The 114,782-nt window shown below is 55.7% G+C and carries 110 protein-coding genes, 3 tRNA genes, 1 other RNA gene and 2 pseudogenes (2 of these 116 cut by a window edge); 52 read left to right on the top strand and 64 right to left on the bottom strand.

Annotated elements, in window-relative coordinates; translation table 11 throughout:
* The 3 genes in view from ACJAXR_RS02670 to ACJAXR_RS02680 are tightly spaced (at most 51 nt apart) and all read left to right on the top strand, a layout consistent with a single transcriptional unit that may run on beyond the window.
* A protein-coding gene (locus ACJAXR_RS02670; protein WP_415056694.1) for a TatD family hydrolase crosses the window boundary here: on the top strand, positions 1-723 show its 3' portion. The gene continues 72 nt to the left of window position 1, outside the view; only the last 723 of its 795 coding nucleotides appear in the window; its start codon lies off the left edge, out of view; the stop codon is at positions 721-723.
* 51 nt (positions 724-774) lie between these two features.
* Positions 775-1,242, top strand: a complete 468-nt coding sequence (locus ACJAXR_RS02675; RefSeq protein WP_415056695.1) for a multidrug transporter — start codon at positions 775-777, stop codon at positions 1,240-1,242.
* A 20-nt stretch (positions 1,243-1,262) separates the two neighbouring features.
* Positions 1,263-2,087: an SDR family oxidoreductase gene (locus ACJAXR_RS02680; RefSeq protein ID WP_415056696.1), complete on the top strand. Its 825-nt coding sequence runs from the start codon at positions 1,263-1,265 to the stop codon at positions 2,085-2,087.
* A gap of 15 nt (positions 2,088-2,102) precedes the next feature.
* Here ACJAXR_RS02680 and ACJAXR_RS02685 read toward each other — a convergent pair whose 3' ends face one another.
* The 3 genes from ACJAXR_RS02685 to ACJAXR_RS02695 form a co-directional block, all read right to left on the bottom strand.
* On the bottom strand, positions 2,103-3,125 hold the full coding sequence (locus ACJAXR_RS02685) for a Leu/Phe/Val dehydrogenase (RefSeq protein ID WP_415056697.1): 1,023 nt from the start codon (positions 3,123-3,125) through the stop codon (positions 2,103-2,105).
* Positions 3,126-3,226: 101 nt separating this feature from the next.
* Positions 3,227-3,781: a response regulator transcription factor gene (locus ACJAXR_RS02690; protein ID WP_415056698.1), complete on the bottom strand. Its 555-nt coding sequence runs from the start codon at positions 3,779-3,781 to the stop codon at positions 3,227-3,229.
* The gene (locus ACJAXR_RS02695; protein ID WP_415056699.1) at positions 3,774-5,066 is read right to left on the bottom strand and encodes an ATP-binding protein; all 1,293 of its coding nucleotides are present in this window, start codon (positions 5,064-5,066) and stop codon (positions 3,774-3,776) included. The genes ACJAXR_RS02690 and ACJAXR_RS02695 overlap by 8 nt, the downstream gene beginning before the upstream one ends.
* A gap of 177 nt (positions 5,067-5,243) precedes the next feature.
* Between ACJAXR_RS02695 and ACJAXR_RS02700 the strand changes: the two genes are divergently transcribed.
* A complete protein-coding gene (locus ACJAXR_RS02700; protein WP_415056700.1) occupies positions 5,244-5,948 on the top strand; it encodes an SIMPL domain-containing protein in 705 nt (234 codons plus the stop codon).
* Positions 5,949-5,964: 16 nt separating this feature from the next.
* Here ACJAXR_RS02700 and ACJAXR_RS02705 read toward each other — a convergent pair whose 3' ends face one another.
* Positions 5,965-6,180, bottom strand: a complete 216-nt coding sequence (locus ACJAXR_RS02705) for a hypothetical protein (RefSeq protein WP_415056701.1) — start codon at positions 6,178-6,180, stop codon at positions 5,965-5,967.
* Positions 6,181-6,243: 63 nt separating this feature from the next.
* A complete protein-coding gene (locus ACJAXR_RS02710) occupies positions 6,244-6,930 on the bottom strand; it encodes an energy-coupling factor ABC transporter permease (RefSeq protein ID WP_415056702.1) in 687 nt (228 codons plus the stop codon).
* Positions 6,931-7,160: 230 nt separating this feature from the next.
* Here ACJAXR_RS02710 and ACJAXR_RS02715 point away from each other — a divergent pair, with 230 nt between their 5' ends.
* Both ACJAXR_RS02715 and ACJAXR_RS02720 read left to right on the top strand, forming a co-directional pair.
* Positions 7,161-7,337: a DUF3094 family protein gene (locus tag ACJAXR_RS02715; protein WP_415056703.1), complete on the top strand. Its 177-nt coding sequence runs from the start codon at positions 7,161-7,163 to the stop codon at positions 7,335-7,337.
* Positions 7,338-7,393: 56 nt separating this feature from the next.
* A complete protein-coding gene (locus ACJAXR_RS02720; RefSeq protein ID WP_415056704.1) occupies positions 7,394-8,716 on the top strand; it encodes an NAD(P)/FAD-dependent oxidoreductase in 1,323 nt (440 codons plus the stop codon).
* A 152-nt stretch (positions 8,717-8,868) separates the two neighbouring features.
* Here ACJAXR_RS02720 and ACJAXR_RS02725 read toward each other — a convergent pair.
* From ACJAXR_RS02725 to ACJAXR_RS02750, 6 genes are all read right to left on the bottom strand, one after another.
* Positions 8,869-8,944, bottom strand: a tRNA-Lys gene (locus ACJAXR_RS02725).
* A gap of 42 nt (positions 8,945-8,986) precedes the next feature.
* A tRNA-Pro gene (locus ACJAXR_RS02730) sits at positions 8,987-9,063 on the bottom strand.
* 13 nt (positions 9,064-9,076) lie between these two features.
* Positions 9,077-9,152 (bottom strand) — tRNA-Asn (locus tag ACJAXR_RS02735).
* Positions 9,153-9,438: 286 nt separating this feature from the next.
* Complete coding sequence (locus ACJAXR_RS02740; protein ID WP_415056705.1) at positions 9,439-10,983, bottom strand: phosphoenolpyruvate carboxykinase; 1,545 nt, start codon at positions 10,981-10,983, stop codon at positions 9,439-9,441.
* A 198-nt stretch (positions 10,984-11,181) separates the two neighbouring features.
* Positions 11,182-12,063 carry an Hsp33 family molecular chaperone HslO gene (gene hslO, locus ACJAXR_RS02745; RefSeq protein WP_415056706.1) on the bottom strand — a complete coding sequence of 294 codons (882 nt, stop codon included), beginning with the start codon at positions 12,061-12,063 and terminating at the stop codon, positions 11,182-11,184.
* Positions 12,064-12,096: 33 nt separating this feature from the next.
* Positions 12,097-12,504, bottom strand: coding sequence for an RNA-binding S4 domain-containing protein (locus tag ACJAXR_RS02750; protein WP_415056707.1), 408 nt, complete (start codon positions 12,502-12,504; stop codon positions 12,097-12,099).
* Between the two features lie 96 nt (positions 12,505-12,600).
* Between ACJAXR_RS02750 and ACJAXR_RS02755 the strand changes: the two genes are divergently transcribed.
* Both ACJAXR_RS02755 and rimK read left to right on the top strand, forming a co-directional pair.
* The gene (locus tag ACJAXR_RS02755) at positions 12,601-13,071 is read left to right on the top strand and encodes an ATP-dependent zinc protease (protein ID WP_415056708.1); all 471 of its coding nucleotides are present in this window, start codon (positions 12,601-12,603) and stop codon (positions 13,069-13,071) included.
* A 10-nt stretch (positions 13,072-13,081) separates the two neighbouring features.
* Positions 13,082-13,987: a 30S ribosomal protein S6--L-glutamate ligase gene (gene rimK, locus ACJAXR_RS02760; RefSeq protein ID WP_415056709.1), complete on the top strand. Its 906-nt coding sequence runs from the start codon at positions 13,082-13,084 to the stop codon at positions 13,985-13,987.
* A gap of 6 nt (positions 13,988-13,993) precedes the next feature.
* Here rimK and yrfG read toward each other — a convergent pair whose 3' ends face one another.
* Entirely contained in the window at positions 13,994-14,656 is a 663-nt protein-coding gene (yrfG, locus tag ACJAXR_RS02765; RefSeq protein WP_415056710.1) for a GMP/IMP nucleotidase, read from the bottom strand.
* Between the two features lie 70 nt (positions 14,657-14,726).
* Between yrfG and nudE the strand changes: the two genes are divergently transcribed.
* The 3 genes from nudE (at position 14,727) to msrA (ending at position 16,865) form a co-directional block, all read left to right on the top strand.
* Positions 14,727-15,305 carry an ADP compounds hydrolase NudE gene (gene nudE / locus ACJAXR_RS02770; RefSeq protein ID WP_415056711.1) on the top strand — a complete coding sequence of 193 codons (579 nt, stop codon included), beginning with the start codon at positions 14,727-14,729 and terminating at the stop codon, positions 15,303-15,305.
* On the top strand, positions 15,305-16,114 hold the full coding sequence (cysQ, locus tag ACJAXR_RS02775) for a 3'(2'),5'-bisphosphate nucleotidase CysQ (protein WP_415056967.1): 810 nt from the start codon (positions 15,305-15,307) through the stop codon (positions 16,112-16,114). The genes nudE and cysQ overlap by 1 nt, the downstream gene beginning before the upstream one ends.
* 103 nt (positions 16,115-16,217) lie before the next feature.
* Positions 16,218-16,865, top strand: a complete 648-nt coding sequence (msrA, locus tag ACJAXR_RS02780) for a peptide-methionine (S)-S-oxide reductase MsrA (protein ID WP_415056712.1) — start codon at positions 16,218-16,220, stop codon at positions 16,863-16,865.
* Here the strand turns inward: msrA and ACJAXR_RS02785 are convergent, their stop codons facing one another.
* A complete protein-coding gene (locus ACJAXR_RS02785; protein ID WP_415056713.1) occupies positions 16,866-18,347 on the bottom strand; it encodes an HDOD domain-containing protein in 1,482 nt (493 codons plus the stop codon).
* Between the two features lie 151 nt (positions 18,348-18,498).
* Here ACJAXR_RS02785 and ACJAXR_RS02790 point away from each other — a divergent pair, with 151 nt between their 5' ends.
* A complete protein-coding gene (locus ACJAXR_RS02790) occupies positions 18,499-19,356 on the top strand; it encodes a DMT family transporter (RefSeq protein ID WP_415056968.1) in 858 nt (285 codons plus the stop codon).
* Positions 19,357-19,359: 3 nt separating this feature from the next.
* Here ACJAXR_RS02790 and ACJAXR_RS02795 read toward each other — a convergent pair whose 3' ends face one another.
* From ACJAXR_RS02795 to ACJAXR_RS02825, 7 genes are all read right to left on the bottom strand, one after another.
* Positions 19,360-20,550 (bottom strand): AI-2E family transporter, encoded by a 1,191-nt coding sequence (locus ACJAXR_RS02795; protein WP_415056714.1) that lies wholly within the window; start codon positions 20,548-20,550, stop codon positions 19,360-19,362.
* Positions 20,547-20,843, bottom strand: coding sequence for a hypothetical protein (locus ACJAXR_RS02800; RefSeq protein ID WP_415056715.1), 297 nt, complete (start codon positions 20,841-20,843; stop codon positions 20,547-20,549). Before ACJAXR_RS02800 ends, ACJAXR_RS02795 begins: the two co-directional genes overlap by 4 nt.
* Positions 20,821-21,264 (bottom strand): hypothetical protein, encoded by a 444-nt coding sequence (locus ACJAXR_RS02805; RefSeq protein WP_415056716.1) that lies wholly within the window; start codon positions 21,262-21,264, stop codon positions 20,821-20,823. Before ACJAXR_RS02805 ends, ACJAXR_RS02800 begins: the two co-directional genes overlap by 23 nt.
* The gene (locus ACJAXR_RS02810; RefSeq protein ID WP_415056717.1) at positions 21,261-21,572 is read right to left on the bottom strand and encodes a hypothetical protein; all 312 of its coding nucleotides are present in this window, start codon (positions 21,570-21,572) and stop codon (positions 21,261-21,263) included. The genes ACJAXR_RS02805 and ACJAXR_RS02810 overlap by 4 nt, the downstream gene beginning before the upstream one ends.
* 204 nt (positions 21,573-21,776) lie before the next feature.
* Positions 21,777-22,619 carry a 23S rRNA (adenine(2030)-N(6))-methyltransferase RlmJ gene (locus ACJAXR_RS02815; RefSeq protein WP_415056718.1) on the bottom strand — a complete coding sequence of 281 codons (843 nt, stop codon included), beginning with the start codon at positions 22,617-22,619 and terminating at the stop codon, positions 21,777-21,779.
* Between the two features lie 66 nt (positions 22,620-22,685).
* Complete coding sequence (locus ACJAXR_RS02820) at positions 22,686-24,476, bottom strand: GspE/PulE family protein (protein WP_415056969.1); 1,791 nt, start codon at positions 24,474-24,476, stop codon at positions 22,686-22,688.
* 41 nt (positions 24,477-24,517) lie between these two features.
* Positions 24,518-25,933 (bottom strand): inorganic triphosphatase, encoded by a 1,416-nt coding sequence (locus ACJAXR_RS02825; protein WP_415056719.1) that lies wholly within the window; start codon positions 25,931-25,933, stop codon positions 24,518-24,520.
* 230 nt (positions 25,934-26,163) lie between these two features.
* On the opposite strand from ACJAXR_RS02825, the gene ACJAXR_RS02830 reads away from it, so the two are divergent.
* The 3 genes from ACJAXR_RS02830 (at position 26,164) to argE (ending at position 29,361) form a co-directional block, all read left to right on the top strand.
* Positions 26,164-26,841 (top strand): TIGR00153 family protein, encoded by a 678-nt coding sequence (locus ACJAXR_RS02830; protein ID WP_415056720.1) that lies wholly within the window; start codon positions 26,164-26,166, stop codon positions 26,839-26,841.
* Between the two features lie 49 nt (positions 26,842-26,890).
* A complete protein-coding gene (locus ACJAXR_RS02835; RefSeq protein ID WP_415056721.1) occupies positions 26,891-28,150 on the top strand; it encodes an inorganic phosphate transporter in 1,260 nt (419 codons plus the stop codon).
* 62 nt (positions 28,151-28,212) lie between these two features.
* Positions 28,213-29,361 carry an acetylornithine deacetylase gene (gene argE / locus ACJAXR_RS02840; RefSeq protein WP_415056722.1) on the top strand — a complete coding sequence of 383 codons (1,149 nt, stop codon included), beginning with the start codon at positions 28,213-28,215 and terminating at the stop codon, positions 29,359-29,361.
* 12 nt (positions 29,362-29,373) lie between these two features.
* Here argE and amn read toward each other — a convergent pair whose 3' ends face one another.
* On the bottom strand, positions 29,374-30,843 hold the full coding sequence (gene amn / locus ACJAXR_RS02845; protein ID WP_415056723.1) for an AMP nucleosidase: 1,470 nt from the start codon (positions 30,841-30,843) through the stop codon (positions 29,374-29,376).
* Positions 30,844-30,990: 147 nt separating this feature from the next.
* Here amn and argA point away from each other — a divergent pair, with 147 nt between their 5' ends.
* The 3 genes and pseudogenes from argA (at position 30,991) to ACJAXR_RS02860 (ending at position 35,768) form a co-directional block, all read left to right on the top strand.
* Positions 30,991-32,286: an amino-acid N-acetyltransferase gene (gene argA, locus ACJAXR_RS02850; RefSeq protein ID WP_415056724.1), complete on the top strand. Its 1,296-nt coding sequence runs from the start codon at positions 30,991-30,993 to the stop codon at positions 32,284-32,286.
* Positions 32,287-32,380: 94 nt separating this feature from the next.
* Positions 32,381-33,830, top strand: a pseudogene (locus ACJAXR_RS02855) (dihydroxy-acid dehydratase); the annotation flags it as partial.
* A gap of 261 nt (positions 33,831-34,091) precedes the next feature.
* A complete protein-coding gene (locus tag ACJAXR_RS02860; protein ID WP_415056725.1) occupies positions 34,092-35,768 on the top strand; it encodes a putative bifunctional diguanylate cyclase/phosphodiesterase in 1,677 nt (558 codons plus the stop codon).
* Here the strand turns inward: ACJAXR_RS02860 and ACJAXR_RS02865 are convergent.
* From ACJAXR_RS02865 to ACJAXR_RS02880, 4 genes are read right to left on the bottom strand one after another with little or no spacing between them, the layout of a single operon-like run.
* On the bottom strand, positions 35,741-36,265 hold the full coding sequence (locus tag ACJAXR_RS02865; RefSeq protein ID WP_415056726.1) for a dihydrofolate reductase: 525 nt from the start codon (positions 36,263-36,265) through the stop codon (positions 35,741-35,743). The two genes, ACJAXR_RS02860 and ACJAXR_RS02865, sit on opposite strands and share 28 nt — an antisense overlap.
* Positions 36,262-37,056 (bottom strand): thymidylate synthase, encoded by a 795-nt coding sequence (locus ACJAXR_RS02870; protein WP_415056727.1) that lies wholly within the window; start codon positions 37,054-37,056, stop codon positions 36,262-36,264. The genes ACJAXR_RS02865 and ACJAXR_RS02870 overlap by 4 nt, the downstream gene beginning before the upstream one ends.
* Complete coding sequence (gene lgt, locus ACJAXR_RS02875; RefSeq protein ID WP_415056728.1) at positions 37,040-37,846, bottom strand: prolipoprotein diacylglyceryl transferase; 807 nt, start codon at positions 37,844-37,846, stop codon at positions 37,040-37,042. Before lgt ends, ACJAXR_RS02870 begins: the two co-directional genes overlap by 17 nt.
* 9 nt (positions 37,847-37,855) lie before the next feature.
* Entirely contained in the window at positions 37,856-38,638 is a 783-nt protein-coding gene (locus ACJAXR_RS02880) for a sulfite exporter TauE/SafE family protein (protein WP_415056729.1), read from the bottom strand.
* A 236-nt stretch (positions 38,639-38,874) separates the two neighbouring features.
* Between ACJAXR_RS02880 and ACJAXR_RS02885 the strand changes: the two genes are divergently transcribed.
* Positions 38,875-39,624, top strand: a complete 750-nt coding sequence (locus tag ACJAXR_RS02885) for an NRDE family protein (protein ID WP_415056730.1) — start codon at positions 38,875-38,877, stop codon at positions 39,622-39,624.
* On the opposite strand, the gene ptsP is transcribed toward ACJAXR_RS02885, so the two are convergent.
* Positions 39,621-41,888, bottom strand: a complete 2,268-nt coding sequence (gene ptsP, locus ACJAXR_RS02890) for a phosphoenolpyruvate--protein phosphotransferase (RefSeq protein WP_415056970.1) — start codon at positions 41,886-41,888, stop codon at positions 39,621-39,623. The genes ACJAXR_RS02885 and ptsP overlap by 4 nt on opposite strands.
* Positions 41,889-41,890: 2 nt before the next feature.
* Positions 41,891-42,379, bottom strand: a complete 489-nt coding sequence (locus ACJAXR_RS02895) for an RNA pyrophosphohydrolase (RefSeq protein ID WP_415056731.1) — start codon at positions 42,377-42,379, stop codon at positions 41,891-41,893.
* 156 nt (positions 42,380-42,535) lie between these two features.
* On the opposite strand from ACJAXR_RS02895, the gene ACJAXR_RS02900 reads away from it, so the two are divergent.
* Positions 42,536-43,192, top strand: a complete 657-nt coding sequence (locus ACJAXR_RS02900) for an HAD family hydrolase (RefSeq protein ID WP_415056732.1) — start codon at positions 42,536-42,538, stop codon at positions 43,190-43,192.
* A gap of 215 nt (positions 43,193-43,407) precedes the next feature.
* Here the strand turns inward: ACJAXR_RS02900 and ACJAXR_RS02905 are convergent, their stop codons facing one another.
* The gene (locus ACJAXR_RS02905) at positions 43,408-44,601 is read right to left on the bottom strand and encodes a class I SAM-dependent rRNA methyltransferase (protein WP_415056733.1); all 1,194 of its coding nucleotides are present in this window, start codon (positions 44,599-44,601) and stop codon (positions 43,408-43,410) included.
* A gap of 117 nt (positions 44,602-44,718) precedes the next feature.
* On the opposite strand from ACJAXR_RS02905, the gene ACJAXR_RS02910 reads away from it, so the two are divergent.
* Positions 44,719-45,600 carry an HDOD domain-containing protein gene (locus tag ACJAXR_RS02910; protein WP_415056734.1) on the top strand — a complete coding sequence of 294 codons (882 nt, stop codon included), beginning with the start codon at positions 44,719-44,721 and terminating at the stop codon, positions 45,598-45,600.
* A gap of 35 nt (positions 45,601-45,635) precedes the next feature.
* Positions 45,636-46,151: a glycine cleavage system protein R gene (locus tag ACJAXR_RS02915; RefSeq protein WP_415056735.1), complete on the top strand. Its 516-nt coding sequence runs from the start codon at positions 45,636-45,638 to the stop codon at positions 46,149-46,151.
* A gap of 53 nt (positions 46,152-46,204) precedes the next feature.
* On the opposite strand, the gene ACJAXR_RS02920 is transcribed toward ACJAXR_RS02915, so the two are convergent.
* The 12 genes from ACJAXR_RS02920 to ACJAXR_RS02975 all read right to left on the bottom strand — a co-directional run bounded on the left by ACJAXR_RS02920 (position 46,205) and on the right by ACJAXR_RS02975 (position 61,165).
* On the bottom strand, positions 46,205-47,062 hold the full coding sequence (locus tag ACJAXR_RS02920) for an SDR family NAD(P)-dependent oxidoreductase (protein ID WP_415056736.1): 858 nt from the start codon (positions 47,060-47,062) through the stop codon (positions 46,205-46,207).
* A gap of 207 nt (positions 47,063-47,269) precedes the next feature.
* The gene (locus ACJAXR_RS02925; RefSeq protein ID WP_415056737.1) at positions 47,270-47,446 is read right to left on the bottom strand and encodes a hypothetical protein; all 177 of its coding nucleotides are present in this window, start codon (positions 47,444-47,446) and stop codon (positions 47,270-47,272) included.
* Between the two features lie 107 nt (positions 47,447-47,553).
* The gene (gene mgtE, locus ACJAXR_RS02930) at positions 47,554-49,179 is read right to left on the bottom strand and encodes a magnesium transporter (RefSeq protein WP_415056738.1); all 1,626 of its coding nucleotides are present in this window, start codon (positions 49,177-49,179) and stop codon (positions 47,554-47,556) included.
* Between the two features lie 82 nt (positions 49,180-49,261).
* Positions 49,262-52,147 carry an aminomethyl-transferring glycine dehydrogenase gene (gene gcvP / locus ACJAXR_RS02935; RefSeq protein WP_415056739.1) on the bottom strand — a complete coding sequence of 962 codons (2,886 nt, stop codon included), beginning with the start codon at positions 52,145-52,147 and terminating at the stop codon, positions 49,262-49,264.
* A gap of 170 nt (positions 52,148-52,317) precedes the next feature.
* Positions 52,318-52,698, bottom strand: coding sequence for a glycine cleavage system protein GcvH (gene gcvH, locus ACJAXR_RS02940; RefSeq protein ID WP_415056740.1), 381 nt, complete (start codon positions 52,696-52,698; stop codon positions 52,318-52,320).
* Positions 52,699-52,726: 28 nt separating this feature from the next.
* Positions 52,727-53,812, bottom strand: coding sequence for a glycine cleavage system aminomethyltransferase GcvT (gene gcvT, locus ACJAXR_RS02945; protein WP_415056741.1), 1,086 nt, complete (start codon positions 53,810-53,812; stop codon positions 52,727-52,729).
* A 120-nt stretch (positions 53,813-53,932) separates the two neighbouring features.
* Entirely contained in the window at positions 53,933-55,534 is a 1,602-nt protein-coding gene (locus tag ACJAXR_RS02950) for an ABC transporter permease (RefSeq protein WP_415056971.1), read from the bottom strand.
* A 151-nt stretch (positions 55,535-55,685) separates the two neighbouring features.
* Positions 55,686-56,687, bottom strand: a complete 1,002-nt coding sequence (locus ACJAXR_RS02955; protein ID WP_415056742.1) for an extracellular solute-binding protein — start codon at positions 56,685-56,687, stop codon at positions 55,686-55,688.
* A 71-nt stretch (positions 56,688-56,758) separates the two neighbouring features.
* Entirely contained in the window at positions 56,759-58,012 is a 1,254-nt protein-coding gene (locus ACJAXR_RS02960) for an FAD-dependent monooxygenase (RefSeq protein WP_415056743.1), read from the bottom strand.
* A gap of 33 nt (positions 58,013-58,045) precedes the next feature.
* Positions 58,046-59,239: a 2-octaprenyl-6-methoxyphenyl hydroxylase gene (gene ubiH, locus ACJAXR_RS02965; protein ID WP_415056744.1), complete on the bottom strand. Its 1,194-nt coding sequence runs from the start codon at positions 59,237-59,239 to the stop codon at positions 58,046-58,048.
* Positions 59,236-60,576, bottom strand: coding sequence for a Xaa-Pro aminopeptidase (gene pepP / locus ACJAXR_RS02970; protein ID WP_415056745.1), 1,341 nt, complete (start codon positions 60,574-60,576; stop codon positions 59,236-59,238). The genes ubiH and pepP overlap by 4 nt, the downstream gene beginning before the upstream one ends.
* 16 nt (positions 60,577-60,592) lie before the next feature.
* Positions 60,593-61,165: a UPF0149 family protein gene (locus ACJAXR_RS02975; RefSeq protein WP_415056746.1), complete on the bottom strand. Its 573-nt coding sequence runs from the start codon at positions 61,163-61,165 to the stop codon at positions 60,593-60,595.
* A 216-nt stretch (positions 61,166-61,381) separates the two neighbouring features.
* Here ACJAXR_RS02975 and ACJAXR_RS02980 point away from each other — a divergent pair, with 216 nt between their 5' ends.
* From ACJAXR_RS02980 to ACJAXR_RS03005, 6 genes and pseudogenes are all read left to right on the top strand, one after another.
* Positions 61,382-61,591, top strand: a complete 210-nt coding sequence (locus ACJAXR_RS02980; RefSeq protein WP_415056972.1) for a TIGR02449 family protein — start codon at positions 61,382-61,384, stop codon at positions 61,589-61,591.
* Positions 61,588-61,890, top strand: coding sequence for a cell division protein ZapA (locus ACJAXR_RS02985; RefSeq protein ID WP_415056747.1), 303 nt, complete (start codon positions 61,588-61,590; stop codon positions 61,888-61,890). The genes ACJAXR_RS02980 and ACJAXR_RS02985 overlap by 4 nt, the downstream gene beginning before the upstream one ends.
* 40 nt (positions 61,891-61,930) lie before the next feature.
* Positions 61,931-62,110: non-coding RNA, 6S RNA (gene ssrS / locus ACJAXR_RS02990), on the top strand.
* Between the two features lie 3 nt (positions 62,111-62,113).
* Positions 62,114-62,716, top strand: coding sequence for a 5-formyltetrahydrofolate cyclo-ligase (locus ACJAXR_RS02995; protein ID WP_415056748.1), 603 nt, complete (start codon positions 62,114-62,116; stop codon positions 62,714-62,716).
* A 520-nt stretch (positions 62,717-63,236) separates the two neighbouring features.
* Positions 63,237-63,551, top strand: coding sequence for a hypothetical protein (locus ACJAXR_RS03000; RefSeq protein ID WP_415056749.1), 315 nt, complete (start codon positions 63,237-63,239; stop codon positions 63,549-63,551).
* Between the two features lie 51 nt (positions 63,552-63,602).
* Positions 63,603-64,112, top strand: a pseudogene (locus ACJAXR_RS03005) (GGDEF domain-containing protein).
* Here the strand turns inward: ACJAXR_RS03005 and ilvA are convergent.
* A complete protein-coding gene (gene ilvA, locus ACJAXR_RS03010; RefSeq protein WP_415056750.1) occupies positions 64,058-65,572 on the bottom strand; it encodes a threonine ammonia-lyase, biosynthetic in 1,515 nt (504 codons plus the stop codon). The pseudogene ACJAXR_RS03005 and the gene ilvA sit on opposite strands and share 55 nt — an antisense overlap.
* A 125-nt stretch (positions 65,573-65,697) precedes the next feature.
* On the opposite strand from ilvA, the gene rpiA reads away from it, so the two are divergent.
* Complete coding sequence (gene rpiA, locus ACJAXR_RS03015) at positions 65,698-66,369, top strand: ribose-5-phosphate isomerase RpiA (RefSeq protein ID WP_415056751.1); 672 nt, start codon at positions 65,698-65,700, stop codon at positions 66,367-66,369.
* Here rpiA and ACJAXR_RS03020 read toward each other — a convergent pair whose 3' ends face one another.
* The 3 genes from ACJAXR_RS03020 to ACJAXR_RS03030 all read right to left on the bottom strand — a co-directional run bounded on the left by ACJAXR_RS03020 (position 66,370) and on the right by ACJAXR_RS03030 (position 69,452).
* A complete protein-coding gene (locus ACJAXR_RS03020; RefSeq protein WP_415056752.1) occupies positions 66,370-67,266 on the bottom strand; it encodes an SdiA-regulated domain-containing protein in 897 nt (298 codons plus the stop codon).
* A gap of 93 nt (positions 67,267-67,359) precedes the next feature.
* The gene (locus tag ACJAXR_RS03025) at positions 67,360-68,028 is read right to left on the bottom strand and encodes a fumarylacetoacetate hydrolase family protein (protein WP_415056753.1); all 669 of its coding nucleotides are present in this window, start codon (positions 68,026-68,028) and stop codon (positions 67,360-67,362) included.
* A 32-nt stretch (positions 68,029-68,060) separates the two neighbouring features.
* Positions 68,061-69,452: an FAD-binding oxidoreductase gene (locus ACJAXR_RS03030; RefSeq protein WP_415056973.1), complete on the bottom strand. Its 1,392-nt coding sequence runs from the start codon at positions 69,450-69,452 to the stop codon at positions 68,061-68,063.
* Between the two features lie 177 nt (positions 69,453-69,629).
* On the opposite strand from ACJAXR_RS03030, the gene serA reads away from it, so the two are divergent.
* Positions 69,630-70,859, top strand: coding sequence for a phosphoglycerate dehydrogenase (serA, locus tag ACJAXR_RS03035; protein ID WP_415056754.1), 1,230 nt, complete (start codon positions 69,630-69,632; stop codon positions 70,857-70,859).
* A 23-nt stretch (positions 70,860-70,882) separates the two neighbouring features.
* Here serA and ACJAXR_RS03040 read toward each other — a convergent pair whose 3' ends face one another.
* Entirely contained in the window at positions 70,883-71,518 is a 636-nt protein-coding gene (locus tag ACJAXR_RS03040) for a 2OG-Fe(II) oxygenase (protein WP_415056974.1), read from the bottom strand.
* A gap of 170 nt (positions 71,519-71,688) precedes the next feature.
* On the opposite strand from ACJAXR_RS03040, the gene ACJAXR_RS03045 reads away from it, so the two are divergent.
* On the top strand, positions 71,689-72,444 hold the full coding sequence (locus ACJAXR_RS03045) for a DUF2059 domain-containing protein (protein WP_415056755.1): 756 nt from the start codon (positions 71,689-71,691) through the stop codon (positions 72,442-72,444).
* A 14-nt stretch (positions 72,445-72,458) separates the two neighbouring features.
* Here ACJAXR_RS03045 and ACJAXR_RS03050 read toward each other — a convergent pair whose 3' ends face one another.
* A complete protein-coding gene (locus ACJAXR_RS03050; RefSeq protein WP_415056756.1) occupies positions 72,459-73,391 on the bottom strand; it encodes an alpha/beta hydrolase in 933 nt (310 codons plus the stop codon).
* Between the two features lie 196 nt (positions 73,392-73,587).
* On the opposite strand from ACJAXR_RS03050, the gene ACJAXR_RS03055 reads away from it, so the two are divergent.
* On the top strand, positions 73,588-75,765 hold the full coding sequence (locus ACJAXR_RS03055) for a malate synthase G (protein WP_415056757.1): 2,178 nt from the start codon (positions 73,588-73,590) through the stop codon (positions 75,763-75,765).
* A gap of 61 nt (positions 75,766-75,826) precedes the next feature.
* Here the strand turns inward: ACJAXR_RS03055 and ACJAXR_RS03060 are convergent, their stop codons facing one another.
* A complete protein-coding gene (locus ACJAXR_RS03060) occupies positions 75,827-76,000 on the bottom strand; it encodes a YqaE/Pmp3 family membrane protein (protein WP_415056758.1) in 174 nt (57 codons plus the stop codon).
* Between the two features lie 156 nt (positions 76,001-76,156).
* Between ACJAXR_RS03060 and chrA the strand changes: the two genes are divergently transcribed.
* On the top strand, positions 76,157-77,458 hold the full coding sequence (gene chrA / locus ACJAXR_RS03065) for a chromate efflux transporter (RefSeq protein WP_415056759.1): 1,302 nt from the start codon (positions 76,157-76,159) through the stop codon (positions 77,456-77,458).
* A gap of 41 nt (positions 77,459-77,499) precedes the next feature.
* On the opposite strand, the gene ACJAXR_RS03070 is transcribed toward chrA, so the two are convergent.
* Positions 77,500-78,951, bottom strand: coding sequence for an aldehyde dehydrogenase family protein (locus ACJAXR_RS03070; RefSeq protein ID WP_415056760.1), 1,452 nt, complete (start codon positions 78,949-78,951; stop codon positions 77,500-77,502).
* A 195-nt stretch (positions 78,952-79,146) separates the two neighbouring features.
* On the opposite strand from ACJAXR_RS03070, the gene ACJAXR_RS03075 reads away from it, so the two are divergent.
* A complete protein-coding gene (locus ACJAXR_RS03075) occupies positions 79,147-80,559 on the top strand; it encodes a mechanosensitive ion channel family protein (protein WP_415056761.1) in 1,413 nt (470 codons plus the stop codon).
* Positions 80,560-80,599: 40 nt separating this feature from the next.
* Here ACJAXR_RS03075 and ACJAXR_RS03080 read toward each other — a convergent pair whose 3' ends face one another.
* Complete coding sequence (locus ACJAXR_RS03080) at positions 80,600-81,766, bottom strand: serine hydrolase domain-containing protein (RefSeq protein ID WP_415056762.1); 1,167 nt, start codon at positions 81,764-81,766, stop codon at positions 80,600-80,602.
* Positions 81,767-81,978: 212 nt separating this feature from the next.
* Between ACJAXR_RS03080 and ACJAXR_RS03085 the strand changes: the two genes are divergently transcribed.
* Positions 81,979-83,838, top strand: a complete 1,860-nt coding sequence (locus tag ACJAXR_RS03085) for a cation:proton antiporter (RefSeq protein WP_415056763.1) — start codon at positions 81,979-81,981, stop codon at positions 83,836-83,838.
* Positions 83,839-83,918: 80 nt separating this feature from the next.
* Here ACJAXR_RS03085 and ACJAXR_RS03090 read toward each other — a convergent pair whose 3' ends face one another.
* Complete coding sequence (locus ACJAXR_RS03090; protein ID WP_415056764.1) at positions 83,919-84,068, bottom strand: DUF3096 domain-containing protein; 150 nt, start codon at positions 84,066-84,068, stop codon at positions 83,919-83,921.
* Positions 84,069-84,346: 278 nt separating this feature from the next.
* Here ACJAXR_RS03090 and ACJAXR_RS03095 point away from each other — a divergent pair, with 278 nt between their 5' ends.
* From ACJAXR_RS03095 to ACJAXR_RS03130, 8 genes are all read left to right on the top strand, one after another.
* On the top strand, positions 84,347-84,754 hold the full coding sequence (locus ACJAXR_RS03095) for a hypothetical protein (RefSeq protein WP_415056765.1): 408 nt from the start codon (positions 84,347-84,349) through the stop codon (positions 84,752-84,754).
* Between the two features lie 127 nt (positions 84,755-84,881).
* Complete coding sequence (locus ACJAXR_RS03100; RefSeq protein WP_415056766.1) at positions 84,882-85,658, top strand: TSUP family transporter; 777 nt, start codon at positions 84,882-84,884, stop codon at positions 85,656-85,658.
* Positions 85,659-85,804: 146 nt separating this feature from the next.
* Positions 85,805-86,071, top strand: coding sequence for a DksA/TraR family C4-type zinc finger protein (locus ACJAXR_RS03105; RefSeq protein WP_415056767.1), 267 nt, complete (start codon positions 85,805-85,807; stop codon positions 86,069-86,071).
* Positions 86,072-86,149: 78 nt separating this feature from the next.
* Entirely contained in the window at positions 86,150-86,911 is a 762-nt protein-coding gene (locus tag ACJAXR_RS03110; protein ID WP_415056768.1) for a diacylglycerol/lipid kinase family protein, read from the top strand.
* Complete coding sequence (locus ACJAXR_RS03115) at positions 86,887-87,138, top strand: hypothetical protein (RefSeq protein ID WP_415056769.1); 252 nt, start codon at positions 86,887-86,889, stop codon at positions 87,136-87,138. Before ACJAXR_RS03110 ends, ACJAXR_RS03115 begins: the two co-directional genes overlap by 25 nt.
* On the top strand, positions 87,135-87,974 hold the full coding sequence (locus tag ACJAXR_RS03120) for a metallophosphoesterase family protein (RefSeq protein ID WP_415056770.1): 840 nt from the start codon (positions 87,135-87,137) through the stop codon (positions 87,972-87,974). The genes ACJAXR_RS03115 and ACJAXR_RS03120 overlap by 4 nt, the downstream gene beginning before the upstream one ends.
* Positions 87,971-88,210: a DUF1289 domain-containing protein gene (locus ACJAXR_RS03125; RefSeq protein WP_415056771.1), complete on the top strand. Its 240-nt coding sequence runs from the start codon at positions 87,971-87,973 to the stop codon at positions 88,208-88,210. Before ACJAXR_RS03120 ends, ACJAXR_RS03125 begins: the two co-directional genes overlap by 4 nt.
* A gap of 114 nt (positions 88,211-88,324) precedes the next feature.
* Entirely contained in the window at positions 88,325-89,722 is a 1,398-nt protein-coding gene (locus tag ACJAXR_RS03130) for a diguanylate cyclase domain-containing protein (RefSeq protein WP_415056975.1), read from the top strand.
* Between the two features lie 17 nt (positions 89,723-89,739).
* On the opposite strand, the gene ACJAXR_RS03135 is transcribed toward ACJAXR_RS03130, so the two are convergent.
* Together ACJAXR_RS03135 and ACJAXR_RS03140 are read right to left on the bottom strand one after the other, a co-directional pair.
* Complete coding sequence (locus tag ACJAXR_RS03135; RefSeq protein WP_415056772.1) at positions 89,740-89,970, bottom strand: VF530 family DNA-binding protein; 231 nt, start codon at positions 89,968-89,970, stop codon at positions 89,740-89,742.
* Entirely contained in the window at positions 89,963-90,223 is a 261-nt protein-coding gene (locus ACJAXR_RS03140) for an RNA recognition motif domain-containing protein (RefSeq protein ID WP_415056773.1), read from the bottom strand. Before ACJAXR_RS03140 ends, ACJAXR_RS03135 begins: the two co-directional genes overlap by 8 nt.
* 117 nt (positions 90,224-90,340) lie before the next feature.
* Between ACJAXR_RS03140 and ACJAXR_RS03145 the strand changes: the two genes are divergently transcribed.
* Positions 90,341-90,868, top strand: coding sequence for an RNA methyltransferase (locus tag ACJAXR_RS03145; RefSeq protein ID WP_415056774.1), 528 nt, complete (start codon positions 90,341-90,343; stop codon positions 90,866-90,868).
* A 75-nt stretch (positions 90,869-90,943) separates the two neighbouring features.
* A complete protein-coding gene (locus ACJAXR_RS03150) occupies positions 90,944-92,152 on the top strand; it encodes an NAD(P)/FAD-dependent oxidoreductase (RefSeq protein ID WP_415056976.1) in 1,209 nt (402 codons plus the stop codon).
* On the opposite strand, the gene lnt is transcribed toward ACJAXR_RS03150, so the two are convergent.
* From lnt to ACJAXR_RS03165, 3 genes are all read right to left on the bottom strand, one after another.
* Positions 92,149-93,780, bottom strand: a complete 1,632-nt coding sequence (lnt, locus tag ACJAXR_RS03155; protein WP_415056775.1) for an apolipoprotein N-acyltransferase — start codon at positions 93,778-93,780, stop codon at positions 92,149-92,151. The genes ACJAXR_RS03150 and lnt overlap by 4 nt on opposite strands.
* Positions 93,781-94,027: 247 nt before the next feature.
* A complete protein-coding gene (gene ald / locus ACJAXR_RS03160; protein ID WP_415056776.1) occupies positions 94,028-95,149 on the bottom strand; it encodes an alanine dehydrogenase in 1,122 nt (373 codons plus the stop codon).
* Between the two features lie 110 nt (positions 95,150-95,259).
* Positions 95,260-96,318, bottom strand: a complete 1,059-nt coding sequence (locus tag ACJAXR_RS03165) for a GGDEF domain-containing protein (protein WP_415056777.1) — start codon at positions 96,316-96,318, stop codon at positions 95,260-95,262.
* A 208-nt stretch (positions 96,319-96,526) separates the two neighbouring features.
* Between ACJAXR_RS03165 and ACJAXR_RS03170 the strand changes: the two genes are divergently transcribed.
* The 4 genes from ACJAXR_RS03170 to ACJAXR_RS03185 all read left to right on the top strand — a co-directional run bounded on the left by ACJAXR_RS03170 (position 96,527) and on the right by ACJAXR_RS03185 (position 102,304).
* Entirely contained in the window at positions 96,527-97,531 is a 1,005-nt protein-coding gene (locus ACJAXR_RS03170; RefSeq protein WP_415056778.1) for a response regulator, read from the top strand.
* A 21-nt stretch (positions 97,532-97,552) separates the two neighbouring features.
* On the top strand, positions 97,553-98,512 hold the full coding sequence (locus tag ACJAXR_RS03175) for a diguanylate cyclase (RefSeq protein WP_415056779.1): 960 nt from the start codon (positions 97,553-97,555) through the stop codon (positions 98,510-98,512).
* A 451-nt stretch (positions 98,513-98,963) separates the two neighbouring features.
* Positions 98,964-100,343, top strand: coding sequence for an ATP-dependent RNA helicase DbpA (gene dbpA / locus ACJAXR_RS03180; protein WP_415056780.1), 1,380 nt, complete (start codon positions 98,964-98,966; stop codon positions 100,341-100,343).
* 41 nt (positions 100,344-100,384) lie between these two features.
* Positions 100,385-102,304, top strand: a complete 1,920-nt coding sequence (locus tag ACJAXR_RS03185; RefSeq protein WP_415056781.1) for an SLC13 family permease — start codon at positions 100,385-100,387, stop codon at positions 102,302-102,304.
* Between the two features lie 8 nt (positions 102,305-102,312).
* Here the strand turns inward: ACJAXR_RS03185 and ACJAXR_RS03190 are convergent, their stop codons facing one another.
* The gene (locus ACJAXR_RS03190; protein WP_415056782.1) at positions 102,313-102,477 is read right to left on the bottom strand and encodes a rubredoxin; all 165 of its coding nucleotides are present in this window, start codon (positions 102,475-102,477) and stop codon (positions 102,313-102,315) included.
* Entirely contained in the window at positions 102,474-103,682 is a 1,209-nt protein-coding gene (locus ACJAXR_RS03195; RefSeq protein ID WP_415056783.1) for an alkane 1-monooxygenase, read from the bottom strand. Before ACJAXR_RS03195 ends, ACJAXR_RS03190 begins: the two co-directional genes overlap by 4 nt.
* Positions 103,683-103,819: 137 nt before the next feature.
* On the opposite strand from ACJAXR_RS03195, the gene ACJAXR_RS03200 reads away from it, so the two are divergent.
* The 3 genes from ACJAXR_RS03200 to ACJAXR_RS03210 all read left to right on the top strand — a co-directional run bounded on the left by ACJAXR_RS03200 (position 103,820) and on the right by ACJAXR_RS03210 (position 108,730).
* Complete coding sequence (locus ACJAXR_RS03200) at positions 103,820-104,887, top strand: AraC family transcriptional regulator ligand-binding domain-containing protein (RefSeq protein ID WP_415056784.1); 1,068 nt, start codon at positions 103,820-103,822, stop codon at positions 104,885-104,887.
* A 199-nt stretch (positions 104,888-105,086) separates the two neighbouring features.
* Positions 105,087-106,880, top strand: a complete 1,794-nt coding sequence (locus ACJAXR_RS03205; RefSeq protein ID WP_415056785.1) for a 7TM diverse intracellular signaling domain-containing protein — start codon at positions 105,087-105,089, stop codon at positions 106,878-106,880.
* Positions 106,877-108,730: a diguanylate cyclase domain-containing protein gene (locus ACJAXR_RS03210; protein ID WP_415056786.1), complete on the top strand. Its 1,854-nt coding sequence runs from the start codon at positions 106,877-106,879 to the stop codon at positions 108,728-108,730. The genes ACJAXR_RS03205 and ACJAXR_RS03210 overlap by 4 nt, the downstream gene beginning before the upstream one ends.
* A gap of 30 nt (positions 108,731-108,760) precedes the next feature.
* Here ACJAXR_RS03210 and ACJAXR_RS03215 read toward each other — a convergent pair whose 3' ends face one another.
* From ACJAXR_RS03215 to tkt, 7 genes are all read right to left on the bottom strand, one after another.
* Positions 108,761-109,864 carry a PQQ-dependent sugar dehydrogenase gene (locus ACJAXR_RS03215; RefSeq protein ID WP_415056787.1) on the bottom strand — a complete coding sequence of 368 codons (1,104 nt, stop codon included), beginning with the start codon at positions 109,862-109,864 and terminating at the stop codon, positions 108,761-108,763.
* A 24-nt stretch (positions 109,865-109,888) separates the two neighbouring features.
* A complete protein-coding gene (locus ACJAXR_RS03220; RefSeq protein WP_415056788.1) occupies positions 109,889-110,359 on the bottom strand; it encodes a hypothetical protein in 471 nt (156 codons plus the stop codon).
* A gap of 63 nt (positions 110,360-110,422) precedes the next feature.
* Entirely contained in the window at positions 110,423-110,698 is a 276-nt protein-coding gene (locus tag ACJAXR_RS03225; RefSeq protein WP_415056789.1) for a hypothetical protein, read from the bottom strand.
* Positions 110,699-110,735: 37 nt separating this feature from the next.
* Entirely contained in the window at positions 110,736-111,800 is a 1,065-nt protein-coding gene (gene fba, locus ACJAXR_RS03230; protein ID WP_415056790.1) for a class II fructose-bisphosphate aldolase, read from the bottom strand.
* A 116-nt stretch (positions 111,801-111,916) separates the two neighbouring features.
* The gene (locus tag ACJAXR_RS03235; protein ID WP_415056791.1) at positions 111,917-113,092 is read right to left on the bottom strand and encodes a phosphoglycerate kinase; all 1,176 of its coding nucleotides are present in this window, start codon (positions 113,090-113,092) and stop codon (positions 111,917-111,919) included.
* Between the two features lie 67 nt (positions 113,093-113,159).
* Positions 113,160-114,188 carry an erythrose-4-phosphate dehydrogenase gene (epd, locus tag ACJAXR_RS03240; protein WP_415056792.1) on the bottom strand — a complete coding sequence of 343 codons (1,029 nt, stop codon included), beginning with the start codon at positions 114,186-114,188 and terminating at the stop codon, positions 113,160-113,162.
* Positions 114,188-114,782, bottom strand: partial view of a transketolase gene (gene tkt, locus ACJAXR_RS03245; RefSeq protein ID WP_415056793.1) — the 3' end only. It continues 1,403 nt past the right edge of the window; only the last 595 of its 1,998 coding nucleotides appear in the window; the start codon falls outside the window, past its right edge; its stop codon occupies positions 114,188-114,190. The genes epd and tkt overlap by 1 nt, the downstream gene beginning before the upstream one ends.

Below are 114,782 nucleotides of genomic sequence, written 5' to 3' on the forward strand. Positions count from 1 at the left end.
GAATCCCGGCGTCTGGGCGTAGGCCCTATTGTGATATTGGGCGTGCATCAGGCCAACTGGCAACGTGTCTGGGAGCTGGCGGAGCAGGATCCTGGCCTGTATGCGGCATTCGGCTTGCACCCGGTATATCTCGATCACCATCAGGACACCCATCTGACAGAACTACGTGAGATGTTCTCCCGCCTGGCTGCTCACCCAAAATGCTGCGCAGTGGGCGAGATAGGCCTTGATTACTTTGTCCCAGGTCTCGATCGCGAACGCCAGAAACATCTGCTCGAGGCACAACTGAAGCTGGCAGCCGATTTTGATTTACCGGCTTTGCTGCATGTGCGCCGCGCCCACGCGCCAACCATCGCCTTGCTCAAAACGGTGCAGCTCAAGCGTGCCGGCATCGTGCACGCCTTTTCGGGCAGTCTTGAGGAAGCACTCGAATATATCCGGCTCGGATTCAAGCTCGGACTGGGTGGCGCCGGAACCTGGCCCCAGGCGCGCCGCATGCACCGGGTGATCGCCCAATTGCCGCTCGATAGCCTGGTACTGGAAACCGACTCCCCCGATATGGCTCCCTCATTCAACCCCTATCAGCGTAATACGCCAGCCAATCTGCCACGTATTTGTAACACTCTTGCAGCATTACGCGGCGAGTCACCCGATATCCTGGCCAGAGCATGCCTACATAACAGCTGTGAATTATTTGGCTGGGATCCTGCTGCGGTGTGTTGAGCCAGCAGGTCTGGTAAAGTCTTGGTTTAACTCTGCACGAAGGAGACATCCATGCCCCTGGGCATCGTTCTGTTGCTCGTCTGGCTTTTCCTGCTGTTGCGTTACCCCCGGGTCATGCTGCCAACAAGCGGCGTGCTGGTCGGTCTCGCCCTGTTGCTCGCTGCGTTTGTTGGAATCCGCCAGTGGCAGAACAATCAGCATCTCGAGGAGCTGCATGTCACTATTATGTACCAGCCCGAGAGCTGCGAGTTCGGCAAGCCCCTGAGCGTAACAATCGACAATCGCAGTGAACTCAGCGCCAGCAATATACAATGGCAGGTACATGCCAGCCAGCCTGGACAACAACGAAATCTGCTCGACACTACCGTCGCTGGTGACGTGTACGGCGCCAGCGAAATCCTGGCTCCGGGTGCTAGCTGGCAGCACTGTTTTGCCGTGGTGCCTCTGCGCACTGGCTACCGGGCATCCGATATGCAATATCGTGCAACGGATCTGGATGCCCGCTTCACGTCTAACTGATAACAATAAAGGCTTATAACATGAATCAACCCGTTGCATTAATTACCGGCTGTTCCAGCGGCATAGGCCAGGCGTTGGCCAATATCTGTCTCGATGAAGGCTATCAAGTCTGGGCAACCGCCCGCGACCCACAGAGTCTCGAAGCTCTAGTGACGCGAGGCGCGATCGCAGTCAAGCTGGACGTCAACGATGCACCTCAGGTACAGGCTTGTGCAGAACGCCTTCGCGCGGAGACCGGGCGTCTGGACTTGCTGGTAAACAATGCCGGATACGGCGCGATGGGCCCTATTTTGGACGCCGACCGTGCGACGCTGCTTAGGCAGTTCGACACCAACGTATTCGCCCCGGTAGACATGGTGCGGTCCGTGTGCGACCTGTTGCGCGACAGTAAAGGATTGATCGTCAACATTGGCAGCGTGTCGGGGGTTACCACTACACCCTTCTCGGGAGTGTATTGTGCGTCCAAGGCGGCACTGCATGCTCTGTCAGACGCGATGCGTTTGGAGCTGGCCCCGTTCGGGATCAATGTGCTTACCGTTATGCCGGGCGCCATTGCGTCTGATTTCGGCAATAATGCCAGCGCAGCCATCACCATTGCCGAGAACTCCTGGTTCAAGCCATGGGAAAAGGCGGTGCAGGCAAGAGCCAAAGCGTCACAAAAGGCGACTTCGACCTCTGCCGGAGACTTTTCCAAGGAACTTATGGGCTATATCAAGAATCCGCTGCGACCCGAAGTCGCTCTTATAGGCACGAGCAGTCGCAGTATGGTGCGCATGAAGCGCTGGTTGCCCGCTTCAATCCTTGACGCTCAACTACGCAAACGGTTTGGGCTGAACAAGCGCTGAAACCGCTGCCCAGTGTCAGCCACCATAGAGAATCGTTTCTGCCTGATGGTCAGCTACATACGACGGCGAACGCCCTTCCTTGAGACTCTGGGAAAATATTTCGTCGAGGCGGGTACCAATCCCGCGGACCCGCACCGCGATGTCTCCAGACGCCACTCCTTGGTGGGTAAGCGATACATGCAGCAGACCGCCAGCATTGATCACATAGTCCGGCGCGTAAAGGATACCGCGTGCATCCAGCAGATCGGCAGCGTCCTGGTTGCTCAGCTGGTTGTTGGCTGCGCCGGCCACCGCAGCGCAGCGCAGCTGCGCAATGCTCGCTGGTGCCAACACACCGCCCAAGCCACAGGGCGAGAAAATATCGCAAGGCGTTTCAAATACCGCATCGGTTGCGACTGCTTGCGCACCCAGGTCATCCACTGCGAGACGAACCTTGCCTGCATCAAGATCGGCCACTAACAATTCGGCACCTTCGGCCACCAGCATTTCCGCCAGTGCATAGCCTACATTCCCCAAGCCCTGGAGCATGATACGTATCCCGCTCAAGCCTTCCTGTCCAAGTTTGACCCGCACTGCAGATTTGATTCCCATCAAAACGCCAAGGGCTGTATGCGGTGAAGGATCACCGGCTTGACTGGTGCTGGTAACGTGACCGGTTTGCTGGGCAATACAATCCATATCCTCACTGCTGGTGCCACTGTCCATTGCGGTGATATACCCACCGCGCAAGGACTCAATGCAGCGGCCAAAGGCTTCGAAAAGTGCAGATCGATCCAGGACATGGGGCGGGCGAATGATCACTGCCTTGCCACCACCCTGATCCAGCCCTGCCAGCGCAGCCTTGTAACTCATACCCCGAGCCAGACGCATGGCATCAGCGCAGGCGACATCTGTGCTGGTGTAGGGCATGTAGCGACAGCCTCCCAGCGCCGGGCCGAGCCGGGTATTGTGAATGGCTATAATCGCTTCGAGCCCGGTCGCTTCATCACTGAACAGATGAAGGGCCTGCATCTTGTCGGACCGCATTGCTGCAAACATGGGTTTCGCCTGTTGTCGGTAAGCCTGCTAACCACCCTATACGCTAACAGCCAAAATCCCAATCCCGAACTGCGCAGTGTCTTTAAATCCTTGCACAGCCATCAGCGGCGCACAGGGCGCTTTTGCAACTTACGTTGCAATGTCCGGCGATGCATCCCCAATGCTCTGGCGGTGGCAGAAATATTACCCTCATGTTCAGCGAGGATGCGCTGGATGTGCTCCCACTGTAGACGATCTACGGACATCGGATGTTCTGCCATCAGAGAGTCCGGATCCGCCTGCTCGGACAGCAAAGCAGTGAGCACATCGTCGGCGTCCGCGGGCTTACATAAGTAGTTGCACGCTCCGCGTTTGATAGCCTCTACAGCAGTTGTAATGCTGGAGTAGCCAGTGAGTATGACTACCCGTAACTCAGGATAAAGCTCGAGCAGGCGCGGCAGCAGCACCAGACCCGAATCGCCTTCCATCTTCAGGTCCAATACTGCAAAATCGGGCTGTTCCTGCCGGGCTAGCTGCATCGCTTCGGTGGCATCACCTGCGGTATTGACCCGCAGTCCTCGGCGCGTCAATGCCCGCGCCAGGACCCGAGTGAAAGTAGGATCGTCATCCACCAGAAGCAATAGGGGCTGCTCTTCATTTTCCAGCTCATCAGTCATTATCTTTCTCCCATACAATCGGCAACAGTACCTCGGCCAGCGTGCCACCCGCGTCCTGATTGAACAGCTTGACGCTACCACCAAGCCGCTCGACCGCGGCGTGACTCAAGAACAGGCCGAGACCAAATCCCTTTTTACCTTTGGTGGTAACGAATGCAGTGCCAATCTGCTCAGCGATATGCAGGGGCACCCCTAAACCATGATCACGAATCATCAGACGCATGCGTTTCTGGTCCCACTCCAGAGCGATGGTAATGTTATCAGGGCAGGCGTCGACCGCATTGTTAAGCAAATTGAGTATGGCCTGCCCAAGAGCCAGACTGGCCTTGATCTGAGGTACTTCGCCCGCAGGCAGATCAAGAAGCTGCCAGGAGGCTTCGGGACGCATCAATTGCCAACGAGCAAGAATTGCCTTAATCCACAGGTCTACTTGTTCAGCCCGGCCAGGTTGGCTAGGCATTTGCTCCGCTCTGCGCACCATTTGTTGCAAGCTCTCCTTGCACAGACTCACCTGCTCCTGAAGCACGGCAAGATCCTCCTGCAATTGTGGCTCGGTGTAATCGCTGCGCAGATCCTTGAGCAGCACGCTCATGGTCGATAGTGGCGTGGATAACTCATGCGCCGCACCGGCGGCTACGCTGGCAATACCCAATAACTGGGCATCGCGGATACCCTCTTCGCGTTTTTCCGCCAACCGCTCGGCGTGCTGACGTAGGGCCGCCGCCATCCGAACCACAAACAGCGTTATCAAACCGGCGCTCATCGCCAGGTTCAACCACATCCCGATCATATACAGGTTGATAACACCACGACCGATGGTGAACTCGAATGCCTGCAGGGGCTCATACCAGAGCAAAAGAAGACTGTAGGCACCCACGGCCAAGGCGGCCAGCCAGGCCGTATAGGACCAGGGCAATGTCGCTGCGGCAATCGTCAGCGGAACCAAATAATAAGACACGAAAGGATTGGTCGGACCGCCCGAAAAATACAGCAGAATACTATGCACCAGGACATCAAAAGCGAGCTGCAACCCGTATTCCACATCCGTCACTGGCCATCGCCGGGATAAACGCAACAGCGTCAGGATACTAACCAATGCAGAGATGCTCAAGGTCACCAGCAGAGCGGTCCATGGCAGCGGAAACCAACCACTCACGTAGGCACCCATGACCGAGATACTTTGCGCCAGCAGCACAAGCAAGCGGATCAGAATAAGTCGCCAGAGATTCTGGCGAGTCGGCGATAGCGCCAATGTATTGAAGTTCAGGACGGATCGTCGGACCAAAATATGAAGCCTCGGAATATAGGTCGTGCGTCAGAATTTCAACGGCTACGGTTAAGCAGTACAGAGTCGCACAAAACCACTCAGTCGTGCAGTAACCGGGCTTGAGCAGATGTAACAGCGACGGAAGGGATAACTGGCTACACTACTATTTCACATTGTATCGATAGGAACGACGACATGCGCCACTTGCCTTTTTCTATTCTGCTTCTCGGAGCTGCATTAGGATTGAGTACCACACAGACGCTCGCCTCCGAGCAGCAATATAATCAGGTATCGCTGCGCGCTGAAGTTCAGCAGGCTGTCAGCCATGACACGCTGACCGTACGCATGTTTGCTCAGGAGCAAAGCAAGAGCGCCGGAGAGCTTGCACAACGCATAACCCAGCGCCTGAACAACAGCCTGGAAACTGCCCGTCAAGTCGAAGGCGTTAATGTATCGAGTGGCAATCGCAGTAGCGAACCTGTGTATGACGACAAGCGTAAGAAAATTATCGGCTGGCGTGAGCGCGGGGAGATTGTGCTGGAAAGTACCGATTTTGCGGCCCTGTCAACGCTCACTGGCGATCTGATGGATAATCTCAGTCTGGCCGATATGCAATTCAGCCTCTCGCCGACGGCACGCAATGCGACCGAGAATGAGCTGATGCGCGAAGCGATAGAGGCCTTTCGTACCCGCGCGGACATTGCCGCAAAAAGCCTCGGCGGGACCGGTTACCGTATCGTAAATCTGAGCCTGGACAGCCAGTTCATGCAGCCTATGGCTTATCAGGGAGCCAAGCTGGCCAGAATGGCAGACAGCGAGTCTGCCGCGCCGTCGGTCGAAGGCGGCCAAGCGGATGTCAAACTCAATGCCAATGGCACCATTGAAGTGACCATGCCCTGAAAAGCCTAGTACGGTCTCACGGCCGCATGAAAGCGTAATCGATGTCCTCGTCGAGATTATCGGCGAGGAAATTCAGCTCATGGGCAATATCGACTAGCGATCGTTCGCGTCGATAAACATTCAGCACCTCAGCCATAAGCGCCCTGGCCATCTCCTGTTCGCCGTACCCGGCTTGTTGTCCCTGATCGATACCTTCCTGCACGATTTTCTTGGCCAACGTGTACACAGACATTTTCTGATCCCCGGTTAAAAATTCAATTTGAACATGACTGAGTGACCGACGTATTGATCTGGCTCAGGATCGGCCGTCTTTATCAAACGGCTCCTGCAAGTAACGATCCGTATCAAATGTGTCGAGCCAGTCGGGGCAAAAAACCACTAGCGCACTGATTGCAGTACCGTTGATAAAGGCTTCGGGGAAGGCCACCAGAAGAAGATAACCAAACGTGTCCGTCATGCTGGCCGACATCGCAAGCTGTCCAGACCATGCAAGCAAACCCATCCCTCCCAGCACGGTCGCCACCACCGCCATAGCCGCTGCAAAAAAACCGCTGATAAAGATGTACGTAAATAGGTTACGTGGCTTCATCCTTTCCAGACTACGGCTGATCACAAGCGTAACAAGTACGGGTATAAGAACCCGTAAAATCCCGTTGACGCCGAACGCTTCCGCGTCATCCAGGCCCAGCAGCACCAGAGCAAGCTGGGCCAGACTGCCTGCCACAATAGCGAGCGGCCAATTTAGAAGTAAGGTGACAGCGGTCAGGCCGAGGAAATGCAGGGTAATGCCGTTATCGAAGTCCCGGCGCACCAGCCAGAGCACGAAAAGCACAAAGATGCTGCCATAAAAAAGATGCTGTCGACGATCATCAGCCAACAACTCAATCCAGGACACGCGTGCCAGCGACCACAGCGCTGCTACGCTAAACAGTACTGCGCCGAGCACCAACTGCAACGGGGTCAACAGACTGGCTGCAAGCATAGATACACCTCGTTAATGAACACGCTGAGCATAGCACCGGCACACGTCATTCTCATTGCTAACGCGGGCGCGCTAACACGCTGAAATACTCGCCCGTCGGTGGATACACATCCACGCCTCATGGTCGAAATGAGTCTGGTGCAATATCCGGCTCGGGGGTCTAGAATAGTATTCAACCAGGTCAAGCCATCACCGCAGCCCAGCGCTGCCTCCATGCCAAAGGTACCCGCATGTCCAGCCGCCTCTACCCCGAAGACCAGAAACGCGTTGACGCGTATCTCAATCAACCGGAAAACCGGGTAGAACGCAAACCTTTCAATGTCTGGCTACTGCTCGGAGTCATTCTCGGATCTGTCATCTGCATGGGTCTGCTCGCGCGTATGCTCGCCTCACTGGTATTGGTATAACCTGCACGGCCTAAGCTTGACCGACCCGGAACAATTCTTTCAGTCGAGTCTTCATCATGTCGTATGTAGCATCACCAGAGTCTTTACCTCGCATCCTGATCGTGGGCGGCGGCGCAGGAGGGCTTGAGCTTGCCACCCACCTTGGGCGCAGCCTGGGCAAACGCAAGAAAGCACGCATCACCCTGATAGATACCAACATGACGCATATCTGGAAGCCCCTGCTACACGAGGTCGCGGCTGGATCGTTGAACTCCAGCGGCGACGAGCTTAATTATGTGGTGCAGGCAAAATGGAACTACTTCCATTTTCAGTTGGGTGCCATGCATGGCATCGATCGCGAGCGTCAGATTATCCAACTAAGCGCGATCCAGGACGACAGTGGCGATGAGTTGATCCCGCCGCGCGAGATCGCCTACGACTATCTGGTGATGGCAGTAGGCAGCAATACCAATGACTTTAATACTAGCGGCGCGGCGGAGCACTGTCTGTTTCTTGATACCCGAGAGCAGGCAGAACGCTTCCATCGTTTGCTGCTTAACCAATACATGAAAGCGCAGGCCAGCAGCGAGGGGCAGATCAGCGAGAAGATCAATGTGGCCATCATTGGCGCCGGCGCAACAGGGGTCGAACTGGCCGCTGAACTGCACCACGCTGCGTTACTTCTTCAGGCTTACGGCCTGGACCGGATTCGTCCTGAAGATCTGCATATCAATCTGGTCGAAGCCAGCGCACGGGTTCTCCCCGCGTTACCTGAGCGTATCAGCAAGCCGGTTACCGACACACTACAAAGCCTCGGCGTGCATTTGCACACCGGCTCACCGGTCAAGGCGGTCACAGCAGAGGGTCTCATGCTCGCAAACGGCAAGCACATCTCCGCATCACTGAAAGTGTGGGCAGCAGGCATACGCGCACCGGCTTTTCTCGGCACCCTTGGACTGGAAACAAATAGGATCAATCAGCTTGCGGTATACACCACACTACAAACCACCCTGGACTCGCGGGTATTTGCATTTGGTGATTGCGCTGCGTGCCCATCCGGTGAAGACGGACAATTTGTCCCACCGCGTGCTCAGGCTGCGCACCAGCAGGCCACGCTGCTAGCCAAGAATCTTAAACGCGTAATCGAAGGCAAGCCGCTGCAGGAATACGTCTATCGAGATTACGGGTCACTTATCTCTCTCTCAAGCTTCAGTGCCGTAGGCAATTTGATGGGCAACCTGACCGGCAGTGTCATGCTCGAAGGGAAGCTAGCACGACTTTTCTACGCCTCGCTATATCGGATGCATCAGATGGCGTTGTACGGAATACCCCGAACACTGTTGCTGATGCTCAGTGACCGGATCGGAAGCAGCACTGCCCCCAGACTCAAGCTGCATTAACAACTCCCACCCAAAGCCGGTAGCGGATGTAAGCGCAACCACCAGCGCTTACATCCGCGCTACAGAAATAACAGACAAAGGAATAAGCACCGCTGCGTTGCGGGCCGAAGTCCGGGCGGTGGTATAAATTTAGTGGGATGTCAGCAGTTGAGTGGTGGGTCGTGTAGGATTCGAACCTACGACCAATTGGTTAAAAGCCAACTGCTCTACCAGCTGAGCTAACGACCCCATGCTCAAAGGACATGTCGAACGACACATCCATAAAAAAAGTGGTCGGGGTAGAGGGATTCGAACTCTCGACATCCTGCTCCCAAAGCAGGCGCGCTACCAGGCTGCGCTATACCCCGATCCGATTTTAGATGGCTCCGCGACCAGGACTCGAACCTGGGACCCAATGATTAACAGTCATTTGCTCTACCAACTGAGCTATCGCGGAATTACCTAAAACATCTCAGCAGCGGCGGTAACTGTCGTTACATATCCCCTGCCAAGGCGCGCCATTTTACCGGGCGCAGTCAGACTGTCAACCCCAAAAATGCGGTCGCAGACACTATCTTGCCAAATAAGCTGTCGAAAACCGCACCCAACCCCCGAGTACCGGCACAAAGGCGTAGTGCAAGACCTGAAGATGGTACATAAGACTGCCTGAGCGTGCCTTGAGGCCATAAAAAAGCCCGCCAATGGCGGGCTTTGCTTTACGCTGCTTTGTGGCGCTAAAGTGCTTAGAGCTGCGGTCCTGCCTGAACGATTTCGGGAGTCACGTCAAACTTCTTGAAGTTGTCGACAAATAACTCGGCCAACGCCTGAGCCGCAGCGTCGTACTCGGCCGGATCGGTCCAAGTATTACGTGGATTCAGCAGACCTGTGTCGACACCCGGTACCAAGGTCGGGACATCCAAATTGATCACTGGCAAATGCTCAGTCTCGGTACCAATCAGAGCACCGGACTGGACTGCAGCAATAATCGCGCGAGTAGTCGGAATACTGAAACGCTTGCCGGTGCCGTAGCTACCCCCGGTCCAGCCAGTATTGACCAGGTATACCTTGCTGCCAAACGCATTGATGCGTTTGATCAGGAGTTCGGCATACTCACCTGCCGGCCGCGGAAAGAAAGGCGCACCGAAGCAGGTAGAAAAGGTCGACTTGATGCCGTCCCCGGAACCCATCTCGGTCGATCCAACCAGAGCCGTATAACCGGAGAGGAAGTGGTAGGCCGCCTGCTCGTTATTGAGAATCGAAACCGGGGGCAATACGCCTGTCAGATCACAGGTCAGAAAAATAATCGCATTTGGCTCGCCGGCGCGATTAGCCACTACGCGCTTCTCGACGTGCTCGAGCGGGTAGGCGACGCGGGTATTCTGCGTCAGGCTGACATTGGCATAATCGGCGATACGCGATTGCGGATCGATCACCACGTTCTCGATGATTGAGCCGAACTTGATAGCCTTCCAGATAACCGGCTCATTCTTTTCCGACAGATCAATGCATTTTGCGTAGCAACCGCCTTCGATATTGAACACGCTACCGGTGGCCCAGCCGTGCTCATCATCACCAATCAGATTGCGCGCCGGATCAGCTGAAAGGGTCGTCTTGCCCGTGCCGGACAGACCAAAAAACAGCGTTGTATCGCCCTCGTCACCGACGTTGGCGGCACAGTGCATCGGCAGAACATCCTTTGCCGGAAGCAGGAAATTCTGAACCGAAAACATCGCTTTCTTCATCTCGCCCGCATACTGCATGCCGGCCAGCAACACTTTGCGCTCAGCGAAGTTAATAATCACGCAGCCATCACTGTTGGTGCCATCGCGCTCAGGCTCGCAAACAAAGTGAGGTGCGTTGATGACGTGCCAACGATCCTTGGCAGCAGGATTGAATGCTTCCGGATTGATGAACAGTGTGCGACCAAAGTGGTTGTGCCAAGCTGTTTCAGTAGCCATCACAACAGGCAGATAATGAGCCGGATCGGCCCCGACGTGCACATGGGATACAAAGCTGGTGCGCTCAGCCAGATAACGTGCCACGCGCTTCCACAAAGCATCGAATTTGTCGGCTGAAAACGGCCGATTAATTGGGCCCCAGGCGATCGAATCACGCGTTGACGGCTCCTCGACAATGAACCTGTCCATCGGCGAACGACCAGTACGCTCACCCGTCTTAACCACAAGCGCGCCGTTGTCTGCCAACTGACCTTCGCTGCGCTGAATAGCCAGCTCTACGAGATGTGGAATACTCAGGTCGGTATAAACCGTATGGATACTGTGCGTCATCAAACATCATCCTCGTTCGGCGTAGGCCGAAATCTCCATAAGACCGACAAATCAGTCTTAACTATATATGTACGCCAGGTCAGCGCGCAGGCGCTTTATTATGCCAAAAAAAAAGCATGTGCGCTAAACCTGATCACCACAACTTATGCATCACAGCGATAGCTATTCACTATCCGCATAAAACAACCCTCCGCAAGCTCAATGCAGCCGCTTGGCGTGATCCTGGGCGATGCGAAACAGGTCTTCAAGGCGCACTCGATCAAACAAATAACGCGTATTGCAAAACTGGCAGTCTATTTCAATCTCGCCATTTTGCTCAGACAGCAGGGCCAATGCATCATCATGCCCCAGACTGATCAATGCATTGCCGGATCGTTCCGCTGAGCAGCTGCATTCAAAGCGTGCTGCGCGAGGATCGAACAGGCGTACATCCTCCTCATGGAACAACCGATGCAAGACTGTCTGATTATCCAGCGAGAGCAACTCTTCAGCACTAAGCGTATCGGCCAGTATATTTAGATGCTCCCAAGTCGCCGCACGCTGCTCAGAGTCGCGCTGACGATCCGCCGGCAACGCCTGCAGCAAAAGCCCGCGGGCGGTGCGACCATCTGCCTGAAGACGGAACCGGGTCGGTAACTGCTCTGAGTTTTGAAAATACCCATTAAGACTTTCCGCCAGGGTGCTGCCATCCAACGCGACGATCCCCTGATACCGCTGTCCCTCCTCGGGATCGACTGTGATAGCGAGAATCCCATCCGGCATCAGGTCAGCAAGACTGTTGCCGGCAATAGCTTCACTGTAACGGGCAATACCACGGACCGCCTGGTCGCTGGCACACTCGACCATCAGCGTAGAAATCGGACCGGATGAACTCGCCTGCAGGATCAGCAAACCATCGAACTTAATAGTAGTGGACAGTAGCACCGCAGCGGCGAGCATCTCGCCAAGCAGCTCGCGAACAGGCTCAGGATAATCATGCTTGGCCAGGACTTCGCGGTAACTGGTATCGAGCGCGACCAACTCACCGCGCACATCAACATTTTCAAAAAGAAAACGCTGGCTAGTATCTTGAAATGCCATAATCAACCTCCGACAAAAAGCGATTATACGCCCTCAAACCTCATCCGGTGAATTCCGTGCATTGCGGAACCGATGAATCTGTCGACGCTGCTTCTTGGTCGGGCGATGCTCGCTGATCAACAAGCCGGCACCCATAGCTTTGCGTTTGGCAGCGGCTTCTTCGCGCAGACGAATGCTGTCTGCTGTCTCCGCGTAAAGCAATTGCGCTTCGACGGCGCTCCGCCGCTGGCCGCTCAACACCTGTAAAACAACGCTACGCTGTTCAAAGCCCTGACGAATCTGCAGCTCATCGCCCACTTTCGGTTCTTTGCTGGCCTTACAACGATCCCCACGGCATTGCACCTTGCCGCCCTCAATCGCCGCCTTGGCCAGCCCTCTGGTCTTGAAAAATCGTGCAGCCCAGAGCCATTTATCCAACCGCACCTTGCTATCATCGCCCATAGCGTCTGTACTCCTGTTTCGAGCCGAGTGTATCAGGCTTGTCGTCGCCCATGACTTGCCCCATGATGCGCGCACCCTGCACCAGGAGCCGTCAGCGTGAAAACATTTGACCACCTTAACGTCATCGGATTGCGCGAGTGGATTGGCCTGCCCGAGCTGGGCATCGACCAGATCATGGCGAAAATCGATACTGGGGCAAAGACCTCGGCGCTGCACGCCAGCGATATCGAGACGTTTGAACGTCACGGCGAAACCTGGGTACGTTTCAACGCGCATGTAGGTAGCCAGAAAAAGCAACGCACCCATCGCTGCGAAGCGGTTCTAGTGGAATACAAAAGCATTCGCAGCTCCAACGGCCATATGCAGGAACGCCATGTCATCCGCACGCCGCTGGTACTAGGCGATCGTTGCTGGTCAGTCTTTTTTACCCTGACGTGTCGTAAGGCTATGCGCTACCGGGTGCTGATGGGCTGCACTGCGATGCTGCAGGGCGAGCTGGTAATTGATCCCGGCCGCCGTTTTGTACAAGAAAAACCCTTAACCTCTTTGTTCGCCGTCGAATCCTGAAGGAACCACCATGAAGATTGCGGTATTGTCGCGCAACGCCAACCTCTACTCCACCCGGCGCCTGGTCGAAGCGGCTCGCGAGCGCGGCCATGAGGTGCGTGTCATCGACACCTTGCGTGCCTACATGAACATCGCCAGTCACAAACCAGCCATCCATTACAAAGGCGAGGTACTGGAAGGATTCGACGCCATCATTCCGCGCATTGGCGCATCGGTAACATTCTATGGCGCGGCAGTTTTACGCCAGTTCGAAATGATGGGTGTGTTCCCGCTCAATGAATCCGTCGCCATCACACGCTCGCGCGATAAGCTACGCTCCTTGCAACTGCTTGCGCGCAAAGGGGTTGGCCTGCCGGTCACCGGCTTTGCCCATTCCCCCGACGACATCCCGGATCTGATCAGCATGGTCGGCGGCGCTCCGCTAGTGATCAAGCTGCTGGAGGGCACTCAGGGCATCGGCGTTGTCATGTGTGAAACTTCACAGGCAGCAGAGTCAGTACTCGAAGCGTTCATGGGACTGAAAGCCAACATCATGGTGCAGGAATATATCAAGGAAGCCGGCGGCGCTGATATCCGCTGTCTGGTAGTCGGCGACAAGGTGATCGCAGCGATGAAGCGTCAGGCCAAACCGGGCGAATTTCGCTCCAACCTGCACCGTGGTGGCAGTGCCAGTCTGATCAAGATCACCCCCGAAGAACGGATGACTGCAGTACGCGCAGCCAAGGTGATGGGTCTTAATGTGGCGGGCGTCGATATTCTGCGCTCAAATCATGGGCCTGTAGTGATGGAGGTCAACTCATCCCCCGGCCTGGAAGGTATCGAGTCGACCACCGGACGCAATATCGCTGGCTTGATCATCGAATACATCGAAAAGAACGCCAAGCCTAATCAGACCCGAACCAAGGGCAAGGGCTAACCTGCCTCATCGCTCGCAGGCTGCCGCCAACGCGCGGTAGTCTTCTACAGCGTCAAACTCCTCTGTGTCACGCTGGGCCCCACGACTATCGGGCTGGCGTACCGCAAGCAAATGCTCAATACCATAATCCCGGGCAGCGCGCAGGATGCCGAGACTGTCATCGATAAACAGAGTTCGCTGCGGATCAAAGGGCACTTCGCGCTGAAGTGCATCCCAAAATGCGCGGGCCTCCTTGGGAAAACCAAAATCGTGAGAGCTGATCAGCCTTTGAAAATAGGTGCGCAGCTCTATACGCTCGAGTTTGAGCGACAATGAATCGCGATGGGCGTTGGTGATCAAAATAACATCTCGCCCACTGTCCTGGAGGGCGCGCAGAAAGACATCAGCGTCAGGTCTCAGGCTGATCAGATGCGCGACTTCCCGCTTGAGCTCGACAATCGGCATATCCAGCTCGCGGGTCCAGAAATCCAGACAGTACCAGTCCAGCTGTCCCTGCTTTGCTTTCATCAAGGGATAGATTTCATTCTTCGCCCAGGCTAAGGACTGTCCATGATGATCGGCATAACGCCGGGGCAGATATTCCACCCAGAAGTGATTATCAAAATGCAGGTCCAGTAGCGTGCCATCCATATCCAGCAGCACGGTATCGATGTCATTCCAGTTGATCATGGGCGGTTGGGCTTTAGCGACGTGTGCCGCTATGATACCCAAGCAACCCGCTGTTAACCACGGAGCCAACATGCCAAACAAGCCCGAAACCCTCGAGGCACGCATTGTCGCCAAAAGCCGACTATTTACTGTCGAGCAGGTGCAACTGCGCTTTAGCAACGGCGTCGAGCGCACCTACGAACGCCTGGTCAACCGCAGCCAGGGCTACGGCGCGGTCATGGTCGTGGCCATGCAGGACGCGCGCCGGGTGCTGTTGATCGAAGAATACTGCGGCGGCATGGATAATTACCAAATGTCTGTCCCCAAGGGACTAGTAGAGCCCGGCGAGGATGTACTCGATGCGGCCAATCGCGAGCTGATGGAAGAAGCAGGCTTTGGTGCCCGGCGTCTGGAATACATGACCCACTTATCACTGTCGCCCAATTACATGAGCCAGCAGATCGCCGTGGTTCTGGCCCGCGATCTGTATGAAAAACGTCTACCCGGCGATGAGCCAGAGCCCATGCGCGTGGAAACTGTGGACCTGTACGAGCTAAGCGAGCTCGCTGCGAGGGATGATTTTACCGAAGGCCGCGCGCTGGCTGCCTTGTATCTGGTCCGCGATGTACTCGAGCAACGCGGAGAACTGCACCGAGAGCTAAATAAATGATGCTGCCAATCGATACCGAGGCACTTTTGGCATTAACCATACGCGCAGGTGCATTAACGCTCAAATGGTGGCGTCAGGCGCCAGAAGTGATCGCCAAGGCCGACGCTTCGCCCGTCACTGCTGCGGATCTGGCAGCCCACCACATGATTCTGGCTGGACTTAACGAGCTGACTCCGGATATCCCGGTACTATCCGAAGAAGATGCTGAGATACCCCTGGCTAACAGACAAGGCTGGCAGCGGTTCTGGCTGGTCGATCCGCTGGACGGCACCAAGGAGTTCATCGATGGCACTGAGGAGTTCACTGTCAACATTGCCTTGATCGAGCAGGGCCAGGTCAGTTTCGGCGTGGTTGCAGTGCCAGCTCGCGATGCCATCTATTGGGGCGGCCAGACGCTCGGAGCTTGGCGCCGAATAGGCAATGGCCAGGCCAGTCCCATACGGTGCCGCAAGGCCGCTGAGCGCCTGACTGTCGTTGCCAGCCGCAGACATACAAGCCCGGAACAGGAAGCCTTGCTCAGCCGATTGAAGTCCGTGCAAGACATCGAACTGGTCAATATTGGCAGCTCCCTCAAGTTCTGCCTGCTAGCCGAAGGTAATGCCGACCTCTACCCTCGCTTCGCACCCACCAGCCAGTGGGATACTGCGGCGGCTCAGGCCATTTTAGAGGGTGCAGGCGGCCAAGTGCTGGGGCTAACGGGAGAGCGATTCAACTATCCACAGCGCGAAAGCTGGTTGAATCCCCACTTCGTTGCGGCAGGTCAATTATCACCAGAACTGCTGGCTGCCCTCCAACTGGGCGGGCAGTAAAGACACATACCGCAACGATACGGCCGCTGGACAGTCAGGTGCTTCGCGGAGCACCATAGGATTAGTTTTTCACTCAGTTAGCCAACCCCGTCTGGAGGCACTCATGTTTTCCCGCCGCATACCCGAAGATAAAATGCACCTGCCTACCGCCGAGCAAGCTTTACCCGGACGGACCCAGCCGATGGCGACAACTCAGACCCACACTGTGCTTGGTACGTCGCTGCATTCACCTTTCCCGGCGGGTATGCAACAGGGTATTTTCGGCATGGGCTGCTTTTGGGGCGTAGAACGCCTGTTCTGGAAGATACCGGGCGTTCATACCACAGCAGTGGGTTATTGCGGGGGTCTAACGCCCAATCCATCCTACGAGGAAGTGTGTTCGGGCATGACCGGACACAATGAAGTAGTGCTAGTGGTATTCGATCCCAATGAAGTAAGTTTTGAAGAGCTGCTGAAAACTTTTTGGGAGAATCACGACCCAAGCCAGGGCATGCGACAGGGCAACGATATAGGTACTCAGTACCGTTCCGGTATCTACGTTTCCAGCCCAGCGCATCAGGCTGCAGCGGAAGTTAGCAAAGCCACCTACTCTGACTTGCTGATGCAAGCGGGCAAGCAACCGGTCACCACTGAAATACGCACAGCGCCAACGTTCTATTACGCCGAGCCCTATCATCAGCAATATCTGCACAAGAATCCAGGCGGGTACTGCAATCTCGCGGGGACCGGAGTCTGCCTACCAGGGTATTGATCAACCGCGCCGACTGAGCGCTTGCAGACACTGCCCTGTGAGTTCAGTGAGGCGCTTGAAAGCAGCAAACTGCGTATTGGTCAGTGTTCGCCCAGAAAGGCGCATGTCGCCGTAAAGCACCCCTATGCGTTTAGTGCCTGCCATGACCGGCGCAATGAAAAACGGCCCAGCCCCAAGCCAGCTTTCCATATCGGCAGTCACCAGATCCTGCAACCCACTGCTACTGGCAGTTCCCATCCATAGCACCTCATTGTTCTGCAATGCATAGCTGAAAATATGCTGAGCGTCGGTCGCACAGGGCAAATTGAACTCCTGAGTCCAGCTCTGGGTACCCTTGCCGGCAACCCGACGCGCGCGAAAACAGGTCTGATTGTCTGCCAGCACGGCAAGCATGACGCGCTCCAGCCCCGCACCCAAATGTAACCCATTAATGACGCCGGTTAGTGTGTTATCAATATTGATCGGACTTTTGGTCATCAGCACCATATTCTGGACGGACAGCTTGAACATCTCTAGATTGGGCTTTAGCAGCGGCTCTTGGACAGCCGTCCTTGCCGACTGCGCAGGCACCGCATCCATTTTTAGTAACGCCGACAGATCCAGCGGCAAATCGTCAGTTCGTGGAATCCAAGCACCCATATCGGCATTGGAGCAGGTGCCTGCAACCCGCACCGCTTCGTCGGCACTTGCCAGGATCTGTTGCATGGCTTCTTCAGGCGTGGTTCCAGTCAACTCTGCGATCGGATCAAGCAAGGCCTGGATCGCCTCTCCCGCCCAGCCATCGCAAGCGGCATCAGCGATCGCCGAGCCGAGCGTAACCGCCCGGGCAGCCGGCCCTGAAGACGAATAACTGGCTTGGACCAGCTGGCCTATCTCACCCATATTCCAAGTCTTGAGCAGACCAAAAGTGAGCTGATCAAAGCTAACGCCGACAATCCGCTTGACCGTCTTTTCACGGTCGACACCCGTTACAGCAAGAGCGTTAGCGAGCAGGTCTGCCTGCTTACCTCCATGGCTCCAAAATGCCATTTCACCCAGGTGGCGCAAGAGCGTCGCTATGAATATTTCCTCTTTTTCATTTAACGCACGGTAGTCAGCGAGATTGCGGGCCTGCATCGCACCGTGGAAAGACCGCGCGAGTAGCGATTGCAGTTGCTCGCGTGGGGAGTCCTTGAGCAAACCATCGAGCAGGCTGACCGACAGACCGATCATTCTGACCTGATCAAACCCGATCACCACCACCGCACGAGAAATCGTGCGGATCACCTCACGCCCGGGATTACAATAAACACTGTTGCTAACTCGAAGCACTTTGGAGGTTAGCGAAGCATCGCGCAACAACACTTCTGCCAACTGCCTGACAGACGCCGTTTGCGACTGGGAAAGGCGGAGCAAATCATGTACTACCACCGCCATCGCGGGCAATTCGGCGTTATTCAGGCGGGCAGTCCATTGCGCTAGGCCATGTATATCATCGCTCAATCTTAAGCTCCTGAAATACTTCAAGGTAATGTCAATGTAACATCCCATCACTGCCAGGCGGAACTGCAACAGATCACAGATTGGCTGGCGCGGATGGACTGGTTAGACTGCGCCGCTAAATCCCCCTTCGCTCACAGGACACCCTATGCACATGAACAGGCGCCGGGCAATTGCCAGCATGCATGTTGCTGCGCTGATGTTTGGTCTGACCGGTATCTTTGGCAAACTGACTGAGGCTGGACCGGTGGCAATCGTGTTGGGCAGAGCCTTTTTCGCAGCGTTAGCACTGCTGGCATTCGCACGCATTTTCAGCTCACCTATCTTGCGCGACATGAACCTTACACGGCTTATGCAATTATCGGCATGTGGACTCCTGCTTGGCGTTCACTGGCTTAGCTTCTTTCACGCCGTTAAAATCGCCGGAGTGGGCATCGCTACACTCGGCTTTGCCAGCTTTCCAGCCTTCGTCGTGATACTGGAATGGTTGATGTGGCGGGAATCCACCAGCCGCATGGATCTTCTGAAAGTGATATTGATCTGCGTTGGGCTGGTGCTCGTCACACCTGAGTTTGATCTGGGCAATCAGACTACAGCGGGCCTGCTTTGGGCGTTATTGTCGGGATTGTGCTTCGCAGGGGCATCGGTAGGAAATCGCTATACAGCAGGTCATTTGCATCCAGTGCAGGTGGCGTGTTGGCAAAATCTGGTAATCCTGACGTGCTTGTTGCCGTTTACACTCAGCGCGGTCGGGCAAATGGCGCCGTTGGACTGGCTTTGGATTGCTTTGCTGGGCTTGCTCTGTACGGGTCTAGCCCACGGTCTGTTCGTCGCCAGCCTGCAAGTACTGAGGGCCCGCGCAGCGTCGTTGTTCTTCGCACTGGAACCGGTCTACGGCATCCTGTTTGCCTGGTACCTGTTTGCCGAACAACCGACATTGCCAATGCTCTTTGGCGGCCTGCTCATCGTGTCGGCACTGGCTCTGGTAGAACGCGCACCAAAGCCAGCGTAGCCGCTATGCGCGCGTTTCAATCAACCGAACCCATCGCTCGGATATCTGCAACTTGCTAAATGCTAGCTTTATGCATACCAGCAATGGTACCGCAATCAAGACTCCGACCGCACCCCAGAGCCAGCCCCAGATAAATAACCAGACAATCAGAATGAGCGGATTGAGACGCATGTTTCGGCCCAGTACCAATGGCGTGACGAACTGCGCTTCAATCAGGTTGATCGAGAAATAAACCATAACAGGAAGCGCCGCCAGCAGCACAGGCCCATATTGAGCCAGTCCCGCCAGACACAGCATAGCCATACCGAATATAGGCCCTACATAAGGAGCAAAATTCAGCAAACCGACCAACACACCCCATAAGAGCGCATCTTCCACGCCCACCAGCCAGAGCGCCAACCCGGTTGTCAGACCCAGACAGGCATTGATGAAGCTGACAGTGACAATATAACGTGAAAGCTCGTGCTGGATGGCGCCTACCAGCTCGAGCCGCTGCTCGCGGAAATCCGGCGTCACGAATATATAAATATAGGCATTGAACAGCCGCGGCCCGAAGATAAGCAGGAACAGAATCAGGATCACGCACGTTATCAGTTGCGCAATCACTACCGGCGTCGCTGCCAAGATCGCGACCATCAACTCCATACCACCCTGTTTGACGCGCTCGCCCACGCTTTCCCCGTCACCCGTCGAGGACTGTACAGGCGCCGACGGCGTGGCTTTTACTTCTTTTTTATTGAACAATCCGAAAAAAGCAAAGCCTCCGGAATCTTCCTGCTGGGCGGTCGCCTGAACTCGAACTGGCGCGGCTGTTCCGGTCAGGTCATCCAACTGATCGGTCAGGCGCTCGGAAAGCTCAGGCAACTGCTTAGCCCATTTATGTGCGGGCTCGGCGAGCTCGATCGCCAACAGGGTGAACGGACCTCCGATCGCACATATAATCAGAATTGCAGAAAGCGTTCTGGGTATATATAACCGCTTCATGATCGCTACCAACGGGCTCAGTAGCAGGGCAAAAAGCAGCGCCACTACCAGCGGCATCAATAGCGACTTGGCAAAATAAAGTGTGTAGAGAAGGGCTAAAGCCAGCAACCAGAATAGCAACACCAACAGTGTCGACTTACGCTTGGTGGGAATGCCATCGATTGTTGTCTGGGAAGGCTCCAGTCGTTTTCCTCCGTCTTCGGCGATCAAGCGGGGTCTACTCCCGGACCTGCACCTACTCCGCCAGCTAATGACAGCAGGTTCTTGAGCCGCCACATTTGCATTCCTGTCACGCCCGCTGAGGCCAGTTTCGATCTACCATTACTGCCCATCAAGGTACCCAGCAAGGCACCACCAAGAACGCCGGCGCCTATCAGAAGCCATGGGGACAAGCCCCGCAACGACGCTACACGCTCACGCCCACTCAGCTTGAGCAGACTTTGTTCGAGGGAAAGTTCACCGTCGAGTTGGCGAATGCGCTTAATCAGTTGTTTTCGCGGCACGCTCTGCACCCTCCTTGAAAGCCCTAATATGGTCACGAGTAGCTGTAAAGGACCAACTTTTGCCGTAACGCTTGATACTCCACCAAATCACCCCGAGCGGAATCAATTGCACAACTAGAAAGGCACTTATTGCGGCGACAACCGATAGAGTCGGCAGAAACAATAGCCACGCAACCAGCACAGAGAAACCTATCCAGGCAAGCAACAACAACGGCACAGCTACCAGGACAAGCGCTACAATTCGTCCGGTATCGCCCAGCGCCAGGCGTAGCTCCATTGTTGCAAGATTCGCCAGATCGCCTCCAGCCGAGACGGCATGACTAAACCAGTCCGCCCACGCCTGGATTTCATCTTGCCCTGTCTCGGGGCTTCTCCCAGGGTCGCCACTATTGAGGTTGGTTTCGCCTGGGATATCACTCATTTCTTGCTGTACAGCTGTGAGATAAGGAAGCCTGCTGCAAAGGCGATGCCGAGACTGGCCAGCGGCTTCTCGTGGATGTAGCCAGTGGCCTGACTACTCAGTTCGCTAGCCTTGGCTTTGCCTTTCGAGTAATGGTCAGAGGCCTCATGCTTCAAGTCCAGACCTGCAGCTTCGGCTGCGTGTTTGAAATGGTCCTTGGCTTCCATCAAATTGCTATAGGCGGCCATCACTGCTTCCTTGCCGGCATCCCTCTCGGCGTTTACCGTGGTATTAGCGGCTACAGACGTGTCTTTTTTTGCTTCAGCCATGTTCGAGCTCCTTAACGTTGATGTCCTAAAAAAACTCACCCGGCTTGAAGCCGGACCCATTTTTGGACAGTGCAAAGCAGCGCATGTTCCACCACAGATTGCCTTTCTATTCCACAGACGCCAGTCACCACGCCTGCTAAGTTTTAATACATCATAGCCAAGAGCGCCGGCTTTGCCAGCACAACGAATATGCTGCAAGGGCTTTCAGGGCCCACCAGCGAGCCAGTCCAGGCGCCAGCCGCCACCACCCGGCCGAGCCAACCGGCTGGCCAGCCAGGGCAACGTCTGTTCAAGCTCCTGCCATAGTGGCCAGGGCGGGTTGACCAGCATGAGGCCCGACCCGTTAAGCCCCAGAGAGGTATCGACCGGTCGCACGTTGAGCTCCACACGCAGAACCTTTGGCATCCCCGCCGTCGCGACCTGCCGATAGAACTCGCGTAGCAGACGCTCATCCTTGATTGGGTACCAGAGCGCGATCACCGTCTGACGCATTCTCTGAATAGCTATCTGCATAGAAGCCAGGCAACGCTCGAGATCGTCTGTACGCTCGAATGGCGGATCCAGCAGCCAGAGAGCACGCTTTTCCGCCACTGGCAGGAAGGCCTTGGCTAACTCGTAGCCATCACGCTGGTGCACCGCCACCCGCGGGTCGGTGGCAAAATGATCACGTAACGTAGCTGCGTCATCGGGGTGCAGTTCACTGAGAATCATCCGGTCCTGCGCCCGCAAACCGTCGCCGATCAGTTGCGGAGAGCCGGGGTAAAATCGAAGTTCGCTATTGGTGTTCTGCCTGAGCACAACATCGACATACTCGGCCAGCAGAGGAGGCAAATCCGTCTGACCCCATAAGCGGTCTATTCCATCCAGGTATTCGCCTGTTTTGCCAGACGCCTCACCTTGCAAGTCATACAGCGCCGTGCCTGCGTGGCTGTCCAGATAACAATAGGGTGTTTCCTTACGCTGCATGATCTGCGACATTCGCAGCAAGACGGCATGCTTGAACACGTCGGCGTGGTTTCCGGCATGGTAGCTATGGCGGTAGTTCATCGGATAGACCCCTGAGCTTGATTGCGACGCATTCTACGCATTCAATAGCGCGGCCGCGAGAACCCTTCAGGCCTGTTGGCTGCTAGGGGTTACCCGCAACACCTCTTCAATAGTTGTTTCACCGGCCGCCACTTTCTGCGCACCCGACAGTCTCAAACTGTGCATCCCTTCCTTGTACGCTTGGCGACGCAACGCGTTCAGATCGATATCGGCCTGCACCAGCGGCTTGAGCGCATCACTGAGTGTCATTAACTCGTAGACTCCGGCGCGTCCACGATAGCCGGTTTCACGGCATTGCGGGCAGCCAACCGGGCGATGAGCACGCGTTGGCAAAGGCGCGTTCCAGGGTTTGGTCAGCTCGTTCCAGGCCTGCTCATCCACTTCAGCAGGGGCTTTACAATGCGGGCATAGGGTCCGCACCAGACGTTGAGCCATGACGCCCAGGACAGTGGCTCTGATCAGGTAGGCCGGCACGCCCAGCTCGATCAGGCGACTGATTGAGCTGGGCGCATCGTTGGTATGTAAGGTCGAGAGCACAAGGTGACCAGTCAATGCCGCCTGAATCGCCATCTCTGCCGTTTCAAGGTCACGGATTTCACCGACCATGATAATGTCCGGATCCTGGCGCATCAGGGCACGCACGCCGCCCGCGAAATCCAGATCGATATTATGCTGGACCTGCATTTGATTGAAGCTGTCCTCGACCATTTCGATCGGGTCTTCAATAGTGCAGACATTCACTTCCGGAGTAGCCAGCTGCTTAAGCGTTGTGTACAGCGTGGTGGTCTTACCCGATCCCGTAGGGCCTGTCACTAAAACAATGCCGTTTGGCTGTCCCACCATCGTTTGCCAGCGCCGCTGATCATCCGCTGAAAATCCCAGCTGATCGAAGCCGCGGAGCAACACATCCGGATCGAATATTCGCATGACCATTTTTTCGCCGAATGCCGTCGGCAGTGTCGAGAGCCGCAATTCTATCTCGTTACCCTGGGGCGACTTGGTCTTGATCCGACCATCCTGCGGTTTGCGCTTCTCGGCAACATTCATCCGCCCCAGTGTTTTCAGCCGGCTGACCACCGCGACTGACACCTGCAGAGGAAACTGATACGCGGTGTGCAACACGCCATCAATCCGCAGCCGCACGCTGCCTGCTTCACGTCTCGGCTCAATGTGAATATCGCTCGCGCGCTGATCGAACGCATATTGAAATAGCCAGTCGACAATGTTGACCACATGAGCGTCGTTGGCATCGGGCTCCTGACCCATACTACCGAGGTTAAGCAACTGTTCGAAGTTACCCACGGCACTGCTTTTCTGGTCAGTGGCGTTGGCCCCAGTCACCGAACGGGCTAGACGAAAGAACTCGACGGAATAACGCTGGATGTCTGCGGGACTCGCCACCACGCGGCGGATTTCACGCTTGAGCACGTGAACCAGGTTGGCTTCCCAACTGCTGACGAAAGGCTGCGCGCTGGCCACAACGACCTCGCGTTCATTGACTTCGAGTGCCAGGATGCGATGACGCTGGGCAAAGGCAAAGGACATCAGCGGCGTCACCGCTGCCACGTTAATCTTCAGCGGATCAATGCGGTAGAACGGCTGCTCTGCCTCGCCTGCAAGCCAGCGTGCCAACGTCTCCATGTCGAGAACTTTACCTGGACGCGAGACATCGTCCGGCACCTGCCCAGCAATGAATTCCAGCGGATGCAGTTTGGCGGTCTCGCCAGTCGAGGAACGCCTGAGCATACTTAACTGCTCTGCGGTGTCGATTTTCAGGCGCCCCTGGGCGACCAGCACAGCGAGGATATCACCGAGATCCAGCGGGCGATCGCTACCGGGTATCGCCAATTGCTTCAACTTTTCCACGCATCCTCCTGTCTCAAGTTGTAGCCCGGTGCTCAGGCGTTCAATTCGCGCCAGGCATTGAGCTTGCGCAACCGTTGACCCTGCCGCCGCAGCGCGTCCAGCAACAGGGGTCGCTGTTCATCATCGACCGAAGGATATTGCTCAAGCAGTGCCTGAAGTTTGTTCAGCTCGCCAAACAGGCGGTCGGGTTCAGGTACCGGAAGAAATCCACGAAACTGCGATAACAAATAATACAGTCGCCCGAGCCGCGGCTGTTGATCCATCCATTCATGAATGGCGGCGTCCGAGTCGTTGTGGTGCGGCACCTTGAGTTCCTGGACTTCCTTGACGACTGCAGCCAAGAGCCAGCGCGTCAAGGCCAGAGCGCCAATCCGGTCACCCTTGGGCGGCCGCTTCTGCTTCCAGCCAGACTGTTCCAGCCACAGTGCCAGCCCGATAAACAGCTGTCCCCAAGCGGGGACAGCCACTGATTCGGCGAAGACATCAGGCGCCTGATCACGCACATTGCGTCCACTGTCGTCGTCCGCCCAGCCCGCGAGTACCAATGGCCGAAAACGCTCAATCAGAGCATCCAAGGGCCGAGTAAAGGGCTGAGCGCTCGACTTGGGGAGGGCCAAATCGAAGACAGTGAAGGAGGCCCGCAAGGCTGCAAGGCTAGTCGTCATCTCGCGAAACAGACGCCACTGACTTGAATAGCGATACTGCTCGGCAAACCGCTGACTCTGGCCAAGCAACTGGCGAGCAGAACCCGCGATCACCTCATCCACCGTCGACTCGGCTCGCCACAATGGCGCAGCCACACGCAAATCATAGCTAGCCGGGTCAAACAAGCGATAACCGCGCTCGGCCTTGCTGATGTCACAGGGCATCAGCGGCATATCTTCCGCGAGTGCAAGCGCCAGTTCGAGGAGTGCCACCGCCGGACCCTGTCGAATCTCCAGCTCCAGCTCGCAGATGATCTCTTCACGGTCGCCCGCAATCACCTTACCGTGATCCAGCGCGGCCTCGACTTCTATCACCTCAACACTGCCTGCCGTTGTATGCTCCCACTTCAGCAACACCTTGGTGCGCTGAAAGTCGGTGGTAAACAGGGGCTGCAACGTTCTCTTATCCATGCCTGCCAATGCTTGCGGCCAGCAACTGTCATCCAGCAAGCTAATATCCAGTTCGGCTTTATCTGGATACCAGTCCCATTCATTTCGCTCGGACAAACCCGATACGCTCTGACCACGGCTTTTCAGTGTCTGGATGAACTGGTCGCCGTCACGTCGCAGCCGCAACGCCACCTTCGCACCGGCAAGATCCCGGGCTGGCGTATCAAAATATTGATTGAGCAGCGGCCCGGTCTGCCATTCGCCCAGTCGACGCGACTCCAGCAGGGGGTGAGTGCGCAAGGCCGCAAGCGTATCGGGCGTGGCGCGCAATTTGATCTCGGTTTCTTTAACCATCTGGTTGTCTCTTGTCTTTGAAAATTCACCGTATCAAACCCTACGCGCAAACGCGGGCTCGGATTTCGAATACTGACGTAGCAGATACTGTTGTGTCGTGTCAGGACGAGGGCGCACCGGGATGCTGAAGAAGCCCAATTGTTGCACTTAGATGACGATCTCGCGTCTGTTTGATGACGATCAGAGGATCAACACCTATAATCCTGCGGCAAACACACTTCGGAGGCCTCATGCCAAGCAATCCCTTTCTTAGCCTTTTTGGTCGCTCGCCGATCGGCCCGATGCAACAACACATGGCCAAGGCACATGAGTGCGCTGCCCAGTTGGGGCCGTTCATGGACGCTGTCGTCGCCAATGACTGGACTGAAGCCGAGCGCCTCCAACTGCATATTTCGCAGCTTGAACGCGATGCTGACAAGCTTAAAAAAGATGTCCGCGTGCATTTGCCCAAGAGCCTGTTCCTGCCGGTACCCCGTTCTGATTTGCTCGAACTGCTCAGTGTACAGGACAAAGTAGCCAATCGCGCCAAGGATATAGCTGGTCTGATGCTTGGCAGGAAGATGGAGATTCCGGCGCCCATACGCCCGGCATTTCAGGCTTTTGTTCAGCGTTCGATTGATGCAGCGTCCCAGGCTTTGCGAGCCATGGACGAACTTGATGAGCTGCTTGCAACCGGTTTTTCCGGCCGTGAAGTAACGCTGGTCGAGAACCTGATCGAAGAGCTTGACCGCATCGAGCATGATACCGACACCCTGCAAATCAAACTGCGCGCAGACCTGTACAAACTGGAGGAAGATCTGCCACCGGTAAACGTGATGTTCCTGTATCAGATCATCGAATGGATTGGCGATGTGGCAGACCGAGCCCAACGCGTAGGCAATCGCCTGGAACAATTAATGGCCCGCTAGTGGCCAGCTCTAATCGCTTCAAAATGCACCCAAACAGAGTATCGTCACCATGACCCTGATTGCAGAATACGGCACCATCCTGCTGATACTGGCCTGTCTTTTCGGTTTTTTCATGGCCTGGGGCATTGGCGCGAATGACGTCGCCAATGCCATGGGCACCTCGGTCGGCTCTCGCGCCCTGACAATCAAGCAGGCGATTCTGATCGCTATTGTCTTTGAATTTCTTGGCGCCTATCTCGCCGGCGGCTCGGTTACTCAGACTATTCGCAGCGGCATTCTCAAATCGGACATGATCAGTCCAGAGCAAATGATTTTCGGCATGCTGGCTTCCTTGCTGGCTGCTGGCACCTGGCTATTTATAGCCTCCATGAAAGGCTGGCCTGTCTCTACCACTCACTCCATTATTGGCGCGGTAATCGGCTTTGGCGCGGTTGGCGTATCCATGGATGCGGTGAACTGGGGTGGGGTGGCACCTATTGTTGCCAGCTGGGTTATCTCGCCAACACTGTCTGGTTTCGTCGCTTTCCTGGTGTTCATGAGCGTACACAAGCTGATCCTGGATACTGAAAAACCTTTCGAAAACGCTAAAAAGTACGTTCCTTTCTATATGTTCGCGGTGGGTTTTTTCGTCACCCTGATGACAGTTACCAAGGGCTTGAAGCACGTTGGCCTGGACCTGAGCCCATTGCAGAGCTTCGGTCTCGCGGTAGCGGTCGGCCTGCTGATCACCGCGCTGGGCGTTGTCCTGATTACCCGGGTCAAAGCCGATCCAGAGGCAGACAAGGATTATCATTTCGCCAGCGTGGAAAAGATCTTTGCCGTATTGATGATCTTTACTGCCTGCGCCATGGCCTTCGCCCACGGCTCCAACGATGTTGCCAACGCGGTAGGTCCGCTGGCAGCAATCGTCGGCGTGCTGCAAAGCGGCGGTGAAGTCGCTAGCAACTCCGTCGTGCCTGGCTGGGTATTGCTTTTGGGGGGTATAGGCATCGTTGTCGGCCTGGCGACCTATGGTTACCGAGTGATTGCCACCATTGGCCGGCATATTACCGAACTAACCCCCAGCCGCGGCTTTGCGGCTGAATTGGCCACCGCCATCACGGTAGTGGGTGCATCTGGCATTGGCCTGCCGATTTCCACTACTCACACTCTGGTTGGTGCGGTCCTGGGGGTAGGTATCGCACGCGGCATTGGCGCCTTGAACCTGCGAGTGATCGGCACGATCTTCAGTTCATGGCTGATAACCCTGCCAGCCGGCGCTGGGCTATCAATTGTGTTTTTCTTTATCCTACGGGCCATTTTCGGCTGACGCTGACACCCTGGCGGGCTATGCTGATCTAAATTTGTCAGCTTATTCTGCCAGGAGTTTCTATGGCCATTCCCTCTCTCAGGGCGCAGTTCGACGCTCTGCTCCAAACCCAGTCGATCAGCTGCAGCCAGCCGAATCTCGATCAGTCCAACCTGGGTGTTATCCATCTGCTCGCCACATGGCTTGAAGAACTGGGCTTTAAATGTCAGATCCAGACAATCCCCAACGCACCAGACAAAGCGAATCTGATCGCCACTTTGGGCTCCGGTCCCGGGGGGCTGGTACTGGCGGGGCACACTGATACCGTGCCCTGCGATCCGGAATTATGGCAACACGATCCATTCAAGCTGACCGAAGCGGATGGGCGCTGGTACGGCCTAGGTAGTTGCGACATGAAGAGCTTTTTTGCCTTGATCATCGAAGCGCTCAAAGAGTATGCCAACCATCCGTTTAAGCACCCTTTGATCATTCTCGCCACCGCTGACGAAGAAAGCTCCATGAGTGGCGCCCAGGCATTGGCTGCAAGTGATCTTTCAAACGCCCGTTATGCCGTTATCGGTGAGCCTACCGGGCTTAAACCGGTCAGAGTGCATAAAGGCATCATGATGGAGCGTATCGACATCATCGGCCAGGCCGGGCACTCCTCCGACCCTTCGCTGGGCAGCAATGCGATGGAAGCCATGCATCGGGTGATCGGCGATCTGCTGACGATGCGCGCGCAGTGGCAGAAACGCTGGAATGATCCATTGTTCGGCGTACCCGTGCCGACGATGAACCTGGGCTGCATTCATGGTGGTGACAATCCCAACCGCATTTGTGGCAAATGTGCGCTGGAGTTCGATATCCGCCCGCTACCGGGCATGGATCCCGACGCACTGCGGGCCGATATCAGGGCACAGTTGAAGATTATCGCCGCTGAGCAGGCCGTGGATATAACCTACAATCCACTGTTCCCCGGGGTACCTCCATTCGAGACCGCAGCCGATACCGCGATTGTCAAGGCGTGTGAAAAACTCACCGGCTACACCGCCGGCAGCGTCGCTTTTGCGACCGAAGGCCCCTACCTCAACCGCCTCGGCATGCAGACGTTGATCCTAGGCCCGGGCGATATCGACCAGGCCCACCAACCCGATGAATACCTAGAGATGGACCGCATAGATCCGACCGTCCAGATCCTGCGCGGCCTGATCGAACAGTTCTGCCTGGCCTGAGACATATCAGTGTTAACGAAACGGCGGCTCGTCGAAACTGCGCAGCTTGCGCGAATGCAGCGCATTCAACTGGCTGCGCAGCAGATCCAGCGCGGCGATGCCGATATGCAGATGCTGCGTAACCGCCTTTTCATAAAAGGCACCGGCAGCGCCAGGCAACTTGATCTCGCTGTGCAACGGCTTATCGGATACGCAGAGCAAGGTTCCATAGGGCACCCTTAGTCGATACCCCTGTGCGGCGATGGTGCCACTTTCCATGTCCACCGCAATCGCCCGCGCCTGATTGATCAAAGGACGCTCTTGTGCCCAGCGCAGTTCCCAATTGCGATCGTCATAGGTTAGCACCGTGCCGGTTCGCAGACGGCGCTTCAACGCATCGCCTCTGTCTCCGGTAATCTGAGCTGCCGCTTCTTGCAGCGCAAGCTGGACTTCAGCCAGCGCCGGCAGCGGAATATTGGGTGGCAACACCCTGTCAAGAATCCCGTCGCGGCGCATATACGCGTGGGCCAAGACATAGTCTCCGATGGTCTGCGACTGCCGCAACCCGCCACAGTGGCCGATCATCAGCCAACAGTGCGGACGCAGAACCGCCAGGTGATCCGTAATGTTTTTCGCATTGGATGGTCCGACCCCGATATTAACCAGCGTGATGCCGTCGCCCTCGCCAGCCTGCAGGTGATATGCCGGCATCTGGTAGCGATGCCAGAGCACACCGGCTATCAACGCCTGCGCCTGCTCTTCCGACACACCTCGCTCTATTATCACGTTGCCAGGCAGGACCATGCGCTCAAATCGCGAATCCTGGGCGAGCATATCCAATCCGTGACGAATGAACTGATCGACATAGCGATGATAGTTGGTCAATAAAATCCACGGTTGGACGTGGCGCCAGTCACTGCCAGTGTAATGAACCAACCGACGAAGCGAGAAATCCACCCGTGCGGCGTCGAACAGCGCCAGCGGCAACTGATCGGTATTTTCCCAGTCATACAGGCCATCCGGAATACTATCGGTGACCGCAGACAGATCAGTACTGGGAAAGACTCGGGCAAGTTCACCTGCCGTAATACCGGACGCGGCCAGGTCCTCATACGCGAGCACGTAGGGATAGGGAATGGGCTGTTCGCTTATGCCTACCTCCAGTTGCACCGTGAAGTCGCGCATCAACGGGCAGAGCTGATCAAGCAGGTAGCTACGAAAAGCCGCTGGATGGGTAACGGTGACCCGGTACACCCCTGGCTCCTGCACCTTGGCATAGGCGCGTACAGTCGCGGCAGCCTCACCCTGTGAGCGATAGGTCAGTCGCAGCTCGGGATAACGAAACAGGCACGATTGAGCCTCATCGGGTGGACTTCGATCCAGCAGATAACAACTCAACGCCTGGCTCAATGCCTCTGTAGCCTGGCTATAGAGCTCTGCCAGACGATCGACTGCCTCATCCGGAGTGTGAACAATGATGAATTCTGGGTCTTGTGCAGTCACGTCAGGCTCTCTCTTGCAGGTCAGTATGGCCCTATCTTGCCTTCAAATAAGCCCGCGGTCATGACCAGCGCGAAGCTTACATGTAATCAGCGCTTGAAGCGGGTCTATCAAAGTCCCTAAAATGCCGTTTTGCTCGGATCCTCGCTCATGCTCGATTACGTCAACTGGTTCCGCCGCTCGACGCCATATATAAACACCCATCGCGACTGCACCTTTGTTGTGCTGCTGCCGGGCGAGGCCCTCGCGCACCCCAATTTTGGCAATATTGTGCACGACATCATCCTGCTCAACAGCCTTGGCGTCCGACTGGTCCTTGTGCATGGCTCGCGTCCGCAGATTGAAGAGCGCCAAAGTGCCCGGGGCATTTCCTCAAACTACCATAACGACCTGCGCGTAACAGACAGTGACACACTCTCCTGTGTCATGGATGCGGTCGGTAGCCTGCGCATCGCTATCGAAGCGCAACTCTGTTCGGCGCCCTCGGCGTCCGGCCAGGGATCTAGGCTGCGGGTGGTCAGTGGCAATTTTGTGACAGCCAAGCCGATCGGCGTGGTCGACGGCGTGGATTTCCACCATACCGGCGAGGTCAGGCGGATCGATCGCAAGGGCATCAGCAGACACCTTGATGAAAATGCCATTGTGCTGCTGTCGTCGATCGGTTATTCGCCTACTGGCGAGGTTTTCAACCTGGCCTGCGAAGACGTAGCCACTAGCACAGCCAGCGCCCTTCAAGCCGATAAGCTGATTCTGTTTGGGCCCGATCAGGGCATATTCAATTCCGGCGGCGAGTTGCTGCGTGAACTCAAACCGACTCGGGCTCAGCCACTGCTCAGCGCGCTGGGCAACAGCCTGCCTGGCTCGTTGCTGGCTGCCGCTTGCAAAGCCTGCAGCAAGGGCGTCAGGCGGGCTCACATCGTCAGTTTCAGCGACGATGGTGCGCTACTTACCGAGCTTTTTACTCGTGATGGCGGCGGTACGCTGGTGACCCAGGAAGCATTCGAAGTCATCCGCACCGCGACGATAGAAGACGTTGGCGGCCTGCTGGAATTACTCCGCCCTCTGGAAGAGGCTGGCGTTTTGGTCCGCCGCTCCCGGGAGATTCTGGAAACCGAGATCGGTCAGTTTACCCTGGTAGAACGCGATGGCATGATTATTGGCTGCGCCGCGCTGTATCCATTGGAGGAATCCAGCGCTGCGGAGCTGGCCTGCGTAGCGATAGATCCTAATTACCGCCATGGCGGCCGCGGTGACCAGTTACTCGAGCACATCGAGTCACAGGCCCGCGCGCTCAAGCTTGAGACCCTGTTTGTGCTCACTACCCGCACCGCACACTGGTTCCGCGAGCGCGGCTTTGTGCCCAGCTCGGTCGAACGTTTACCGGCCGCACGCGCCTCATTATACAACTACCAACGAAACTCCAAGGTATTCGAAAAGGCGCTTTAGAACAGACCTGTCAGCCACTCTTCGATTTGCTCTGCTGCATGCCCAGCAGCACATTGATATGCTTGCGCGATAGCTGGTCAACGAGACAACTGTCATACCTGATTACCGTTCGAAAACATCCACTTTCGGTCGCAACATGGCCGGTGCCCGCGCGCTATGGCGTGCCACCGGCATGAAAGATGAAGACTTCAAGAAACCGATTATCGCGGTGGCCAAGGAATTTAATACCATCGCTATCGACGACGGCATCGCCACGGGGCATGACGGCATGCTCTATTCCCTGCCTTCCCGTGAAATCATCGCCGATTCCGTCGAATACATGGTCAATGCCCACTGTGCAGATGCGATCGTCTGTATATCCAATTGCGACAAAATCACTCCCGGTATGCTGATGACTGCCATGCGCCTGAACGTTCCGGTGGTGTTCTTTTCCGGTGGCCCGCTGGAAGCCGGCAAGACCAAACTCGCCAGTCATGGTCTGGACCTGGTCGATGCAATGGTCATCGCCAACTCGATGAATTGCCTGGCCGAGGCACTCGGCCTCGCTTTACCGGGTAACGGCTCTACACTCGCGACCTACAGCGACCGCGAGCAACTGTTCCTCCAGGCCGGCCGCACTATCGTCGAGTTATGCCGCCGCTATTACACCGATGGCGACGAAAGCGTATTGCCACTCAACGTTGGCAGCTTTGAGGCCTTCGAGAATGCAATGACACTGGATATCGCCATAGGCGGGTCCACCAATACCATCCTGCATCTGTTGGCCATTGCTCAGGAAAGCGAAATTGAAGTCGACTTGCGCGATATCGATCGTCTTTCGCGCAAGGTGCCGCAACTGTGCAAAGTGGCCCCGAATATCCAGAAATACCATATGGAAGACGTACACCGAGCTGGTGGTATTTTCAGCATCCTCGGCTCCCTGGCCCGTAGCGGATTACTGCATATGCACGTGCCGACGGTGCACAGTGCCAGCAAAGAAGAGGCTATCGCCAAATGGGATATCACGGTAACCGACGATGAGTCGGTACACACCTTTTTTCCGCGCCGGCCCGGCAGGCATCCCGACCCAGACGGCATTCAGTCAGTCCACCCGCCGGGATACCCTGGACCTGGACCGTGAGAGCGGCTGCATCCGCAGCGTCGAACATGCATACTCGCAGGAGGGTGAACTAGCCGTGCTCTATGGCAACATCGCGCTAGATGGCTGCGTGGTAAAAACCGCCGGCGTCGACGAATCGATCCATGTGTTCAAAGGCAATGCGAAGATCTTTGAGAGCCAGGACAGCGCGGTGAAAGGCATTCTCGCCGACGAAGTAAAGCCCGGCGACATCGCAATTATCCGCTACGAAGGCCCCAAAGGAGGCCCCGGCATGCAGGAAATGCTCTACCCTACCAGTCACCTGAAATCCAAGGGTCTGGGTACAGCCCGCGCGCTGCCGACCGATGGTCGCTTTTCGGGCGGCACCTCGGGTCTGTCGATCGGCCATGCCTCCCCAGAAGCAGCCGCTGGCGGCGCCATTGGACTGGTATGCGATGGCGACAAGCGCCGATAAGGGCGCAGTATGCGATAAAGCCATGCTTGACGGCTGAAGTGCCACCCAACCAGTTGGCGCCAAATAAATGTCAGGCAGTCCGATTAATGCAAAATTCGTCAATGAACTTACCATCGGGCAAGGATTTACTACCTTCCGTCGGACAAATCGTCCGCTCGCGGATCATAGTGAGCCCTCAAAGAACGATGGCGGTACGATATATATATAGGTGGCACATTGACATAGTGTTTACGTTAACCGGGCGTTGATCAGATGGATACAGCTGAAAACAGGGTACTGCTGGTTGAAGCGGCATCGGAGAAGCGCGAGCATCTGCTCGAGCTGCTCCGAACCCTGAGCGGTATGGCGCTCGAAATTGAAGTATGCACACGACCAAAAGAAGCGCTCAATCGCTTGGCGAATGGTGACTTTCGTTATTGTCTTATCCCTGACGACTTAGCCCTGTTGCGCGACTTACGCCGTGTCTCCCAGCCTACCCTCTGTCTGATGGTCCGAGATGACAGTTCCCCGGAATTCGACAGCCAAGCGATCAACGACGGCGCGGATGAAGTGCTACTGCGAGCCAGCGTTACCGCATCAAGCCTTGAGCGGGCTATGCTGCACGCCAGCTGGCGCAGGCGAAGTGGGGGCAAGCTCGCGCTTCAGGCCAAACAGGATCCGCTGACCGGGCTGGGCAATCGGGCCATGCTCGAAGAGGAGCTCGACCGATTATTGCTTCGCAGCAAACGCAGCCACACCAACTTTGCCTTGCTATACATCGATCTTGACTATTTCAAACAAATCAACGACAGCTTCGGACACGGATTAGGCGACTTGCTGCTCGCAGTAATCGCTAACCGTTTGCGACGCAGCATGCGCGATGTTGATCTGATTACCCGAATTGGTGGCGACGAGTTCGTTGCACTACTGACCGACTTGCACGACGCAAACGACGCAGCACTCATAGCCGGCAAGATTATCCACGCGCTCAGCGAACCAATCACCCTGAACGGCCATCATCTGCTAATCTCTGCTAGCGTCGGTATTGCTACCCATCCGCAGCACGGCGGCAATGCCCAAGAGCTACTCGCGCACGCCGATCAGGCTTTATACCGAGCCAAAGCGGGTGGTCGTAATGGTTACCGATTCTACAGTCCCGAGGAAGACGCCGAAACACAGCACAATCTTGATATCGAACAGGGGCTGCGACACGGCCTGCTGGAGGGTCAATTTCGTCTGCATTATCAGCCCATCGTCGATACGCGCAATGGCAATACTGTTGCCTGGGAGGCGTTACTGCGCTGGCAACATCCGCAATTAGGCTTATTGACCCCTGATGGTTTTCTGCGACTGGCGGAGCACAGCGGTTTGATACTGCCCATGGGTCACTGGGTCATTGGCAAAGCGTTTGAAGCACTGAATCAATGGCGCGACGCGGGCATCAATTGCCGGCTCTCGATCAACCTTAGCGACCGCGAGTTGAAACAGCCCCGTTTTGCTGATCAACTTCGACAATTGATGATCAAGCATCGTATAGACCCCACAATGGTCCAGCTGGAACTGCGCGAAGACGCCTTGCTCAAGCATGCAGGCCAGGCTGAAGCGTTGTGTAAGACCCTCTCCGCCCTAGGCGTGGATATCTGGCTGGATCATTTCGGCGAAGAGTATGGCGCGCTCAGCTATCTCGCCAAATTACCGATCAAGGGCATCAAGTTGGACGCCCGACAGCTGTCCAGTGATGATGACGATGGCTATGCCACCTACTTACGCAACCTGGTCACCTTGTCACGGGGCATGGACAAGCAGGTCGTCGCCAATTACGTAGAAAACGCCCAGAGCGCCGATCAGCTGTCCAGCTGGGGTGGGGATTTTCTACAAGGCTTCTGGATTGGCAAACCACGCGCGCTGGAAGACGTGATAGGTCAACCTCTGAGCCTGTCCAGCACTTGATAGGAGTGAGCGGGATACGCTTCAGCGCCGGGCACGTCGCGTCTGCTGACCAACTGCCAATCGTCGGCAGTTACCGGAGGGAACCAGGCATCGCCTTCCGGCTCCGCTTCGACCAGAGTGAGGTATAATCGATCAGCCCGATCCAACAGCTGCCGGTAAAGGGTTTCGCCACCGATAACCATTACTTCCTCGACCCCATCAAGCACTGCCTGACGAGAGGCCTGCAACAGCGCAGCATCGATGCTTGTATGCACTGAGGTACCGGGGATCTGCAAGCCTGCCTTGTTGGTTATCACAATATTGGTACGCCCAGGCAACGGCTGACCCAAGGAATCAAAGGTCTTGCGACCCATCACTATCGGCTTACCCCAGGTCATACTACGAAAATATTTCAAGTCTTCCGGCAGGTGCCACGGGAGGCTGTTATCGCGGCCTATCACCCGATTCTTGCCCATGGCTGCAATCAAGGCAATGCGCGGATTCGAAGCGCCGCTCATACAGCCACCGGTGCTTTGATATGTGGATGAGCCTGATAGGCTTCCAGGACGAAATCCTCGGCAGTGAATGCAAACAGATCCTTTACCTGCGGATTCAATCGCATAACTGGCATCGGGAATGGCTCGCGCGTCAGTTGCAGGTCTGTTTGATCCAGATGATTTGCATATAAGTGGCAGTCACCACCTGTCCAGATGAACTCACCCGGCTCCAGCTGACATACCTGGGCGACCATCAAAGTGAGCAGCGCATAGCTGGCAATATTGAAGGGCACACCCAGGAAGATGTCGGCCGAACGCTGATACAGCTGACAACTGAGTTTGCCGTCCGCCACGTAGAACTGAAACAGCGCGTGGCAAGGCGGCAGCGCCATCTGATCGACCAGAGCTGGATTCCAGGCAGAGACAATCAGTCGACGTGAATCCGGATTGGTGCGGATCATCTCAAGCAACTTACTGATCTGGTCGATCGACTCACCATTGGGTGCTGGCCAGGATCGCCACTGATACCCGTACACCGGACCCAGATCGCCGTTCTCATCAGCCCAGTCGTCCCAGATGGAGACGCCATTGCGCTTGAGATAGGCGATATTGGTGTCACCCTGCAAAAACCAGAGCAGTTCGTGGATAATCGATTTGAGGTGACATTTTTTGGTTGTAACCAACGGAAAACCCTCGGCCAAATCAAAACGCATCTGATGACCAAACACGCTGTAGGTGCCGGTACCGGTGCGATCACTTTTGAAGGTTCCGTTCTCGCGCACATGGCGCATCAAATCAAGATACTGTTTCACGCTTGGCACCCTCGCTACGGTAGCCCCACGCCATAAGCGCAGCGCCGATCAAAATCATGGGCAGCGACAACAACTGCCCCATTGTCAGCCAGCCAAATGCCAGATAACCCAGGTGAGCATCCGGCTCGCGCACAAACTCGACAACAAAACGGAACACACCGTAACAAACACCAAATAGCCCGGATACAGCCATGGTCGGCCGTGGCTTTTTGGAATAGATCCACAAAATGGCGAACAACACCACTCCCTCCAGTGCGAACTGATAGAGCTGTGAGGGATGTCGCGCCAACTGAAGCGGATCGGTCGGGAATATCATCGCCCAGGAGACATCTGTAGGCTTGCCCCAGAGTTCAGCATTGATAAAGTTGCCGATACGACCAGCGCCCAGACCAATCGGAACAAGCGGCGCGATAAAATCCATTAACTCGAAAAACCGCTTGCCGGTTCGCCGTGCGAACCACCAAACCGCCAGCAGCACGCCGAGAAGCCCACCATGGAAAGACATGCCCCCTTTCCATACCTGCAACACAAGGGAAGGATCAGCGATGTAGGACTGCAGGTCGTAGAACAGAATGTAACCCACTCGCCCGCCCGCCATAACCCCAAGCGCTACCCAGAAAACCAGGTCCGATAGCGTCTCTTTGGTCCAGGATGGATCAAACGCCTGTACCCTGCGGCTGGCCAGAAACCAGGCGCCACCGATCCCAATCAGGTACATCAACCCATACCAATGAATCTGTAACGGGCCCAGCGCGATTGCTACCGGATCGATCTGCGGATAAGCCAGCATAACGGTTTCCTACATTAAGAAATTGATACCCACACACAACAGCAAAAGCGCGAAGAGACGCTTGAGCAATCGCTGGGACAAGCGGTGCGCAAGGCGCGCACCAAATCCGGCAAATAGCATGCTAGTAGCAGCAATCCCAATGACTGCCGGCAAGTACACGTAGCCCAGACTCCACTCAGGACGAGGCTCAACCGCCCAGCCAGTAATAATAAAACTGATCGCCCCGGCCACGGCAATCGGTAGGCCACAGGCAGAGGACGTCGCAACAGCTTGTTGCATAGGCACACTTCGCCAAACCAAAAAGGGTACTGTCAACGAACCACCGCCAATACCGAAAATCGCCGAAGCCCAACCGATAAACAAACCGGCCAAGCTCAGACCAGGTTTGCCTGGAACGTCCAGCGACGCTTTCGGCCTCAGCTCAAAGGCCATCTGTACTGCCACAATAATGGCGAATATACCGATGATCTTCTGCAATAGCTGACCGCTAATCAGCGCTGCAGTGAATGCGCCCAACACGGTACCAAAGACGATACCCAGGGTCATCCATATAAAGAGAGGCCAGCGGACGGCACCTTTCAGATGGTGTGCACGAATAGCGTTGATCGAGGTAAACGCAATGGTAGCCAACGAGGTACCCACGGCCATATGAGTCAGCACGTCGGCCGAAAAATCCTGGGCTGCAAAGCTGTAAACCAGTACCGGCACGATAATCATGCCACCACCCACACCGAACAGACCAGCCAACGTACCGGCGAAACCGCCCAGAACCAGATAGACCAGAAACTCCACGAACCCCCCCTCATTTGATTCACACCCCGCCTAGCGGGGACCGCTAGTGTAGCCGAATTCCTTAGGCCAGCGCTCCTTCAAACGTTCCAATCATCAGCATCACTAAAAGGCCGACCCTCTCAGGAACGGTCTTTTTTCTGGCAGTCAGGTAGTATTCAAACCTAGAACCTGATTGCCGACATCACACCCTGTCAGCTGCAATTGAACTCAACAAGAACAACACAGGAAACGCATATATGTGTCTTATGGCCTTTGCCTGGCAGTTGGGCGATCACCCTCTCACGCTATTGGGAAACCGGGACGAATTTCACGCACGCCCTACCCGTGACGCGGATTTCTGGATTAATGAAGACTTACCAGACTTGCTCGCTGGCAAGGATCTCGATGCGGGAGGGACCTGGCTAGGTGTGACCCGGGGTCAGCGGTTTGCTGCACTAACAAACATCCGTGCGCCGGGCGCTGAGGCGGCACTGCGTTCCCGCGGCCAGTTAGCTCTGGATTATCTTGCAGGGACAACCACTGCCAAAGACTATCTTGAATATTTAACCGGGGTAGCCGAACAGTACGGTGGGTTCAATTTGCTGATTGGCGACGCTGATCAACTGTGGTACTTCAACAGCAAGGACCAAAAGGCGGAGCAGATCGGGCCGGGCGTTTATGGTTTATCCAATGGCAACCTGAGCAGTGACTGGCCGAAACAACAGCGTCTTCGTGACGGCTTGGCCGCAGATCCCGATGGCGATCCTGCGGCGTTGCTCGAATTGCTCGCTGACAAGCGTATCTACCCCGATAGCGAACTACCCAGCACCGGCATCAAACTGGAACTGGAACGTCTTCTCTCGGCGGCATTCATTGTCGGCGAGCAATACGGCACGCGTGCCAGTACCTTGCTCAAGCTGACCAAGAACGGTGGATTAACGTTCGTGGAGAGACGCTTCGGCCCAATGGGCGTACTGACAGGTGAATCGTGCTGGCAAATGGCCTAACGGCCCTGGCGCAGGACCTTTTCAAGCCCCATATTGCGCAATGCCAAATGCAGAGTGCTTTGCACTAGGTAGGGGTTGTCCAACTCGATCACCTCATCGAGCAACGCCTTAGCATCCGACAGGCTGATCTGTCTTAGCAGCCACTTTACCTTAGGCAGGTTGGTGGCGTTCATCGACAGCACATCACAGCCCATGGCCATCAACAATACTGCCGAGGCCGGATCACCCGCCATTTCACCACACACGCTCATCGGCTTACCGGCATCACGACAGGCAGCCGCCACCTTGAGTAGCGCCTGCAGCACCGCCGGATGAAGTGAGTGATAAAGATCGGCTACACGCGGATTGTTACGATCGACAGCCAGCAGATACTGCGTCAGGTCGTTGGTGCCAACTGATAGAAAATCAACCATTTGAATTAGCTCGCGTGCCTGGTAGACCGCGGCGGGCACCTCGATCATCACGCCTACAGGCGGCATAAGCACAGCCACACCCTCATCGCAGACCTCGCTGTGCGCTCGGTGAATAAGGTGCAAGGCTTCCTCTACCTCGTAAACATTACTGATCATGGGCAACATGATGCGAAGATTATTCAAGCCGCGGCTCGCCTTGAGCATTGCGCGGGTCTGCAGCAGGAAAATTTCCGGGTGATCCAGCGTGACCCTGATACCCCGCCAGCCGAGGAAGGGGTTGTCTTCCTTGATCGGAAAGTACGTCAACGCCTTGTCGCCGCCAATATCCAAAGTGCGCATGGTCACCGGTAGCGGATGAAAAGCCTCTAGCTGTTCGCGATACGTGACCTGTTGTTCTTTCTCGCTAGGAAACCGATCCTGAATCATGAACGGGACTTCGGTGCGGTACAAACCGACGCCCTCAGCTCCCCGATCCAGGGAGCGCGCTACATCGGCAAGCAGACCGGTATTGACCCATAAAGGCATGCGATGACCGTCGGTGGTCACGCAGGGTACTTCCTTGAGTTTTTCCAGGCCTTGAACCAGCTCCAACTCTTCACGTACTAGTTCAAGATAATGTCGACGCAACTCCGGTGATGGGCTGGCATACACTTCACCGTGATTCCCATCAATGATCAGCTCCAATCCATCCATACGGGTGTATGGCAGATCGATCGCGCCCATGACGGTGGGTATGCCCATAGCACGGGCCAGAATGGCCACATGGGAGCTACCCGAACCCAGCACGGAGACCAAGCCCACCAGCTTTTCCTTGGGGACTTCACCCAGCATGACCGGTGACAGCTCTTCGGCGACCAAAATAGTGTGCTCGGGGAAAACCAGTTCCTGTTTGCCGGCTTCCTGCAGATAAGCAAGAATTCGACGGCCCAGATCCTTGACGTCCGAGGCACGCTCACGCAAGTAAGGATCGTCCATCATCTCGAAGCGACCGACATGGGAACTGACCACTTCGCGCAGTGCGCCCTGGGCCCACTGTCCACCACGAATCACATTGGTCACTTCGTTACCCAGCGCGGCGTCGTCAAGCATCATCTGATATACGTCAAACAGGGCCAGTTCTTCCCGACGCAGTTGCGTTGATAGCCGAGTAGAAAGATCCTGCATATCCTTTCGCACCGCATCCAGCGCACTACGAAACAGCGCAATTTCGGCATCGATATCGCGGACAGCCTTGTCCGGCACGGCTTTGAGGTCAGCAGGTGGCAGAATGACCACGGCTTGACCGATGGCCACACCGGGTGCTCCCGGAACGGCATCGAAGCGCGTGTCCTGCACAGGCTCGCCGCCCCAGCCTAGCCCTCGGATGGATCCAGTTGCTTCCGCATGGGCGATCACACCAGCGAGTTGCGCGCTCATGGTGACCAGAAATGACTCTTCCGACTCGTCGAATTGGCGTCGCTCTTTCTGCTGTACGACCAGCACACCCATTACCCGGCGGTGATGGATAATAGGTGCGCCGAGAAACGAGGCGTAGCGTTCTTCGCCGGTTTCGGCAAAGTAACGAAATTTGGGGTGGGCTGCAGCGTCTTCCAGATTGACCGGCTCTTCCCGGGCACCCACATAGCCAATCAGGCCTTCATTGCTGGCCAGACTGACCACGCCGACCGCATCCTTGTTCAGGCCTTCTGTCGCCATCAGGACATATCGCGTCGTGACTGGGTCGAGCAGATACACCGAGCAGACTTCCGTGCCCATCGCACCGCGCACGCGCTGAACAATGATATCCAGCGCAGTGGGCAGGTCCCGGGCCGAGTTGACCTCCTGAACAATACGCCGCAACGTGTTGAGCATACTCAAAACTGCACCAGTTCCAGCGGGAGTCTGGGCGCCAGCTCTTTCATGGCGCGCCGATAGACATCCCGTTTGAATGCCACCACCTGCCCCAGCGGATACCAGTAACTGACCCAGCGCCAGCCGTCGAATTCAGGCTTGGGGGTCTTGGTCATACAAACGCATTGTTCATCCGCCGTCAGGCGCAGCAGAAACCATTTTTGCTTCTGGCCGACGCAGATCGGCTGCGAATGGCTGCGAATCAACCGCGCTGGTAGACGATAACGCAACCATCCGCGTGTACAGGCAATAATTTCAACATCTTCGGGCATGAGACCTACTTCTTCATGCAGCTCGCGATACAGAGCCTGCTCTGGCGTTTCATTCCGCTGGATTCCACCTTGCGGGAATTGCCAGGCATCCTGCCCTATACGACGCGCCCACAGCACCTGCCCAGACCCGTTGGTCAAGATAATGCCTACATTAGGGCGGAAGCCGTCAGGGTCAATCACTGCCTTATTCCTTCTTTGATGATCGCTGCATTGTTCCACAAAGACGCGCGGCGCAGCAATTGCATAGTTGAAACATCGTTACTCTGCGGCTCAAGCATTTATCGGCGGTCTGGCTTATCCTTGAAGCTTGTTGATTTTTATACTGAGGAGTACACCGTGCCACTGGCCATTTTCGACCTTGATAACACGCTACTTGGCGGCGACAGTGACCATAGCTGGGGCGAGTTCATCGTTCAGAACAATATTGTCGATGCGCAGGCCTATCAGGCGCAGAACGATAAATTCTTCACTGAGTATCTGGAGGGCCGGCTGGATATCCAGGTCTACCTCAACTTTTGCCTGCAATTACTGGCTGAACACACGCAATCCCAACTCGATGAGTGGCATGGGCGGTTCATGACGGAGCGAATCGAGCCGATCATCCTGCCCCAGGCTTTGGCTCTGATCGATAAACACCGTGAGGCTGGCGATACCCTGATGATCATCACGGCGACCAATCGTTTCATCACTGGTCCGATTGCTGCTCGTCTGGGCATTGATATCCTGCTTGCCACCGAATGTGAGAAAGAGGCCAATGGTTATACCGGTCGGACCACGGATATTGCATGCTTTCGAGAGGGCAAGGTAACCAGGCTGGAGCGCTGGCTGATGGAAAACGGGAGGAAACTCGACGGTAGCTATTTCTATAGTGACTCACACAATGATTTGCCGCTGTTGCAAATGGTCGATCATCCGGTGGCGGTCGATCCCGATGATACCTTGCGTGAGCATGCGCAGAACAACGGCTGGCCGGTGTTAAGTTTGCGCGGCTGAAGTTAAGCCACTGGTGAACCCTGAAAAACCACAAGCTCGGGCTAATCGCTCCAAGCCTGGCAGGGTTGCGAAAGACGCCGTGTATCAATCCCTGGAGGCTTTACGATAACGTCCCTGTTATCGACACTTTCTCAACCCTGCCAAGCTGTGCGCTTAACGCGCATCGGTGTGATGCGTGGTTGGCTGTCCAAAGTCTAAAGCGGGTAGCTTGCGCTTTAGACCGGCAGCACTCTGCAAAAAAGTGATTTGATATAGCCGGTTTCCGGGATCGCGGGGTGCAGTGGATGGTCGGGCCCCTGGAAGCCACGCTCGGTGATGACCAGATTCCGATCCACGTGCCGGCTTGACGCCAGCAGGATGTCGCGCAGGGTATCTTCGGCCAGATGCATGGAGCATGAGGCAGAAACCAGAATGCCGTCTTTGTTCAACAACCGCATGGCCTGCTCGTTCAAGCGACGATAAGCCGCTTCGCCATTGCGCTGATCCTTGCGCTTCTTGATAAAAGCCGGCGGATCAGTGATGACCACATCGAATTTTTCACCAGCGGACTTGAGCTCGCGCAACGCATCCATTACGTCGCCCTCAACCACCGCCATGCGGTCCGCAACACCGTTGAGGCCTGCATTATGCTCGACCAGATCCAGAGCCGGCGCAGAGCTGTCTACACACATGACTTCGCTGGCGCCGAACGCTGCAGCCTGCACACCCCAGCCACCAATGTAGCTGTACAGGTCAAGTACGCGTTTACCTTTGACATATGGCGCCAGGCGAGCGCGATTCATGCGGTGATCGTAGAACCAACCCGTTTTCTGGCCTTCCCATACCGGCGCCTCGAAGTGCACGCCATTTTCTTCCAGGGCCACTCGGGCGGGAACGGTGCCGTGGGCAGCTTCGACGTAGGACGGGAGGTCCTCGGCAGTGCGTGCGCCGCTGTCGTTCTTGAACAAAATGCCCTGTGGTTTGAGCACCTGAACCAGCGCCTCAACGATTGCTGCACGCACGCGCTCCATGCCGGGGGTTGCTATCTGTACCACGAGGTAGTCTCCAAAGCGGTCTACTACCAACCCAGGCAGCAGATCGGCATCACCGTAGACCAGTCGGTAGAAAGGCTTGTCAAACAGTCTCTCGCGCAGGCTGAGGGCAACCTGCACCCGATGTACCAGCAGGGATTTATCTAGCAGCGTGGATGTGTCCCTGCTATGCATGCGTGCGCAGATGAGATTCGTTGGACTCATGCATACGAGTCCTAGTGGCTTGCCAGAAGCACTTTCAAGCTGGACTTCCTGGCCCGGTTCGAATGCCGTCAGAGGAGTCTGTACCGTGTCCACTTCATTGCTGAACACCCACAGATGGCCGGCCTTGATACGGCGGTCACTATTGGATTTCAGACGCAAGCTGGGCAGTGTCATGGGGGAGCTCCTCTTTCAAACGGCAGTGAATTCCACCGGACGGGCATTGTACAGGCTGTGCAGGCCGGCAGTCTGCGGCTAAACTCAGATATCAGGCACTATAGCGGATCAGTGAAAATGGTTGAGGATCTTACGCAAGAGCAGATCAGACATGCCCTGCAAGGCATCAGCGTTCCTCCACAGCCGCAGATCATGGTGGACCTGCAGATGGAACAGGTCATGCCTGATCCCGATCTAAGGGTGATCGCACGTCTTATAAGCCAGGACCCAGGCCTGTCCGGGAGCTTGCTAAAGGTGGTAAATTCGTCTTTTTTTGGTCTGGCAAATCGTATCTCATCGATTCAGCAGGCAGTCAATCTGCTGGGCGTTCGACGAGTGATCAACATCATCAATGCCCAATCAATTCGTGGCGAAATGACTGATGAAAATATCGTCAATCTCAACCGCTTCTGGGATAGCGCCCAAGACGTCGCTATGACGTGCATGACCTTGGCAAAAAAGATCGGCTGTTTAGAGCCCGACGAAGCCTACGCCCTTGGCCTGTTTCATAATTGCGGTATTCCTCTGATGCTGCGACGATTTCCATACTATATCGAGGTCATGGAGGAGTCGTACTCACAAGCAGGGCAACGCATCGTTGACGTCGAGAACCAACGACTCAATACTAATCATGCGGTTGTAGGTTATTTTACTGCCAAGTCCTGGTTGCTCCCCCTCCACCTCTGTGAAGCCATTGCAAGCCACCACAACGCCGAGCAGATCTTTCGTGAAGACAACCACGATGCCGGTCTGAAGAATTTGCTCGCGATCCTTAAAATGGCCGAACATATCTGTCAGGCCCACCGCGTACTGGCCAACCAACCCTTCGATCACGAGTGGGATGCTGTAGGTCGGGAGATTCTCGAATATGTCGGCCTGACCGAATACGACTATGAAAATCTCGAGATTAATTGCCGGGAAATGGTGGCAACCGGCGAAGGCAGGTACTATCAGGACTGACGGCGGAGCACACATACCGATTCAAGGAGTATTGAATGTCGACACCACTCGTTATAACGGTTATTTCCGCTGACAAATCTGGTCTAGTGGAAAGCATCGCCCAGGTAATCAACCGCCATGGCGGTAACTGGCTGGAAAGCCGAATGGCTCGTATGGCCGGGCAATTTGCCGGGATACTGCGGGTAGACATCGCCGCAGATAAAGTCGAGGGCCTGCGCATTGATCTCGACGGTCTGACCAGTCTGGGCATTAACGTTCAGGTGGCGGTGAGTGGTCAGGCAGATGCCCCAGAGCAGGACATCCTGCACCTGACATTAATAGGTAACGATCGTCCAGGCATTGTTCATGAGGTGTCTCAGGTACTGGCCCGTCACGGCGTAAACGTCGAGCAGCTGGAAACCGAGTGTAGTCCGGCGCCCATGAGCGCAGACTTGCTTTTTAAAGCCCGAGCTCGCTTGGGTGTATACCCGCAAACCGACCTCGACGAATTAAGAAACGACTTGGAGAATTTGGCCGACGACTTGATGGTCGAGCTAAATCAAGATGGTTGAAGCAGCTTGATTATGAAACAGCTCGGCGAAACACTCTAGCGCCGAGCCTGCTACTAACGCCCTTCATAACCTGGGTTGAATATCACCTCATCACCCTGCATAGCCTCGAAAATATCCTTCGCTACTATTGCAGGATCCTCCCAGCTGGCGGCGCGGTCACTTTCCGGATCAGCCATCGGCCCAACAGCGTGCTGACTGATTAGCGTTTTCATGCCACCGGGAGCGGCCAGAAATACTTTGATATTATCTTTCTTCAGTTCCTGAGCGCTGGTTTGAAAAAGGCCATGCAAGGCATGCTTGGTCGCCGCGTAATGACCGAGCGCCGGTGGAGCTGCGCGCATACCCAGGATTGACGACACATTTACAATGGTCCCACCGCCCTGCTTGCGCATGATCGGGATTGCCCGCTGTGCCAAGTCTGCGTAGGCCCAGTAATTAACCTCAAACAACTGGTGCGCCTGCTCCAGATCCATTTGTTCGTGCGTGGCAAGATAGGAATAACCAGCATTGTTGAACAGGTAATCGATACGACCGTACTCGCTCATCGCTGCGGCAATAACACCAGGCCGTTGCTCCACGCTGGCGAGATCCGCTTCAAACACAATGGCTTGCCCTCCGTCCTCACGTATCTGCTTTGCTAGGATTTCCGAGCCCTCGGGACGGATATCTACCAACACCAGCTTCATGCCCTTGCTGGCGCCAAGCATCGCAAGCTCATGACCCAGGCCATGACTGCTGCCCGTGATAACGGCAACCTTGTTGTCATACTCGCCAGCGCTATTGGCATCCTCGGCAACACTTACTGCGGGCATGAGAGCGGAGAAAGTTGCAAACAGAATTGCGGTCAATGTCGGCAAGCCACTAACTGCCGCTCGTCCGCCGGAGACGGTTGAAAATAATGACTGTTTCATAATATAGCTCCTTTTGTAATCCAGCCCTGCCTTGAAGGAGCAGCTGGCTCGCATTCGAACGAGAAATAAGCGGTTGCACATGCATGATCAACCGACATCCGAATGGATGGGGGAACGCCTGGGTAAGCCTGTGATGGAATACCACCGAACCACCACCGGTTATCCAAATTAGCTGTTATTGATCGCAGTAGTGTCATCAATAACAGATTAAACCACGTCGTTGGTAGAACCGCCGATATCGATTATAACAACGTCACCCTTAGTGTATTTGGCCGCATCGGTAAATTCGCCCTCATCATCCAGGGAAAATTCGAAGTATGTGGACAGCGCCTTGGAGTAGCAATCGACTTGGGAGATATTCAATTCGTCATCGCTGCCTACCACCTCAAACCTCCCCTTGCTGCCGTTGACCCACAAGCTTATCCCACAACCCATCTGACGCGGTATGCAAGCCTATGCCAAAAGGGAAGATATCACGCTGCCTCGGCCAATCAGATCAGCAGCAGCGTCGCCAGTCCGAGGAAAGCAAAGAAACCAACCACATCGGTTACGGTGGTTAGAATTACACCACCAGCCAAGGCCGGATCAATGCCAAATCGGCGCAAAACCAGGGGAATCACTAACCCCGCCAAAGCGGCACACAACAAATTCAATAAAATGGCGATCCCAATTATGCCGCCAATTTGCCAGCTACCAAACCAGAGGATCGCCAACCCGGCAACAACAACCGACCAGAGCAAGCCATTGAGCAAACCAATACCCATTTCTTTGACCAACAAGACCCTCGCGTTGCCACCAACCACCTGCCCTAAAGCAAGCCCCCGAATCACTAGGGTAAGCGTCTGACTGCCGGCAATACCACCCATGCTCGCCACGATCGGCATCAGAACTGCCAGTGCAACAACCTGTTCGAGGGTACCCTGAAACTGACCGATCACCCAGGCAGCAAGGAAGGCAGTGAGCAAATTGATGCCTAGCCAGACTGAGCGCCGCCGGGTACTGGTGAGAATAGGCGCAAACATGTCGGCCTCCTCGTCCAGGCCCGCCATATTCATCATCGCCCGCTCGGAGTCTTCACGGATGATATCCATAACGTCGTCGACGGTGATACGGCCAAGCAAAAGCCCGTCGGCATCCACTACGCCGGCGGAAAGCATATCAAGATCCTCGAACAGGCGCGCCACCTCATGGCTGGACAGCGCCACGTCAATGGACCTGAATTCCTGATCCATCACCTCGCTGACCTTGGCTTCCGGCAGACTGGTGACCATGCGGCTTAACCGCAAAACACCCAGGTAACGATTCCTGCGGTCTACGACCATGACCTTGTCAGTATGATCTGGTAGATCCTCCAACAAACGCAGGTAGCGCAATACCGATCCAATACGGACGTCGGCACGTACCGAAATATGGTCTACGTTCATCAGACCGCCAGCCGAATCCTCCGCATAAGACAGCATCTCGGCGATCTGCATGCGCTTTTGCTCGTCCATCGACAGCAGTAATTGCCGCCCTGGCCCGCTGGGCAGGGCCTGAATCAGATCAACCAGGTCATCCAGATCGAGTTTGCCAGCCGCAGCAACCAGCTCGTCATCGCCCATTTCCAGCGCTAACTTGGCTCGGACCTCCTCATGCAGGTGGACCAGCACCTTGCCTGACCGCTCACTGTCTAGCGTCTCCCAGACGACGCTACGCTCGTCTGGAGGGAGCGCCTCAAGCAAGCCGGCCGCCTTCGCAGGATGCATATTGCGAAACACTTTGCCGATGCGCTTGAACTTGCCGGCTTCAAGCGCATCGCGAACACTGCCAATGTGAGTGAAGATGTTTTCCTCATCTTCATGCAAAGGCGCGTCCTCATCACCATGCTCGCTATCGCGGTGCAGGGTTGCTGCCATCTGCGGATCAAGATGGCGAAGCACAGCGCCCTCGTGCTCATCGGAAACCTGTTGCCACACCGCTTGACGCTGTTCGGGCTCCAGCGCTTCGAGCAGACTGGCCAGCTTGCCCGGATGCATCGGACGCAACAGCTTGCGCACACGCTTGAGCTTGCCCTTGGCGAGCGCCTCGACAATTACTTCCTGACCGGTATGAATCGCGTGGTCGCTGTCATCAGTCATAGCGGTTATTCACTCCTGTCTTGCCTCCGGGCAGCAGTTAAGGCAGCCCGGAGGGCCCGCCGCGATGGAGCGCACACGAATATCAATCCTCGTAGCTCTCGATTGGCGGGCAAGCGCAGAATAGATTGCGATCGCCGTATACGTTGTCGATTCGGTTCACACTCGGCCAGAATTTGTTAGCCGCCACCCAGGGCCGCGGAAACACCGCCTGCTGACGCGTATATCCTCGCTCCCAGTCACCAGTGATGTCCGCAAGCGTGTGGGGCGCGTTGTGCAAGGGATTGTCCTCAGCGCTCCACTCACCTTTTTCGACCTGCCTGATTTCGCTACGAATAGTCAACATGGCATCGATAAACCGATCCAACTCGGCCTTGGACTCACTCTCGGTGGGCTCGATCATCAATGTGCCTGCTACCGGGAACGACATGGTCGGCGCATGGAAGCCAAAGTCCATCAAACGCTTGGCAACGTCTTCCTCACTAATACCGCTCGCTGCTTTCAGCGGTCGAATATCGATGATGCACTCGTGGGCAACACGTCCGTTAGTGCCGCTGTACAGAACCGGATAGGCTTCGCCAAGCTGTTTGGCCAGGTAATTGGCATTCAGGATCGCCACTTCGGTGGCCTGGCGCAGCCCGACAGCACCCATCAGTGCAATATAGGTCCAGCTGATCGGCAGGATGCTTGCGCTGCCCCAGGGCGCGGCGCTGACTGCCCCGTTCTCTGGGTCAGGACCGTCCAACGGCACCACAGAATGGTTAGCAACATAAGGCGCCAGGTGGGCGCGAACGCCGATCGGTCCCATTCCGGGGCCACCGCCGCCATGGGGTATGCAAAAGGTCTTATGCAGGTTCATGTGCGATACGTCGGCGCCAATATCAGCCGGACGCGTTACGCCCACCTGGGCGTTGAGATTGGCCCCGTCCATGTAGACTTGTCCACCCTGCTGGTGAACGATTTCGCAGATTTGTCGTATGCCCTCTTCATACACACCGTGAGTCGATGGATAGGTAATCATCAGGCAGGACAGGTTTTCGGCATTGTCCTCTGCCTTCTGACGCAAGTCGGCGATGTCGACGTTGCCCTTATCATCACAGGCTACTAGCACTACCCGCATACTGGTCATCATCGCCGACGCCGGGTTGGTGCCATGAGCCGACGTTGGAATCAGGCATACGTTACGGTGCTCGTCACCATTAGCTTCGTGGTATTTGCGAATCGCCAACAGCCCAGCGTATTCGCCTTGGGCCCCGGAGTTTGGCTGCATGCAGATGGCATCAAAACCGGTAATCTGGCGCAGCATTTCCTCCAACTCATCGATCATCACCTTGTAACCCTCGGCCTGTGCCAATGGAACAAAGGGATGCATCTGGCCAAACTCGGGCCAAGTGACCGGAATCATCTCGGTCGTCGCGTTAAGCTTCATCGTGCAGGAGCCCAGCGGAATCATCGCGTGGTTCAACGCCAGGTCCTTATTCTCCAGCGACTTGATATAGCGCAGCATCTCGGTTTCAGAGTGATAGCTGTTGAATACCGGGTGCGTCAGGAAGTCCGAATGACGACGCAGTCCTGAGGGTATACCCAGCTCGCTGCCAGCCACTGCGACATCCAAAGCGCCCACTTCCTGGTTATGCCCCTCTCCAGCAAATATCGCCAAAAGGTTCTCGACAGTCGCACGGGTACTGGTTTCGTCCAGACTGACGCCCAGGCTATCAGCGTCAATCAAACGCAGATTCACTTTGGCGGCGCGCGCGCGCTCGACAATATCTCGAGCCTGACCCGGCACATCCAGCGTCAGAGTATCGAAGAAGTGATGATTGCAGCGCTTGATTCCAACTGCTTCGAGGCCTGTGGCGAGGATGGCGGTCAGTCTCTGTATTCTTTCAGCGATGGTCTTCAGACCCTGCGGCCCGTGGTACACCGCATAAAAGCTGGCCATATTGGCCAACAGCACCTGAGCGGTACAGATATTCGAATTCGCTTTCTCGCGCCGTATATGCTGTTCACGTGTTTGCAGCGCCATCCGCAACGCACGATTACCTCGGGTATCGACGGAAACGCCGATAATCCGGCCGGGCATCGCCCGCTTGTAGGCATCCCGGGTAGCGAAGAACGCCGCATGGGGGCCGCCGTAGCCCATCGGCACACCGAATCGCTGAGCTGATCCAAAGACCACATCGGCACCCAACTCACCGGGCGGAGTGAGCAGCACTAGACTGAGAATGTCGGCCGCGACGCAAGCCAGGCCATTCATGCCATGTACCTGATCGATCAGCGGTTTAAGGTCGCGGATTTCGCCCCAGGTATTGGGGTACTGAAACAGGGCGCCAAACACATCATGCTCGCCCAAGGTGGCCACGTCGTCGATCACCAGATCAAAGCCAAACGCCTCCGCACGGGTGCGTACAACAGAAATAGTCTGGGGATGACAATCGTGGTCGACAAAGAACAGATTACTCTTGCTCTTGGCTACCCGCTTGGCAAGGGCCATGGCCTCGGCCGCAGCAGTCGCCTCATCGAGCAAGGATGCGCTGGCCAGCTCCATACCAGTCAGGTCGATTGACACCTGCTGAAAGTTCAACAGCGCTTCCAGTCGACCTTGGGCGATTTCTGGTTGATAGGGGGTGTACGCGGTATACCAACCCGGATTTTCCAACACGTTGCGCAGGATGACCGTCGGCGTCAGCGTGTTGTGGTAACCCATACCAATGCAGGAAGTGAATATCTGATTGCGGCCGGCAATCCCCTTGAGATAAGCCAGCACTTCAGCTTCGCTGCGCGGACCCTGCATATTGAGCAATTCCTTGCGCAGGATGCTGCCAGGCACGGTCTGCTCAATCAAGACGTCAAGCGACTCGACGCCCAGCGTATCGAGCATCGCCTGTTGCTCTGCGGCGTCAGGGCCGATGTGGCGACGCACAAAGGCATCTGTCTGTTCCAGATCGTTGAGGCTTGGCGTATTGCTCATGGGATTACCTGTCGGAAATTAAAAATATGCGAGGCAGGGTTGGTGCACAACCAGCAATCATTATGAACGGACTGCCTGCGCCCTGGCGCTTAGAAAATGAGTGGCACGAATCTGAAGCACCGATCTGGCGCTTCAGAGCCTGTGCAGCGGGCGGCAACCGCCCGATGCCATCAGATGGAAGCGCTATATGTGTCAGCGTCCATCAGCTTGTCGAGCTCGGCCGCATCAGTTGGTTTAACACGGAAAAACCAGGCACCGGCATAGGGCTCACTGTTTACCAGCTCGGGACTTTCAGTGAGCGTCTCGTTGATGGCAATCACTTCTCCACTGACCGGAGCGTAGATATCCGAAGCGGCTTTCACTGACTCGACCACGGCACATTCCTGGCCAGCGTTCACCTGGCGGCCCACTTCGGGCAGCTCGACGAAAACGACATCGCCTAACAGATCCTGAGCATGATCGGTGATGCCAACGGTAATGGTGCCATCTGCTTCCAGGCGGGTCCATTCGTGACTGGCGGCGTAACGAAGCTCGGCGGGGGTTTTACTCATGGGACGGTCCTCGGAAGAAAAATGAAATTTATTCGAATACGGCTTTGCCGTTACGCACAAAACCAGGCTTGATCACGCGTACATCCAGTAACTTGCCACGTATCTCAACCTGCGCACTGTCGCCGGTTCCTCGCGGAACGCGGGCCAGAGCAATAGAACAGCTCAGCGTCGGGGAGAAGGTGCCACTGGTTATTTCACCTTCGCCCACGCCCTCGACTATCACCTTCTGATGTCCGCGCAGCACCGCTCTCTCACTCATTACCAAGCCAACTTGCTTCAGCTGATCACCTGTGGCGCGCTGGACTTCAAGGGCTTTGCGGCCAATAAAGTCCCGCTCAACCGGCTCCCAGGCAATGGTCCAGCCCATATTGGCTGCCAGCGGAGAAACCGTCTCATCCATATCCATACCATACAGGTTCATGCCTGCTTCGAGACGCAACGTATCACGGGCGGCCAGGCCGCAAGGTCTGCAGCCAGCGGCCAGCAGTGCGTCCCAGAACGCGGCAGCCTGCCCGGCGGGCAGAATAATTTCCAGCCCGTCTTCACCCGTATAACCGGTGCGGCCGATGAACCAGTCACCTTCAGGTAGTCCCTGAAAAGGCTGCAAGTCATTCATCAGCGCCGCACGGTTGTCGCTTACCACGCTGGCGGCGCACTCGCGGCCGCGCGGGCCTTGCACGGCGATCATAGCCAGATCGGCGCGCTCTTGAACGGTCACTGCATAACCATTTGCCTGACTTTTCATCCAGGCCAAGTCCTTGTCCCGTGTCGCGGCGTTAACGACGAGCCGGTAACCTTCGTCGGTGAGGTATACGATCAGATCATCAATCACGCCACCATCTTGATTGAGCATCCCGCTATAGAGCGCTTTTCCAGCTGTCACCAGGCGCGCCACGTCATTGGCCAGCAGGTATCTCAGGAAAGTTTTTGCATCGGTGCCCGCAACGTCGACCACTGTCATGTGGGAGACATCAAACATACCCACATCGCTGCGCACCTGGTGATGCTCCTCCATTTGCGAACCGTAGTTCAATGGCATGTCCCAACCGCCAAAATCAACCATCTTGGCGCCGGCGGCCAAGTGCTGCTCGTAAAGCGGAGTACGCGAACCCATTCGACGTTTTCCTTAATGCAAAGAGAGGTGATCGGCTGTGAATTGTAGCCAAAATCAGGCGGGCTGTGCAGCCTTTGCTGCGAATTGCCGGCGACACCGGTTGCAGCCGCCGAGACTACCCTATCGGCGACCAGAGCGACGAATCAATACGATTACCGGAAGCAACCCTACCAGCACCAGGGTTAATGCGGGCAAGGCAGCCCGCTGCCAATTGCCCTCGGTGGTCAAACCGTGAATGCGCACCGCCAGAGTATCCCAGCCAAAAGGACGCATTAGCAGCGTTGCCGGCATTTCCTTGAGCACGTCAACAAATACCAGCAACCCGGCACTAAGGATACCCGGCAACAAGAGTGGCAGATATATCCTGCGCAACACCGCCCAGCCTGACTGACCCAGACTCTGGGCAGCCTCCGGCAAAGAGGGCCGAATGCGTGCTAGGGACGTATCCACTGGGCCGTAGGCCACCGCCATAAAACGAATCAGATAGGCCAGCAACAGCGCAAAAAGACTGCCCAGTAACAAAGGAGCAGGCTGCTCTACTCCAAGCCAACCGCGAAACGGAATTAGCAGCGCGTTATCGATCCAGCTGAAGGCAAACATGATACCAACCGCGAGCACCGAACCGGGCAGTGCGTACCCCAGATTCGCGACGGCGACGGCAGTCCGTATACGCCGTATCGGCTGCAACCGCCTGGAAAGCGCGAGCAAAACCCCCAGACTCACGGTCAGTGCCGCGGCCATTGCACCCAATAACAAGGTATTGCGTATGAGTGACCAGTAGCGACTGTCCAGATGAGCCATACCACCCTCTATCAACCAGTAAATCAGCTGAATAACGGGAATGATAAAAGCGACGCAGAGCACCAGCAAACAGTAACCGCTAGCGAGCAAGGCTTTAGGCCCGCGTAGCCGGTAAATTGCGCCGGGGCGTGGCCGATCGACCCCGGGGAATCGCCGACTACCCTGCGCTCGGCGCTCGGCAAACAGGGCGAGAAAGACAAAAAGCAGCAATACACTGGCCAGCTGGGTTGCTGTCTGCAGGCTGAAAAACCCGTACCACGTCTTGTATATGGCTGTCGTAAAGGTGTCGTAGTTGAATACCGAAACTGCGCCAAAGTCAGCTAGCGTTTCCATAATAGCCAGCGCAGCGCCGGCACCTATCGCTGGCCTCGCCATCGGCAGCGCTATCTTGGTAAAACCTTGCCAGGGCGTCTGCCCGAGCACCCGCGCAGCCTCCATCAAGCCACGTCCTTGAGCCATAAAGGCGCTGCGAGCGAGCAAATACACGTAGGGATAGAAAACCAATACCAGCACGATAATCACGCCGCCGGTGGACCGGATGGATACCATGCGGAAGTCGCTGCCAAGCCAACTACGTAGAAGGGTTTGCAACGGGCCGGCAAAGTCCAGCAGCCCAATCATCACGAAGGCAAGTACATAGGCGGGTATGGCGAACGGCAACATCAACGCCCAATCCAGCCAGCGTCGTCCGGGGAACTCACACATGCTGGTCAGCCAGCCCAGGCTGACGCCGAGCAGAATGACTCCCGCACCCACGCCAGCCACCAGCATCAAGGTGTTGCCAATTAACTGCAGCATCTGCGTCTGCAGTAAATGCCCCCAGATAACGGTATCGATACTTTGCCAACTGATCAGCAGCACCAGCAACGGCATCAGCACCAACGCTGCTGAGCCGTAAGCCACCACTCGCCAGTAAGGCATTTTTCGGGTCAAAACCTGGTGCACATCGGCTCCTGCGCTCGGTAAACAGCCGCGCCGTATAACAGCGGCCCTGAACAATGCAAACGCCCGGCGCGTGGCCGGGCGTTCAGTATATCGGGAAATGCTGCCAAAGGCTCAGGCCTGCGTCATATCACTTCCAGCCCTGACGATCCATCATCATAATGGCCTCGGCTTGCAAACGACCCGCCACTTCGACATTAATTTGATCAGCCTTGAACTCACCCCACGCAGCTACTTCCTGCGACGGCTTCACACCCGGGTTAGCCGGATACTCCTGATTGACCTCAGCAAAGACCTCCTGAGCTGCGGGTGTAGTCATCCACTCCAGCAATTTGATGGCCTCTTCAGGCTGCTGCGAATAGCGGGTAACACCGGCACCGGAAATATTGACATGAACGCCGCGGTCACTCTGATTTGGCCAGAATAAAGCTGCCTTTATTGCGGGATCATCTTTCTGCAACCGACCGAAATAGTAGGTATTGACGATACCTACATCGCACTGGCCCGCATCGATTGAATTAATCAGGGCAGTGTCATCAGGGAAAACCGGCGTGGCCAGATTGCTGACCCAGCCATCGATGACTTCGGCGGTGCGATCGGCACCGAGCGTCTCGATCATGGTTGCGGTCAAGGACTGGTTATACACTTTCTTCGAGGTACGCAGGCAGACCCTCCCTTTCCAGCCGTCGTCAGCTAGCGCCTCGTAGGTGCTCAACTCGGACGGATTGACGCGTTCGGTCGAGTACACAATAGTCCGTGCGCGCAGGGAAAGCCCCGTCCATTGACCACTCTCAGCGCGGTACTGGGCAGGAATATTGGTCTCAATGACATCTGATTTAACTTCGCGCAGTACGCCTTGCTGTTCGGCCTGCCAGAGGTTACCAGCATCAACGGTAATCAACAGATCGGCCGGCGTGTTCTTGCCTTCGGCCTGAAGTCGAGCGAGCAGCGGCGCTTCCTTGTCAGTAATGAAGTTGATCTTCACGCCGGTTTTTTCGGTATAAAGATCGAAGACCGGCTGAATCAAATGGTCCTGACGGGCCGAGTAAACCACAAGCTCCTTGGCTTGGGCGATGCTGGCGAAGGTCGTTAGGGCCAGACTCAGTGCAGCGATGGAACGGATAGCGGACATAGGTTGCGCCTCACAATGGATAAGCAGAACCTAGATGATAATGATTCGAATTTAGTTTAGCAACCAGATGATTAATCACTTTCCTTTTCCAGTGCCAGATCCTTCGCCAGTGTCGGGAGACTGCCGTCGAGTCCCATGGCACGCCGAATTAACATGGATTTCAACTTGCCTTGCTGCTCGAGCCACTGCATACCGGCATTACGCAGCCAGCGCAGAGGTAGTGCATCAGCGTGAAATAACCGTTCGAATCCTTCCATGACCACCATCATTCCAAGGTTGTTGCCCATCCTCCCCCGCTCGTAACGCTGCAAAACGGACAGGTCTGCGATCGACTCACCGCGCTGAATTGCCTCCCGCAGCACATCATTGAGTTCCGCTGCGTCGAGCAAGCCCAGGTTCACCCCCTGCCCTGCCAGCGGATGAATACTGTGTGCCGCATCACCCACAAGAGCCAAGCCAGGCATCACATAGGTTTTCGCATGACGCTGGCGCAGGGCTATCCGGTGACGTGGATCAGTCACCGTGACGCGTCCCAGACGGTGCTCGATGGCCGTTTCTATCTCTGCTGCAAAGGCTCCATTGTCCAATGCCATCATGCGGTCTGCGGCCTCGGGCACTAATGACCAGACAACCGAGCAGTAATGCGCACCCTGCTGATCCATCAACGGCAGGAAAGCCAACGGACCGGTAGGCAAAAATCGCTGCCAGGCCGTTTCTCCATGCGGCTTTGCCACCCGTACGGTGGTCACAATAGCGTGGTGCAGATAATCCCATTCCCGCAGTGCAAAACCGGCAAGCTCGCGGACCTTGGACTTGCCTCCATCGGCAGCGATGACTAACGGCGCAGACACTGTGTCGCCCGAGGTCAGCTTCAACCGCCAGCCCTGCTCCTCACGCACCAGCGTCTCGATGCGGCGCCCACCAAGCATGGTCACTGGCGTCTGGGCCAGGCAGTCAAGCAGCGCTTGCTGAATACGATTGTTCTCGACGATATGACCCAAACGATTTTCGTTCAGCTCATGGGCATCAAAACGAATCTCGCCGGTACCCTCAGCGTCCCACACGCACATTTGCCGGTAGGAGCAGCACCGCTCGGCGACAATCGACGGCCAGGCGCCAAGACGACTGAATATGCGCTCGGAAGCCGCACTTAATGCGCTCACCCGTGGATCATAACCAGACGAGGTCGGGGCCGACTGCTCAGGCTGATCCAGAGGCAAGCCATCCACGATGGCAATCTTCAGCTCAGTGTCAGCCAGCGCCAGCGCCAGCGTGGCGCCAACCATTCCGGCACCAACGATAATCAGATCATAGTCTTGCGCCATGGCATCTATCTCTTAAAAGGGCGGTATACCGGCTTAAATCTTCAAACCCATTGCCTGGCGCGCAAACATTCGACGCGCTGGCGGTAGCAGGTCAAGCCCAAGTAATCCTAGATTCCGTCCCACCGTCAGTAATGGCTGACGGTTACTGAACAAACGTGTCAGGTAATCACTGAAAGCCACGGTCAACTGCTGATCGTTGCGCTGACCGTCGAGATACCCCTGCAACACCTGCAGGTCGCCCAGCGCAATACCCTTGTTGCTGGCAGCGATCAGCTTATCTGCCAGCGCGAGCGTGTCACGCAGGGACAGATTGAACCCCTGTCCGGCGATCGGGTGCAGACTGTGCGCGGCATTACCGAGCACGACTAGATTCGCCCTGACCTGTTCCTGGGCCTCAATCAGATGAAGCGGGTAGCAAACGCGTGCGCCGACTCGGGTAAGCGCCCCCATCCGGTAGCCGAAAGCCTGCTGGAGCGCATGCAGGAACGCATCGTCGGGCAATGCCGCGATTTCATGTGCCTGATGCTCCGGCAAGGTCCATACCAGCGCACTGCGCTGACCAGCGAGCGGTAACAAGGCAAGTGGTCCGGATTCGGTAAAACGCTCGTAAGCTACCGAACCGTGGCCCATTGCACTAGAAATGTTTGCTACTACTGCAGTCTGACCATAGGGGCTAATCTCACGATAAACACCCAACTGATCGAGCAAACCTGAGCGACCGCCATCGGCAAGCACCAATAGACCGGCATTGACCGTCTGACTGCTGCCATCAAGTTCCACATCAAGCTCGTAGCCATCAGACATAGCGCGCGCCGACGTTGCGCGTGCCGGCGCCATCCACTCAACCGCGTCGCTATTCAGTGCTGCCAGCAGAACTTCGCCCAGCCGAGCATTTTCCACCACGTAGCCAAGTGCCGGCACCGATTCCCTTGCCGCGTGCAATCTAGTCACTCCGGGGTGACCACGATCAGACACATGAATGTGCTTGATCGGCTCGACTGTAGCAGCCAGCTGATCCCAAACGCCTAGACGTTCCAATAACAGGCGGCTGCCGTGCGACAGGGCGGTGGAGCGTGAATCATAGCTTGGCTGGACCTGACCTTTCACCGGCGGCTGAGCTTCGACCAAGCGAATCCGCCAACCGCTCTGACGCGCGCAGTCTTGCAGGGCCAGCGCTAGACAAGCCCCGACCATACCCCCGCCAACGATCGTCAGATCACCGCTCACGCAGGCTCACCAGCAGGCTCTCGGGCCAGAGCCATGAGAGCTTCGATCTCATCTGCGCCCTTGGGTACGTCGGCACTGAGAACCTCACAACCCGTCTTGGTGACCAGCACATCATCCTCTATGCGGATGCCGATACCCCGCCATTTGCGCGGAACCGTTTCATCGTCCGGTGCGATGTAAATGCCCGGCTCAACCGTCATAACCATACCGGCCTCCAGCTCCCGCCAGGCTCCGCCAATACGGTAATCCCCCACATCATGCACATCCATGCCCAGCCAATGACCGGCACGGTGCATGTAGAACCGCTTGTAACTCTCGTTGGCGATAAGCTGGTCTATCTCGCCCTGAAGCAGACCCAGTTCAACCAGGCCGGTGGTAATGACCCGTACCGTCGCCTCGTGCGACTCATTCCAGTTACGACCAGGGGCAATCACTTCGAACGCGGCAGCCTGAGCTTGCAGCACGATGTCGTAGATCGCGCGCTGTTCGGTAGAAAAGCGTCCGCTCGCAGGGAAAGTGCGGGTGATGTCGCTAGCATAGCAATCGAGCTCGCAGCCAGCGTCGATCAGAACCAGGTCCCCGTCGCGAATCTGGCTGCTGTTTTCCGTATAATGCAGGATGCAGCCATTGCGACCGGCAGCCACGATTGAAGAGTAGGCCGGATAGCGACTGCCATGTCGCATGAACGTATGCTGCAGCTCGGCCTCCAGCTGATATTCCCATGTGCCCGGCTGACATACCTGCATAGCGCGGATATGGCCTTTAGCCGATATCTGCGCTGCTTCACGCATCACTTTCACTTCTGCGGCGCTTTTGTACAGGCGCATGTCGTGCAGCAGATGATCCAGAGCAACGAATTCGTTCGGCGGTGTTGCCCCGAGCCGCGCCTTGCTGCGGATCACATTGATCCAGTTAGTCAGTAGGCGATCAAAATCCTGATTCGCACCCATCGCGTAGTAAACCCGTTCGCGACCCTCAATCAGCCCGGGCAGAATGTCATCGATATCCGTAATAGGAAAAGCATCATCGGCGCCATATTCGCTGGCTGCGCCTTCCTGCCCGGCGCGATAACCGTCCCACAACTCCCGCTCTTTGTCCTTTTCACGACAAAACAAGACATATTCGCCATGCTCGCGGCCGGGAATGAGCACCGCCACAGCCTCAGTCTCGGGAAAGCCCGTCAGGTACTGGAAGTCACTGTCCTGACGATACTGATATTCCACGTCCCGGTTACGTATCCGGGCCGGGGCTGCCGGCAGCACAGCTATGCTGTTGGGCTCCATCTGTGACATAAGTGCCTTGCGGCGCCGTGCGTATTCCTGTCTGGATATGTGCATGCCTACCTCTGGGATTTTAATGCAATGATGCAGGGGGCTTGGTTTCGCTGTCAGCGTCGGGCTGGCATTCGCTGAACAACATCAACACCGCCATACGCACGTACTCCATGACCTCCATGAAATCGACCTCATTGGCCTCGGATTCTTCCAGGTCGGTCTGCACCTGGGCAATGGCAGCAAAGTCGTGCAGCGCCCCATCCGCCTCCTCGCTCAGTTCGTTGCTGCGCTCGACCAGACCAAAGCCACCCAGGAACCCTTCGCACCACTGCCCTAACGCTTGGGTCCGTCGATCCACAGCTACGCTGTCATCAGGTAACAAAAGAGTGATGTCGAAGCCACTGCCGGCCAGCTCAGCTAGGCTGGCGTCATAAAGCTGAATAACTTGTACCTTTGCCGCCTCAGGAAGACTGACACGGGCATCAAGCAGCTCCTGCACTACGTTCAGCCAGGTCCCGTGATCATACCGGGCGCCGGCAGACAGCCGGCCCACAAGGTGACCATGCAGTTCAGCCGGGAGTACCGAAGCCCCCAGATCGTTAAAAAGCTGGGCGTAACGGTCAAAATCAAATACCGCTGGCATCAATGCCATAAATCAGAGCCTCCAAAGTCAACGTAATCATTATAAAAGCAAATAGGCTTTAAGGAAGGAGCATTATGTTGCGTAATCTACTGCCCCCGGACAGCAGGGTCTAGCGCAGCAGACCTCGGGCTTGCGCTAGCGGATGCAGGTCAGTCTGACACAGGTTTGACCGCCCTGCGGCGCCACTCTATAGTTGCCCAACACCGGGAAGACAGAATGGCGAAAATGGAAGAACCCGATATCAACAAACTGACAGTGAAAGTGGCCCAGCTGATAGACCTCTGCGACCGCCTCCAGCAGCAGAACCAGCATTTGCACGTACAGGAGAAATCCTGGAAAGAAGAGCGGATGCAACTGATTGAAAAGAACGATTTGGCCCGTCAGAAGGTCGAAGCCATGATATCTCGTCTCAAATCCCTGGAGCATGATGCATGAGCACCGCCCTGACAGTCACATTGAACATTCTTGACAAGGAATACCGTGTCAGTTGCCCTCCGGAGGAGCGCAGCAATCTGGAGCAGGCCGCGCGGCACCTGGACACGACCATGCGCGACATACGTAACAGCGGCAAGGTCATTGGCGTAGAGCGTATCGCGGTCATGGCCGCGCTTAATATAAGCCACGACATGCTGACTGGCACTCGCAAGCAGGACAGCGAGCTGGACAACCAACAACGGCAGATCGGCGAACTGGTCAACCGGCTCGATCAGGCACTTTCGCGTCATCAACCCTGATCAATCGTGAACCTGTGCTAATTTTTCTGTATAGTGTTTCTTGTCCCTGGGATGTTTGCCAGCAGGTGATGTCCCTGAGCCGATACTCCTGTAGAAGGAGGCCACGCGTTATTGTCAGTGTGCATGTCCGCATGTCGGAAAGCCTGAGACAATGCCGTGTCCCCCACCTTGAACTTTCGGGTTCAAGGGCTAGCCCGGCAGCGGCATCTCCGGGGACCCTAACATGATATCTTCCCGACGTAAGACGTTACGCAAGGAACTGCGTTCCGCGCGCCGGGCACTTACCCCAGCCCAACAACATCGAGCCAGCAGACAGCTGTTTCAGCGCCTGGCGCAACATCCACTCTTTATTCGAAGTCACCACATTGCTTTTTATCTGGCCAATGATGGCGAGATCGACCCCGGCCTGCTGTTCAATTACGCACAAAGGCTTGGCAAGATCTGCTATCTGCCGGTATTAAGCGAATGGCCGACCACGCGGATGGGGTTCCAGCGCATCCGTCCCGGTCAGCGCTGGAGCCGCAATCGTTTTGGCATCACCGAACCCAAGACAGACAGAAAAGCCCAAACGCGACCCTGGCGACTGAACCTGGTCCTCATGCCCTTGGTGGGCTTTGACGAGCACGGCAACAGACTCGGCATGGGCGGCGGCTTCTATGACAGAATGTTCGCCTATCGCCGCATGCGGAGTAGCTGGGGAGGCCCGCAACTACTGGGACTGGCGCACAGTTGCCAGAAGGTAGAAGTCCTCCCGGTAAAATCCTGGGACATTCCGCTGAACGGCATCGTCACCGACGCAGAGTGCATCCTGTTCTCCACGTCATAAGGATGGCGGGATAACCTGTATCGACGACGATACATTTTTCAGAAAACCCTGAGTGTAACCCGTCGTGACTACCCCCAGACCGAACACGACAACCAGAATCCAAAGCAAATCAGGTTTGCGCCGCACAAAGCACCTCTATAAAAAACTACTTATTATTATTTGAAACCGTTTGCTCAAGTAAATGTCACACAGGTGCTGCCCCCATCGTCGGCACCAACACCTAAGGTGTCCGCAAACGAAGCGAAGTAATTGCGTGAACAAGAACCCGTTTTTAAACCACACCCTTTCGTATGTCAAACCCGGAAAACGAAAATGCTCGCGCGGTTAGTCGTTTGTCACCCCCGCTTAACGCGGACAATTATTACGTTGTTACTAAAGATGGCTCAAACGTCCTGACTAACAGTTTCTGCTGCCCCAAGGCAAAGCCGCCCTTGCTTACTATGTGCCCGTGTATCGCAATGTGATGACAGGATGAATTGACGTTGAACACTTTGATGTTCTCATCTCCGGCGTGTTCCGAGTGGATCATGCACTTCAGGAGTTATTGCGTGGCAACGGCAAGTTTCATCTGAGCATGGCGTTGATAGAGCACGACAAGACCCTCTTCAGTCAACATGTCGGAGGAGACCTCGACGTCAAATGGGTGGTGGGTAGTCCCGTCACGCTGGGAGATAACAAATCTTTTCGCCTCAAGGCCAGGCCCCTCTCGAATCTGATTGCCAGTACCACCAATCACCTGCCGCTGATGATGCTCATCGCCGGTCTGCGCGCAAGCAACGACAAGCTTCGGCTGGAAGTCGACCGGCGCCAGGCAATCGAAGAAAGTCTGCAATAAAACCAGGCTCGGCTCACTCTGATTCTGGACATGACCATCTAATGGCGCCGCCTGACCCGTCACAAAGGTCGTCTAGGTCTACTGATGATCGACGCCGATCATTTCCAACCTTTCAACGACACGCTTGGCCATCAAGCGGGCGACGACGCGTTGAAGCGACTGGCCGAAGCACTCAGCGGCAGTTTACTGCGTGAGCGAAATGCCGTTCGCCGCTGTGGTGGCGAAGAGTTTGTCGTCATCCTGCTCGGAGCAGATCGCGGGCAGTGTTGTAAGGTGACCGAGTATTTGTAACAAGCTGCGGCAGACTTGCACATAGACTATACCGCGAGCGGCAACAACAGACTGTCCGTCAACATTGGCGCAGCATCTGTGCAGCCATCGGCCCAGACCGACCCCGGGAAACTGATCGAAATGGCTAACAAGGCCCTTTATCAGGCCACGACCGGCGGACGTAACCAGGCGCAGATGCGACCGCAGCGAGCGAATCGGTACTGCGCCGAGTCCTTTCAGGCTAAATACAAACGGTATGCCGGATTATCCGTCTCATCCCAATACATGTAGCCGATGCTGTCCAGAGTCTCCGGCACCTTGTGCCTCTCCGCCTCGGCAACTTGCAAGCCGACGACGACCCGACCATAAGCCGCGCCATGATTGCGATAATGAAACATCGAAATATTCCAGCGAGCGCCCAGCTTGTTGAGGAAGTTGAACAGTGCCCCCGGCCGCTCAGGGAACTCGAATCGGTAGACCACCTCATCGGTCACCTGCTCGCAATGGCCACCGACCATATGCCGGATATGCAATTTGGCCAGCTCGTTATCGGTCAGATCAAGGACTGGGAATCCCTGTTTCTGCAGAGTTTCCACCAATACATCACGGGGGTCGAGGTCAGGATGCGTCTGCACTCCGACGAAGATGTGAGCCTCGGCGTTATCGTGAAAGCGATAATTGAATTCAGTGATCGAGCGTTTGCCGATTGCCTGGCAGAACGCCTTGAAGCTGCCCGGCTTTTCCGGGATGGTCACCGCCAATAGCGCCTCACGCTTTTCGCCTATTTCGGCACGCTCGGCCACATGGCGTAAGCGGTCAAAGTTGACGTTAGCGCCAGAGTCGATTGCGATAAATACCTTTTCGCTGCAATTCTCCCGCTCAACGTATTTCTTGATGCCTGCCACGCCAAGACATCCAGCTGGTTCGCAGATGGAGCGCGTATCATCGTAGATATCCTTGATCGCCGCGCACATCTCGTCAGTGGTGACCGTAATCACCTCATCGACGTAATGACGACAGACCTCGAAGGTGTGCTGACCAATCTGCGCAACCGCCACGCCGTCGGCAAACAAGCCGACCTGACTCAGCACAACACGCTCATCGGCTGCCATCGCCGCCTTGAGGCAGGCTGCATCCTCTGGCTCAACACCGATTACCCGAATATCCGGGCGCAGGTATTTTACGTACGCCGCAATCCCAGCGATCAGTCCGCCGCCGCCAACAGGAACAAAAATAGCGTCCAGCTGACCCTGATGCTGACGCAGAATCTCCATCGCAATAGTGCCCTGCCCGGCGATCGTATCGGGATCATCAAAGGGGTGGATATAGACGAGCCCCTTTTCCTTGATCAGCTTCTGCGAGAAAGTCAGAGCCTCGTCAAAAGCATCGCCGTGCAAAACGACTTTGGCCCCCCAGGCCCGTACAGCGCGAACCTTGATTTCCGGTGTAGTACACGGCATCACAATGGTCGCCTTGACCCCCAAATGCCGTGCCGCATACGCCAGACCCTGGGCGTGGTTGCCCGCCGAGGCAGTCACTACACCGCAGGCACGCTGCTCATCGCTGAGCAGCGCAAGCTTGTTGTAGGCCCCGCGAATCTTGAACGAAAAAACCGGCTGCAGGTCCTCGCGCTTGAGCAATACCGTATTACCCAACCGCTCGGACAGAAAGGGCGCAGCATGGATCGGCGTCTCCACCGCGACATCGTATACACGGGAGCTGAGGATCTTTTTTACGTAGGTTTCCAGCATGGGGCTTCGACTTATTCCGGTGAAAAAAGCCAGTCTAGCGAATCGACCGTCCTGCGACTACACGGCGCCATGCCAGTACGCGTATAATTTGCGACTACACATAACGCCGACCAGAGGTATGGACCATGTCCCAGGATGAGTTGAAACAGGCCGTCGGCCAGGCCGCCGTGGATATTCTGCTACCCCATCTGGAGGACAGTAGCATCATAGGGGTGGGCACGGGCTCTACCGCCAACCATTTCATCGACGCCCTGGCAAAGCACAAAGGGTTCTTTGATGGCGCGGTCGCCAGCTCCGAGGCAACCGCTGAACGTCTGAGGCAACACGGTATTCAAGTGCATGACCTCAATAGTGTTGCCAATCTTGATTACTACGTTGATGGCGCCGACGAAGCGAACAAGCATCTAGAGCTGATCAAAGGCGGCGGCGCGGCGCTGACCCGGGAAAAGATCGTTGCCGCGGTAGCTCGTACCTTTATCTGCATTGCCGATGGCAGCAAGCTGGTGGAAACGCTTGGCGCCTTTCCGCTCCCCGTCGAGGTGATCCCGATGGCACGCAGTCACGTGGCCCGGGAGATCGTCAAGCTGGGTGGCGATCCGGTCTATCGCGAAGGCGTGATCACCGATAACGGCAACGTGATTCTGGATGTACATAACATGCAGATCCATGATCCCCGCACACTGGAAGCCCAACTCAATGGGATTGTCGGCGTGGTCAGCAACGGATTGTTCGCCGCGCGACCAGCAGACATCCTCTTGCTGGGTACCCTTGAGGGAGTCAAAACGCTGAAGCGCTAGTTAATCGACCGGCACGAAACGGTAGAAAAGATTAGGCTCGCTTACCACGTAGATCCGCTTGCGGTTGTCAACGGCCAGACCTTCGGCCTGCTTGACCGTTTCGCGCAAGCCGTTCATGCCCTTCCAGAGCCCCAGCAGACTGAGCGGCTGCCCCTCGAGATCATACTCAACGACCATATGTGATTGGTCGCTGAGCAACAAAAGATGACCACTCGGCGCATGCATAGCCAGGGAAGACAGATCACTCATGAAAAGACGCCGGGAGTTATCGGACTTGATCTCGGTAATACTGAGCGCAATCGGCTCACCAGGCAGCGCTTCGACAAAGCCGGTGACGGCCAGAACACGCATCGGATCACGCTCGCGGACAACCAGCAAACGCTGCCTTGCATCATCCCAGGACAAACCCTCTAATCCCTTGTTGCCCGGCTGATCGAGCGCGATCACAAGACTGGGCGCAGAGCCAATATCCAGACTCTGTGTCGTGGCCCTTATGTTGACCAGTGACAGGCGTTGCGTGCGCTCTTCAGCGAGGACATAGCGGTCGCCCGTCACGTGGGTCAAGCCCTCCATGTCGCCAGCGCCGACCACGGGGATGCTGCGCAGTAGCTTCCCCTCCAAGCTCAGCTCGATCACCAGAGCCTCCCCATTGAGTAGCGCAAAAAGTGTATTGGTATCAGCGTTATACGTCAGCGCCGAAAGATCATCGTTCACGCCAGGGACTTCAAGTCCGTCAATATCCACACGATAGCGTCCAAGCGCCAATGCCTGCTCAGGCATTATCTGACGATTGAGATTCCAATTTTGCCACCAGAGGACGTCCAGATTGTTGAACCGCACATAGCCGGCAGCAACTGCCAGGCACAGCAAGACAAGCGCTAGTATGGTTTTTTTCATTGAAGCCCAAATGGATGGCAACTCTTCTGAATTGAAGAGCGGAGGTGCAGACGAACCGACCCAAACCGGTAGCCGGCACTTGTCTGCGGCAATCTAGTCAGTGACATCCGTTGACTGGTCCAGCATCTGCGGGATCTGCAGCCGTAAAGAGTCCTCCGCACGCAACACACCTACCCCGGCGGGCGTTCCAGTGATAACAACATCACCCGGCAACAGGGTAAATACCGTCGCAATCTGGCATAAGAGCGTTAGGATCGGGGTAATCATCTGCGCACTATTGCCCTGCTGACGCACCTCCCCATTGATCTGTAGCTGCAGGCCAATATTATCGAGCTCAGGCACCGAAGCCGCCGGCACGAACAGTGACAAGGGACAAGCACCGTCGAACGCCTTTGCTCGCTCCCATGGGTGGCCATTGCTCTTCAACTGGTCTTGCAGCTCGCGTAGCGTCAAGTCAAGCGCGAGCCCCACCCCGGCAATAGCTGCCCTTGCTTGTGCTTCGCTTACTACACCGGATAAGGTGCTACCAATCAGCAATGCAATTTCGGTCTCGAAATGAATCGGCCCGCGACGGGACTGGAGCACAATAGGGTCGGCCAGAGGTACAACAGCCGTCGTCGGCTTGATAAATAAGAGCGGCTCGGCGGGTATCGGATTATTCAGTTCCCGCGCGTGTTCCGCGTAATTGCGACCCACACACACGACTTTACCTGATGGCAAGTCAGCAGCTGTCCCATCGGTAAAACGGTGCTGATACGACATGCAAACTCCTTGCTCGCTCATTACGAATACGCTCAGGGGAATATCTTGCCCGGATTCATGATTCCGTTGGGATCGAATACCTGCTTGATCGCTTTCATCACTGCGATTTCGGCTTCGCTGCGGCTATAGGTCAGATAATCGCGCTTGGTCATGCCTACGCCGTGCTCGGCGGAGATAGAGCCGTTGTACTTCTGCACAATGTCGAAAACCCACTTATTCACCGCAGCGCAGCGGGTGAAGAATTCATCCTTGGACAGCGTCTCGGGTTTGAGAATGTTCAGATGCAGGTTACCGTCGCCGATATGACCGAACCAGACGATCTCGAAATCTGGATAATGCTCGGCGACAATGGCATCAATGTCGTGCAGAAATGCCGGAACCTTGCCCACGGTAACCGAGATATCGTTCTTGTAGGGAGTCCAGTGCGAGATGGTCTCGGAGATGAACTCGCGTAACTTCCAAAGATTCTGCAGTTGCTGCTCACTCTGACTCATTACGCCGTCCAGCACCCAACCCTGCTCGACGCAATGCTCGAACGTCGCGAGCGCCTCGTCGGCTATATCTTCATTCAATGCTTCAAATTCGAGCAGCGCATAGAAGGGACAATCGGTTTCGAAAGGCGCGGGCACATCGCCCCGACCCATAATCTTGGCCATGGCCTTGTCGGAAAAAAACTCGAATGCGGTCAGATCGACCCTGTTCTGAAATGCGTGGAGTACCGGCATGATCGAATCAAAGTCGGGCGTACCGAGCACCATTGCAGTCAGATTGCGTGGCGCGCGCTCTAGCCGCATGGTGGCCTCTACAACAAAACCTAGGGTTCCTTCCGCGCCGATGAATAGCTGACGCAGATCATAGCCAGTCGCATTTTTGATCAGATCCTTGTTCAGCTCCAGCAGCTCACCTGCCCCGGTCACTACTTTGAGACCGGCGACCCAGTTGCGTGTCATACCGTAGCGAATCACTTTGATACCGCCGGCATTGGTGCCTATGTTACCGCCGATCTGACTGGAGCCAGCGGATGCAAAATCCACCGGGTAATAAAGACCCTTGTCTTCTGCGAACTGCTGCAATTGCGCAGTAATCACGCCAGGCTGACAGACCACGGTGCGATCGAACTCGTTGAATTCGGTGATCTGGTTCATGTAGTCGAAGGACACGACAATTTCGCCATTGGCCGCCACTGCCGCTGCGGACAGGCCTGTGCGCCCACCCGAAGGCACCAGCGCCAGCTTTTGTTCATTGGCAAACCTGACCAGCGCTTGCACCTGCTCGGTGCTTTTGGGAAAGACAATGGCTAGCGGCGCGGGCTCAAAATGCTTGGTCCAGTCCTTACCCCAGGTGTTCAACGACTCAGCATCGGTGCGCACCTTATCGGCATCTACCAGCGTTTTGAGGATGGCAATAATCGCATCTAGGGTCATGGTCGGCTCTCGAACGGAATTCATGCGGCACCTGAAGACTTTTCATCCAGGGACAGGCAGCAAAAAAGAGAGATTATGCTAGCATACGCAGCTTATGAAACAGGACTGTTGCTGCGACAAAAAGCGTCACAGAATCCTGCACGCCTATCTTAATCCGCATTACGGGTATCCGACATCATGAACAAAACCTCGCTGGACAAAAGCAAGATCAAGTTTCTGCTCCTCGAGGGCGTGCATCAGACCGCCGTCGATACGCTCAAGGCTGCCGGTTACACCAACATCGAATATCACACCGGATCGCTGCCGGAGGACCAGCTCAAGGAATCGATAGCGGAAGCGCATTTCATTGGCATCCGCTCGCGCACACAGTTGACTGCTGAGGTGTTCAGTCATGCCCATAAGTTGGTCGCGGTAGGCTGTTTTTGCATTGGCACCAATCAGGTCGACCTGACCGCCGCAATGGAAATGGGCGTAGCGGTTTTCAACGCACCCTATTCCAATACCCGCTCTGTAGCCGAGCTGGTATTGGCTGAAGCGATCCTGTTGCTGCGTGGCATCCCGGAAAAGAATGCCTCCTGCCACCGCGGCGGCTGGATCAAAAGCGCGGACAACTCATACGAGATCCGCGGCAAGAAGCTGGGGATTGTGGGGTACGGTTCGATCGGCACTCAGTTGTCTGTTCTGGCCGAAGGCCTTGGCATGCAAGTTTTCTTCTATGACGTAGTCGCCAAGCTGCCGCTGGGTAATGCTGTGCAGGTTGCATCGCTGCATGAATTACTGGGTATGGCCGATATAGTTACCTTGCATGTACCGGAAACTGCTGCCACAAAGTGGATGATGGGCGAGAAGGAAATTCGGGCAATGAAGCCCGGTGGCATTCTGATCAACGCAGCACGGGGCACCGTGGTAGAGATCGATGCTCTTGCCGATGCGTTACGCGACAAGCACCTCAATGGTGCAGCAATCGATGTATTTCCGGTCGAGCCACGCTCCAACAAGGAAGAATTTGTTAGCCCCTTGCGCGAGTTTGATAACTGCATCCTGACCCCCCACATCGGCGGCTCAACACTGGAAGCCCAGGCCAATATCGGACTAGAAGTGGCCGAGAAGCTGGTGCGTTACAGCGATAACGGCACTTCCATCACCTCGGTCAACTTCCCCGAGGTGGCGCTGCCCTCGCATCCGGGCATGCATCGCCTGCTGCACATCCACCAGAACGTGCCTGGCGTGATGAGCGAGATCAACCAAGTATTCGCGGCCAACGATATCAACATATGCGGGCAGTTCTTGCAGACTAACGAAAAGGTCGGCTATGTGGTCATCGACGTAGCCGCAGCCGCGTCGGAACTGGCACTGGAAAAGGTTCAGCAGGTTAAAGGTACAATACGGGCGCGCGTATTGTTCTAAGCCTACGTTGCTCGGGCGATCTGCTAACGCAACAGCGGGTTGTCCGGGCGCCGGCGAAACCAGCCCACCAGGCTGGCGCGCTCCCTGTTAGCCGCCAGCACTTCGTGCACGATGCTCTCACTCATGAATACCGCCAGCGTTCCAGCGCGTGGAGCTACATCATGCGCTCCTTCCTCCAGATGCAGCCGCAGCTCCCCCCCATCGCCTGGCAGCCACGCTCGATTGAGATACACTACAACCGAAACCTGACGCAGGGGACTACCTTTAAATCGATCCAGATGCTTGCGATAACCCGCTCCGGGCGGGTAGAGCGCATAGTGCGTTTCAAAGCTGTCTAGACCAATAAATAGACTGCGATTTAGCGCCGCCCGCAAGTCATCCATGATCTGCAGGAACTTGGCCCCGGCCTCAGTGGGCGGACAATCATCCAACCAACGAGTGTAGTCCCCCCGGATGGAAGGAATAATCAGTTCTTCTCCAGCTGGACCTACAGCCGCCGGGGTCAGATCTTCCTGATGCCACAACGCGTGACAGATGGCGCCAAGCTGATCGATCAAAGCGTCTGGCAACACCCTCTCCTGAACCGACCAGTGGCGGACCACAAGATCATCGGCGATGCGCTCGAAGCAATCGCTGAGTGCAGTAGGGAACTCGGACATGGTAATGAACTCGAATATTGCGTTGAATGTTACGCTAGGAAAAGTCGTCGGGCCCAAATCACAGGGACGCCCAGCCAGGCCGCAGGACCGGCGCATTGTATCCTCTGGCGCTGGCGCAGCAAGCCTGTTGAGGCTTATGGAATCACCCCTACTCACCATTGCGAGATCTTATGCGCCTTAAACCGATTCATCTGTTAGCCATGACACTGCTCATCAGTGTTGCCCTCATCGCCATGTCAGCCCGCGCCCAATCCCCCGCGCCAGCGCAGCTCTATGATGTGTCAGGCATGGCCACTCACCAGAAACACTTCCAGGACGCACTGAGCGCCGCTCAACAACGGTATGCCCAGCAACTGCCTGCCAATCTACACGCCACCCTAGTGCGGCAAAGCAACCTGCGTTTCAACCCCGTAGCCATGCAGGACCGCGCCCGGAGCCGTCTGGCGGTTTCGTTGCCCAATGCTGCCCATATTAAAGCGATGGACTTCTATCGTAGCCCCCTTGGCCGCAAGGTCGTGACGCTGGAAACGCGCGCGACAGCACCGACTTCGGTAAAGGAAATGCAGCGCGGTATACCGCAGCAACAAGTTGATCCGCAGCGCTACACTCTGGTTCGACAGCTAAGTAATAGCTTGCCGGCGCTGGAGGTCGGCGTGGAGGTGTCCATGGCTTTGGCGGGGCTGGCCACAGAAAGTGCAAATGAACTGCTAGGCGGTCTTTTTCAAGTGCCTGTTGATCTGGTCAGCACCCGACGCCAGGATATCCGCAACCAGATGGCGCCGGACCTACCCGACACACTGGCCTATGTATATCGCGACCTGAGCGACACGGAATTACAAGAGTATCTAAACTGGAGCCAGTCGGAGGCGGGACAGGCCACTTTCCACGCCATGGAGCTAGCTGCCAAGGATGCACTCAATCCCTGACCGGCATGCGCGTCTTAGATTTCCAGCTCGTGGGCGAGCCAGGCTAGATACTGCCGACGGATAAGCTCGCCCTCGTTTGCCAGGTGATGGCGCGCATGAGGCAGAAAGAAAATCTCAGGCTTATCGAACTTCTGGCCCAGCACACGCATATTGTGTTGCCAGTCCACTGTACCGTCCATCTGGCCCTGTATTACCAGCGGGCGTAATCCACTGGGGCTTGCCTGTTCGATGCGCGGAATCCATTTTTCCAGCGCCAGTACCCATGCCACCGGAAGGACCTGTGACTGGAGCGGGTCTCGCTCGCGAATGAAGTCGAGAAATGCCTGATCCGTCGAATTGTCAGTAAAACGTCGGCCAAATTGCTGTACGAAGCCACTGAGCAATCGCAGACTGACCTGTGAGACACCCCATTTGCGCGGCCTGACCAGCGGAGCCATGAGAACGGTACGCCCAAGCTCTTCCGGTAATGGGCCATGGAGCAGCTTATCAATCAGGATCGCCCCACCCGTGCTCTGACCCAGCAAATGCCAAGGCGCCGGCAGTCGCCAGCCTGAAGCATGAATAAGCACCTCATCAAGCACCTTTTGATAGCGCAGAAAACAGTCGATACTGGCCCGCTTGCCACTGGACAGACCATGACCTGGCAGATCAAATGCCATGACCGCCAAATCACGCTGCAACGCCCAGTTGATCAGATGTCGGTAAAGCCCCATATGGTCGTAATAACCATGCAGGATGATCAACGTGCCACGGGGCTGGGGTGGTAACCAGACCTGTACGGCGACACTGAACTCATCAACCTGAATACGTCCAAGATGCTGGTGCACCTGATCGCTGAAATCAATACCGTAATAAGCGGCGTAACGCCGCGCTGACGCATCCAGCTTTCGCCCGGGTTCCAATTCGGGTAACTGCTCGACCAGCAAGTCCAAAAAAACCTGATTCATTCACATCTCGACGGGTCATTGGGCGAAAGCCCGTTTTTTAATGGGCCGATACGTTTTTCCTGAATCCAATACAGCGAGCGATCCGTATGCGTGTCTCTAACATGATTTGCAATCGATCATCGTGTAACATGCTGCGTTTCCAAATTCCACACCTGGCGCACCTTTGCGCAGGTTGTCTGCAGAGTGAGGGTTTTCCATGACTGAACGCGTCCAAGTCGGCAGCCTCCAGGTTGCCAAGGTTCTCCACGATTTCATCAATCAGCAAGCCATTCCAGGCAGCGGCGTCGATTCTGCGACCTTCTGGTCCGGCTTTGAAACCCTGATCACCGATCTGGCGCCCAAGAACAAGGCCTTGCTTACCAAGCGCGACGACCTTCAGGCGCAAATCGATTCATGGCATCAGCAGCGCGCGGGTCAGGCTCATGACGCTTCCGCCTACAAAGCGTTCCTGCAGGATATCGGTTATCTTCTCCCTGAGCCCGATGATTTTCAGGCCACTACCAGCAATGTCGATGCAGAAATTGCCACGATGGCTGGCCCACAACTGGTCGTGCCTGTCATGAACGCACGCTTTGCATTGAACGCAGCAAACGCCCGCTGGGGCTCTTTGTACGATGCGTTGTACGGTACTGACGCCATTTCCGAAGCCGATGGCGCCACCAAAGGCCCAGGCTATAACGAAATACGCGGCAACAAGGTCATTGCATTCGCCCGAGCATTCCTAGATCTGGCAGCACCACTGGCGAAAGGTTCCCATGTGGACTCGACCGGCTACGTGATCAATGACGGTCAGCTCTCTGTTGCACTGCAAAACGGCACGCACACAGGCCTGAAGGATAACAACCAACTGGCTGGCTATAGCGGCCAGGCCGGCCAGCCCCAAGGCGTATTGCTGAAGCATAACGGACTGCATTTCGAAATTCAGTTTGATCCGGCCAGCAACGTTGGCCAGACCGATGCAGCCGGGATCAAGGATGTGTTGATGGAGTCTGCACTGACTACCATCATGGACTGTGAAGATTCGGTTGCAGCAGTCGATGCCGAGGACAAGACCATCATCTACAGCAACTGGCTGGGCTTGATGAAAGGTGACCTGGCCGAGAGCGTCGCCAAGGGCGGCAGCAGCTTCACCCGCACCATGAATCCGGATCGCGAGTACACCCAGCCTGATGGCTCAACACTGACACTGCACGGCCGCTCGTTGCTGTTTGTGCGCAATGTTGGCCACCTGATGACCAACAATGCCATTCTCGACAACAACGGCAATGAAGTGCCCGAGGGTATCATGGACGGCGTGGTGACCAGCCTGATCGCGATGCACAACCTCAACGGCAATACCAGCCGCAAGAATACCCGTACCGGTTCGGTGTATATCGTCAAGCCGAAAATGCACGGCCCCGAAGAGGTTGCTTTCACCACCGAACTGTTCGGTCGGGTGGAAGACATGCTCGGCATGCCTCACAACACGCTGAAAGTTGGCATTATGGATGAGGAGCGGCGCACCACGGTCAACCTCAAGGCATGCATCAAGGCTGCCAGCGAGCGGGTAGCCTTTATTAATACTGGCTTTCTCGATCGTACCGGTGACGAAATCCATACATCGATGGAAGCAGGGCCGTTCATCCGCAAGGGCGAAATCAAGGGCGCCAAGTGGATTGGAGCCTACGAGAACAACAACGTCGACATCGGCCTGGCAACCGGGCTCAAGGGCCGCGCCCAGATCGGTAAGGGCATGTGGGCCATGCCCGACCTGATGGCCGCGATGCTAGAGCAAAAGATCGGGCATCCGATGGCAGGCGCCAACACTGCTTGGGTTCCCTCTCCCACCGCGGCAACCTTGCATGCATTGCATTATCACAAGGTCAATGTCGCCCAGCGTCAGGACGAACTGGCTACCCGCACCCCGGCATCAGTCGACGACATCCTGACTATTCCGTTGGCGGAAAAGACTGACTGGTCGGCCAAGGCAATCCAGCAGGAGCTGGATAACAATGCCCAAGGCATCCTCGGTTACGTGGTCCGCTGGATTGACCATGGCGTAGGCTGCTCCAAGGTTCCAGACATTAATGACGTCGGCCTGATGGAAGACCGTGCGACCCTGCGCATCTCAAGCCAACACATCGCTAACTGGCTCCGCCATGGCATCTGCACTAAAGAGCAGGTAATGGAGACCATGAAGCGTATGGCGGCCGTGGTCGACCGGCAGAACGAGCACGACTCTGCCTACAAGCCAATGGCTGCAGATTTTGATGACAGCATTGCATTCCAAGCCGCTATCGAGCTGTGCATCGAAGGCACCATTCAGCCAAATGGTTATACCGAGCCGGTTCTGCACCGTCGGCGCCGCGAATTCAAGGCACGCTACGGCTGCTGATAACGTTGCACAAAAAACCCGGCTCAGGCCGGGTTTTTTTGTGCAACGCTCAAGCTATTTTTCAATGCTTGAGGATCACATACAGGGCATGGATGATGCCAGGAATGAACCCGAACAGCGTAAGCAGAATGTTCAGCCAGAAATGGCCCTTAAAACCTACTTCAAGAAAAACACCGACGGGCGGTAAAAGAATGGAAAATATAATCTTGATCGGGTCGGTTGCGGTCACTGCCATGGTCTGCCCTCTGTCAATAATGAATATATTACAAATCATAGACGCTAGATAAAAAACGACCAGCAGCGACGGAAATATTTCACTACCGAACCAGGCACGGCTGTCGTCATAAATCTGTGCTACAAGCTGAACACCAACCGTTTGAGTGAGACCGGAATGACCCCAATATCGTTTCGCGAAGCGACCGCCGTATGGTGGCGCATTGGCTTGCTGAGCTTTGGCGGCCCGGCCGGACAGATCGCACTGATGCACCGGATTCTCGTGGAGGAAAAAGGCTGGCTCGATGAAGCGCGGTTCCTGCACGCACTTAACTACTGCATGTTGTTGCCGGGGCCGGAGGCGCAGCAACTGGCAACCTATGTCGGATGGTTATTGCACGGTGTAAAAGGGGGTGTGGTGGCTGGCGTATTGTTTATCCTGCCGGGCGCCGCCGCGATCCTGATATTGTCCTGGCTATATGTATTACTGGGTGACCTGACCCTGGTAGAAGGCTTGTTCTTCGGTCTCAAGGCCGCGGTGCTGGCGATCGTTGCACAGGCGTTGCTGCGTATCGCCGGCCGAGCACTGCAAGGCACTCTCAAACCCCTGCTGGCCATAGCCGCATTTGTCGCCCTCTTCGCCTTCAATTTGCCTTTTCCACTGGTTGTGATCAGTGCGGGGCTTATCGGCTATTTGAGCGCACGTTTATTCCCCGGCAGACAGAACACGACCGTCGAACTTGATCTGGACGTTACTGTGCGACCCGGAACGCGAAGCGCGGCGCTTACATGTCTGCTGCTGTGGATCGGAACGCTGACCGTATTGCATGCGGTGCTGGGCGATGAAAGCGTATTCACCCAGATAGGCAGTTTTTTCTCGAAGATGGCACTCATTACCTTCGGTGGCGCCTATGCGGTTCTCTCTTATGTCGCACAACAGGGCGTTGAGCATTACGCATGGCTGCAGCCGGGTGAAATGCTTGATGGCCTGGCGATGGCAGAAACCACACCCGGCCCGCTGATTCTGGTGACCCAGTTCGTCGGTTTTCTTGCAGCATTACGCGACGGTCTGCAGCCAAGCTTGCTGGCGGCCACGGTGGGCGCAATGCTGACACTGTGGGTGACTTTCCTGCCCTGCTTCCTTTGGATATTCGCTGGTGCGCCCTATGTAGAAAAATTGCGCGGCAATCGAGCCTTGTCCGCAGCACTCGCCGCAATCACCGCCGCGGTGGTCGGTGTGATCGCCAATCTGGCGTTGTGGTTTGCACTCAATGCACTGTTTGCAGAGCACTGGCGACTGACCGACTTCGGTCTTGACCTGCTGACACCACGATTGGCCAGTGTGAATTTGCCATTACTGAGCATCTCCATGATCGCCTTTGTATTGGTTTTCGTTGCAAGAATGCGCATGCTGCCCTTGCTAGGCACATGCGCGGCAATAGGTATCGGCTGGAGGCTTCTCACGGCCTCTGCCGGATAACGCCCCATCCCCAGGGACGCTCTAGTCGCACTCAAACAGATCTAATGATTGCCTTCCAAGGCACCGGCGATCACTGCGTCGGACAGCTCTCCGTATGGCGCGTACATTGCCGCAATCAGATCGTCGCTGCCGCGCTCAAATACCGCACGGGGATTGGAAAATTCGAGAAAGCCTTCATGGCCGTGATGCCTGCCGGTACCACTTTTACCGATGCCGCCAAAGGGCAATGATGGCAGAGCGGCATGCATTGCTGCGGCATTAACGCAGGCACCCCCGGACACCGTCCGATCGAGGATCTTCTGTGCGCTGGATGGCGTATCACTGAAGGCATAGATCCCCAACGGCCGGTCATGGGCGTTGATGTAGTCAATCGCCTCGTCCAGTGTGCGGTACGTCTTGATCGGCAAAATCGGGCCAAATATTTCGTTTTGCATCAACTCCATATCGTCGCTGGGGTCGAGCACAAGCGTCAAAGGCATGCGCCGCGAAGCCCGATCCGCTTCACCGCCAATTGCTATTAACGTCGCACCCTTGTCGCGGGCATCGTCAAGATAGCGCAGCAATCGATCCATATGTCTTTCGTTGATGATTCCGGTCACGTCTTTATGGTTAGCGTAATCGGGTACGGTAGACTCCAACCGCTGCTGCAACAGACCGACAAAATGATCACGTTGTGCCTCGGGAACCAGCGCGTAATCAACCGTCACACACATCTGACCATTTTTGATCGTCTTGCAACCGACAATCTGTTCAATCGTCGCCGCGTTGATACCGTCTTCGGTCACCACGGCCGGGCACTTGCCGCCTAGCTCCAGCGTGACTGGCGTGAGATTTTTTGCCGCAGCCACTGCCACGAGCCGGCCGACCTCGGTACTGCCGGTATACATCAAATGATCCCATTCGAGCGTTGGGAAGCATTTGGCCAGTTCAATACCGCCGGCGACGGCCGCGACCTGATCCTGATCGAAGGTCGCCTTGATCATTTCCAGCGTTAGCTCGCTGCAGGCAGGCGTCAGATCCGAAGGTTTGACGATGACCCGATTACCCGCCGCGAGCATTTCAACAACCGGACCAATACCTATATCGAAAGGAAAATTCCAGGGCACCATATTGCCGACAACTCCCTTGGGCTGCTGTAGAACGTAAGCGCGGGCACTGCCGAACAGCGCCGGATCGACATGGCGCGACTGCGGCTTCATCCACTCTTCAAGGTGCTCGGAAACAAATTTCGCCCGGCCAGCGATGCCCAGGCATTCGACCAGATCGGAAAATTGGGTGGGATGCGAACTGAAATCGGCAGCAAGCGCTTCCTGGATACGAATGCGGTAGCTGAGCATCATTCCGGCCAGTGCTTCGAGTAACGTCAGGCGTTCTTTCAACGTAGGAAAGGTATTGGCCAGGAAGGCCTTTTTTTGCACAGAGAATAGATGTTGCAGCTCGATAATTGCCGCTTCATCAGAAAACCCTGGAGCTTCGCGCTCGATAAAAGACATGATATTTCTCCTTGAACAGTTTGTTTTTGTTTTAAGGCGCAACTATGGTCACACCTCCTGCAGTATGGACACGGCTGCAAGGCGCCAGCAACAGGCAAACCGTTTCTGGTTTAACAGCTTCGGTCAAGATGAACCATTTGCCACCTGTTCATCCATCAACTCGACAACCGCGACTAAAGATGCTGCACTCATTTTATGACACAAGAAGACAAGCAAGGTCCACTGGACGTTCCGGCCATTTCCATGGGTGACAGCATCGAAATGATCGATAACTGGGCCGATAACTATCTATTCACCGCCGGCACACTGATCGAGGCATTGATGCTGGCAACCATTGTGTTGTTTGCATTTATACTCCATCGGATGGTTGTGCCTCGCATCGACAGAATGTTGGCGGGCGAAGCGCTCTTGCCAAGCATGCGTTACACCCTCCGTCGTCTGCTACTCGTTACCAGCACGGGCTCCGCGGCCTTGCTGACCTGGATCGCCCATGGCATAAGCGAGAAGATCGGGCTCGATAGTGACCTGCTGCGCATTGCCGCCAATCTGCTGACTGCCTGGGTCGTCATCCGCCTGACCACCAGTTTGCTGCACCAACCAGGCTGGGCCAAGCTGATCGCTGCCGTTGTCTGGTTCGTGACTGCGCTAGCCATCCTCGGCTGGCTACCGGCCTTCCTTGATCTACTCAATTCCATTGCCTTCAACATTGGCGACATGCGGTTATCGCTGATGGGGTTCGTTAATGGACTTCTGCTTTTGAGCATTTTCATATGGCTGTCCAATCTGATGGCGCGCCTCGTCGACAGCCGTCTGGTTTACCTGGAAGGCGTCACTCCGGCAGCCCGAGTGTTGATTGGCAAAGTCCTGCGCATCATTTTGTATCTGGTGGCCGTCATCGTTGCGCTGACATTTGTTGGCGTCAACCTGACCGCCCTGGCGGTCTTTTCTGGCGCACTGGGTATCGGTTTGGGTTTTGGCCTGCAGAAAGTCGTCTCCAACCTGTTCAGCGGCATCATACTGCTACTCGACCGCTCACTGAAGCCCGGAGATGTGATCGAAACCGGCGATGCTTACGGCTGGATCAAGCAGATGGGCGCCCGCTCCATAACAGTGGCAACCCGTGACGGCAAGGAGTACCTGATTCCCAATGAAACACTGATTACCGAGCAGGTCATCAACTGGAGCTATTCCGATACCGCCGTACGCCTCAAAATCGAGATTGGCATTTCCTATCACTCCGATGTACACAAGGCCATCGAGCTGATGATCGAAGCGGCTCTTTCCCAAACCCGCGTACTGCACGACGACCAGCATAAGCCACTGGCCCACCTGGTCGACTTCGGTGACTCCTCAGTGGATTTTGAGCTGCGTATTTGGGTAAGCGACCCCCAACAGGGCCTGGTAAACGTTGCCAGCCAAATTCGGCTCGCTATATGGGACCTTTTTCATCAGAACGATATCGGGTTTCCCTTCCCACAAAGAGATCTGCATATCGTTTCAGCCGAAGGTTTGGCCCGGCGCGAGCCGGACCTGGACAGTCACACCGGACCTACTGGCGGACCCAATGCTGGTGGAGACCCCCGCGACCGTATACCCAAGCCAGACTGAACCACTCGTGCGGAATCATTGATGACGACGTCCTTGATGTTCAGCGATTTTGATAGACGGTATATTCGAACTCGATGAACAGCGGCATCGCTTTCACGTCGGCAAATGGAAAGATCTGGGTCAGCATGACACCTGCGATTCCATTGTGAGAATCGATCCAGAAATAGGAGTTGGCCAAACCCGCCCACATCAAACTGCCAGCCGGACGACCCGTAGGCAGAGCATCCGCGTTAATCATGGCTGCCAACCCCCACTTGTGACTAATGCCCGGCGGCAATTCGAAATCATTGGTCAGCAATGGGTTTGCTGTTTTAGAGGAGCCAACCTCCAGCTCGCCAATATGATTACTCGAAAGCAATTGGACTGTTTCTGGTCGCAGCACCTGACCTGTCTCACCTCGACCGTGATTGAGGATCATGCGCATGAACTTGATGTAATCGCCTGTCGTGCCGTAAAGCCCGCCCCCACCCATCTCGAATTCGGCGTCTTGGGGCATCTCCATGTCCAGCGGCATCAAACTGCCATCATCCGCACGCTGGTGGATTTTAGCCAGGCGCTCGCGCATATCAGGCCGCAGTGTGAAAGCGGTATCCTTCATGCCGAGAGGACCTGTCACGTGCTCGGCAAAATATTCGCCCAGGGACTGCCCACTAACCGCCTCAACCACCAGCCCGGCCCAGTCCAGTCCTATGCCGTAGCCCCAGGCTTCGCCGGGATCAAACAGCAAAGGCAGCTGCAATCCCGCTTTCTGGCCGCTAAGTAACTCGGGAATATCGCGCGCTGCTTGATAGCGCTGGAGATCCTTGCTGAGAAACTCGTAACCAAAACCAGAGGTATGCGTCAATAAATGCCTCAAAGTAATCGGACGCGCCGGCGCCCGCAGTAGCGGCTCACCCGCCGCATCAAAGCCTTCCAGTACACGAACATCGCCCAGGGCCGGTAACCAGGTCGCTGCCGGACTATCTAGGTCCAGCTTGCCACGCTCCATCAGCTGCAATATCGCGGTGGATGTCAGCGCCTTGGTCATCGATGCAATCAGCCCGACGCTGTCCAGCGTCATTGGCGCCTTCGCATCCAGAGCCCGCTTGCCGAAAGCGCCCTCATAGAGGACGTTTTCACCATCAGTCAGCATTGCCACGACGCCGGGTATATCACCGCTATCAGTAGCACGGCGCAGAACCGCGTCCAGGGATTCACGAATTGACATAAATTCACCTCTTTATAAAATTATTATTATGTTGGTCTCTCGCTTGCAGAATCATTCTAGTCTACCGACACACGGATGAAGCCTACGGACTAATGACAGTTCGGTCGAATCGCGGACAAGCCACCGCTTTTCTTGACTGCGAGGACTGTACTTACCCGGTGCTATCGCTACACTCCCTTCTCACTGTAACCCGCACCACCCAAGGACACTCCATGCTGCTATCGGCCAGTCTCAGCATCGCCCTCATCGGTATGATTTCCTTTAGCTGCCAATGGCTGGCCTGGCGAGTAAAGCTCCCCGCGATTCTGTTCTTGCTCGGCGCGGGCATTGTGCTTGGGCCATTTACCTCGGTCATTGATCCGGACTTACTGTTCGGCGACCTGCTTTTCCCACTGATCAGCCTGTCAGTAGCGATCATTCTGTTCGAGGGAAGCCTGACCCTCAACATAAGCGAAATACGATCGCAGAAAGCCGTGGTTCAGCGCCTAATTACCGTGGGTGCGGCGCTGACATGGCTGATCGTCGCCATTGCAACACATTATCTGATCGGGGTCAGCTGGGAGCTTAGCGTCCTGTTCGGCGCGCTGGCGGTGGTAACGGGACCCACCGTAATTGTTCCCATGTTGCGCACGGTAAGACCCAATCGCAATATATCCAACATCCTGCGCTGGGAAGGTATTCTCATCGACCCCATCGGGGCACTACTGGTGGTGGTTGTGTACGAGTTTGTGGTGGCGCAAAGTCAGAGTGCAGGTGTACTCCACGGCCTGCTTGCCTTTCTCGAGATCATGGCAGTGGGGACGTTTCTCGGCATTGCAGGCGGATGGTTTCTCGGTTTTGTGCTCAAGCGTGGCTGGGTACCTCACTATTTGCAGAACCTGGCAACACTCTCGGTGGTATTCGCCGCCTTCAGTATTTCCGACCATCTGGCCCATGAATCCGGCTTACTGGCGGTGACGTTGATGGGTATGTGGCTGGCCAACAAGAAAGACTTGCATATCAACGAGATCCTCAACTTCAAGGAGAATCTCAGTGTTGTACTGATTTCCGGTCTGTTCATCCTGTTGGCGGCTCGTCTCACACTTGACGACATACTGGCGCTAGGCTGGACGCCCCTGCTATTACTGCTGGTTATGCAGTTGGTTGCTCGCCCGGTATCCATCTGGATGTCATCGATTGGCTCCAGCCTGACCTGGCAGGAAAAATCGTTGCTGTCCTGGATTGCACCTCGTGGCATTGTCGCCGCGGCGGTATCCGCTTTATTCGCCATTCGGCTTGAAGAAGCCGGGCACCCTGAGGCAGGGATTCTGGTGCCCCTGACCTTTTCGATCATTATCGGCACAGTGGTTCTGCAGAGCGCTACTTCCCGAGGCCTTGCTCGCCTCTTACGCGTTGCAGAGCCGGCTGCATCCGGCTTCCTGATAGTAGGGGCGAATCCTGTGGCGCGGGCCATTGCCAAGGCGCTGCAAAAAAGTGGCGTGCGGGTCCTGCTGACCGACACTCAATGGGACTTTATCCGTGATGCGCGCATGGAAGGCCTGGAAACCTTTTATGGTAATGCGGTCTCGGCCTATGCCGACCAGCATCTGGACCTGATAGGGATCGGTCGATTGCTGGCGCTATCGCCGAGTCTGGGAATCAACGTGGTAGCCAGCATGCGTTACAGTACCGAGTTTGGTACCTTCAAGGTGTACACCCTGCTGGCAAGCACAGAAACCGATAAGGCGGAGAAACACAAGCTGGGATCACAGCACCGTGGCCACACCCTGTTTGACAAGGACATGAGCTACAGCAAGCTGGCCAGCCTGTTGAGCAAGGGCTGGGAAATTCGCGTCACCAAGCTGAGTGAAGAGTTTGATTTCACCAATCTCGTTCAGTGGCACGATGGCAAGGTGGTACCACTCTTCGCAATATCGCCCAAGGGGCGTCTGGAAGTGTTCGTCGACGAGGGCGAGCTTGATCCCAAGCCAGGCTGGCAGGTGCTGAGCCTGACACCGCCGAAAACCGAAGAGGCTAAAATGATAGCGCAGGGTGAAACGAATACGCCCGCGGAGGAAAAGAAAACCCTATGACTGGAGCAGCTGACTGCGGGGCAACCCCGCAGCTTTGCCTGACCCTAAAACCCGAAAGAGGTGTTCGGGTTCGAGCCAGTTTACATGCGCAGGTTGAACCCACCACCAAAGATACCGACAAGACCGATAATAATTAGATATATGGCGACGATGTAGTTCAGCAGACGCGGAACCAGCAGAATCAGGATACCGGCAATAAGAGAAATCAATGGCGTCAATGCGATGTTCATGGCGTGCTCCTGCAATGGTTCGGACCGGCTAGGTTAGGCGCGTGATCGCGCACACATTCGATAGTGCCAGATTAGTTCATTTCCCCATGCGAGGCTAAGATTGCCCCTGCAGTCATGACTTTCTGAACGTCAAGCCCTGTCCGGTCTTGCGCGACATGACACGGCTCACACTAATCATGTTGTCGACCCTCAGCACAGCAGGCATCATCGATTGATGGCGAACTGCGTTGAAACACCACCATATAGTGCATCCGCCGCCAACCCAGAGAGAGAAAACCATGGGACTTGCCTGGTATATCGCTGCAGAAAATGACGTTGCCGGCCTCGAGACATTTTTTAATGGCAAATCAATTGCCCATGCCGATGAGGCCCATCTCGAACGCCTGTGCGAAACCCTGGGGGTGCGTCCGCTAATGGACTTCTTCAGTGTCGACCCGGACGAAACCGAAGCGCAGCTCCATGCTTACCTTGATACAGATGATGAACCTCTGGATACGCCTGAGGAGGAGTGGTTCGCGGCCAAAGACGGTCTGCTGACAGTCCGCACCTTGAGAGAGTACCTTGATAGCCACCCGGCCCAACTGGATCGCCAACAGGAAATACTTACAGAACTGGCTGAGTATCAACGGATACTCGAAAGCTTGGACCAGAATAATACCCGCTGGCATCTGGCAATAGACGTGTAGCCTCAAACAGCGGGAAATGCATCGCAAAGCAAGGGCTAGTGAATCCCTCGACCTTGCTTGTGCAGGTTGGGCGTTGCCTCCTTAACGTTTACACTGGCGCTCCTGTTTGTCTCGAGACCTGTTTTTCATGGCTGATCTGCTGCCCTATCAATACGCGCTTATCGGCCTGATTTTCGTCTGGAGCGGCTTCGTCCGCTCCGGATTGGGGTTCGGCGGTGCCGTTCTGTCGCTACCCTTTCTGCTGCTGGTACACAATGATCCGCTGGTTTTTCTGCCGCTGATCGCAATGCATCTACTGTTTTTCTCGTCTCTTACCATTGCCCTGAACAATCGTCGCCAGCCTTCCGGTTCGCCGAAAAGGGCCGGCACCGTCGACTGGCGTTATCTAGGACGCATTCTGGGCATCATGATTGTGCCAAAGCTGATCGGCGTGCTGGGCCTGTTGACGCTACCCGGCAACATCATGAGCATCATCATCTTCGTGATCGTGGCCGCCTACTCACTGTCATACATCAGCAATCGACCTTTTCGCAGCAACAGTCGTGTGGTCGATACGCTTTTCTTGATGCTAGGCGGCTATGTCAGTGGCACCTCACTGATCGGTGCACCGCTGATTATTGCTGTTGCTGCCCAGCATCTGGCCAAGGAGCAATTTCGCGATACGCTTTTTGCTCTCTGGTTCATCCTTGTCACAATCAAAATGGCAGCGTTTCTCTACGCTGGCGTCGATCTGCAATTGATACATCATCTCTGGTTACTACCCTGCGCTGCGATCGGCCACCTGATCGGGCTCCGCGCTCATACACATATCATGCATGCGGAGACCCCTGTGTTTTTCCGTGTACTAGGTGGCGTTCTACTGACGGTCAGCGCAATCGGCATCTGGTCCATGCTGCAAGATTGAAGTCCTGGAAATAGCAACTGCAGTGCTCTCCGGCTCCCATCTTGTCCTGAATTTGACAGAGCCCCTGGCGAAAAAGCGTCTATGCTGGTGGTGTAATACGCCGCAGGTAAGCACTGCCTGCAACCTTGAGATATCCGGAGGTGACCATGGCGACCGGCTGGGCACAAGATGGAGCGGTGCAAGAGCAAATCGATGACACCGTCGACGAGGCAGTCCAGCGTGCACGTAGCAAGCTGCCCAAAGGCGAGAGCCTGCTGCATTGCGAAGAGTGCGACAACCCAATCCCAGAGGCCAGACGAAAGGCCTTGCCGGGAGTCAGGCTATGCGTTGCTTGTCAGCAAGCGCGCGATACAGGCGACGCATCGACCGGCTCATACAACCGGCGTGGCAGCAAAGACAGCCAGTTGCGTTGAGCTTTGTCGGGTAGCGCGCCATCCCTCTTTCACGGAAAAATATATGACCTTCATTGCTATGCATACTGAGCAGGCAAGATGAACAACACGGTAAAGGCTATAAACGAAGGATATCCCAGTAGCCCTCTCACCGGTAATGAGCCCCTATTTATCGTAACGAACAACGCCTCGGGGAATCACGACGCAAAGGAAACTCGAGAAACCATTGAGCGAAGATTATCCGAAGCTGGTAGACAACACACGCTGATGACCGTGGACGACGGTGCCCAGTTGAAGGTGACTGCAGAGCAGGCCTTGGCACAAGCCAGGGCACAAGGCGGAATAGTGGTCGCCGTGGGCGGCGACGTCACACTAAGCGCTGTGAGTGAGGTTGTTCTCGGTAGCGGCATACCTATGGGCATACTCCCTCAGGGTACATTCAACTATTTCGGCCGCACCGCAGGGATCTCGCAGAAAACCGAGAGCGCCATTGATGCGTTGAAGGATGCCGTCGTCCTGCCGGTCGATGTAGGCCTGCTAAACGACCGAGTATTTCTGGTCAACGCCAGTCTGCGACTCTATCCGCAGCTGCTGGAGGATCGCGAAACGTACAAGCAACGCTATGGACGCAGCAGATTAATTGCATTGCGGTCAGCAATCGTCACTCTGGCGCACGCGCATCGGTCACTGCGTGTGCAGATTGATCTCGAAGGTGAGCCCCGGCGTCACATGAAGACCCCCACCATCGTGGTCGGCAACAACTCTCTTCAGCTAGAACAGCTTGGAATAAATCGAGTGGACGAGATCAAACGCCATTACATAGTCGCGATGGCGTCATGCACAAGGGCCGCCTCGCGCTGAATGGATTGCTGATCCGGGGCTTCTTGAGCCGACTGGCCGATGATGAAAACGTCATCAGCTTCGGTTTTGACACCATGACGGTGCGTCCTCGGAGTCGGCGTACTCGCGTAAAGGTAGCCATGGATGGCGAAATCTACTGGATGAATGCCCCACTTGAGTTTCGTGTCGCGCCGGACAAATTGTCCTTATTGGTCCCTCGGAATCCCGCCAAGCGTGAACGAGTATGACTTGCGTATTACATATCTCCGATCCTCACTTCGGAACCGAGCAACCCCTTGTAATGCTATCTCTGCTCCGTCTGGCACATGAACATCAACCCGAAATCACACTGCTCACCGGCGACATAACCCAACGTGCACGCCGCACCCAGTTCGCCGCAGCGCGTGCGTTTGTCCAGCAATTTCCAGCTCCGGTCATAGCCGTTCCAGGCAACCATGATATCCCGCTTTTCAAGCTCTTGGCGCGGACCTTCAATCCTTACGGCAACTACAAGCAGGCGTTCGGCAGCAACCTTGAACCGGAATACGAAAGCAACGGGCTCCTGGTCATTGGCCTGAATACCTCACGCCCGTCGCGCCACAAGGACGGCGCAGTTAGCGGGGCTCAGATCGACCGAGTCAGCCGAAGACTTCGCGAATCGCGACCAGAGCAATTACGCATGATCATGCAGCATCATCCAGTGCGTGCCCGTGAAGAATCAGATATGAGCAACCTGCTGATCGGTCGCGAAATGGCCGTCCCTACGTGGGTGGATGCGGGCCTTGATCTGCTGATCGGCGGGCATATTCATTTACCCTACGTCTGGCCTTTACATGGACACCACGGCAAATCCGGGCGTAAGGGCTGGACTGCCCAGGCGGGCACTGCCCTTTCCACGCGCGTTCGTGGCGACACGCCCAACTCGGTTAATCTAGTCATGCATGAGTACTCACTGGGTCTGCATGAATGCCGAGTCGAGCGATGGGACTACTGTGCACAGCAAGATACGTTTCTACCCGCCCACACCAACACACTGATTCTCAGTTGTGAGCACCGAGACTCTCCCATTGCAGAGATGACATGAGCGAACCTATTACCAAGAAACCTTGCATCGATATGTGTGACTTCAACAGACGTAAAGTGTGCAAGGCATGCGGCCGCACCCATGCAGAGAAGAAAACCTGGAAACAACTGTCTCCGCAAGAGAAACAGGACATATGGAGTCGGATACTAGGAACCCATGGCAGTGGTGACGGCAAGGCAGAAAAAGCGTTAAGAGCCCTGTATCGCACTGCCGGAAAAAAAAGAAGCCATATCTGATTCTGTCCTGTTTTGATGCAGTCACACGGACTTACGACGCCCCCTGATGTATTCTTAAGTCATAAGCTATACAAAAATCCAAGGAGATACAGGGTGGCTACACACAAGCATGACATGGAGAACAGGCCAGATCATCCCTTTGTACTTTCTCCCTCTGTCATGGACTTGCTGCTTGATGCTATCTGCGTGGTTGATGCGGCAGGCCATTTTGTCTATGTCAGCGGCGCCTGCGAAAAGATTTTTGGCTATACACCCATCGAACTGATCGGCACCGAGATGATGGACCTGGTTCATCCCGATGATCATGAAGCCACGTTGGCCACATCCCGGGAGGTGATGCTCGGCACCCTGACTAATCATTTCGAAAATCGCTACATCCGCAAGGATGGCAGCGTCGCCCATATCATGTGGTCAGCGAACTGGTCGGAAGATGCGCAATGGCGAGTCGCAGTGGCGCACGACATTACCGAGCGCAAGCACAGCGAAGCAATGCAAGCAGCGGTGTACGCGATTTCGGAAGCCGCGGCGGGCGCCGCGAACTTACCTATGCTGTTTCGCCGCATTCACAACATAATAATAGGCTTGCTTCCTTCCAGCGCTTTTTCAATAGCGCTACAGGATCCACAGACGGGGCAAACGACCTACCCCTACTACGCGAATGATCAGAATGCCGACTCGGTGTCCGCGAGCCAGGACGCGCTTGCGCTCAGCGCAGAGGTTATTCAAAGCGGCTTGCCGCTACTGCTCAAGGCACGAAGTACTGAGACTGGTCGGGACGGTCATTCAGCCATTATGGACCGTGAACACGACTGGCTCGCCGTCCCGCTGACAACACCGGAAGGAACACACGGCGCACTGGTGATCCAGAACCGAACAGGGGCTCCTTCCTACAGCGACCAGGACCAACAACTGCTGCAGTATGTCTCGACGCAGATAGCGGCGGCTATCCAGCGCTGGAGCATTTTAGCACGGCTGCAATTTCTTTCTCGTTACGATCAGCTAACCAGTCTGCCCAATCGGCTGTTACTCAGCGACCGGATTGCAATGGCACTGGCCCGGGCGCGACGTGAGAAAGGCAAGACTGCGCTCTTGTATCTGGATCTGGACAAGTTCAAGCATGTAAACGATACCCACGGGCACGCCATTGGCGATCAGTTACTTCAAGCCGTTGCTGACCGAATCACCCGATGTGTCCGGGAGTCAGATACCGTATCGCGCATCGGTGGCGACGAATTTGTCGTCTTGCTCGAAACCCTCGACAGCCCGCAACAGGCAAATGTCATAGCAGAAAAGATTCGCAATATGCTGAGCCATCCCATAGTTCTCGCTGATAGGGAAGTGCCTATTATTCCGAGCATCGGTATAGCGCTTTATCCCGATGACGGTCATGACGAACAGAGCTTGCTTGATCTGGCCGACAGCGCCATGTACGCGGCTAAAAGAAGCGGCGGCAACCAGTCGAAGAGGGCCGACAGCACCAGCAAACTACCTCAGGTAAAGCCTCAAGCCTGAGGGTTTACCCAATGCCGTTATCGCGCGGAGTAACGCTGACTGCTCAGGTACAAAGTTTCTACCTTTTCCCTTGCCCAGGGTGTCTTGCGCAGGAATTTCAGACTTGATGCCACGCTCGGATCAGTCGTAAAACACTTGATGTTGATCCGCCGTCCCAACTCTTCCCAGCCGTAGGTCTCGACCAGCCAGCTAACAATGTGCTTCAGGGTCAGCCCGTGCAAAGGATCGTGCCCATGCTGCTCAGGCATTCTTATCGGCCTCAGCAGACTCGTCACGCTTGACGCGAATGCGGCTGCCGGCCACCTCGAGATTGTTCAGCGCTTTAATAGCTGATTTGGCATCATCGTGGCGCGGCATTTCGACAAAACCGAATCCCTTGGAGCTGCCCGTTTGCTTGTCCATTACCAGGGCACAGGACTGAACCAGGCCATGCGCCTCGAACAGATTACGCAGTTCGGTTTCAGTGGTCGTACGCGACAGATTGCGGATCAGGAGTTTCATGCGATTACCATGTTAGTATTTGATAATACGTACTATACCTTTTACAGACCCCGTCTACACGGTGAGCTCAACCAGCAGCCCGACCAACGGCGGTCAATACCCGACGAGCCCTAACCCGTGAACCAGTCCATTTGTATCGGCTTGATCAATCCCAAGAGCCCTACCAATGTAGGTGCGGTGATGCGCGCTGCCGGGTGTTATGGCGCCAACGCCGTGCGCTACACCGGAGCCCGGTATGCTCGAGCTGCGCGCTTTCATACCGATACGGGTGATGCCAGGTTACGCATCCCGCTGATGCCCGTTGGCGACATCACCGAGAATCTGGCTGCAGAGGTAAAAATCGTCTGTGTCGAACTGGTGGAAGGCGCCATTGCCCTGCCTGCTTTTGTGCACCCGGATCATGCTCTTTATCTATTCGGCCCTGAAGACGGCAGTCTTGATCAGATGCTGATCGACCGGGCCGATTCGGTTGTTTTCATTCCGACTACCGGCTGCATGAATCTGGCAGCGACCGTCAATGTGGTACTGTACGATCGCCTGGCGAAATCCTCCCACGCGGCAGGCAGTGAACAGTTGATCCGCCAGAGCCGCGATACCAACAATCGCGTCCGAGTAAAAGCGCAAATACCCGCAGACGAACGCTGAAGCGCAGGACACTATTGTTTATACTGCTACACCATCTTCATGGAACATCGCGTGTCTCGAGCAGCCAAATCGACCATACCGCAGTACGACGTCATCATTCTAGGCGCCGGTGCATCGGGATTACTCTGCGCGTTCACCGCAGCACGCCGGGGCAAACGCGTGCTGGTACTGGAAAAAGCTAACAAGGTCGGCAAAAAAATCCTGATGTCCGGTGGCGGACGCTGCAACTTCACCAACCACTTTGTCGAAGCGGAGCACTTCCTTTCGGCCAATCCACATTTCTGCAAATCAGCCCTCAGCCGCTATACCCAGTGGGATTTTATTGCTCTGGTCGAGCAGCACCGCATAGGCTACGAAGAGCGCAACCATAGCCAGTTGTTCTGCACGGACTCGGCAAAGGATATTGTCGCCATGCTGATGACCGAATGTGACAACGCCGGCGTGGAGGTGATAACCCACTGCGAGCTCTCTTCCGTTACTGCGCCCGACGCCCAAGCGCCGATGTATCGTCTAGCGATGGAGCAAGCAGGACAAGCAATACACATGCAATGTACATCTCTGGTCGTCGCTACTGGCGCGCTATCAGTCCCGACGCTAGGCGGCAGCGGCATAGGGTATGACATTGCCCGGCAATTTGGCCTGGCGCTGACCGAGCGGCGGGCTGGACTAGTGCCATTTATGTTCAGTGACAGCATGAAGTCCCTGTGTGAGCGACTAAGCGGACTGGCCGTGGCAGTAACGGCCACATGTAACAATCAAAGCTTCACAGAAAACATGCTCTTCACCCATCGCGGTCTCAGCGGTCCGGCCATATTGCAGGTTTCCAGTTATTGGTATCCCGGAGACCCCCTGAGTCTAGACCTGATGCCCGGAGTAGCCGCCACCCAGTGGCTGCTCCAGGCCAAACAGCAGCATGCAAAAACCCGTCTTCGCACGCTGTTGGGACAGAAACTGCCCAAGGCGCTGGTGACAGAACTGCAGGCGCTATGGTGGCCCCAGGCACAGGAATCACCTTTGGCAGAAGTGTCTGATCGACTTCTGGAGGAGATCGGCACGCGGCTGAACGGTTGGATGCTGAAACCCTCGGCGACCGAGGGCTACCGGACCGCCGAGGTCACTCTCGGCGGAGTAGACACATCGGGCATCAGCTCCAAAACCATGGAAACAAAACACCAGCCTGGTCTGTACTTTATTGGTGAGGTGCTTGATGTCACCGGACATCTGGGCGGCTTTAATTTTCAGTGGGCCTGGTCATCGGGCCATACCGCCGGGCTGTTCGTCTAATCCACAGCCGCAGCGCGACGTCGACGGCGGCCGGATACCAAGCCCGCTAAACATAATAGTGCCAGGGCAACAAACATGAGCCGCTCGAAAGCGTGAGGATAACGGCTATAGAGACTACCGCCTGAAGTCGGTGAAAAACTCAGATCAGCTATTACTTCAGCGCGAGAGAAAGCCTGAGTGGACGAAAGCGTACGGCCGTTGGGCGCAGTGACAACGGAGGGGCCATTGTTGATTAGGTGAATCATCGGCACACGATTCTCCACTGCTCTCACGACCGACATCGCCCGATGTTGGAACGGCTGGGTCGTTTCACCGAACCAGTTGTCTTGAGAGATGAAAAGTAGCACCTTGCCGGCTGCATCGCTGCCGATGGCTTGCGCCACATCGCTGGGGAAGGCTGTCTCATAACAGACCTTAGGCACAACACGCATACCGTCGACAGCAAATTCTGCATGGCGGGTTCCGGCCGCGAGCGGCCTCAAGAACTCACCAAACAGATATGTGGTTAGCCCATTCAGACCCGGCATGCTGAACGACTCTGGACGGTACTCGCCGAAGGGCATGCGCTGCATCTTGCGATAAAGACCAGACTCTTGGCCTTCCTGATCAATATGTATAACCGAATTAAAATTGATCGGCTGACCGTCCTGCCAGCGCTGCTCCGCATCATGAAAAATCAGCGCGACACCGCTCTGCTTCAAGATTTTGGCGTAAGCCTGGCGCACGCTGAAATTGTCGAAATACCCCTTGTAGCGTGCTTCAGGCCAGATAACTACTTGCGCACCCGCACGGGCGAGTCGCCGGGTGGCTGCCATCTCTTCGGGCTCTTCCCGGCTAAATCCACTCGGCGGCTCGAGAACATCCAAGGTGACTTGATCATTGGGCTGCACAAGGCCAATGCGCCGTAACTCCCAATCCTGCATGCGGCTGTCCCAGGACGCGAGGCTGAATACGCCGTAGGCAAACCAGGCCACTACCACTCCGAGGGCAGCCATGTTCCCCCGCATAGCTCTGCGCCGACTGCCGACCAGCAACCGATATACCAGAACACTGAAGAGCATCATCAGCAGGTCAAGCCCTTTGGCACCGACCAGATCAACACCCTGCAGACCACTCAGAAAAGACGCCTGCGCTTCGGCGAAATGAGTCTGGAACAGCAGCGGGTAGACAGCCATAAGACTGACTAGGCTCAAGGGAAATCCCACCAGTTCCCAGCCTTCCAGTCGCACCGTCAACCAGCGAAAAACCAGACAGCCAAAACCAAGCGAGAGCCCGGCATATACCCAAAAACTTATACTTAAAAGTGTTGTGAGTGGCGCAGAGAACGTATCGAGGTTAGCAACAAAATCCAGCATCCAGTAGCTGGCGATAGCAAAACAGACTGTGCCAGTCACCCAACCACAAAAAAAAGCTACCCGTAGGCTCGCGTGGCGCAAGGCGAATAGCAATGGGACCCAACCAAACCACGCGGTGGCATATAGCTCCGGGCTCAACCAGGGAATACCAACTAGCACTCCGCTAAGCAATGCGAGCGCGATTTTCTGTAAAAGTGACTCTGTGCGTACTCGCGAACCGTCACGTAATACCGAATCGTCCGCGGCATTTGAAGGAATGACAGACCGAAGCATCGCGCAAGATCTCCAAGGCACGCCTGTGCAGACAGGTTACCGCGCACACATACGCAAATTATTGAAGCAAGAGGGTAAGTACAAACATAGCCAGAAACAATCACCTTGACGGGTGATGCTGGTCGCTCGAGGCCTGAAGAATGACCTGCGGATCAAAGATTGCCAACCACTCGACGCTCAGGCTGTGATGTGGATCGCAGAAACCTGAGCAACGAGGCTCAATTCCATAGACATCTGTTTCTGCCCCTCAGGACATCGCAGCCAGTCCTGCCTCTGGTGACTTGGCCGGTATATCGAGAGCTGCACCCACGCCTGCATTCGTAAGCATGCCCGCTATCACATTTAGGCCCTGGCGCAGATGGGAATCATCAGCCAAGGCCTTTTTCACTCCCTTGTTAGCCAGCGCCAGCACAAAAGGCAGGGTGGCATTATTCAACGCCTGAGTGGCAGTGCGAGCGACGGCACCAGGCATGTTGGCTACGCAATAATGCACAACCCCGTCGATGATATAGACAGGGTCGGCATGGGTAGTCGCATGCGACGTCTCGGCGCAACCACCCTGATCTATAGCCACATCCACCAACACTGCGCCCTCTTGCATGCACGAAACCAATCGAGCGCTGATCAGCTTGGGCGCAGCGGCGCCTGGAACCAATACCGCGCCGATAACCAGGTCAGCACCAAGCACCTGTTCTTCAAGCGTCGCAGCGGTGGAGTACAGCGTATTAATGCGGTTTCCGTAGAGCAAATCAAGCTGCCGCAAAACGTCTGGATTCTTGTCCAGGACCGTTACATCAGCGCCCATACCAACGGCCATAGCCAGCGCGTTACTGCCCACCACGCCACCTCCGAGGATGACTACACGTCCGCGCGGTACACCCGGGACTCCACCAAGGAGTACGCCCCTCCCACCGCGCGCTTTTTCCAGACAGCTTGCTCCCGCCTGAATTGACATTCGTCCGGCGACCTCCGACATGGGCGCCAACAAAGGCAGTCCACCGCGTGCATCGGTGACTGTTTCATAAGCAATGCACAGAGCACCGCTCGCCAGCAGCTCTTCGGTCTGCGGCCGATCCGGCGCCAGATGGAGATAAGTAAACAAAGTATGTTCGGGTCCAAGGCGAGCACGCTCATTCGCCTGCGGCTCCTTGACCTTGACGATCATCCGCGCCTTGGCGAATACCTCCTCAACGCCCGCCAGGTGTGCACCAGCTGACTGGTAATCGGCGTCGGAAAACCCAATGGCGGCGCCCGCGCCGAACTCTACCGTGACCCCATGACCCTGACGCACCAACTCGGCGACAGCCGCGGGAGTGAGTCCTACACGATACTCGTGATTCTTGATTTCCCGCGGCACACCGATTTGCATATTGCTCTCCTTTTCACATTCATGACCAAACTCCATGCCCATATCATGAGTGTAGAAGAGTGCAACGCGTGCGTACTTTTATTAGAGGTATGCTGTGTTGAAAAGACAGGTCATGGCGTCTGCAAAACAGGCGCAGTAAGCGGATATTGCTGGCCAGCTGCCACCACCTGATCGCGGCCCGCACCCTTGGCTTCATACATCCTTCGATCTGCCGTCTGCATTAACTCGTCCAGACTTTGCCCATCCTCTCCGAGGGTAGCGACACCGGCACTAAAGGTCATGATCTGTTGAGTCGATTCGATATCTAAGGGATGCGCTGCCAAATGCCGGCGTAAATCATTAGCCAGCTCTGCCGCCTGCTCAAGAGTTGCACCAGGCAACAGTACGGCAAACTCTTCACCACCCAGCCGGCACAGCAGATCAGTGTCTCGCAAGCGAGACCTCAGCACCTCAGCGAGATGGCAGAGTGCGCGGTCGCCACCATTATGGCCAAACTGATCGTTAACGCGCTTGAAAAAATCGACATCAAGCATGACCAGCGATAGCGGCTTATTATCACGTAAAGCATGACTGCGTTCGCGCTCAAGCACTTCAGAAAGCTTCATGCGGTTGGCTAGGCCGGTCAGGTTATCCGTACTGGCCAACTCGATGAGTCGGGCCTCATTCGCCAGCCGACTGCGCTCATAGATGTGGGAAAACATCGTGATCGCCATGCTACTGATCCAGATATTCGCCAGCATCATTAAGCTCAACAAATATTCTTCACCGCTGTAACGGTAACTGAATGCAGCAACACCCAAGCTGACGAATACCACTGACATCCAGAATCCACCGCGCAACCCAAGCAGCAGATAGCAGATAATGGGTATCATCTGGATCCAGGCAAATACGGTAAATGAAGTTCGCGGGAGCAGTAATGCAAGCACCATCAGGGTAAAGAAGGGGATCAGATAGGCGACGGTCACTAATGTGAAATGTGTCGTGCGGTCGACAATGCGCAAGACCAGGAGCACGAAAAGAACAAAAACGCATTCGCCGGCTGCCAGCAACCATATTCCACGCCCAACATTCAAGCCAGCAAATACAACCCCACCAGCCACTGTGGTCCATAACAATACCTTGAGTACCAGACGCTTATGTTGCTGACTGCTCTCCAATCCCTCGCTCATCCGCCCACTCCTGTTCCGGCTTTTCTGATCTACCCGCATTTATCGGCCTGAAATCGGCAAAAAACGCTCGACTTTCTCACACAAGCACTTTTCAATGACCGTGCATTTTGGCATTCTTGTGCAAAATATGGCCAAATGCCTGCCCCAGGCAAGCGTCACTTGGCGACAACTTCTCCAAAAACAAACTAATGTAACAAGGATAGTGGATGTGAGCACCATACCACTGCTGGTGTGTGACGACTCCAATATGGCGCGTAAGCAGCTTATACGCTCGCTACCAGCCAACTGGCCCTTTCAAATAACCCAGGCCACCAATGGACTGGAGGGGCTGGAAGCCATACGCCAGGGTGCCGGCCAGATCGTGTTGCTCGACCTGACAATGCCTGAACTGGATGGCTTTGGCGTACTCAGCAGGCTACGCGAGGAAGGCCTCCAGGCTGAAGTCATCGTCGTGTCCGGTGACGTTCAAGACGAGGCCGTCCGCAGGGCCAAAGCCCTTGGTGCAAAAGCCTTCATCAAGAAGCCGGCCGACCCCATGCAGTTGGCTGATGCACTCAGTGCCCTAGGGGTAAAAATACCCCTGACCCGGACACCATCGGAGAATACCTCAGAATTTTCTGACCTACCCAACGTGTCCTTTCGCGATGCTTTTCGTGAAGTGACCAATATCGCAATGGGGCAGGCTGCCAACCTACTGAGCAAGGTGCTGGGTGTTTTCATCCAGTTGCCCATACCCAATGTCAACATCCTGGAAGTCGGCGAATTGCACATGACGCTGGCTGACGCTCAGCGCGGACAAAGCTTGACCGCAATCTGCCAGGGTTACATCGGCGGCGGTGTGGCCGGAGAAGCGTTGTTGATATTCCACGACGCCGAAATGAATGATGTCGCCAAGCTGCTGGAAGCTCAGGAAGACGAATCGGTTCGACTGGAAATGTTGCTCGACCTGGCCAGCATTATCATTGGTGCCTGCCTCAATGGCCTCTCGGAACAGTTGAATATCAGCTTGTCACAAGGTCACCCTCTGGTACTGGGCCAGCATTGTCCAATCGAAGACCTGGTGCGAATTAATCAGCGTCGCTGGAAACGAACCCTAGCCGTGGAAATCACTTACGGACTGGAAGATCTGGACATTCATTTTGACCTGCTGCTGCTTTTCACCGAGGACTCTGTACCCCGGTTGCGCGAAAAACTCGACTACATGATCAATTGACCGCAGGAAAAGGATTGGATAATGCCCGCCCAGTTTGACATCACCGAACTCCATTGGCTTCTGGACGTGGTTCAGAGCATCGATGTCGGCGTGGTAGTCATGGATCGTGAATACCAGATCGAAGTCTGGAACAGTTTCATGGAAAATCATTCCGGTCGCGGTGCGGATGAGGTTGCCGGGCACACGCTATTCGAGGTTTTTCCGGAAATAGAACGTAACTGGTTCAGCCGCAAGGTCGAAACAGCAGTAATGCTTGGTACGCGCGCTTTCACAATCTGGGAACAACGGCCCAACCTGGTGCACTTCAAGAGCTATCAGCCCATTACCGGGCTGGCAGATGAGATGTACCAGAATGTCACAATTCTTCCGCTACGCAGTACTAACGGAGTCAGTGATCACGTTTGCCTGATCATCTATGACGTCACCAATGTTGCTGTCAACAAGCGACAATTGGAGTCAGCCAACACACAGCTACAGGAACTGGCGCTGCGCGACGGACTCACCGGACTGCTTAACCGTCGTTATTGGGAACAATGTCTGGAGCGCGAGTTTTCGCGGCACATGCGCTACGAAAGCCCAACGAGCCTATTGATGTTCGACATTGATCACTTCAAAAAATTTAACGACACCTACGGCCACCAGCTGGGCGATGAGGTCATTCGTGAGGTCTCGCGAATCACCCGACTGTTAGCGCGGGAAACCGATTACGCTGGACGCTACGGGGGTGAAGAGTTCGCGGTTCTGCTTCCTGACACCGCTATCAACGGCGCCTTCCAGTTTGCTGAGCGTTTGCGAACGGCCATCGAAGCTCTGCAGATCGACCACGCAGGTCAAGTACTCCAAGTCACCGTCAGTCTGGGCGTCGCCAGCATGAAGGACAACATGCCCAACCACACGCTACTGATCGAGGCCGCAGACAAGGCACTCTATCAGTCCAAGGAAAATGGTCGAAATTGCACTACCGTCGCCGAAAATGACTAATAAACGGCGCATTTCGATCATTTTTTCTAATAACTAATCTTACCCTTCTAATGTGATATCACTCTGACGTAAGATGCGTCGCCGGAGTGCACACGTCACTAAAAAGACATATAAAAGCACAGAGCGATGAATCTGCCGTTATATTGTCACGCCGTATGGATAGCCTGATTTATCTCCCGTTTTAATGATCATCAAGGAGTGATTTTCATGAGCAGTAGTAGTAACAGCCGGGGCTGGTTCTAGGCGTACAACAAGACGCGCAGCTACCACTTATCCCGATCAAGCGCTTTTTTCCGTGCCACGCTTTTCTGGATCACCGGAGATACCGGCTCCTTCGCCAGCCATGGGGGCTTTCGCAAGTCGCGCATCCGCCGCTAAACGTCAAATTTGCGCGGCCAGCGAAGAGGCCGCTCTGGTACACTGGGTGACCATCAAGCCTCAGGTAAGCCCCGTGTCGACATCCTCTTTCTCCTCCCTGCCTCTATCTGCCGCCTTACTGGGCACTCTGGAACATTTGGGGTTTGAGCATATGACCCCCGTGCAGGCTCAAGCTCTTCCGCTGATTCTCGCCGGGCATGATCTGATCGCCCAATCACGTACAGGTAGCGGCAAGACTGCAGCCTTTGGTATAGGCTTGCTGACACCCCTGAACCCTGCATTCTTTGGCTGTCAGGCGTTGGTGCTGAGCCCCACACGCGAACTGGCTGCGCAAACCGCTACCGCTCTGCGCACCCTCGCTCGCGCCATGCCCAACATCAAGATCATCACGCTTTGCGGTGGCACGCCCTTTGGTCCACAAGCTGCCTCTCTGGAACAGGGAGCGCACGTCGTCGTCGGCACGCCCGGCCGGATCAAGGATCATTTGGACCGAGGCACTCTCGAACTCAAGGGACTCAATTGCCTGGTGCTGGATGAGGCTGACCGGATGCTCGATATGGGTTTTCATGACGCAATCAGTGAAATTATCGATTTGGCACCCAAACGACGCCAAACACTGCTGTTCTCCGCCACCTTTCCTCCGTCGATAGAGGCACTCGCGGGTCGCTTTCTGCAAACACCCCAGCGCGTCAGCATCGAAGAAGTTGAGCCGCAAAACCCCATCAAACAACGTTTTTACGAGATCGTGCCGGCTGAGCGCATGCAAGCTGTGGTGCGCCTGCTCGCGGCCGAGCGCCTGCAACCTTGCATTGCGTTTTGTCATACCCGCCAGCAATGCCAGGATCTTCTGCACCATCTGCAAGCCCACAAGGTAAGCGCTCTTACGCTGCATGGCGATATGGAGCAACGCGAACGTGATGAGGTGCTGGCTCTTTTTGCCAACCAGAGTTGCAGCGTACTGGTTGCTACTGATGTCGCTGCACGGGGTATCGACGTTGCCGGTGTCGCCGCGGTCATTAATGTGGAACTGTCTCCTGATCCAGCGGTACACACGCACCGTATCGGGCGAAGTGGTCGAGCGGGAGAGCCCGGCCTTGCACTGAGCCTGGTAGCCCCTTCCGAAGGCGGTCGAGCCAACGCAATCGAAAGCATGCAGGGACAGCCGCTGGATTGGCATGCCCTGTCGACGCTGCCCGCCGGACTGGATACCCCTCTGATAGCGCCCATGCGATCACTAGCAATTGCGGGTGGCCGTCGGGACAAGGTACGCCCGGGCGACCTGCTGGGCGCGCTGACCGGGGAGGCAGGCTTGCCTGCCGACGCAATCGGCAAGATCAGCATCACTGATTATCAATCCCTGGTAGCGGTCAGGCGCGACCTGGCCCCCACTGCACAGCAGCGCCTAGAGCAGGGCAAGATCAAGGGGCGCCGATTCAAGGTCCGATTAATGTGATGGTCCCGATCGCTCAAAAGCCTCATCATTACGAGTAAATCATGAATCTTGATCAAGCTTTGATCTTCGGCATTCTGGCCGCAACGATCGGTCTGTTCCTGTGGGGGCGCTTGCGCCACGACATCATCGCACTCGCAGCACTACTGGCCTGCGTTATGCTCGGCCTCACGCCAAGCACGGAAGCATTCGATGGGTTCGCGCAACCCGCCGTCATTACCGTCGCCGCTGTGTTGATCCTCGGTTATGGCCTGCAGTCCACCGGCGCGGTGGAGTATCTGGCGCAAAAAATACTGCCCCGTGACAGCGGCCCGCTTCTAAGTATCGGGGCACTGACACTTCTCGGCGCTACACTATCAGGCTTCATGAACAATGTCGGTGCAATGGCATTGCTCATGCCCATTGCGATGCAAATCGCCAAAAGACAGGAGTTAGCACCGGGTAAAGTGTTGATGCCTCTTGCGTTCGGCACCATCCTCGGCGGTATGACTACCTTGATCGGTACTCCACCAAACCTGATCGTTGCCGATTTTCGCCGGGTCGAAATGGGTACGCCCTTCACAATGTTTGATTTCACGCCTGTGGGCTTGTCCGTTGCGCTGGCAGGGGTCATCTTTGTTGTCATCTTCGGACGCTGGCTGGTCCCGCACCGGGAGAAGCACGATGGCGAAAATTTTGATACGGGAACCTATCTGACCGAGGTACGCATCGGTGAAGAAGCTAAACTGGTGGGCCTCAGGCTGCGGGAGGTTGAAGAGCTCCTCGATAAAGAAGATGCTCAAATAGCAGGCTTGGTGCGCAATGATTTTCGTGTCGTCTCGCCCTTGCCCGGCGACATATTGCGAGCCGGTGACATACTGGTAATAGAAGCGGATCCAAACGCACTGGGAGCCACCCTCACTACGCTCGGCCTCAAACTAGAGGAGGCTGTGGATACGCGAGAAGAAAACAGCGATGAATCGGACGAGCCTGAAGAGGAGCGTGCGGGTGAGGCAGCACAGGATACCGAGGCGCACTCCACTATCGAGACGACCACAGAGTTGACGCCCGCCGATCCAGAAAACAGGAAGGCAGACGAAGACGACAAGAAGGGCAGGAGCAGTGAAGACGACATTACCTTGCAGGAACTGGTCGTCCAAGGTAACTCCCTGCTGCTCGATCGCAGCGCCACCGATCTCCAGATAAGATCACGCTTCGGTATCAATCTGCTGGCCATATCCAGACAGGGCCACCGCTCCATCCGCCGATTGCGCTGGACCCCTCTGGGCGCCGGCGACGTATTGCTGATGCAGGGCAGGCCCGAGGCCATAAGCATGTTTGCATCCGAATACCGGTGTATTCCTCTGGCACCGCGAACCATTCTGATCCCTGACCAAAAGAAAGCCTTTACCGCCGTCGCCATAATGGTGGGCGTGGTACTGCTTGCAGCGACTGGTATTCTGCCTGCCGCCCTGGCCTTTACCTTGGGGGTTCTGGGCTACATGCTGACCAAGGTCATTCCGTTACGCAAAATATATGATGCGGTAGACTGGCCAATCATCGTCCTGCTCGGCGCTTTGATGCCCTTGGCCGGGGCGATGGCCGAGACTGGAGCCGCCGATCTTCTAGCCAGAACACTGCTTGAACAGGTCGCGCAAGGTAATGCGGTAGTAGGTCTGACGTTAATACTGGTTATCACCATGATGTTGTCAGATTTCATGAATAATGCAGCTACTGCTGCAGTCATGTGTCCTATTGCGCTGAGTATCGCGCAACTGCTCGGGGTAAATGCAGACAGCTATTTGATGGCCGTCGCTATCGGCGCATCCTGCGCTTTTCTAACACCCATCGGTCACCAGAACAATACGCTGATCTTGGGTCCCGGTGGTTTCCGCTTCAGCGACTACTGGAAGCTCGGCCTACCGGTAGAACTGATCGTCATAGCGGTCAGCATCCCACTACTGCTTTGGATCTGGCCGCTATAGACCCGACTTTACTTGCTAAGAGTAAAGTCTTCCTTGTAACTGATGGCGCAATCAGGGCAGACAAAATCCTCGGGCAAGTCAACCCATGGCGTGCCTGCGGCGAAGCCCATGTGCGCATCTCCGACCGCTTCGTCGTAACGGTAGCCGCACTCAGGACACACATACTGGCTCATGCAGCGACCTCTAAGTCGGCGGTAAAAGTCTGCGCATTATTCAGGTTATAGCGGCGTATTAGCTGCTCACGCTTGGCCGGCTCGAAATTGATCCTCGATGGATCATGACCGACCGCTTCCAGCAGACGTTTATCCATGACTTTAAACCACCATGAAGGAATGAAGGCGACCAGATACATACCGAAGTAGCCGTTCGGCAAGCGCGGCAAATCAGGAAAGTCACGCAGTGCTTGGTAGCGACGGGTCGGGTGCGCGTGATGATCAGAATGCCGTTGCAGATGGAACAACGCCCAGTTCGAGAACAGATGATTGCTGTTCCATGAATGATAGGGCTGGCAACGCTCATATCGGCCATTGGGCTGAAGCTGGCGCAACAAGCCATAATGTTCAATATAATTGGCCTGAGTCAGTTGAAACGCACCCCAGAACGCAATCAGCATCAGTACTGGAATAATTCCCACACCTAGAAACGCAATCAGGACGCCGTACAATGCTACGCTTATCAGAGCTGGCTGGATAATCTCGTTCTCCAGGCTCCATACTGATTTCCCGCACCGATCGAGCCGCTCAGCTTCCAGATCCCAAGCGCGAAAGAACGCGCCGGGCATCTCGCGGAAAACGAAACGGTAGATACTTTCGCCCATGCGTGATGACGCAGGATCTATAGGCGTCGCCACGTCCCGATGGTGTCCGCGGTTATGTTCCACGAAGAAGTGCCCGTAAAAACCAAGGGCCAGTGTGACTTTTGCCAGCCAGCGCTCAAGGGTCGTCTTCTTGTGGCCCATCTCGTGGCCCAGATTCAATCCGTAGCCCAGAGTGCCTCCCGCGGCGAGCACAACGGCCAACACGCCATGCCAAGGCAGATCATGCGTGCCAATGAAGATGACACTTACCAGGAAGCTGGCCCAGAGAATGGGCACCAGAGCATAAGTGACATACCGATAATATCGATCTGCCTCCAATGCCGCGACGGCCTCTTCTGGTGGATTGCTTCGATCCTCTCCAATGATCGCGTCAAGAACTGGAATGACCGCATAAGAAAAAAGCGTTGGTAGCCAGAGCCATAACAACTTGGGCGACACCAACAGGTACATCAATGGACCGACAAGGGCGATACAGGGAACCAGCAGCGAAAAAAGCCACAGGTGTCGTTTACGATCTATATAGTCCGAGCTTGGTTCGAGGGCAGGGGCGGCAGTGTTCATCTTGATTACCTTTTTTTGTTATCACGGGACTCACCAGCTACCCGTTGATCATGCTCTCGCGTCAATGTGGCGCCTACCGTTGCAACGGGCAATAAATCGTCATATTGTGACACCTTCATGCAAGGATGGCTCTGTTCATGCTCAATCAGCAAATCTGGCTAAGTCCGTCGATTCACCCGGTTTACGCGCGGTTGATATGCGCCGAATTGAGGCGTCGTGGATTTTCCGATCTCCAGATCCTGCATGGAACCCGCCTGAGCTGGCATACGCTGCACCATGACAATCGCTTTCTCAGCTTCGACCAGATGCATCGCCTGGTTCTCCATGCGCTGTCCCTCAGCGACTGCTCCTGGCTGGGCATCGAGGTGGGTCGACACACCGATGTATCGGCCCATGGCGCGGCTGGCTACGCCAGCATTGTCACCGATGATGTGCGCTCAGCAGTGGGCATCATCAACCGCTATTCCAGCCTGCGCCAGAACATTGCCGCATTCAGAATCGATCCGCAGAGTTCAGCCATGTTGGTACTTGATGAGCGCCTGATCCTGCCGGAACTGCGCGAATATCTGCTCGGCCATTTCACGACAGCAATTTTGCGCCTACTGGAGACTGCAACCGGATTACCACTGCACCAGGAACTCACACTGCATTGGCCTATGCCCGAAACAGATGGTTCCGAGGCCTACCACCAGGTCGCCGGCACAGTCGTGTTCGGTAGCGATCAACTGCGCCTGGAGTTACCCTCGGGGTATCTCGACAGCCCCTGCCTGGCTGCTGACCCTGATGCCGAGCGGCTAGCGCTTCGCGATTGCGAGAACCAACTACAACGGCTAGTGCGCGGCGGATCCCTGAGCGAGCGGATCAAGCAGCGACTGCTGGGCAGCACTGACCAGTATCCCACGCTCGAGCAGATGGCCGTTCACGAACATATGGCACCGCGTACGTTGATACGCCATCTCAACGATGAGGGCGTGCGCTACCAGACACTGCTGGACGATGTTCGCTGCGATCTCGCCTGCTGGCTGCTATCGCAAACCACTTTGAGCATCGAAAGTGTGGCCGAACGGCTAGGCTACCTGGACCCGACCAATTTCAGCCGAACTTTCCGCCGCTGGCTAGGGGTAACACCACGGGATTTTCGCCAGCAAGCAGCTCAAGTTTCATCCAGGTTTGACGCGGGTAGTGGCGCAGACCTACAGTCTTGACTTAGTGTTGATGGATCACGGAACATACTGATAGAAATATCAAACCAGTCCGGCAGTAGACGCCGGTCTTCGATGATGAAAAACCAGGGATTCAGGTCACATTTCGCATATGCTATCGCCGCCCATCTTACTCCCCCGCCAGGCCTTATGCGGGTCTGCTTCGCATGCTCTTCTCTTTATCTGGCTGTTGCTGGCCAGCTTGTCCGCATTCGCCGCGAAACCGCTGATCGTCGACGACACTACTGAGTTGGTATCCGATCTGCAGCCCCATATTAGCTACCTATCCGACCCTAGCCACGCTTTGGGGCTGGAAGATATCATCGCCCAGACCTCGGCTTTTCACTCGGCGTCCGAGCGCACGGGCTTGAACTTTGGCTATACCCATGACCGGGTTTGGTTCAAGACCGAACTTGTGTCCACCGCGCAAACACACACCGACTGGATAGTGGAGATGCGCTACCCCTCTTTGGACCGTGTCAGCCTCTTTAGCGGCGGTTCCGGTGGCGGAGAAGTCCAGCATCAGGGAGACACGTTGCCTTACCAGCAGCGAGACATGAAGCACCGCAACCCTATTTTCATGGTCCGTCTTGAACCGGGCGAAACCCGCACGCTGTACATCTCCGCCCAGTCCGAAGGAAGTCTCACGCTGGATCTTCAGTTATGGAAAGCTCAACACTTCTATGAGCATAGTCAGGGTACCTATGCGCTGTTGGCAATCTACTTTGGCATGCTACTAGCTCTGGCTATCTACAATCTGCTGTTATTCGCTGTGCTCCGTGAGCGCTCCTTCCTCCTGTATGTCTGTTTCGTAATTGCCTTCGGTGCCGGTGTCGCAGCCATTAACGGGCTGGGTGCACAATTTATCTGGCCGACCCTGGGCGAGCATGGCAACCGTATTCTGCCGTTCAGCTTATGTCTCTCTGCTGCCGTTGGTGTCCTCTTTACCCGGTCCTTTCTCGATACGGCTAGGCGCAGCCCATCACTTGATTCAGCTCTAGCGTTGTTTGCCTGGGTTGCCATGCTGGCCACGCTGGCAATCTTATTTATCGCCATCCAGCCTGCCCTGCAGCTGATGTCCATCGTTGGGCTGGCAACGACGTTGGTACTCTTAGCCACCGGTATTGTCTGCGTCATAAAGGGCATTCCAGGGGCACGTATTTTTGTCGTCGCCTGGCTGATGCTGCTGGTAGGCGGCATGCTTCTGGCGCTGCGCAATTTTGGTCTGATTCCGTCCAACGTCATTACAGTCAACGCCATGCAGATTGGCTCGGCAGTCGAAATGCTTCTGCTATCGCTAGGCCTCGCAGCCCGGTTTAACGAACTCAAGCGGCTCAAGGAGCAGGCCCAGCTGCAGGCGCTCTCATCACAAAAACAGGTTGTTCAGGCCCTGGTCCATCAAGAGCGTGTCCTTGCGCTGCGTGTCGCCGAGCGAACCGAAGAGCTGGCCGCTGCCAACAAGCGGCTCGAACTGTTAGCCATGCAGGATCCATTAACGGGTCTAGGTAATCGCTCCGCACTGGCCCGTCACGTACCTCAGGCCATGCATCGTACTAAACGCCGCAGGGAGCTGCTGGCGCTGATCCTCATCGACCTTGACGGGTTCAAGGCAATCAACGACGAATTGGGGCACGATATCGGCGACCAGGTACTCATTAGCATCGCCGGTCGCCTGAAGAGTTGTGCCCGGCAAACTGACTTGGTGGCGCGTCTAGGTGGTGATGAATTCATATTAATCAGTGAGGGCATCATTGATCAGGAAGATGCGTTAATGCAGGGCCAAAGGCTGCTCGATGCCTTGAGCTTGCCGCTGGAACTCGATGGAGCCAGCGTCAGTGTGGGTGCCAGTGTGGGCATCAGTCTGAGCAACGGCATTGAACCTGACATAGAGACATTAATGCGTCAGGCCGATCAGGCTATGTATCAACGCAAGCGCAGCGGCCGGCACGGGGTAGTACTGCATACCTCTTCCCTGCCAGTGGGAACCAATGCATGAGCATAATCCGACGGGGTGCAAGACGATATCTTGTCTGGGCACCTTTAATTGCCCTCTGCACTCTGGTGATGCTTTTATCGTCACCGGTGTCCGCCTCACTTCCAAGCCATACTTTATTGACACTCGATGGCACCGAGCAAGGTCTGGACCTACAACCCTGGATGGAACTTCGTCGCACCCGAAGTGATACGAGCTTTGAGGAGATCCTTTCGGGACCCGGAGCGTGGACCTCCGCGTCCAATTACAGCAGCATGCATTTTGGTTACAGTTCCGATGTACTCTGGATGAAGATAGACATCGCGTCTGCAGCTCAAAGGGAAATGATCTGGCATCTTTATTTCCCTTATTCATCCCTTAGCAGGGTTGTTCTGTTCGAGTCAGGCCAGCCTGAAAGGCTTAGTGGTCTGGGCGTGCCCCTCGCTCAACGCGACTTCGTTCATCGTAATCCGGCCTTCACGCTTCGCTTGGCGCCCGGAGAGCAAAAGACACTGTATCTGAGTGCCAAATCCGTTGGCAATCTTGGGATTACCAGCCAAATCTGGAACAGTGCGGCCTTTGCAAGTCACAGCGTCAGCAGTACCGCGATGATCATGCTGTACTGCGGTTTAATGCTGGGTCTGGGCTTACTGTACCTGTCGATTGGCGGTTTGCAGCGCAAGCGCCACTATGTATTGTACGGCAGCTATGTGCTGTTCTTCGTGCTGAGCGTGACAGCCTTCTCCGGACTGGGCGGGCGCTATCTCTGGCCTCAGGCGGGCGAATGGGGTACCCGACTGCTTCCCTTCGCCCTGACGGCAGGCGCTGCATGCGTCGCTCTGCTGCTACGTGACCTCTTTACCCGAGCCAATCGGCCTGACGTCTGGCGAAGCTTGCTGACTATACTGGCGATCACCAGCTCCCTGATGGCGCTCGGTGGTTTTTTTCTGTTTCCAGCCTGGATTAGCAGGGCCATGCCCTGGCTGGCGCTGCTGATCACTCTACTATCGATCTGCTGCATCGTGCGGGCCATAAGAGAGCAGGTTCCTGCGGCAAGCCTTTTCCTGCTAGGTGCAGGCCTGATGGCACTCAGCATCGCCTTGTTCGCACTGCGCGCAACCGGCATCGTGCCAGGATACCTGTTAACCGATTTAGCCGTACAAGGCAGCAGCGCCGCAGGTCTTCTTGTTGTCGCAATCGCGCTGTCTAGCCGAACTCATGCAGAGAGCAAACAGCAGCTATACGAACGCAATGCCACTATCGATGGTCTGCAAAACGCCCACGCTGCCACGCAACAACAGTTACTCGAATCCACTCAGCAGCTAGAAGACGTTAAAGCACAACTGAGAAACATGGCGCTCAAGGATCCGCTGACAGGCATGTCTAATCGTGCCGCTCTGGATTTGCATATCAATCAGACCTTGAGAAGAAGCAAGCGGCGGCATACACCGTTAGCAGTGATGCTGATCGACATGGATGGATTCAAACAGCTGAATGATCAACTGGGCGATGATACCGGCGACAGAATTATCTGTGCTGTCGCTAAACGACTGGCAGAGGTAGCCCGCGAGACCGATTTTGTAGCACGCTTGGGAGGTAACGAGTTCGTGTTGGTAGCCGATGATGTATCAGATACTCAGCAGGCCCAATTGATTGCCGAGCGACTACTGGACACCTTCACGCCAAACATTGAATTAGATGATCAGAGTATTTCACTGGGGATAAACATTGGTGTGACACTGACCCATGCTGCCGAACTGGACATGCCAACATTACTGCGCCAGGCCGATATGGCACGTTACTCGCGCAAGCGCAGTGGCCGGGGCGGGGTCAGCTTTCACTCACCGGCAGATACCGGCAATAGAACGTTATAAGCTTCTCCGCGACCAGCCCGATACGCATCCTCAGTTGGCAGGTACTACCCGCAGAATCTTTCCTTGGGCCGCATCGGTGAGCAGATAGAGTGCGCCATCGGGCCCGCTGCGCACATCACGGAAGCGCGTCCCCAGCTCCTCGAAAAGGGTTTCTTGAGCAGTGACCCGGTTACCATCCAGCTCGACTCTGCGCACGTTTCGTGCCGCCAGCGCGGACACCATGATGCTGCCCTTCCAGGCAGGAAAGAGCTCACCACGATAAAGCGTCATACCTGAGGGGGCGATAGAAGGCGTCCATTGCACCAGCGGTTGCTCGAGCCCCGGCAGCGACGTGTAAGGGCTGATGATTGATCCGTTGTAGTCCACGCCATAGGTGATCTTCGGCCAACCATAATTATTGCCAGGCTTGATCAGATTAAGCTCATCACCACCGCGCGGTCCATGCTCATGACTCAGAACGCGATCATTCTCCGCGTCATAAATAATCCCCTGTACGCTGCGATGACCGATACTGTATAGCTCTGGCAACACACCGCTCTGGCCCAGATAGGGATTATTATCCGGTACTGAGCCGTCACGATTGAGACGTACTATCGATCCCAAATGGCTAGTCGTCTTCTGCGCTTCTTCACGGTAATCAAAACCGTCGCCCAGCGTCAGCAGCAACGTATGGTCCGGCAAAAAGGCCATGCGTCCACCGTAGTGGGCATTACCCGCTTTGGCAGGCTTGACGCGAAATAGCTCGTCGACATTATCCAAACCTGTTGCCGTGAAGGTCGCGCTGCTCAAACAGGTATGGTTTGCTTCCAGCGTGCCACAGGCATAGGTCAAGAAAATCCGGCTATTGCTGGCGTACTCGGGATCAAGTGCGACCTCAAACAACCCTGCCTGACCACTAATGAACGCCTCAGGCACTCCTTCGATAGCGACCGGATTCAGCTCACCTTGGGCGTTGATATACCGCAACCTTCCGGCGCGCTCAGTCACCAGCATGCCGCCGTCGGGTAGGAAAGCCAGGGACCATGGAAACTCCAGCCCCTGTGCCACTGTTTCAATCTGATAGTCCGCTGCATATACGGCCGACGCGAAGGTCATTGCCAGTGATGCAGTCAGCACAGCGCTTTTGCTCTTCATGCTCAAATCTCCAAAAGACAATTCTCAGCCCAGAACGCGCAAGCCGCGTCTGGCTGGCGGGCGGGTAAACCGACCAAACAGCAAACTGCCAATACCTACGGCTGCCATGACGATCAGTAGTCCAGGGGTATGACGCGTAGCGGCGATAAAGGTCGGCATCGGCAATACATAGTTGGCGACGAGGAACGACACCCAGATACCCACTGCGCCCGCCAGAAAAAACAGCAACCAGCGCCAAGGTTTGAAAACCATGCCGAAACCATGAGCCGCAGGCAGAGCCAGCAAAAATGCGGCGGCGACCATGACACTGAAAAAGGGTGTAAACCCACTCAGATCACCGAGTGTGGTTGCCAGTCGTTCGGCCCCGGGGATGGGTACTCCGAGCTGCTGAAGTTCCCACAAATTAAGCTGGGTCTGCGCAACAGTCCCCAATATGGTCGCTAGCAAAACGCACACCAGGTAGAAGAAAATCACCCGCAAGATCGTCAATAACATAGATTGTATTCCTGTTCTTGTTGTTCCGATTGCATGCTACCCGGGTACACCAAAAGCCGCTCATTAGGTCGTTTCGGGTAGCTCGGGCAAGTTGCGCAACGCCTGCTCGTAAGCAGACATATCAAAGGCTGTATCACGGTCGAGCATCACACCTATGCTGTGCGCGAGTACCTGCGCCATCAGTTCGATACTATCTTCCCGTGAGTAGCCCACCAGTGTCAGCTTGTTCAACGTGGCCTGAGCTGCCGGGGGCTGGTCAACGGCAAGCTGATTCTCCAGTGCTTCCACCAGTCTCTCCCGGGCAAAAATCTCATCCGGTTCTTCTTCAGGTGCGCTCATACCCCCTCCTCCGATCAGCTATTATCAGTCTGCCAATTCAATTGATCTTCGGATCCAGCTCACCGGTAGCGTAACGCTGATACATGACTTCCAGGCTGACGGGTTTGATCTTTGAAGCATTTCCGGCAGCGCCAAACGCCTCATAACGAGCGATACAGATATCGCGCATGGCCTTGACGGTTTCAGCAAAGAACTTGCGTGGGTCAAACTCGCTCGGATTCTGCGCCATAAGCCGACGCATGGCGCCAGTCGATGCCAGACGCAGGTCCGTATCGATATTGACCTTGCGTACGCCATGCTTAATGCCCTCGACAATCTCTTCAACGGGGACGCCATAGGTTTCCTTGATGTCGCCACCATACTGATTGATGATTGCCAGCCACTCTTGCGGCACAGACGAAGAGCCATGCATGACCAAATGGGTGTCGGGGATGCGCGCATGGATCGCCTTGATCTGATCAATTGCCAGCGTGTCACCGGTGGGCGGCTTGGTGAACTTATAGGCGCCGTGACTGGTGCCTATAGCAATCGCCAATGCATCAACCTGCGTGCGTTTGACGAAATCAGCTGCTTCTTCGGGATCAGTCAGCATCTGACTGTGGTCCAGGATACCCGTCGCACCGATGCCGTCCTCTTCGCCGGCCTGTCCGGTTTCCAGACTACCCAGACAGCCAAGCTCGCCCTCAACCGATACGCCACAGGCGTGAGCCATCTCGACGGTCCGACGGGTTACATCAACATTATAATCATACTCGGTCGGATTCTTGCCCAGCTCGCACAGCGAGCCATCCATCATGACCGACGAAAACCCCAGCTGGATTGAGCGCTGGCAGATCGCCGGGGTGGTGCCGTGATCCTGATGCATGCATACCGGTATATGCGGAAATTCTTCGATCGCGGCCAGAATCAAATGGCGCAAGAAGGGCGCGCCAGCATATTTGCGAGCACCTGCAGAGGCCTGGACGATGACCGGCGAATCGGTCTTGTCTGCTGCCTCCATAATGGCGCGCATCTGCTCCAGATTATTGATATTAAAAGCGGGCACGCCATAACCGAATTCGGCCGCGTGATCCAGCATCTGGCGCATACTAATAAGAGCCATGAATATTCTCCTGAACAAAAAATTATAAAATATGAATATCAGACTGCCGCACCGGAGGCCTGGCTGCAAGTTGTCATCAACACTGGACTGCTAAGCATCACGCAACGAACTTAGCGTCACAGCTTGATGGGACTCGTTGCAGCCTCTTCAAGTATCTGTACGGCAGGCAGCACCTTACCCTCGACAAATTCCAGGAAAGCACCGCCACCGGTCGAAATATAGGATATGCGATCCGCCACGCCATACTTGTCGATGGCTGCCAATGTGTCACCGCCACCGGCTATGGAAAACGCAGGGCTCTCGGCTACTGCCAATGCCAGTGCGCGAGTACCCTCGCCGAACTGATCAAACTCAAATACACCTACAGGCCCATTCCAGAGAATAGTGCCTGCGGACTTGAGCAGTTCGGCAAAATGTTTGGCGGTCTGCGGACCAATATCGAGAATCATGTCATCGTCGGCCACATCGTCAATCAGTTTAACAGTCGCCTGCGCATCCTCTGCGAACGCCTTGGCCACTACTACATCGGTAGGCAAGGGTACGCTGACACGAGCGGCTATGTCTCGAGCAGTATCCAGCAAGTCTGCTTCATGCAGTGATTTACCCACCGGATAGCCGGCTGCAGCTAGGAAAGTATTGGCAATACCACCGCCGACAATCAATTGATCACACTTCTCGGACAAGGCATTAAGCACCTCTAACTTGGTGGAAACCTTCGATCCGGCAACGATGGCGGCCATGGGTCTGGCCGGTGACTTGAGCGCCTTGCCCAGCGCATCCAACTCGGCAGCCAGAAGCGGGCCAGCACAAGCTACCCGGGCAAACTTGGCTACCCCATGGGTAGAGCTCTGAGCCCGATGGGCCGTACCAAAGGCATCCATGACAAAAACGTCACACAGCGCCGCATACTGCTGTGCCAATTCATCATTATTTTTCTTTTCACCACGATTGAACCGCACGTTCTCGAGCAACACCAGCTCGCCTGGCTCAATTTCAACCCCTGCAAGGTAGTTGCGGATCAGCGGTACATCGCGACCCAGCGTCTTGCTCAGATAAGCAGCGACCGGGGCAAGACTGTCCGCCTCGGTTAATACGCCCTCTTCGGGGCGTCCGAGGTGCGAACAGACCATCACCGCGGCGCCCTGCTCCAGGGCGCGCTTGATTGTCGGCAACGCCGCCAGAATACGCGCATCGCTTTGCACCTTGCCATCCTTGACCGGCACGTTCAGATCCTCGCGAATCAGCACACGCTGATTCTTCAAATCCAGCTCGGCCATCGTCAATACGCTCATTACCGGCTCCTTGTTGTGAAATACAAAGTTATCTATTACTGAATCCGCGCTCGGGAGTACGCCATACTCATCTTCGCAACCAGTATTGCGCCACGTCGATCATCCGGTTGGCGAAGCCCCACTCGTTATCGAACCAGACCAGCAGGTTGACCATCCGCGGACCAGACACTCGCGTCTGACTACCATCCACAATCGCCGAGTGGGGATCATGATTGAAGTCGCAGCTGGCGTGGGGCAGCTCGGTATAGTCAAGCAGACCCCGGTACGCTCCGCGAGCGGCCTGCGCCAGCAATTGATTGATTTCCTCCGCGCTGGTATCCCGAGATGTCTGCAAGGTTATGTCCAATGCCGACACATTGACCGTTGGTACCCTTATCGCTTTGGCCTGAACACGACCAGACAGCTCCGGCAGAAGTCGTTCAATGCCCCGCGCCAGACCAGTGGATACCGGGATCATCGACTGGAAAGCCGACCGCGTTCGCCGCAAATCATCATGGTGGTAAGCGTCGATCACCGGCTGGTCATTCATCGCCGAATGAATAGTAGTAATCGACACATACTCCAGCCCGATTTGCTCGTTAAGCAGTTTAAGCAGAGGCACGCTGCAATTGGTTGTGCAGGATGCGTTGGACACCAGCCGGGAACTGTCGTCCAGCTGCGTTTCATTGACCCCGAAAACAATGGTGGCGTCCACAGCCTCCGCATTGGCCATCGGCTGAGAAAACAACACCCGAGGAATCCCGGCATTAGTGAAGCGCATGGCGTCTTCCCGGGTGGTGTATTGCCCCGAGCACTCCAGCAGCATATCGATATTCAGTGCCCGCCAGTCAATACCTTCCGGCTCCGTCTGACGCAGCACTTGAATAGGCTCACCGTCAACCATCAGGTTATTGCCGTCGACTGACACCCTGCCCGGAAAACGGCCATGGGTTGAGTCGAAACGCGTCAAATACTCGATACTAGCCTGATCAGCGAGATCGTTCAGCGCAACAATCTGCATACTTTCGCCGCCGCGCTCGTGCAACGCACGCAGCACGCAGCGCCCTATCCGGCCGTAACCATTCAGGGCGATACGAAAAGGAGCAGGTTTTGGCATCACTCTTCGAGCAACTCGTCGGCTACTGCCAGCACATTCTCCAGGGTAAAGCCGAACTCCTCAAACAGCGCAGATGCCGGCGCAGATTCACCAAAGGTATTCATACCGATGACCCGACCGTCGAGACCCACGTATTTGTACCAGAAGTCGCCGTGGCCGGCTTCTATCGCGATGCGAGCACCCACTTCCAGCGGCAACACAGCCTGGCGGTACTCGGCGTCCTGCTGATCGAACACGCTGGTACAGGGCACAGATACTACCCGTACTCGGTAACCCTGCTCGGTCAACTTCCCATGCGCTTGCATTGCCAACCCAACTTCGGAGCCAGTAGCGATAAGGATCAACTGCGGCTCGCCTTCACAGGCCTTGAGCACATAACCCCCTCGGGCGATAGCCGCTTCGGTCTCATTATCACGCAGTTGATGCGGCAGATTCTGCCGCGAAAAGATCAGGGCACTGGGTCCACCCTTGCGTTCGATCGAATACTTCCAGGCGACAGCCGCTTCGACGGCATCAGCGGGACGCCAAGTGTCTAAATTTGGCGTACTGCGCAGGCTGGTCAGCTGCTCCACCGGTTGATGCGTTGGACCGTCT

The sequence above is a fragment of the Halopseudomonas sp. genome, from assembly GCF_047631575.1.
In the GTDB taxonomy this organism is placed as follows: Bacteria; Pseudomonadota; Gammaproteobacteria; order Pseudomonadales; family Pseudomonadaceae; genus Halopseudomonas.

Bases quoted from the DNA above. Each gene is read 5' to 3' on its own strand.
- ACJAXR_RS02975 (WP_415056746.1), bottom strand. From the start codon at position 61,165: ATGGCATTGATGCCAGCGGTATTTGATTTTGACCGTTACGCCCAGCTT.
- ACJAXR_RS03165 (WP_415056777.1), bottom strand. From the start codon at position 96,318: ATGAGCGAGGGATTGGAGAGCAGTCAGCAACATAAGCGTCTGGTACTC.
- ACJAXR_RS03105 (WP_415056767.1), top strand. From the start codon at position 85,805: ATGGCGACCGGCTGGGCACAAGATGGAGCGGTGCAAGAGCAAATCGAT.
- chrA (WP_415056759.1), top strand. From the start codon at position 76,157: ATGACCCCAATATCGTTTCGCGAAGCGACCGCCGTATGGTGGCGCATT.
- lgt (WP_415056728.1), bottom strand. From the start codon at position 37,846: ATGCTGGCTTATCCGCAGATCGATCCGGTAGCAATCGCGCTGGGCCCG.
- ACJAXR_RS02700 (WP_415056700.1), top strand. From the start codon at position 5,244: ATGCGCCACTTGCCTTTTTCTATTCTGCTTCTCGGAGCTGCATTAGGA.
- ACJAXR_RS03085 (WP_415056763.1), top strand. From the start codon at position 81,979: ATGCTGCTATCGGCCAGTCTCAGCATCGCCCTCATCGGTATGATTTCC.
- ptsP (WP_415056970.1), bottom strand. From the start codon at position 41,888: ATGCTCAACACGTTGCGGCGTATTGTTCAGGAGGTCAACTCGGCCCGG.
- ACJAXR_RS03215 (WP_415056787.1), bottom strand. From the start codon at position 109,864: ATGAAGAGCAAAAGCGCTGTGCTGACTGCATCACTGGCAATGACCTTC.
- ACJAXR_RS02720 (WP_415056704.1), top strand. From the start codon at position 7,394: ATGTCGTATGTAGCATCACCAGAGTCTTTACCTCGCATCCTGATCGTG.
- gcvH (WP_415056740.1), bottom strand. From the start codon at position 52,698: ATGAGTAAAACCCCCGCCGAGCTTCGTTACGCCGCCAGTCACGAATGG.
- ACJAXR_RS03095 (WP_415056765.1), top strand. From the start codon at position 84,347: ATGGGACTTGCCTGGTATATCGCTGCAGAAAATGACGTTGCCGGCCTC.
- ACJAXR_RS02715 (WP_415056703.1), top strand. From the start codon at position 7,161: ATGTCCAGCCGCCTCTACCCCGAAGACCAGAAACGCGTTGACGCGTAT.
- ACJAXR_RS02680 (WP_415056696.1), top strand. From the start codon at position 1,263: ATGAATCAACCCGTTGCATTAATTACCGGCTGTTCCAGCGGCATAGGC.
- ACJAXR_RS02740 (WP_415056705.1), bottom strand. From the start codon at position 10,983: ATGACGCACAGTATCCATACGGTTTATACCGACCTGAGTATTCCACAT.
- ACJAXR_RS03090 (WP_415056764.1), bottom strand. From the start codon at position 84,068: ATGAACATCGCATTGACGCCATTGATTTCTCTTATTGCCGGTATCCTG.
- rpiA (WP_415056751.1), top strand. From the start codon at position 65,698: ATGTCCCAGGATGAGTTGAAACAGGCCGTCGGCCAGGCCGCCGTGGAT.
- ACJAXR_RS03045 (WP_415056755.1), top strand. From the start codon at position 71,689: ATGCGCCTTAAACCGATTCATCTGTTAGCCATGACACTGCTCATCAGT.
- ACJAXR_RS03135 (WP_415056772.1), bottom strand. From the start codon at position 89,970: ATGCCTGAGCAGCATGGGCACGATCCTTTGCACGGGCTGACCCTGAAG.
- ACJAXR_RS02685 (WP_415056697.1), bottom strand. From the start codon at position 3,125: ATGTTTGCAGCAATGCGGTCCGACAAGATGCAGGCCCTTCATCTGTTC.
- ACJAXR_RS03115 (WP_415056769.1), top strand. From the start codon at position 86,887: ATGCACAAGGGCCGCCTCGCGCTGAATGGATTGCTGATCCGGGGCTTC.
- ACJAXR_RS02985 (WP_415056747.1), top strand. From the start codon at position 61,588: ATGAGCACCGCCCTGACAGTCACATTGAACATTCTTGACAAGGAATAC.
- ACJAXR_RS02835 (WP_415056721.1), top strand. From the start codon at position 26,891: ATGACCCTGATTGCAGAATACGGCACCATCCTGCTGATACTGGCCTGT.
- argA (WP_415056724.1), top strand. From the start codon at position 30,991: ATGCTCGATTACGTCAACTGGTTCCGCCGCTCGACGCCATATATAAAC.
- yrfG (WP_415056710.1), bottom strand. From the start codon at position 14,656: ATGATCAACTGGAATGACATCGATACCGTGCTGCTGGATATGGATGGC.
- ACJAXR_RS02980 (WP_415056972.1), top strand. From the start codon at position 61,382: ATGGAAGAACCCGATATCAACAAACTGACAGTGAAAGTGGCCCAGCTG.
- ACJAXR_RS03140 (WP_415056773.1), bottom strand. From the start codon at position 90,223: ATGAAACTCCTGATCCGCAATCTGTCGCGTACGACCACTGAAACCGAA.
- ACJAXR_RS02815 (WP_415056718.1), bottom strand. From the start codon at position 22,619: ATGAACTACCGCCATAGCTACCATGCCGGAAACCACGCCGACGTGTTC.
- ACJAXR_RS03080 (WP_415056762.1), bottom strand. From the start codon at position 81,766: ATGTCAATTCGTGAATCCCTGGACGCGGTTCTGCGCCGTGCTACTGAT.
- lnt (WP_415056775.1), bottom strand. From the start codon at position 93,780: ATGCTTCGGTCTGTCATTCCTTCAAATGCCGCGGACGATTCGGTATTA.
- ACJAXR_RS02810 (WP_415056717.1), bottom strand. From the start codon at position 21,572: ATGGCTGAAGCAAAAAAAGACACGTCTGTAGCCGCTAATACCACGGTA.
- ACJAXR_RS03110 (WP_415056768.1), top strand. From the start codon at position 86,150: ATGAACAACACGGTAAAGGCTATAAACGAAGGATATCCCAGTAGCCCT.
- ACJAXR_RS03195 (WP_415056783.1), bottom strand. From the start codon at position 103,682: ATGAACACTGCCGCCCCTGCCCTCGAACCAAGCTCGGACTATATAGAT.
- ACJAXR_RS03075 (WP_415056761.1), top strand. From the start codon at position 79,147: ATGACACAAGAAGACAAGCAAGGTCCACTGGACGTTCCGGCCATTTCC.
- argE (WP_415056722.1), top strand. From the start codon at position 28,213: ATGGCCATTCCCTCTCTCAGGGCGCAGTTCGACGCTCTGCTCCAAACC.
- ACJAXR_RS02690 (WP_415056698.1), bottom strand. From the start codon at position 3,781: ATGACTGATGAGCTGGAAAATGAAGAGCAGCCCCTATTGCTTCTGGTG.
- ACJAXR_RS03025 (WP_415056753.1), bottom strand. From the start codon at position 68,028: ATGTCGTATCAGCACCGTTTTACCGATGGGACAGCTGCTGACTTGCCA.
- ACJAXR_RS02910 (WP_415056734.1), top strand. From the start codon at position 44,719: ATGGTTGAGGATCTTACGCAAGAGCAGATCAGACATGCCCTGCAAGGC.
- ACJAXR_RS03030 (WP_415056973.1), bottom strand. From the start codon at position 69,452: ATGACCCTAGATGCGATTATTGCCATCCTCAAAACGCTGGTAGATGCC.
- rimK (WP_415056709.1), top strand. From the start codon at position 13,082: ATGAAGATTGCGGTATTGTCGCGCAACGCCAACCTCTACTCCACCCGG.
- ACJAXR_RS02885 (WP_415056730.1), top strand. From the start codon at position 38,875: ATGTGTCTTATGGCCTTTGCCTGGCAGTTGGGCGATCACCCTCTCACG.
- ACJAXR_RS02905 (WP_415056733.1), bottom strand. From the start codon at position 44,601: ATGACACTGCCCAGCTTGCGTCTGAAATCCAATAGTGACCGCCGTATC.
- ACJAXR_RS03060 (WP_415056758.1), bottom strand. From the start codon at position 76,000: ATGGCAGTGACCGCAACCGACCCGATCAAGATTATATTTTCCATTCTT.
- ACJAXR_RS02805 (WP_415056716.1), bottom strand. From the start codon at position 21,264: ATGAGTGATATCCCAGGCGAAACCAACCTCAATAGTGGCGACCCTGGG.
- cysQ (WP_415056967.1), top strand. From the start codon at position 15,305: ATGCTGCCAATCGATACCGAGGCACTTTTGGCATTAACCATACGCGCA.
- ACJAXR_RS02790 (WP_415056968.1), top strand. From the start codon at position 18,499: ATGAACAGGCGCCGGGCAATTGCCAGCATGCATGTTGCTGCGCTGATG.
- ACJAXR_RS03070 (WP_415056760.1), bottom strand. From the start codon at position 78,951: ATGTCTTTTATCGAGCGCGAAGCTCCAGGGTTTTCTGATGAAGCGGCA.
- ACJAXR_RS03050 (WP_415056756.1), bottom strand. From the start codon at position 73,391: ATGAATCAGGTTTTTTTGGACTTGCTGGTCGAGCAGTTACCCGAATTG.
- ACJAXR_RS03020 (WP_415056752.1), bottom strand. From the start codon at position 67,266: ATGAAAAAAACCATACTAGCGCTTGTCTTGCTGTGCCTGGCAGTTGCT.
- ACJAXR_RS03040 (WP_415056974.1), bottom strand. From the start codon at position 71,518: ATGTCCGAGTTCCCTACTGCACTCAGCGATTGCTTCGAGCGCATCGCC.
- ACJAXR_RS03200 (WP_415056784.1), top strand. From the start codon at position 103,820: ATGCTCAATCAGCAAATCTGGCTAAGTCCGTCGATTCACCCGGTTTAC.
- ACJAXR_RS03185 (WP_415056781.1), top strand. From the start codon at position 100,385: ATGAATCTTGATCAAGCTTTGATCTTCGGCATTCTGGCCGCAACGATC.
- ACJAXR_RS03220 (WP_415056788.1), bottom strand. From the start codon at position 110,359: ATGTTATTGACGATCTTGCGGGTGATTTTCTTCTACCTGGTGTGCGTT.
- hslO (WP_415056706.1), bottom strand. From the start codon at position 12,063: ATGGCATTTCAAGATACTAGCCAGCGTTTTCTTTTTGAAAATGTTGAT.
- ACJAXR_RS02710 (WP_415056702.1), bottom strand. From the start codon at position 6,930: ATGCTTGCAGCCAGTCTGTTGACCCCGTTGCAGTTGGTGCTCGGCGCA.
- ACJAXR_RS02915 (WP_415056735.1), top strand. From the start codon at position 45,636: ATGTCGACACCACTCGTTATAACGGTTATTTCCGCTGACAAATCTGGT.
- serA (WP_415056754.1), top strand. From the start codon at position 69,630: ATGAACAAAACCTCGCTGGACAAAAGCAAGATCAAGTTTCTGCTCCTC.
- ACJAXR_RS03235 (WP_415056791.1), bottom strand. From the start codon at position 113,092: ATGAGCGTATTGACGATGGCCGAGCTGGATTTGAAGAATCAGCGTGTG.
- ACJAXR_RS03190 (WP_415056782.1), bottom strand. From the start codon at position 102,477: ATGAGCCAGTATGTGTGTCCTGAGTGCGGCTACCGTTACGACGAAGCG.
- msrA (WP_415056712.1), top strand. From the start codon at position 16,218: ATGTTTTCCCGCCGCATACCCGAAGATAAAATGCACCTGCCTACCGCC.
- ACJAXR_RS02675 (WP_415056695.1), top strand. From the start codon at position 775: ATGCCCCTGGGCATCGTTCTGTTGCTCGTCTGGCTTTTCCTGCTGTTG.
- ACJAXR_RS03130 (WP_415056975.1), top strand. From the start codon at position 88,325: ATGGAGAACAGGCCAGATCATCCCTTTGTACTTTCTCCCTCTGTCATG.
- ACJAXR_RS03225 (WP_415056789.1), bottom strand. From the start codon at position 110,698: ATGAGCGCACCTGAAGAAGAACCGGATGAGATTTTTGCCCGGGAGAGA.
- ACJAXR_RS03055 (WP_415056757.1), top strand. From the start codon at position 73,588: ATGACTGAACGCGTCCAAGTCGGCAGCCTCCAGGTTGCCAAGGTTCTC.
- ACJAXR_RS02995 (WP_415056748.1), top strand. From the start codon at position 62,114: ATGATATCTTCCCGACGTAAGACGTTACGCAAGGAACTGCGTTCCGCG.
- mgtE (WP_415056738.1), bottom strand. From the start codon at position 49,179: ATGACTGATGACAGCGACCACGCGATTCATACCGGTCAGGAAGTAATT.
- ACJAXR_RS03210 (WP_415056786.1), top strand. From the start codon at position 106,877: ATGAGCATAATCCGACGGGGTGCAAGACGATATCTTGTCTGGGCACCT.
- ACJAXR_RS03120 (WP_415056770.1), top strand. From the start codon at position 87,135: ATGACTTGCGTATTACATATCTCCGATCCTCACTTCGGAACCGAGCAA.
- ACJAXR_RS02950 (WP_415056971.1), bottom strand. From the start codon at position 55,534: ATGCCTTACTGGCGAGTGGTGGCTTACGGCTCAGCAGCGTTGGTGCTG.
- ilvA (WP_415056750.1), bottom strand. From the start codon at position 65,572: ATGCTGGAAACCTACGTAAAAAAGATCCTCAGCTCCCGTGTATACGAT.
- fba (WP_415056790.1), bottom strand. From the start codon at position 111,800: ATGGCTCTTATTAGTATGCGCCAGATGCTGGATCACGCGGCCGAATTC.
- ACJAXR_RS02705 (WP_415056701.1), bottom strand. From the start codon at position 6,180: ATGTCTGTGTACACGTTGGCCAAGAAAATCGTGCAGGAAGGTATCGAT.
- gcvP (WP_415056739.1), bottom strand. From the start codon at position 52,147: ATGAGCAATACGCCAAGCCTCAACGATCTGGAACAGACAGATGCCTTT.
- ACJAXR_RS02865 (WP_415056726.1), bottom strand. From the start codon at position 36,265: ATGAGCGGCGCTTCGAATCCGCGCATTGCCTTGATTGCAGCCATGGGC.
- ACJAXR_RS02750 (WP_415056707.1), bottom strand. From the start codon at position 12,504: ATGGGCGATGATAGCAAGGTGCGGTTGGATAAATGGCTCTGGGCTGCA.
- epd (WP_415056792.1), bottom strand. From the start codon at position 114,188: ATGCCAAAACCTGCTCCTTTTCGTATCGCCCTGAATGGTTACGGCCGG.
- ACJAXR_RS02825 (WP_415056719.1), bottom strand. From the start codon at position 25,933: ATGGTTAAAGAAACCGAGATCAAATTGCGCGCCACGCCCGATACGCTT.
- ACJAXR_RS03125 (WP_415056771.1), top strand. From the start codon at position 87,971: ATGAGCGAACCTATTACCAAGAAACCTTGCATCGATATGTGTGACTTC.
- ACJAXR_RS03100 (WP_415056766.1), top strand. From the start codon at position 84,882: ATGGCTGATCTGCTGCCCTATCAATACGCGCTTATCGGCCTGATTTTC.
- ACJAXR_RS02830 (WP_415056720.1), top strand. From the start codon at position 26,164: ATGCCAAGCAATCCCTTTCTTAGCCTTTTTGGTCGCTCGCCGATCGGC.
- ACJAXR_RS03175 (WP_415056779.1), top strand. From the start codon at position 97,553: ATGCCCGCCCAGTTTGACATCACCGAACTCCATTGGCTTCTGGACGTG.
- ACJAXR_RS02955 (WP_415056742.1), bottom strand. From the start codon at position 56,687: ATGTCCGCTATCCGTTCCATCGCTGCACTGAGTCTGGCCCTAACGACC.
- ACJAXR_RS02960 (WP_415056743.1), bottom strand. From the start codon at position 58,012: ATGGCGCAAGACTATGATCTGATTATCGTTGGTGCCGGAATGGTTGGC.
- gcvT (WP_415056741.1), bottom strand. From the start codon at position 53,812: ATGGGTTCGCGTACTCCGCTTTACGAGCAGCACTTGGCCGCCGGCGCC.
- pepP (WP_415056745.1), bottom strand. From the start codon at position 60,576: ATGCACATATCCAGACAGGAATACGCACGGCGCCGCAAGGCACTTATG.
- nudE (WP_415056711.1), top strand. From the start codon at position 14,727: ATGCCAAACAAGCCCGAAACCCTCGAGGCACGCATTGTCGCCAAAAGC.
- ACJAXR_RS02860 (WP_415056725.1), top strand. From the start codon at position 34,092: ATGGATACAGCTGAAAACAGGGTACTGCTGGTTGAAGCGGCATCGGAG.
- ald (WP_415056776.1), bottom strand. From the start codon at position 95,149: ATGCAAATCGGTGTGCCGCGGGAAATCAAGAATCACGAGTATCGTGTA.
- ACJAXR_RS02920 (WP_415056736.1), bottom strand. From the start codon at position 47,062: ATGAAACAGTCATTATTTTCAACCGTCTCCGGCGGACGAGCGGCAGTT.